This window comes from Paenibacillus sp. FSL P4-0338, from assembly GCF_038002365.1.
In the GTDB taxonomy this organism is placed as follows: Bacteria; Bacillota; Bacilli; order Paenibacillales; family Paenibacillaceae; genus Paenibacillus_AQ.
In genome coordinates this window covers 3813014-3928356 of sequence record NZ_JBBOCG010000001.1, presented here as the reverse complement: position 1 = coordinate 3928356, position 115343 = coordinate 3813014, and the positions used below count along the sequence as shown (strand labels likewise).

The window sequence follows — 115343 nt, the reverse complement described above, 5'->3', positions numbered from 1 at the left end:
AAATCCCCCGGAAGGCAGGCCAAGGGTGGATCAAATGTATGCGAAAAAGCGAACACAATTAGAGTTGCAGGGGCGTGCGGGCCAAATGTAATCGAAAAACCGATTATATTGCGTCGGTGGTCATACCCCTGTCAAGTAGACAGATGAAAAAAGCTAAGCAGCCAGAGCGTGCCGATACTCAATCGGCGCGCGCTGTTTCAGTTTCGCCTGAAAACGTTGGTAATTGTAAAAGTAGATATACTCCTCAACTGCTTGATGAATCTCTGCTTCTGACTTACACTGGTGAAGGTACAACTTTTCTGTCTTCAGATGCGAAAAGAAGGATTCGATGCAGGCGTTATCCAGGCAGGTTGCTTTGCGAGAGTGGCTGCCCTTGACGCTGAATGCCTCTAATCGTGTGTTGTACGCCTGAGACGTGTACTGAAAGCCTTGGTCCGAATGGAGCACGGCCTCAGACACGTCTCTTTTCCGTGTCCACTGTTCCACCGTATCCAGGACGAGGTTTACGTCGTTTCGCTCCGAGATCTGCCAAGCTACAATCTCATTGTTGAAGAGGTCCTGAATCGCAGACAGATAATAAAAGCGGGTGCCGTCTGAGATATACGTAATGTCCGTGACTAGCTTCTGCTGTGGGGCTGTCGCATGAAACTTACGCTTTAACCGGTTCGGGTAGACCACGGAAGGAGCAGAGCGCGCACGACGCCTTTTCTTGCGAATGACGGACTGGATCGATAGCTCTTTCATGAGCCTCCATACCTTCTTGTGGTTGACGAGGTAGCCTGCCTCCCGCAGGGCTGCCTGCATTCGAGGGTACCCGAAATAGGGATGAGCCAGGTGAATAGCTACCATATGCTCTTTCATGGCGTGCTCTTGCTCATAGGCATCCATTCGTCGAACCTGTGCACCTCGCCACTTGTAGTAATTTGCCCGCGATACCTCTGCAATGGCTAATAGGCGGGTGATGCGATGTTGGTCACGTAGTTCTTCAATGACGGCGTATTTGTCGTGTAGTCCAAGCTTCCCTCCCTTTACAGATTTGGATACCGCTTTTTTAAGTAGTCCACCTGTGCCTTTAAGTAATCTCGTTCTTCTTCTATACTGGCAAATGTAGAACGTGGACGTCCTTTTAAAGGGCTTGTTGCCCCTTTTTGTGTATCGAGTGGCTCCCCATTCCGATATTTCTTTACCCATACTTTAAGCTGGGTACAGTTCACAATTCCCAACCTGTCGGAGACGACCTTATAGCTCTCACCTCCTGTACAATAGGCTTGAATGGCCTCTTTCTTGAATTCCTCTGTGTACGATTGAAATACTTGTCCCTTTTTGGCCATACCAAAATCCCCTCCAAGTTCACTCATTTCCTCATGTTAACACATGAGGTTTTTTTCGAGTGTCTACTTCAAGGGGATAATACCACGGTTAGGGGCGTGCGGGCCAAATGTAATCGAAAAACCGATTATATTGCGTCGGTTAGTGGCGTGCGGGCCAAATGTAATCGAAAAACCGATTATATTGCGCCGGTTAGTGGCGTGCGGGCCGAGTGTAATCGAAAAACCGACTACATTGCGCCGGGTGGTGCTGTGCGTGCTAAATGTAATCGAAAAATCGATTACATTTAGCGTGGCAGAGACGCGCGCCGAATTTACATAGCAAACTGAACACTATGAGCTACTGCGTAATTAACTTAATCTTTACTTTCTGCATAGGATCGTTGATATTTGTATAATTCTGACCGTTTCCGGTAAAGGATACGCTTCACTGGTTGTCCGTGCTTATCTGAAAGAGGGAGATGTAGTCTTTGAAGTGGAGGATAACAGACTCCGTTCTCCCGTCCGCCCGTATCGTTCTCTGATGGAAGAGGCATAACTGCTATAGCAATAAAGCAGCGGCTGCGCTATCCCGGAGGAGGAAGCGCAGCCGCTGCTGGTTCTTATGGAGCAGGATTCGATTCTACCAGCTTCGGCTCCCGCGGAGGGTTGAAGCGGTACACCAGATAACCTACGATGAACGGCAGAATGATCGTGACGGTACCGGCTCCGATATTCACTGTATCCTTCATGAAGATCAGCGTCGCCCCCATCAGGATGCTGTCAAATACCACATGGCTGAACATCACCGCGATGAACCCGTACCGGATGAAAATATAGCTGAACAGCAGACCGATCACCGTCAGCTCAATCGGCCGCGAGATGACCGGATAGATCGGGTAGAGCGTATGTCCGAGCGCCCAGATCAGGGTCGTAATCAGTGAAGCGATGAGCGTATTCTTGACCAGCTTCTTCAGCATGCGGATGCCGAACAGACGGTAGACCGCCTCTTCCGAGAGGCCGGCAAGCCAGGCTACAATCGGCAGCAGCCAGGCATATTTCATATTGTAAGGCGACTGGCTGGCGTCTGTGGTGGACCAGTTATCCAGCGTATAGGACAGAATAATGAACATGACGGTCTGTACGCCAAGCAGAATGAAGGCCCAGATATAACCTGCCTGGATACTCTTCAGTACATATTGGCCGTAGCCGGGCTCGGAGGCCCGGGGCCAAGGATTCAGCTTCTCCTCGGAACGCCACAAGCCGTCCCCTCCGACCAGGGAGAAGTAGAGCAGGAGCGACATCAGCAGACTATATAGAACGTAGATGATGAACATGACTAAGGCTGTAACTCTTGCCTCAGCACTGCCGCTGCCGGTTTCGGACACCACATTGTAGCTGCTGACCATCATGATCAGGAAATGGACGGAGCTCAGGAAGATTCCGCGCTTCCAGGAAGTATGCTTCCTGCGCAGAATGCCGTAGATCAGCGCCAGAAGGCCCAGCAGCAGGGTCGGCAGGCCATAGCCGTACAAGGTTAGCTTCTTGGCCAGCGAGGTCTGACCATCCACGTAGGCATCATGCCAGGCAGGGGCCGAGAATCCGGCACGGAAGTACGAGACCTCGCCGTTCAGATAATTGAATTGGTACCTAAGCGGTAATTCACCTATGGTGACGGAGCTGTCGGAATAGACAAGTCCGTAGCCATCAAGGTTAGCCTCAATCTTCAGCTTGGCGGGATTGGCCCCCCAGAGCTTCAGCCAGGGGCGGGCGAGGCTTTCTTTTGCCTCCAGGCTCAAGTCCGGTATGCTGCTTGCAGGATTGGCAGTACCGGTACGTTTGGTTGCTGCCGCGGGCCGCTCGCCGTAATTCAGTCCGGCCGCTGCATCGGCATCGGCACCAACGGCAAAAGCTACGGGCTCGCCAGTATACATATTGAGGTCAACTGCCAGTCGGGCTGCCGCCTCTCCGGACGTATAGAGCACCGCATGGTACACATCGAATGGATAACGCTGGTCGAGCTTGTTCTTGGAATAGTCCGGGAGCAGCTTCTCCCGGGACATATAGCCATAGAAAGAAGAGTCTGTCTTGTACAGGATCACCCATTCATCTCCGGCTGCGGTTTCGTAGCCGAGCTGCCCGGCGGCAAACGTGGCGGCTTTCTCCCGGATTTCACTTTTGCTGAGAATAGTTGTATCCCCATCTGAACTGGAGATGAGCTGGGGAGCGATCTGGAACATGACAAATAGAATGAGTCCGAGAATTCCGGCAAGGATAAGCTTGGTAGTAAGGGGCCGCTGATGCAGGGGCTGGCCGACGGGATTCATGGAACGCCTCCTTAGTCTGAATTTATCTTGCTTTCTTGAAAAGCCGTACTATCCTCTTACGTGAAGATGGCCGGGCTTATGCCTGTTTCTTAGCCGCCTGCTCTTTATTTGTTCCCAGTGCCAGGTGGAAATACTTGGCGCCTGCTACGGTGCAGCACATGGCAAGCGGGAGGCCGACCAGGGCGGCGAGGCCAGGAATGGACCATAACGGATAAGGAGCACTGGTGAACTCCTCTGGATACAGATATTTGCTGATCTGAGGCAGGATGAGCATGACAGCCATTGTCATGACAAAGATCAACGGGAGCAGTGCCTTGGATCTCATCAGGTAATAGATGCTTTGCAGCACACCCAGCCCCAGTGTCAATGCCAGTGTGTAGACAACAAGGGAATACCACAGCCAGGATATATATAGGCTGATGTGATATGGAGCGGGACTCCCAATAACCTGTGTTGCTGCAATGCCGGCAAGCATGGAACAGAACAGCACGAGAAGGATGCGCATGACTGTAACCCATACAGCGGCAACTCCGGAGAGCAGCAGACGCAGCCGGCTGTGCGGAAATAACAGCCACCAGGCCAGCTGCTTATGGCTGGAACTGCTGCGGATCATCATCCACAAGAACCCGAACAGCACGGGAAAGGTAAAGGGAATTCCGATGCATGTCAGGAAACCCTCGAGGTCGCCGGTTAAAAAATAGGCGGCAACGGCCATAAGCACTGGAAGAGTGAGCTTCAGTCCGATGACAAGCCTGTGCCTTTCCATTGAGCGCAGAAGGCTTGCATCCAGTCTGTATAAGCTCAGCAAGGGGGATCGGCTGCTTGTAGAACGTGCAGAACGGGCCAGTCCCCGATGCTTTGTATAGCTGGAACGCAGGAGTGAGCCTTCAGCTAGCCTGCTCTCCGGTTGCGGGAGCATACTGAAGCTCTTGCCGGCAATTACGGGCAGCAGGAAATAGTAAGCGCTCAAGTCGAGTATAAGCAATATCACGCTATATATTAGCATATATTGCGTCGATAGATACTCAGACTCGTAGAAGGCGGCAGTAGTGGCGTTATCATTCAACACAATGATGGTGGTTAAAGGTGCCAGCCAGAGCAGTGGATAAAGAACTCCAAGCAGCAGGAGCAGAGCATGGTTGCGAATAGCCATCAGCACACTGACCAGCAGACCGCTCATGATGGCTAAGGGCAACAGGGTGAGAATAAGCAAGCTGTAAGCAATCAATGTATAGATGAACCCGAAGGCAGACAGCGGCTCATACTGGCCGGACAGAACAGAGAGTCCATAGAGCACAGCGGCAGCAGTGAAGATGGGAACGGCTATTCTCAGGCTGAGCTTCAGCAGGCTGAGCGCCTTGGCCTTGAGCAGGGTAAGCCGCGGGGCCGGAAAAGTCAGGAACCAATCCTTATGCCGCTGCCCGTAAAAGATTATCATATGTATAGAGGATACTCCCATCGCGATAATCCATAGCAGCATCGCAGCTGTAAGGAACGGAGACTGTGGAGTTATGCAGGAGAGCGGGAAGAATAGACCGGCAGGCAGCAATACAGCCAGCAGAGCCAGGCCAGCCAGCAGCTCATGTACCTTCTTCAGACGATAGCGGCTATATTCCAGCTTCACAAGAGTCTTAAGCGCCGTCATGCGAACACTTCCCGGTAGCGTGACTCCACAGAATAACCGGAGTGCCGCAGTTGATCCACATCATCAATTCCCTGAATCCGACCGCCGCCGATCAGAATCAGCCGGTCAAAGAGCAGCTCCATTTCCCGGATATCATGGGTGGCAATCAGGAAGGTCCGGCAGCCGCCTGCCATCTCCCCTACCACAGCAGAGGCAATCACTTCTCTGGAGATCAGATCCACACCGGTGAACGGCTCATCCAGAATAATTAGCGCTGCCTGACGAGAGAGGCAGGTTAAGAGCTGCAGACGGGCTTCCTCGCCGCGGGACATGGTGGAGATTAGCGAGTCCGGTGTGACGGATAGGCTAAGCAGCAGCTCTGCGGCCTTGCCGCTGTCCCAGTCCGGGTAGATGCCTGCGGCGAAGCCCAGCCATTCCTGCACGGTCAGCCAGCCGGGCAGACTGCTGCGGTCAGGAAGCATGGAGAGCTCTCCGAGCCGCTCAACACCAGCGGGTCTTCCGTTAATGCTGACCGTGCCGGACCCTGCGGGGATCAGACCGGATATAATCCGCAGCAGGGAGGACTTGCCTGCACCGTTCGGTCCAAGCAGGCCGGTGATGCTGCCCTGGGGAATGTGGAAGCTGATGCCGTCCAGGATCACCCGGTTTTTAATCTCGAACCGTAAATCCTTGCACTCAACTGCAGCGGGAAGGGCGGGCGTTTCTATTACCGATCTATTCATAGTCATTATTTCAATCCTCCTTATCGAATTGCAGCATTTGCTCGGCAGTAAGACCAAGCGCAGCGGCAGTGTCCTTGAACTGCTGTACAGCCTGGCGGATGATTGCTTTACGTGCATCCTTAATGACACTTTCTTCCCGGGTGACAAAGGTTCCCTGACCACGGTAGGTTACAATCAGCCCCATCCGCTCCAGCTCCTGGTACGTCCGGGCGGCAGTAGTGGGATTGACACCTCTGCCGGCTGCCAGGTCCCTGACAGAAGGTAGACGTGATCCCGGTGGAATGATGCCGCTAACAATCCGCTCCCGGATAGCGCCAACAAACTGTTCATAGATCGGAAGTGACGGATTAATCAGGAAGTGCTCCGGTAATAGCTCAAAGGTAGAATCCACCTATGTCCTCCCTTCTACATCTCTCTTTATGGTGTGTATGGATACTGACCATACACTTTATGAATCCAGTGTACCACCAACCACCATACAATTTCAAGCCAAATTTTAGAAAAGCAGGACTTAACGTGCATCTCAAGCAGTGTTTGCTTTGTATATAGAAAATGAGTCTTTGTGAAGTTAGGCAATAACGTATATAATTTTGTATGCTTATCTGATAATGACCGATTCGTAACTTCTAATAAGGAACCCTGAAAGGATGAGAAGTTTGGCGCCACCGTCTTCCAAGATCACCGGCTTCCGATTCCTGAAGCTGGCTCCTCCGCAAATCCTGGTGCTGAGCTTCGCTGCGGTCATCCTCATCGGCACGTTGCTGCTTATGCTTCCGGTATCCAGCGTACCCGGTCAGCCGCTCAGCTTCATGGATGCGCTGTTCACGGCCACCTCCGCCGCCTGTGTGACCGGTCTGGCTGTAGTGGATACCGGGACCCATCTTACCGGCTTCGGACAAGCGGTTATTCTGGTGCTGATCCAGATCGGCGGGCTCGGGTTCATGACCATGGCCACGCTGTTTGCCCTGGTGTTCAGGCGCAGAATCTCACTGCGTGACCGGCTGATTCTTCAGGAAGCCATGAATCAGAGCTCGATGGAAGGGATTGTGCGGCTGATCCGCAAGGTGCTGCTCTATTCCCTGGTCATTGAAGCTGCGGGAGCACTTCTCCTGTCTATCCGCTGGGCGGTAGATATGCCGTTAGGCCGCGCAGTCTACTACGGGGTATTCCACGCGGTGTCGATGTTTAATAACGCCGGATTCGATCTGTTCGGCGGGCATGATCACAGCTTAATCAGCTATGTCGGAGACCCTGTCATTAACCTGGTCGTTATGTTCCTGATCATCTCCGGGGGAATCGGCTTCATCGTAATCTCCGATCTGGCCGACTTCCGCCGCACCCGGCGGCTGTCGCTGCACAGCAAGGTGGTGCTGTCGATGACAGCCGGACTGATTATGACCGGAATGGTGGTCATCTTCATCTTCGAGTTCACCAATTCCCGGACCCTGGGACCGCTGAATCTCGGGAGCAAGCTGTGGGCCTCCCTGTTCCAATCCGTGGCACCGCGTACGGCAGGAGCCAATACGCTGGATATCACGGGCCTGCGTCAGGCCACGCAGTTCTTCATCGTGATCCTGATGTTCATCGGGGCATCCCCGGGCTCTACCGGCGGCGGCATCAAGACCACTACCTTCACGCTGATGCTTGGAGCTGTTATCTCCATGCTGCGCGGCCGCGAAGACATCGTGCTCTTCCGTTACCGGCTGGCTCAGGAGCGCGTGTTCAAGGCACTGACCATTACGCTGTTAGCACTGCTGCTGATCGTTACGGTCTCCATGATGCTCTCGACTACAGAGGGGCTGCCGTATCTGATGATTCTGTTCGAGACGATCTCGGCGTTTGCCAATGTCGGACTAAGTCTGGGCTTGACCCCGGAGCTGACGCAGGTCGGCAAGATCCTGATCTGCCTGACCATGTTCGCCGGACGACTGGGGCTGCTGACGCTGGCGTATGCGCTCGGCCCGAGACAGGGTAAACCATTATATAAATATCCGGAAGGCAAAATGATAATTGGATAGGGGAATCAAGTCATGAAACCACAGCAGTTTGTTGTAATCGGCCTGGGCCGCTTCGGTTCAAGTCTGGCGCTGGAGCTGATGTCCATGGGCTACGAGGTCCTCGGGATCGACCCCCAGGAGGAGAGGGTAGAGGCTATGACCGGGCAACTGACCCATGCAGTCATGGCGGATGCTACGGATGAAGGGATTATGCGCTCACTCGGAGTGCGTAATTTCGACTGCGGCATTGTGGCGATCGGGGATAATATGGAGCGGAGTATTCTAGCAGCGATTCTGCTCAAAGAGTTGGGCGTCAAGCAGGTGGTCGGCAAAGCCATCTCCATTCTTCACGGCCGCGCGCTGTCGAAGCTGGGGGTGGACCGGGTGATTTTCCCGGAGCGGGATATGGGTATCCGCGTGGCTCATCAGCTGGTGACGCCGAATCTGCTTGATTATATCGAGATATCCAAGGATTACAAGGTTGTTGAGCTGACGGTACCTGCCTGCATGAACGGTAAAAGCCTCTCCGAGCTGAACACCCGCGCCAAATACGGCTGCAGCATCATTGCCCTGAACCGCGAGGATGGCATCATTGTTGCCCCGACCGCGCATGATCATGTGCATCAGGGGGACATCATGGTGGTGATCGGCTCCAACGACAGTATCGAGGAGTTCGAGGATGAAGCGGTGAATGTGGAGTAAGCACTTCCTGTCAGCCAGCCTATCCTGATAAAAGAAAGCTATAAACGCCCGGATGGTTATGCATCCAGGCGTTTTTGCTGTTTCGGCGTAAGCCTGCAGCCGTGCATTAGTACGCCTGTACACCAGCCTGTAACATGCCGCGCGTGGGTTGGAAATTTTTCTTATACACATATGTAAAATGTATCCTGAAATGATAAAATAAAAATATTGTAAGCGGTAACATAGAAATCCTTAGGGGGATATGTGATGAAAAGAACACCGATGATCCTGCAGCTGGCGTTGATTCTATTCTGCATTATGGCTATTCCTACAGCAGTCCTGACCTGGTACAGCGGGTCACAGATTATACAGAACTCTGAAGCAGCTATCGGGGAATCCACGCTGGCCGGGCTTAATGCTAACCGCAGGCTGAACGAGAACGCGCTGGCCAATCTGGCCCAGGATACGTCACGTCTGGCGGCAACAAATATTTTTGACCGCATCCGCAGCTTCGAAACCTACGATGAAATTAACGCCAACTATAACAATGTAAGTCTGGCGCTGTCCGTGACCAAGGAACTGCTTAACCTTAACCGCCGGGTGGACGGTGTGTACTCTTCATTCTTTGTCCTGGAGGATTCGGATTATGTCTTCTCTACAGACAGCAGCATCACGACGCTTGCCCGCTATGAGCCTATCGGATGGATCACAGAAGCGCTTAAGGGACGCAGGGGGATCAGCGGGGTATGGGTGCCCCGTAAGCTTGCGTCGGGCGAGAACGTGGTATCTTATGTGTACCCGCTCAACCGCTTGTCCACCACCACCCGGGGAGTAATCGTCGTCAATATGAAGGAGAGCCAGATCGGCAAATATCTGCATGCTACCGAGGTGGGGGACAGCAACTACCTGCTGCTGGACGCTGCGGGTACGGTGATCTCTTTCAACGACCGGTCCATGCTGCTCTCCGACAGCCATAAACTGCCATTCTTACAGGAGATTCTGAATCAGGAAGCCAGTGAAGGCTACACCTTCCGCAAGCTGGAGGGCAAACGGACGGTGTATGCCTGGAGCCGATCCTCCTTGTCCGGGTGGTGGAATGTAAGCTGGAGCTCCATGGATGAGCTGATGACCAAATCCAGAGAGATGCAGGGGAATATTATTCTGCTGACGGGGGCGATCATTGTACTGGGGACGCTGCTGGCCATCTTCCTGGCCACCTGGCTGTCCAGGCCCCTGAGGCAATTGGTGCAGACGATACGCTCGAAGATTGATGTGGGCGTAGTGAACAAGAATGAGCTGGCCTTCCTGGATTTGGCTTTCAAACGGATGCAGGAGGAGGAAGAGAGTCTGTTCCAGCTGCTTCAGGAGCGTGAACAGGATACCCGCAGTCTGGCCGTACACCGTCTGCTGCGCGGTGAGATTCCGCCGCGGATCACGGAGGTTTTTCCGCATGCCTGTTACAGAGTGGCAGTGGTCTCCATCGACCAATATAGAAGATACGTGGGACATACCAATGGCGAGACGCGCAGCTATCACTGGTATTTGCTGAGTGCCAAGTATGAGAGTGTTTTCCCTGAGGGGCTGGTAGCCCGCTGTGTCTACCATAATGAGGGCTGTACAGTGATTGTACTGAACTTTGCCCCGGAGGAAGGGGAGGCGCATAGTACTCTGATTCATCAGGCTCTGGAGGAGATCCGCGACCAGTCTCTTGAACTGCTGGAGCATTCGGTCACGATTGGGGTAAGTGAGATGACGGATGCTCCCGAGCGGGTGGCGCTGCGGCTGTTCGAAGCGCTGGAGGTGATCAAGCGCAGGATGATCAAGGGGGCCGGAAGCATCATGTACTGGCATGACGAGGAGGATAACAGCCGCAAGTATGTTGACTCTGAGAGCAGTGAGCGGCGAATCCTGAATTTCCTGGATGCCGGCGACCTGGCGGGAATCTTCAAGGAGCTGCAGAGCATCCGCAGCCAGATCTCCGCAGAGGACAATATCTCCTACGATAATATTATGTTCATCTATCATCAGCTGATGGGCGCGACGATCAAGCATCTGCGCGAGAATCACCTCGGGACCGGACGGATGATTATGGGCCGGGGCAACGTATATTCGATTCTCGCCGCCATGGATACGCTGGATGAGCTGGAGGAGTACCTGTATGATTTTTACTGTGAGATTGTACAGAGCTTGGACCGCAGCGCCCATGAGACCAATTATGCGCAGCGGATCATGGAGTACCTGAAGCAGCACTACCGGGAAGAGATCGTCTTCGAGAACATGGCCAAGCAGATAGGCATCAGCTACTCCTATATGCGCAAGCTTGTATATGAACAGACCGGCAGCAGCATGATTGACTTCGTCAACCAGCTAAGGATCGAGCAGGCCAAGGAGCTGTTGCTGGATTCCGGGCTAACGATCAAGCAGATTGCCGCTGAGGTCGGTTACGCCAATGCGCAGAGCTTCAACCGCTTTTTCCGCAAGTATGAAGGCATGCCGCCAAGCGGCTACAAGTCAGCGAAGAGCAAGAGCTCTTAGAAGCTCATAGATGGCCATCAAAGCCCATAGAAAATCATAGAACCCATAGAAACCCATAGAAACCCATAGAAACCCATCGCCGGCGGAACGGCATCTCGTATCAAGGACCGTGTTGTTTCGGCAGGTCTGTGGAAAGTGGTCAGGTGACAGAATGAAAGGGATAAATCCCTCCGATGGAGCTGGAAGTGGGCTGGATGCTGGAATGAAAGGGATAAATCCCTCTGATGGAGCCGAAAGTGGGCTGGAGGTGGAAATGAAAGGGATAAATTCCTCTGATGGAGCTGGAAGTTGGCTAAACGAGCGAATGAGGAGCACAAGTGCCCCTGAATTCCAGGAAAGTTGGCTAAACGAGTAAATGAGGAGCACAAGTGCCCCTGATTTTCAGGAAAGTTGGCTAAACGAGCGAATGAGGAGCAGAAGTGCTCCTGAAATAGTTGAAGGATACCGTGTTGAGCCACAGTAGCTCTCCAATCATTCCCTGATAGCTCTAGTTGCTCCCTAATTGCCCCCTCATCGTTTCCCAATAGCCCCTCCCCGCTCTCCGGTCCCTCCCCAATCCCCCCTGGGCCCTTCCCTCATCACGCAATTTTTATCAGGCATATACCTGACCTCCTAAATGAAAGCGCTTTATTATTTTTGGGAATGCCTATCATTTTTGATTATTCTCCTGCGGCTGAGGCCTTCGGCGCCGGGCAACAATCATTTGTGAATCAATTGTGATAGGTGATCATCAATACTCATGATATTCAAGCCTGGGCAAAGACGGTAGCATAGGAACCAGGCCGGAGAATAGGAGCCGGCAGCCGGCAAGAAGAATTCAAGGCAGGAGGTGAATATGTTGAAAGCTGCAAGCGCTTCACAAACGAATCACAGTCCTTTATTAAGAAGAAAACAGGGGTTCGGCTATTATTTACAGCGGGATTGGCAGCTCTATCTGCTGGTGATGCTTCCGCTGGCTTTTGTCATCGTATTCAAATATTTGCCAATGACCGGACTTGTAATCGCCTTCAAGGACTATAAGATTGCCAGAGGCTTCTGGGGCAGTGAATGGGCCGGACTACAGGTCTTCCAGGACCTGTTCGCCAAGCCTGATTTCATCCGGGCCGTCCGCAACACCTTGCTGCTGAACGTGCTTGACCTGTGCTTCAGCTTCACGATGCCGATTGTGCTGGCTCTGCTGCTGAACGAGATCAAGAGCGTACGGTTCAAAAGAATCAATCAGACGGTGCTCTATTTGCCCCACTTCCTGTCCTGGGTCATTATCGGAGCCATCGCCTATCAGCTCCTCAGTGAGGGGGGCGGTGTGGTCAATAACCTCATCGAACTGATGGGAGGCACCCGGATTCCATTCCTGCAGCAGGATACGAATTGGCTCATTAGCTATCTTGTGATCGGGGTCTGGCAGAGCATGGGCTGGGGCACAATTATCTACCTGGCGGCGATGAGCGGGATCAACCCCGAGATGTATGAAGCTGCTACGGTAGACGGGGCGGGCCGCTGGAGAAAGGTATGGAATATCACTCTTCCATCGATCCGGGCAACGATTGTGACGCTCTTGATTATGGCGCTGGGCAAAGTAATGGACGGCTCCTTCGAGCGGATCTATGCGCTGCAAAATAAAGCGACCACGGAGTTCACCACTACCATACCGGTCCTGGTGTACCGCTGGGGGATTGAGAGCGGCAATTTCAGCCGGGCGACCGCCATCGGACTATTCCAGTCCGTCATCGGAATTATTCTGGTCATTTCCGCGGACCGCGTAGCCAAGAAGCTTGGCGAGGATGGGATTTTGTAGAAAGGAGAGGAACCATGAAAGCAATAGCCGGAGGCACTGCCGCACCCCATAAAGCACGTATCGATATCTGGGAAACGCTGATCCGTCTCGTCATTATTATCATCTCACTATTCTGCCTGCTGCCGTTCATTCATGTTGTATCGAAATCGCTGAGCTCTGACTCCTTCGTCATTGCCAATAAAGTCTTTATGTGGCCGCAGGGCTTCACCATTGAAGCGTATAAAAAAATCTTCGCGGATGCCAGTATCCTCCGTTCCCTGTACATCTCGGTCATCGTGACTGTGCTGTTCACCATTCTGGGCATGATCCTGACCATCTGCGCCGCCTATCCGCTGTCCCGAACCCAGTTCAAGGGCCGCAGGGTGATCACCTTCATCTTCCTGTTCACCATGTACTTCAGCGGGGGCATCATTCCTGACTATATGAACATCAATAATCTGGGGCTGATGGATACCATCTGGTCACTGGTGCTGCCGCTCTCCTTCAGTGCCTTCAATCTGCTGATTATGAAAACCTCGCTGACCAGCGGGATTCCCGTCAGTCTGGAGGAATCTGCGCGGATCGACGGTGCCGGGCATTTCCGGATTCTGTTCAGCATTGTGCTGCCTTTATCCAAGCCGATTATGGCAACACTTGCCCTTTTCTACGCGGTGGGCCGCTGGAATGCTTATCAGGATGCCTTGTTCTATATCAAGCATGAGACCTCCCTCCGGCCGCTTCAGCTCAAGCTGTATTATCTGGTCATTCAGGCAAGTGAAAGCTTCCAGCTGGAGGCCAGCCAGGTGCAGCTAAGCAATCCGGAAGTCCTGAAGGCGTCAGTCGTTGTATTCGCTACCTTGCCTATCCTCTGTGTGTATCCGTTCGTCCAGAAATACTTCGTTCAAGGTGTTATGCTCGGAGCCGTTAAGGAGTAATCCTGCGTCCCTTGTATATAGTCATTCTTTGGAATTACGAAAATTCAAAAAATGGGGGAATTGCGATGAATAAAAGAAGCGTGTATTCGTTAATGATGGCATCCGTCATGACGGCAGGCCTGCTGGCCGGGTGCTCCGGGGGAAATAACACCAAGGATACGGCAGAATCCAGCAATAAGCCGGCCGGGACAGCCGCGGCTACGAACCAGGCCGAAGGAGCCTATCCTGATTATTCCAAGGGCTTCGAGAAAAAAGTCTCGCTCGACATTCCGGTCTATGAGCGTGCCTATGAAGGCTGGAACGTGTCCGATAACTACTATACCCGCTGGGTGCAGGCGGAGTTCGGCGACAAATATAATATAGAAGTTAATTATGTGCCGATCACCCGCTCCAAAGAAGTAACGGATTTCGAGCAGCTCCTGGCTTCGCACAAGGCTCCGGATATTATTTTCCACTATGATATGCCGCAAGCGCTTACTTATTATGGCGAGGATGTGATGCAGCCGCTCGACTATGCAGAGATTCAGAATTATGCGCCGACCTATTGGAAGAGCATGGGTGAAACAATTGAACAGTACGGTACCGTGGATGATCAGAAGACCTTCTTCTTCGCTGCGCGTCCTGAAGCCGACAACTTCGTCAACATTATCCGCAAGGACTGGGTGGAAAAGGTAGGGATGAAGGTTGAGGATCTGACCTCGCTCGAGAAGTACAACGAGATGCTGGCCAAATGGAAGGAAGCCGGACTCGGCGTAAGCGGCGGCAATCTGCTGCAGAACTTCTTCAACTTCAACTATCCGTTCCGCAAATGGCCGGTGGATGCGAAGTATCGTGCGCTGTATTCCGATCTCAGCGTGGCTGATCTGACTACGGAAGAGACTGAGGCTTACCTGCGTAACCTCAATTACCAGTATAACAATGGCCTGATTGATAAGGAATTCTATCTGCGCAACGATGAACCGAAGATTAAGGCTGAATTCGTGGCAGGCAAAACCGGTAACTTCGGCTTCTATCTGGCGAACAACACGGATGTTTTTGCGGCTACGCTGCAGAATAACCCGGATGCCAAATTTGCGGTCGTGCCTCCGCTTGCGGGAGTACCGGAGGGCAACAAGCCTCAGGGACGCGCTTACTGGCCGTTCGGCTTCATTATGGGAATTAACTATGAATCCACGCCGGAAGAACGCGCAGCCGTGTGGATGTATCTGGAATGGCTCAGCCAGCCGGAGAACCTGTTCAAGTTCCAGAACGGAATCGAAGGGGAGAACTATACGCTTGACGCAGACGGCATAGCGCTGAAGAACCCGGATTATAAGGGCGAAGCGGTGCTGGCACAGAACAATAACAAGGATTACTGGGGGCTGGTGACGGAAATTGCCCAGTACCCGGATGAAGCCAAAACCCGCAAGGCCAACCTGCGCAACTGGGCACCGGCCGGTTATGAGCCGCTGGCTGATGATCTGGTGAAGTATTATGACGAGGTTGCCGAATTCCGTACACCGGATGCCCTGTTCAATGTGGTGCTGGAGAAGGTGAACGAATACAAGGCCGATCTGAACACGCTGTTCCAGGAGCTGTACGTGAAGGTGGTGCTCGCTCCGGAGGCTGAGTTCGATGCTACGTATGAAGCCGCCAAGAAGACGTATCTGGAGGCAGGCTACCAGGAGATTCTCGATGAGAAGCAGGCAGCAATTGATGCAGGCAAATTCCGTTAATCCGGTGTAAGTCTGGTTTAGTATAGCAAAAGAATTACCCGGCAGTATCCTCACCCGGCAGGCTGATCCGTAGCATTACGGAAGCTTGCCGGGTGATTGCTGTGTTCCCCGCTGCTACTCGCGGCTGTTTAGGAAGACATCCTCCGTTACCTGCACCAGGCAGCGTGCTGCCGTGCTGAGTCCGCCGCTGCTCTGGTAGATGAGGCAAGTGGTCCGCTGCGTCTGCTCCAGCTCCTTGATGTGCAGGGAGACCAGTCCCCCGCCGTTCAACAGCTCCGGACGCAAGTAAGAGTTCGGCAGCAGGGCCGCAGCTTTGATCGTCGGCAGCAGGCGGACGATGGCCTCGAAGGAGTCGATCTCCATCCGTACATCGGGATCAACCCCGCAGCGCTGGAACAGATCATCTGTTGTCCGGCGGTACCAGGTTCCCTTGGAGAAAAGAATCATCGGCAGCCGGGAGAGATGCTCCATGGTGAGCCGCGGTGTCAGGGTCAGCGGATGCTGCTCGGAGACGACCAGCCGGAGCTGGTCCTCGAACAGCGGGATGCAGCGCAGCCCCGGCTCCTGAACCTGGGAGGCGATGATGGCGACATCGCATTTGCCTTCGCTGACAGCGGTGACCATCTCATGAGTCTTCCCGGTGATGAGCTTCAGCTCGGCTGCCGGATATTTCTCTGTGTATGCTTTTACCAGGGGAGGCAGGGTTGTCTGCAGCGTGGTCAGACTGGCCCCCAGCGTCACGAGCTGCGGCTCGCCCTCCTTGAACTTCGATAACGCTTCCAGGAACTTGGAACGCTGCTGCCGCTGCTCCAGCGCATAGGTGTAGGTAAGGCGGCCAACCTCTGTAAGCTCCAGGCGCTTGCCGAAGCGGTTGAACAGGGCGACGCCGAGCCGCTCCTCCAGCTTGGAGATTTTGCGGGAGAGGGCCGGCTGGGACAGGTTGAGCTGGCGCGAGGCCCGGTTCAGGCTGGAGTGCTCCACCACCGCAGCAAAAGCATCTAAATCATCATACATTCATAGTGCTCCTCTCTTCCAAATCCCATACAACTGTGATAAAAGGCATAGCCGATGAGCCAAGGTTCTCCTGATGTGCAGGAAGACAACCCTAAATTGTAAGTTATTAATGAAGCTAAATGAGAATTATTATCATATTAAAAATATTCTTATGCAATTATTGTATAACGATTAATAATTAGATTGCAATTCCCTTATAAGCAAAAAAAGAGTAACATGAAAAGTGACACAAGATATTCACATATTGTGAATTATTCAGCAAAGTCCGGGAAAACAATGGATAGTGGTGCAAACAGACTATTAGCTGGTAAATTAAGCCTGCCGCTGCCCTGTTTCAACTGTACTCCCGGCGGTGTATGCTCTTTAAAAAGACTTGTGAAAACGCTGTTTTATATGGAAAGGGGACACTTTGCATGAGAGGATTTTATTCCAGAAAGATTCATTCCTTGCTCGGCGTTATCCCGCTCGGGGCATTCTTCCTTGAGCACATGCTGACGAACTTCGCAGCAGTAGAGGGTGGCGCTTCTGGTTTCACAGACAGTGTGCTGTGGCTGAACAGCCTGCCGCTGGTCTTCTTCCTGGAATTGTTCGGCATCTGGCTGCCGCTGCTGTACCACGGAGTATACGGCTTGTACATCGCGTACCAGTCGAAGCCGAACCTGAACCGCTACAATCTTGAGCGCAACTGGCGTTATACGCTGCAGCGGATCACCGGAGTCGTCACCTTCATCTTCATTGTCTGGCATCTGTGGGACACCCGCGTCCAGGTAGCACTCGGCAAGGTGGAGCATGATCAGCTTGGCGGAGTGATGCATAACATTGTGACCCAGCCGCTCTTGATGACTCTCTATATTGTCGGAATCGTGGCTGCCTGCTTCCATTTCTCCAACGGTCTATGGTCGTTCCTGATCAGCTGGGGGATCACGGTGGGTCCGCGTTCGCAGAGAGTATCATCCGTACTTTGCCTCGGTATTTTCGTTATCGTTACCTTCATGTTCGTCCTGTCGCTGGTCACCTTCCGTAACGATGAATTCCAAACTGCCGCTACGGCGATGCAGTCCCTGCGCAGTTTTATTTAAGAATACACTGGTGTGTGGAAGCGGTTAACTTATACTGCTGACACCACTTAGGAGCGGATATTCCGCAATACTAGAGCGTATGCTTCCGAAGCGAGTTTTGTACGATGAGGAGTCAGGAAGCAAACGCTCACAAAACTTAAGCCTATGCTTCCGAAGCAAGTTTTGCTGCACAGCTATCTCGAAGAAGCGGATCTTCCGCAAAACTTTTAGGAGGGGAACAATCATGGCATCAGCCGATATCATCATCGTGGGCGGCGGTCTGGCCGGCCTGATGGCTACCATTAAGGCCGCTGAATCCGGCGCGCATGTACATCTATTCTCACTGGTCCCTGTCAAAAGATCACATTCCGTCTGCGCGCAAGGCGGCATCAATGGCGCCGTGAATACCAAGGGCGAGGGCGACTCGCCCTGGGAGCATTTCGACGATACCGTCTACGGCGGCGACTTCCTGGCCAATCAGCCTCCGGTGAAAGCCATGTGCGAAGCGGCACCAGGCATTATTCACCTGATGGACCGGATGGGCGTAATGTTCAACCGCACCCCTGAGGGGTTGCTCGACTTCCGCCGGTTCGGCGGAACAAAGCGCCACCGCACAGCCTTTGCCGGGGCGACTACCGGTCAGCAGCTGCTCTATGCACTGGATGAGCAAGTGCGCCGCTGGGAAGCGGAAGGCCTGGTTACCAAGAGCGAGAACTGGGAATTCCTCTCGGTGATTCTGGATGACGAGCGGGTCTGCCGCGGCATCAGCGCCCAGAATCTCAAGACGATGGAGATCCAGACTTTCCCGGCGGACGCGGTCATTCTGGCCAGCGGCGGTCCGGGGATTATTTTCGGCAAAACGACGAATTCGGTCATCAACACAGGAACCGCAGCAAGCGCCGTGTATCAACAGGGTGTGCATTATGCGAACGGGGAATTCATTCAGATTCACCCGACGGCGATTCCCGGCGATGACAAGCTGCGGCTGATGTCGGAATCGGCGCGCGGTGAAGGCGGACGGATCTGGACCTATAAAGACGGTAAGCCGTGGTACTTCCTAGAAGAGAAATATCCATCGTACGGTAACCTGGTGCCGCGCGATATTGCTACCCGTGAGATTTTCAATGTGTGTGTGGATCAGGGGCTGGGCATTAACGGCGAGAACATGGTCTACCTGGATCTGTCGCATAAGGACCCGAAGGAGCTTGACGTCAAGCTGGGCGGGATTATTGAGATCTACGAGAAGTTCATGGGGGATGATCCCCGCAAAATTCCGATGAAAATCTTCCCGGCGGTGCATTATTCGATGGGCGGCATGTGGGTCGACTATAATCAAATGACGAATATTCCCGGCTTGTTCGCGGCAGGGGAATGTGAATATCAATACCATGGGGCCAACCGTCTTGGAGCGAATTCGCTGGTCTCTGCCATTTATGGCGGAATGGTCTCCGGCCCGAAGGCTGTTGAATACATCAAGGGCCTTAAGAAATCGGTGCAGGATATCTCCTCAACGGTGTTCGACAGCTTCCACAAGACGCAGACCGATAAATATGAGTCGCTGCTCGGGATGACTGGCACAGAGAATGCTTACGTGATCCATAAGGAGCTTGGCGAATGGATGACGGCGAACATGACCGTGGTGCGTGAGAACAAGAAGCTGGAAGCGACGATCGGCAAAATCAAAGAGCTGAAGGAACGCTACAAGAATATCAATATGAGCGACACTTCGCGCTGGAGCAACCAGGGGGTAGCCTTCACCCGCCAGCTGTGGAACATGCTGGAGCTGTCAGAGGCGATGACGCTTGGAGCCCTCCTGCGCAATGAGAGCCGGGGCGCACATTATAAGCCGGAATTCCCGACGCGTAACGATGAGGAATTCCTCAAGACCACCAAAGCCGCCTGGACAGCAGACGGCCCGCAGATCTCCTACGAGGAAGTCGATGTATCGCTGATTCCTCCGCGCGTGCGGGATTACTCGAAGGACTGACCGGTTAGACTAACCAAACTTTCTAGGAGGTAACTGACATGGCGGAAACAGCAGCAGCTCCCAAAAATGTGAAATTTATTATTACCCGCCAGGATGAACCGGAGACCAGCCCCTATACGGAGGAGTTCGAGCTTGCCTACCGTCCGGGGATGAACGTAATCAGTGCGCTGATGGAGATTCAGCGGAATCCGGTGAATGCGAAAGGCGATAATACGGTTCCTGTATGCTGGGAATCCAACTGTCTGGAAGAGGTATGCGGCGCATGCTCCATGGTCATCAACGGCAAGCCCCGTCAGGCGTGCGCAGCGCTGATCGACAATCTGGAGCAGCCGGTGCGCATTGAGCCGATGAAGACCTTCCCGGTCGTGCGCGACCTGGTGATTGACCGCAGCCGGATGTTCAACGCCCTGAAGCGGGTCAAGGCCTGGATTCCGATTGACGGCACGTATGATCTCGGTCCGGGACCGCGTATGCCGGAGAAGAAGCGCCAGTGGGCATACGAGCTGTCCAAATGCATGACCTGCGGCGTCTGCCTGGAGGCTTGCCCGAATGTCAACGAGAAGACCGACTTCATCGGACCGGCAGCCATCTCGCAGGTGCGGCTGTTCAACGCTCACCCGACAGGTGAGATGAACGCTGAAGAGCGGCTGGATGCGCTCATGGAAGACGGCGGCATCGACGGATGCGGCAACTCGCAGAACTGTGTGCGGGCCTGCCCGAAGGGCATTCCGCTCACAACCTCCATTGCCGAGATCAACAAGCAGACAACCAAGCATATGTTCAAGCGCTGGCTGGGTGTCTGACCATTTTTCAGACCATTCGTCTATAAGCACAATCGTAGCAGGCCATTCAGTGTTATTACTGGGTGGCCTGTTTGGCTGTGCACGGCTGAACAAGAGGTACAGATGTGTTTCTGGGGGGCCGCAAAAAGGGTACATGTGTAGACAACCTGTAATGAAGAGCCTGAAGCTGCATAGAATAGCCATACGTCCGCAGGTTCCGATAAATATAGGTGAATATGTTATAATCTACATAGCTGAAGATAACCGTCTGACAGCGGATAACGGGGAGGAATGACTGTGATTTGCCGTGAACAGGATGGAACGCTTGTAATGACGAAGCAGCATGAGCACGGGCTGCTGGCCGGAGAATTTGCGAAGTGGTTCAAGGAAGAGCATACGCCCGCGGAAGGCCGCCGGGCTGAGGTATTGTGGGCAGTAAGCAACCATGACCGGGGCTGGATTGATCTGGATGAGACACCGTTCTGGAATGATGCAGAGGGACAGCCGTACAGCTTCCTCGATTTCCCGGTTGTGCCGAAGCTGACCTTCTATAGACGGGGAATCGATGAGGTGGAAGCGGAGACGCCATACGGGGCGCTGCTGTGCAGCTCGCATTTTGAACGGTTAATTGAGGTGTCGGGTGAGGAGTGCCCGGAGCTGACACAATATCTGGAGGGTGAAGCGGACCGCCGGGCGCGTATCCACCGGGAGCTGGAGCAGAGCAAGCCGCTTGAAGAAGGCGAGCTGTATTATGACGCCAGACTGCTGCAATTCTGCGATGATCTGTCGCTGTTCCTGGCGCTGAGCAAGCCGGGCAGCGCCGAATCCGAGAAGCACCCCTGGTTCGTAGACGGCTTCTCCGGCAGTGAGGAGTTCAGCTTCACCTCCGGCCGTGCCATTGAAGCGGAGTGGCAGGACAGCGCTACGCTGACCCTGACTCCGTTCCCGTTCACGCAGGAGGTTGAAGTGAGCTTCAAGCAGCGGCGGGTCAGCCGGGCGGACATTAAGGATAAGGGAATTGCCCTCGCCTACCGTGAAGCTCCTGAGGAAGAATGCCGGATCAAGGTAGTTAGCGGACCGGAGGAAGACACACCTGTGAAGTCCGGGAGCAGCCAGCGTGCTGAAGGGTAATCCGACGATATATAATCCACTGCGGACCTAATGGAATAGATTAGAGTTAGAGTACAGAAAGGAGACACTCCCTATGAGCAAAAAGCCGTTCGGGGGCTCTCCCGGGCGTACGGTTCCTGCTGCTACGAATGGAGCGGGAATAGGCCCCCCGAAGCCGGAAGGCCGGGGCGGCCGCAAGATGACCCGCCGCCAGTTCCTGGCCCGTGGGGCAGGAGCGGTGGTCGGGGCGGGTCTCCTCGCCGGCGGCTATGCCTGGCAAGGGGAGCCGAACTGGTTAGAGGTGACCCGCCGGGAGCTGCCGCTTGCGGAGCTGCCGTCCGCGTTCGCCGGGACCCGGCTGGTCCATTTCAGCGATGTGCATCTGGGCTTCAATAAGGATGCGAAGGATCTGGCCCGGCTGACGAAGCATATCAAGGATGAACAGCCGGATCTGATCTGCTTCACCGGGGATATCGTGGATAGCTATGCCGAAGATCTGACCGACTCAGTCCCCCTGCTGGCAGAGCTACAGGCCCCGCTTGGAAAGTATGCCATCCTCGGGAATCATGATTATAAGAATACGGAGCTGCTGACCCGTCTGTTGACGGAGGCCGGATTCCGCGTCCTGCGGAACGAGTCTTATCTGATTAAGCAAGGCGGAGCAACGATTGCCGTAGCAGGACTGGATGACATGCTGCACGGTAAGCCGGACCCGGAGGCAGTTGTCCGGGATATTCCAGACGGCATCTTCACGGTGCTGCTAATGCATGAGCCGGATTACGCCGAGGTGGCGGAAGCCTATCCTTTTCACCTTCAGCTCTCAGGTCATAGCCATGGCGGTCAGATTCGTCTGCCGCTGGTCGGCGCGCCGTTCACGCCTTACGGATCTAAGAAATACATAGACGGCTTGTATTATACAGAGAATAAGGCGATGCCGGTGTATGTGAACAGGGGCTTCGGTGAGACAATGATGCCGCTGCGCTTCCTGTGCCGCCCGGAGCTTACCGTGCTGACTCTGCGCCGGGGGTAGCCGGACTGCAAGAGAGGGGCACCGTAGGCGAGAGAAGAAGAGGGAGAAGTTCATGAGCACTTATGAGATGATCATGGGGATGTCGCTGCAAGGCTCTAGGGTGGAACTGAAGAATATGGCGTCCGGCGACGGAGCGCTGCTGAAGTCGCTGCTCTCCCACCCGGAGGTACAGCCGCATATTCAGCTGCGTCATGCATCGACTTCCCGGCAGGGCGTACTGGATAAGCTGGTGACCCGGATGCTGCACGGCTATGATCCCGGCGCGCTGCATGCAGGAATCTATATCTTAGGCCAGCCGGAGCTGATCGGATCAGTCTCCCTTCAGAACTGGAACCGGCAGGAAGGCCATGCCGTGCTGGGCTATATGCTGAATCCGTTGTGGTGGGGTCGCGGATATGCGACTGAGGCACTGGGATTGCTGCTGGGCTACGGTTTCAGGGAACTTGGCCTGAAGAGAGTCGAGGGGCGCTGCCGGGGGGATAATTACCGGTCCGCCCAGGTCATGCTGAGGAACGGCCTGACCCTGGAGCGGACCCTGCCGATGGCGGACGGCTCGGGCGATGTAATGAAAGTATTCACATTGTTACACAAATGAAATAATGCCGTTATCAAACTCTAACAGTCAGCGGTTAAACTAAGTACATGACCCCCTTTTGAAAATATAACTGCTGTTGGGACCCGATGATTCGGGTCCATTTTTTTTGGGCGTGTGCGGGCATGGGCTCCTGATGAGAGGGATAAATCCCTTTGGATTGGCCGGAAGTGGGCTGGACGAGGAGATGAGGAGCATTAGTGCACCTGAATTCGTAGATAGTTGGCTAAATGGCCGAATGAGGAGCATTAGTGCACTTGAATTCGTAGATAAATGGCTAAATGGCTGAATGAAGAGCATTAGTGCACTTGAATTCGTAAATAGTTGGTTAAGTGGCTGAATGAATAGCATTTGTGCCCCTGAATTTGCAGCCACCATACTTGCGGTATCGAACATTGTGTGCTGGCAGTCTCCAAGGGGATTGGGCTATGATAGTGTACATGGATATGATAAGTATAGATGGGGGAGGAAATGAACCTTTGAATGATGTGATTAGATTACTTATGAACCACCGTTCGTTCCGGAACTATAGCGGGCAGGCGGTGGAGCCTTGGAAGCTGAAGACGATTATTGAGGCAGCCCAGGCGGCACCCTCTTGGGTGAACGGCCAGCAGGTATCGATGATTGCGGTACGCAGCGAGGAACGCAGGCAGCAGCTGTCGGCGCTGAGCGGCAACCAGAAGCATGTGGCGGAAGCGCCGGTATTTCTGGTGTTCTGCATGGACTTTCACCGCGCGAAGCTTGCGGCGGAGCTGGAAGGCCAGCCGTTCGAAACGGCTGCGGATGTAGACGCGCTGCTCGTTGGAGCCACGGATGTCGGCATTGCACTAGCGAACGCCGTAGCTGCCGCCGAGTCGTTGGGGCTGGGGATTATCCCCATTGGGGGTGTGCGCCGTAACACGGCAGGAGTAATTGAGCTGCTGCATTTGCCAGAGTATGTATTCCCGGTGGTCGGACTCTGCATTGGCTATCCGGAGGGAGAACAGCCGAAGAGTTCACGCCTGCCTATAGCGGCGGTATACCATGAAGAGGTCTATAACCCAGATCAGCAACACTTGATCGAAGAATATAATGAGACCCACCGGGAGCTGCTCAAGTCCCAGGGGCTGACGGAGCGGAGCTGGACCAGCATGATTGCCCGCTTCTACGCTCTGAATCCGCAGTATGGGGACTCGCAGCGTACGCTGAGGCAGCAGGGCTTCACTTGTGTGAATCTGAATAAGGAGTAACTAGTTAACATCTGGAGGAATGCAGATCCTCCCGGGATCTGCGGCTCAGTCGGTGGGCAGGTAGCTGTTAGATGCTAGTGAAGAGTTGGAAGGTAGCAGCTAACAGTTTGTCTCTGATTCTCTAATAGTATCGCCTTAGCCCAATAGAAACCCCGCCTTGCAAGTCTGGTGCAGACTTTGGCAAGGCGGGGTTTTTTAAATGAATTATGTGTCTGCCTATAACGCGACCTTAACCTTCTCGCGCCGCTTGTAATAGACCCAGTATTCGAATCCAATCTCCTTCAGCCGCGCAGCCACCTGATTGCGCTGGTCGGCGACGCGGGCAGGGAGATGGGCATCGGAGCCGAAGCTGACCTCCACGCCGAAGTGCAGGGCCCGCTCCAGAATCTCATCGGAAGGGTACCAGCCGCCGCACAGCTTGGTGCCGCCGGAGGTGTTGATCTCGATGGCCGGACCACATTCGCCGATCACGCGCAAGGCTTCGTCAATTTCCTTGGGAGCAGCGATCTCGGAGAAGGGCGGATAGTTGCCTTTCATGGCATCGATATGGCCGAGAATCTGGAAGATGCCGCTGCGTGCGGATTCCGCAATTAGCCGATAGTACTCGCTTTTGGAAGCAAGCCTCTGCGCGGGGGCAAGCCCCTTCCAGCGTCCCTGGTTGAAGATACTGACCTCCTCAACATGATGCACAGAGCCGATTACATAATCGAACGGGTAGGCGGCGTAGGTCTTGCGGTACAGCTCCGCATGCTCCGGGAAGAAGTCGGATTCCATGCCGAGCAGGACATCAATGCGGCCTTCGTATTCTTTTTGCAGCGACAATACTTCCTCCACATAGTGGACCAGCTCGGACTTGGCCATGGCAATGCGCGGAAAAGCCTGCTCAGACGGGCTTCCGAAGTAAGGCGAATGATCGGAAATACCGATAACATCCAGCCCCGCCGCTATTCCGGCTTCAATATAATCCCGGATCGTGCCGTCAGCATGGCCGCAGCGGAAATGATGGGTATGCAGGTCGAACTTCATAATGGGAACATCTCCTTAGGCTAATATGGCTAAATAGGGTGCAGGTTACTCTGAGCCGATGAACTGGGTCTCGGGCATTCCCTTAAGGTCGCTCAGGAACTGCCTCATCGCAGAGTTGACATACTTGCCGGACTTGGTAATAACACCTACAGGATGGGTAACCTCAAGCTCGATGATCGGGACGATGCGCAGGGTTCCGCTTCTGACCTCGGCAGTGACCGATTGCTTGGAGATGACCGCCGCTCCCAGATCAAGCTCGACCATCCGCTTCACTTCCTCACTGCTGGTCAGCTCCATAATCACCAGCGGCTGAATACCGTGCCTTGCCAGCACCTCATCGACAAATTTCCGGCCGACTGTATCCGGTGAGAGCAGAATGAGCGGGATGGTGCCCAGTGCCTCGATCCCGGCTGTTTTGACCTGGGCCAGCGGATGGCGGGGCGAAACAACCAGTTCGAAAGTATCATAATACAGGACCGAGGTCGTCATTCCCGGATTGCGGCCGATCAGATAGCCGATGCCGACATCCACAATACCGTTCTCGACCTGCTGGTAGATCTGGGAGGAGGACATGGATGAGATCGAGGTTTTGATATGAGGGAACTGATCCTGGAAATAGGAGAGCACCCTGGGGAGAATCTGGATGGCGATGGAGGTGGTGGTACCGAGAATAATATGCCCTTGGGGATTCTCTTCCAGATCGGCAAGGCGCTGCTTAAGCTCATCTACGATTCCGACAATCTGTTCCGCGTGGGCGAGGAAGACCTTGCCCCTGTCCGTCAGCGTAACCGGCTGGTTCCGGTCAACAAGCTGGGTTTTGAACTCTTCCTCCAGGCTTTTGATCTGGGCCGAGACTGCCGGCTGCGTCAGGTTGAGCAGCTCGCCCGCCTTGCGGAAGCTCATGGTTTTGGAGATGGTGATCAGTGTTTCGAGCTGGCTGATATTCATGGACTGTCCCCCTTATGGCTACCGGATGGTGCCGCCGTATATTTGTACAAACAGGGAAAGCCGCAGCTTTCCGGAGGGCGTATGTGCACATGCAAGCTTTCAGAATTAGAGTCTGCAAGCCGCGGATTCTGACAAAGTAGATAGGTACAAGGGTCGCTGTGAGTGCTGCACTCGGAGGGTGTGACGCCGCAGATCTTACGTTTATTGATTAAATTATAGGAGATTCCTCCCGGGAGGGCAATGTTGAGCTCCAAACTATCTTTAGAAATCATTCGACAAGACCATTAATTTTTGGTGAATAATGCCGATATATGAAGTATAATAAATTTTATTGCTTAGGACTTTTGGTATATGACTAAAGACTGGTCGAGGGGGACAGCACTTTCATGAAAGCAGAAGTAATTAATCCGTTTCTAGAGTCTGCGCGCATTGTAATTGAACAGGTGATCCAAGTCTCGCCGTCCACCGGTATGCTGGGGATTAAGGATATTGAACTGATCGATAATCATATATGGATTCAAGTGGGAATGACAGGTCAGCTCAGCGGGAATATTATCTTCGGGATTGCCGAACCGGTCGCACTTAAGATGGTGTCGGCCATGATGGGCGGTTATGTAATTACGGAGATGGATGAGATGGGCCAGAGCGCCATTTCCGAGCTGGGCAATATGATTAGCGGCAATGCCAGTACTATTCTCTCCAATCAAGGGGTGTCCGTAGACATTACCCCGCCGAAGCTGATGAAGTCGGAGAGCATGTCCATACTGCCGCGCAAAGCGCTGAGTATTCCTCTTGTGATGGAAGGGATCGGCGAGCTTGATATTCAGGTTATGATCTCTTAGGCGGATAATCGGGAGTTGAATCTATTCCATGGCATTACAAGGCAAGATTGTGGTAATTACAGGAGCTTCCAGCGGGATTGGCGCGCTTACGGCGCAGATGCTCAGCGGGCACGGGGCGGTTCCCGTTCTGCTGGCCCGGTCCAGGGACAAGCTGCAGGCTGTTGCGGCGGGCATCCAGGGCGAGCATGGGCTGTTCGTCTGTGATGTGACCGATGAGGCGGCAGTGAAGCGTACCTTTGCGGAGATCCTGGAGCAATACGGCAGAATTGACATTCTGCTCAATAATGCCGGTTACGGCAAGTTTGCGGCTTTTACAGAGATGGAGTCTGAAGAGTTCGCCGATATGATGGATGTTAACTATATGGGAATTGTGCGCTGCACCAAGGCTGTCGTTCCTCATATGCTTACGCGCGGCAGCGGTCAGATCGTGAATGTGGCTTCCATGGCCGGCAAAATCGGAACCGCACGCTCAGTGTCCTACACGGCCACCAAGCATGCCGTTCTCGGCTTCACCAATGCGCTCCGCCAGGAGCTGCGGAAGAGCGGTATTATTGTCTCGGCTGTGAACCCTGGACCTATCGCCACCGAATTCTTCAAGACCGCCGACCCCTCCGGTAATTATGAACGAAGCGTAAGCCGGATCATGATGACGCCGCAGCATGTGTCCGCGAAGATCGTCAAGCTGATGGACAAGGGAAGAGAGGAAGTGGACCTGCCCGGTCTGGCAGGCTTCGGCATCCGGCTCTATGGGCTGTTCCCGCGGCTGGCAGACAAGCTGACCTATAACCTGATGAACAGAAAATGAATAAATTGTAGTTTCGATGTGTGGCGTGAACGACTTGTCCCCCTTTGGTATACAGGATGGTATGACCGTTTAAATACGGTTCGGACTTAGATTTTATGGCCTTCCATTTGGTGGAGAGGCCTTTTTGGCATATAATGAACATATTATCTTAAGTGAAAAGGATGAAACCCTATTATGAATAAAGCTTCTTTTGCGGCTATCGGCATCCAGGAAGACCTTGCTGCCCGGTTGTCTGAATTCGGCATCACCGAACCATCCCCTGTACAGGAGCAGACGATTCCGCTTCTGCTGGAAGGAAGAGATGTTCTGGCCGCATCCCAGACAGGAACAGGCAAGACACTGGCTTATCTGCTGCCGCTGCTGCAAGGGATTAACCCGGACTCGAAATCGGTGCAAAAGCTGGTGCTGGCGCCAACTCAGGAGCTGGCGATGCAGATTCTCCGTGAAGCGGAGCGCTACGGTGCACACCGTGGCATCCGCGCCATAGGACTGATCGGCGGGGCGGCGATCAAGCGCCAGATTGACAAGCTGCGGGAGCATCCGCAGCTGGTGGTAGGCACCCCGGGACGCATACGTGAGCTGATCGGGCTGCGCAAGCTCAAGATGCATGAGGTGAGCACGATTATTCTCGATGAGGCGGATCAGATGTTCCAGCTTAGCGGTGCGGGCGAAGTGACGAAGATCGTCAGCAGCGCGCTGCGTACGCGGCAGCTGGTTATGCTGTCGGCCACGATTGGACCGGAGACCCGTCTGCTGGCGAACCGGGAGATGAAGAATCCGGCGGAGGTGGGCATCGACCCCGGCATGATGACTGCCCAGAGCCTCGAACATCACTATGTGGTGTGCGAGGAGCGGAACAAGATTGATATGCTGCGCCGGGTCATCCGCCACTATAAGCCGGACCGGGCCATTGTCTTCGTGAACGCGACGGATGACATCGCCGAGGTGACAGCGAAGCTGAACCACCTGGGCCTTCCGGCCGCAGCGCTGTACGGCGATGCCGACAAGGTGACGCGCGCTAACGTGCTGACCCGCTTCCGGGACGGCAAGCTCAAGGTCCTGGTCGCCAGTGACGTAGCGGCGCGGGGCCTGGACATTGAGAATCTGACGCTTGTCGTCAGCTTCGATCCTGCCTTTGACTCCGAGCACTATGTCCACCGTGCCGGACGGACCGGGCGCATGGGTAAACGCGGCTTATCCGTAACGATCGTTACGGAGCAGCAGACGTTCATCATGCGCAAATTCGCCCGCGAGCTGGATATCCAGCTGGACGAGCGGGAGATGGCCTTCGGCAAGGCGCTGGCGGAAGGCGGACGCGCCGAGCTGCGCAGCGGCGGCACGAAGGAGCGCCGCGAAGGGGCTGAACCGCGCGGCGGCATTGCAGCGCGCACCGGCAAGCCGCAGGTGCGGACCTCTGCGGCTGGAACAGCCGGAGGGACGGGCGGCGACGCGCCGGCAGGCCAGCCAGGCCCAGCGCCTGGCGGCAGTGGCGTTACGGTGCGGCGCGAGCAGCACCGCCCGGGAGTGAGCGCCGGCACGCGCAGCGCGGCGGGGCCGGGGGGCAAGGCCCGCAGCCAGGCGGAGCGGGACAAGAACCGCAAGAATAAAGGAGCCCCGAAATGGCTCAAGAACAAAACCCCGAGAGGTGACGGTCAATGAATACAGCTCCCGTATTGGAAATTACGGGCCTCAGCGGAGGCTACAGCCTGAACAAGCCGGTGCTGCATGACATCGGCCTGCAGGTGCAGCCCGGTGAGATGGTTGGGTTAATCGGACTGAATGGTGCGGGCAAGAGCACCACAATGAAGCATATCCTGGGGCTGATGTCCCCCCATAAGGGTGAGATTACGGTACAGGGGAAGACGCGCAGCAGCGATCCAGAGAGCTACCACAGTGCGCTGTCCTTCGTGCCGGAATCCCCTCTGCTCTATGAGGAAATGACGGTTCGTGAGCATGTGGAATTCACAGCCAGAGCGTATGGCGTGGAGCGCAGTGATTATGAATCACGCACCAGCCAGCTGGCTGCACTCTTCAATATGGAGGACAAGATGGATACCTTGTCCTCCCATCTGTCCAAGGGCATGAAGCAGAAGGTGATGATCATGTGCGCGTTCGTAGCGCGCCCGGCCCTGTATGTCATCGACGAGCCGTTCCTCGGCCTCGACCCGCTGGGTATCCGCTCCCTGCTGGATTTCATGCTGGACCTGAAGAAGTCCGGAGCTTCGATTCTGCTCAGCTCGCATATTCTCTCCACGATTGAGAACTATTGTGACCGGTTCATCGTGCTGCACGGCGGTAAGGTGATTGCAGAAGGGACCCTCGCCGAGATGACCGCGAAGGCAGGGCGGCAGGGCTTGAATTTGGAGCAGCTGTTCTACGAGCTGGTTCAAGGAGGGAAATGATATGGATTTGAAGGAGCTGCGCCGGCAGCGGCGCAGCCGGTTCACGGGAAGCCTGGTCCCTTATATGGGATATATCATTCAGAGCGGTGTTGCCATGGTGTTCCTGCTGGTGCTGATTATCTTCTCCGCCTGGTACACAGCGCTGCTGCGCGATATTCCGACTGGCATACCGATCCGCTGGATTATGTTCGTCCTGTTGGTGCCTGCGGCGGTACACAGCAGCTTCCGGACGTATCTGCAGACCCCGGATACAATCTTCCTGCTGCCGCAGGGCCACCGGATGAGAGAGTATTTCGCCCCGTCCTGGGTTAGCGGCAATGTGTGGAAGATTCTGCGACTAGCCTTTATCCTCATTACATTATGGCCGCTGTACATACGCACCGACGAGTCACCCCGGGGTTTGCTGGCTACCCTGCTGGTGCTGATTCTGGTCAAGCTGTTATCCAGCTACGGGTTATGGCGGGAGACAGCGATGCTCTCCCGCCCCGCTGCGGCAGGCTATAACCTGCTGCGCTGGGCAGCCGGCGGTCTAATGGTTGGGGCATGGCTATGGCAGCCGTCCATGCGCGCTCTGATCTTCATCCTGATTCTGGCCGCAGCCTATCTGGCCGCACTGGCTGTTCCCGGACGGCATGCTGTTCCGTGGGAACGCCTGATCACTATGGAGAAGAACCAGGGAACCCGGGCGCTGATGGTCCTCGGCTGGTTCGTCGATGTTCCGGGACGCGAGCAGCGGGTCTATGCCCGCCGTTATCTGTCGCGTTGGGGCAGCGGGCTCAGCTGGCAGCGGGATTCCGCCTACCGGTTCCTCCTGACCAAAAGCTTTGCCCGTGGTGACGTCTTCGGCATCGTCCTGCGGATGGCGGTGCTGGACCTGTTCCTGGTGTGGATGATGAAGGACAGCTATCTCGGCAGCGGCATCTATGTATTCTTCCTCTTCCTGATGGGCATTCAGCTGACGGCGCTGCGCAAGCTGCACAGCGAATCGTTCTGGCTGACCGTCTACCCGCTGCCGGAGGGCAGCAAGGGCAAGGGAACGATCCAGTTTGTCTTCCGGGCCCATCTGGTCCTGGCGCTGCTGACCGGATTGCCGCTCCTGCTTCAGGCCGGGCAGCGGCCGCTGGAAGTACTGTCTACCTTCGCCTGCGGATTCCTGCTCGCGTATCTGTTCAAGGTAAGCTCCGCCCGCAAGGAAGCGCGTGCGGATGAAGACGACCTGTAGAACGGATTGCAGCAGCAGACAAGGCGTCACCCGCAAGCGGGTGTGCTTATAACAAATGGCCTCAGGCTCTCGCGAATGCGGAGTCTGAGGCCATTTTCAGAAGAAAAGAATGTATAATAGGGAATTCCCTCTTCATCTCAGGTGGTGCAGGGAATGCTATAACACGTGGATCGGAGAGAGCGCGCAGCTCCCTCCAGGGGACTCACTCCCTGTTAGACAAAGAGTGAACGGCTGATGATGACCAGCAGGATAAAGAGAACCAGAATGGCTCCAGTGCTTGTGAACCCGCCGCCGTATCCGTATCCGCCTCTAACTTCTTCGCTCATTGTTCATTCCCCTTTCGCGTGTGAGTGTGTTGTACTTGAGTACATCGTATTGTATGTGCGGAGGGCAGAACGTGTATAGGCCAATGCCGTAGCACCGGGCAAAAAAAATCAGCCCCGTAATTCCGGGGCTGATGAACGTATTCAAAGGCTGCTGTATATCAGACCTTCTCCAAATCACGGATGCCTGCATAGACGAGATCGAACAGATCTTCCAGCTGATCCTCCTCGATACAGGAGAAGGCAATGCGCAGGTCGCTCTCGCCAAGGGCGATGGTGCCCAGGCCGTAGGTGTGAATCAGGTGAAGCCGCAGATCTTCCGCAGAGACGGTAAAGAGCTTCAGGCACATGAAGTACCCGGAGTTGAACGGATAATAGGTCCACACATCATCGCCGTATTTACCGCTGTCCAGCAGCGCCTTCACTTTGTTGGCCCGGCCTTTCATGATCTGGAACTTCTCTTCCTTCTGTGCAGCGAATTCCGGTGCCTTCAACGCGTCGAGCACGAAGGTCTGGGACGGATGTGCGCCGCTGGAGATGGTAGCCCGGATAATACCGAGGGTTTTTTGTTCCAGCGCTGCCAGCAGCTCCTTGTCCTCCGAAGCGTAGGTGATGAAGCCGACGCGGAAGCCCCAGACGAATTCTTCCTTGGTAGCTCCGTCAATCTTGACCGCCAGCACGCGCGGATGCAGGTTCGCCAGCTTGCCGAACAGGGATTCCTTGAGCGAATCCTCGAAAAAGAGTCCGAAATAAGCATCATCGCTGACCACTACCACATTAACGCCTGCTTCGGCGGCACGCAGGATAGCGGCAACAATAGCCTCGCCTTCTGCAAGGCCGGGCGTATATCCGGTTGGATTATTCGGGAAGTTAAGCAGGACGATGGCTTTGCCGCGGTCCTTCTGGGCCAGCAGGGCATCCAGCAGCCCTTCGCTGTTGAAGCTCATGTCCTCCGTGAAGAGCGGGTAATTCACGGTTTCGGTCAGCCGGCGGATGCCGAAGGTCAGCTCGTAGTTCTCCCAGTTTTTGTCCGGATAAATGACGACATCCCCTTGCTCTGCGAACAGATCGGCAACGATGCTAAGCCCGTGGGTCAGCGCATTCGTGACGATTGGATTACTGAAAGACTTGCCTTCAAGCGACGGATTCTCACGCAGCATCTTCTCCCGCCAGACGGCGCGAAGCTCCGGCTTGCCTGCTGGAGGCGCATAGCCGTACAGGTCTTTGGGACTGTAGGCGGAGAGTTTATCCTGGATTACGCCAAGGTGCATCGGCAACCCGTTCTCGGTAGCAATCCCGATAGTGGCGTTATACTTTTTAGCATGAGCCGTTGCCTCTGCGGATTGGCTCAGAATCCCCTCTTTGGGAAAATAGATCGCTTTACCGAGACTCGAGAGCATATCGTATACATGTTCATTGCCTGCCTTGATGCTGTCATTCAATTGTCCAGCCAGTGGATTCATCAGTTTCATCCTTCCGGTATTCTTCTGGGATATATACGTTAACATTGCCTAACATTATAACACCGTGGATTGCCGCCGTCACTGAGTAATGCGGTGATTTGATAAATAGTTTTGGAATCCGGCGGCGGTCTGCTTCATTGCGTCATGCGGAAGATGTACAAACAGGAACCGGACAAGGTATTATGAAAAGTAAGCTAACGCTACATCTATAGGAGGGAACGATATGCTTCATGCATCGCCATCCTCTTTTGTCATCCTCCCGGCCCTGGCGAAGATTGTCTGTGAACCGGGCTGGAAATGGCAGAAAAGAGAGAAGCCGCTGCAAAACTATGACTTGTTCTATGTCTGGAGTGGAGAGGGTACGGTTGTGCGTAACGGCGTGCCCTATCAGGTGGGGAAGGGAAGCTGCTTCCTGTTCCGGCCGGGGGATTATACCAGTGCCACACATAATCCGCAGAAACCGCTTGTCATTACATATATTCACTTCGATGTGACGGAGGAGGTCACGGAGCTGCCGGCCCCTTACCATGAGCTGACCGAGACGGTGGAGTTCGAGCATCTGCTCGCCCGTTATGTCCGGCTGTTCCTGGTGCAGACCTATGCGGCGGAGGAGGAAGGCCGTCTGATTCTGAAGCAGCTCATGATTCATCTGCTGCGGCAGGATCAGGCGAGGCCGGTCGAGCGCCATGTCAGCAATCAGCTGGCGGAGGTGATCCACGAGGTCGCCAACTATGTCAGCCAGCATCCCGGGGCCGCGCACCGGGTAGAGGACCTGGCCGCCCGGGCGGGGCTGTCCCCGCGTTACTTCTCAATCAAGTTCAAGGAGATCACCGGCTCCTCGGTCCAGTCCTATGTGATCCGCGCACGGATCGAACGGGCCCAGCATCTGCTGCTGTATGCGGGCATGAATGTCACGGAGGTCGCAGATGCGCTCGGCTACCGTGATATCTTCTTTTTCAGCCGCCAATTCAAGCAGCATACCGGGAAAAGCCCGTCAGAGATCCGCTGAAGCAGCGGGGGGAGTATCGTGCTGAGTGTGGTGTAGGTATTTCGGGTGCTAGGTGTGCTGTGTGTGCCATGTGTGCTTGATGTGCTATGAGTGCCATGCGTGCTATGTGTGCTATGCGGACCGAGCGGACCTTATTGTGCGAAAAAGTCACTTATTCCCCACGCTACGGACTCAGGGGCCGTTATCTGACTGATTGGGGCTGAAATAGAGGAGTATAGGCAAACTTAAGAGCATCTGTGTCCGCTTGCCTGCGTGATCAGGCAGAATAGCTGAAATAGCGGCTTTCCAGTCCGCAAGATAGGCCTGAAGTTGAAGCGGACACTGCTCTGTGACAGAATAGAAGCAAGAGAAGCCAATCATACACGGGAGAAGGAGAATACTTATGTACGAAATCGTTCTGATACGGCATGGTGAGAGTGAATACAACCGGCAGAATCTGTTTACGGGCTGGAGTGATCCCGATCTGACGGAGAAGGGCGTGGAGGAGGCCATGAAAGCGGGCCGGCTGCTGAAGGAGAACGGATACACCTTCGATCTTGCATTCGCTTCGGTGCTGAAGCGTTCAATCAAGACGCTGAACTATATTCTGGATGAGATGGACCTGCTGTGGATTCCGGTGCAGAAGTCGTGGAAGTTGAATGAGCGCCATTACGGGGCGCTGCAGGGCCTCAGCAAGAGCGAGACCGCTCTGAAATACGGTGAGGAGCAGCTCCATATCTGGCGGCGCAGCCTCTCCGTCCGGCCTCCGATGCTGGAGTCGGATGACCCACGTTATGCGAGACACGATGTCCGCTACAAGGAAGTGCGTCCGGGTGACATCCCGCGCGGCGAGAGCCTGGAGGATACCGTACACCGGGTCGGTGATTTCTGGACCAACCGGATTGTACCGCTGATCCGCAAGAAGGAGCGGGTCCTGATCTCGGCGCACGGCAACACGCTGCGGGCCCTGATCAAGTATATGGAGGATATCGACGAGACCGCGCTGCTCGACCTCAACATCCCGACCGGCGTCCCGCTCGTCTACAAGCTCGACGACGATGTGAAGCCGATCAGCCGCTTCTATCTCGGCGAACCGGAAGAGGTGCAGCAGAAGGCGCGTGAGGTGGCGAATCAGAGTAAGGTTACGGAGTAACCGGAGCAGCGCTGCGTTCAGCTTAGGCTATATAATAAAGGGAGTATTCCAGCCGATATGGGGGTTGGGGTACTCTTTTTTTTTGAAAATTTAAGTAATTATCCTTCTATTTCTCGCTGAAGCGGTACCGTCCTTTAAAAGGATGATAATGCCGTGTTCACTTAGTATTTTACATAATTTGTAGTAGAGTGTAAGGGGAAATATGTATATTCTTGTTAAGGCTACACTATATAAGGAGGAACAAATTGTGGAAATAAATGTACAACCTGCTTCACCCCAAACCTATCCACCGCTACGCCCGTCAGGTCTCGGAGGCTGGCTGGTGCTGGTGCAGATCGGGTTAGTCGCAACATTATTTCAAGTGTCGTTACAGCTGATTAACTACAATATTCCAAGCTTCGGCCGGGAGTATTGGGATCTTCTGGCATCCCCGCAAGGGGAAATGAACCATCCGCTCTGGGCGCCGGCCTTTATATTTGAAGCCGCTGTGAACGGAGTGCTGCTATTGCTGACTATTTTTACTTTGATTTTGTTTTATCAAAAAAAGGCACGCCTGCCGCGCATGATGATTCTGCTCTATTCCGTCAACCTGCTGATAGGGATCATTGACTATGTGCTCGTGATGAATATTCCTGTTGCCAGTGAGCTGCAGGATGGAAGCAGTATGCGTGATCTGATTAGAGCGGTATTCACCTGTGCGTTGTGGACAGCCTACTTCCGGAAATCGGAGCGCGTAAGGTACACCTTTATCCATTAAAAAGGTCCGGGTGATGCCGGCATCTGAAATCATTTAGAAGCTGGAGGGTATTATTTCGCACAATTATAATTAACAAAAAGAAAACGCATACTTATCTCTTGCCAAACGAAATTTAGTATGATATTTTAAATGTGGGCTTGTTACTGAAAAGGCATAACCCAGGACATGTATGCTATTACATGTTTTGGGCTATGCCTTTTTGTATTCTTCGAGACCTAAGGAGTCTAAGAGGTTAGTTCAAACTAAAAAGGGATATGTTAAAGGAGAGGCTATCATGAATGATCATAAGTTATCTGTAGAGAAATTAGACAAGAAAAAAGGGTTGTTTAATAAATTTATTGATAAAATTTCTGGCACATCAAAAGAGGAACCGGTAGAAACGAGTACAGCGGCTGATACGATTATAGGCAGCCCAATGAAAGGGCAAGTGGTTCCTCTCAGTGCTGTAAAAGATGAAGCCTTCTCTTCAGAAGCACTGGGGAAGGGGGTTGCGATCGTTCCAACCGAAGGAAAAGTCTATGCTCCCGTTGATGGGATCATGACAAACATTTTTCCATCTGGTCATGCTCTTGGTATTACAAGTGTAAAAGGCGTCGAGGTTTTAATTCATGTGGGCCAGGATACTGTGAAATTAAAGGGCAAACATTTCAAACCCGTGGTTAAGCAAGGACAGCCGGTGAAGAAGGGGGATTTACTGCTAGAGTTCGACATAGATGAGATTAAAGCGGCTGGATTTGATATAACGACACCGGTTATCATTTCTAATACCGCTGAGTTTTCCGGAGTTCATGAAACCGATAAACTTACGATTGATTACAACGAGCAATTGCTGCTAGTCGCCATCTAAATGATGCCCTGCAACTAAGCTACTGAAGGTGGGGTTGCTGATGAAAGTGATTAAGAAAATTAACAACAACGTAGCTCTATGCTTGGATGGCAACAATAAGGAATTAATCGCCTTTGGAAAAGGAATAGGATTTCCGGAAATGCCTTATGAAATTACAGATTTAAGTCAGATATCCATGACATTTTATCGGATTGACAATAAGCTTTATAACTTTATTCAGGAGATTCCGGAGAATGTGTTTGAAATTGTGGCTCTAATCGTAAAAAAGGCTCAATTAGAAATAAAAAGCAACCTGAATCCCAATCTTGTGGTTGGTCTCTCTGATCACATTAACTTCGCGCTCATCCGTATGCAAAATTATAAAAAAATGCAAATGTTGTTTTCTTATGATGTGCAACAGCTGTATCCAAAAGAAACTGAGCTTGGAAGATATGCAGTTAAGCTTATTCAAGAGAGACTATTTGTAACCTTACCTGATAGTGAAATTACAAATATTGCGATGCATTTTGTTAATGCACAAGAAGAAAGGGAGCCAGATGAAGGAACCGCTGCAGAGGCTCTGATTTTAGAAATAGCTGATCAGATCGAAAATTTTTATTCGATTACAATTGATAGAAATGACTTCAATTATAATAGATTTGCCATGCACCTGAGATACTTTCTAAAAAGAGTAAACAATAAATCACAGTTCAAAGATGATAAAGCTTCCTTCATGCAAGAAATTAAAAATTCAAACCCACAGGTTTATGAATGTGCCTATAAGATTGGAGATTTTATTAATCAAAGGCTAGACTCTAAAAGTACAGAAGATGAGATTTTGTACCTGATGATGCATATTTACCGGATTGTCCGAAATACGAAAATTGAAGACTAGGGATTGTAACTCGTAATGGAGGCATTACCCAAAGCTATGTGAGTGCGTACTCATATTAGCTTTGGGTTTTTTTATTAAAATAAGGAGTGATCATAATGGCTCAAAACGAAAAAATTGAAAAGACAGCAAGTGAAGTATTAAAAGCAGTTGGAGGGAAAGACAATATTACCACGGTTACACATTGTATGACTAGACTGCGGTTTAACCTCAAGGATGAGAGTATACCAAATGCGGAAGATATCAAAAAGATTCCAGGTGTTTTAGGTACTGTGAATGCAGGAGGACAATTCCAAATCGTGATTGGGCAGACGGTTGACCAAGTCTACAAATCTTTAACTTCAAAGGGTGGAATGGCGAATGTTGTAGAAGCCGACGAAGATTCTGTAAAACAGAAAAAACAAATAACTTTAAAATCCATTGGAAGTGCTGTCCTTGACGCTATTGCCGGTTGTCTCACGCCTTTGATCCCGCTTCTGCTGGCCGTCTCTATGTTTAAGTTACTAGTAGCTGTACTGGGTCAAAATATGCTTAATGTCCTTAATGAATCCAGTGATCTATACACTTTGTTAACCCTTGTTGGAGATGCAGGATTCTACTTCTTCCCGGTTGTGGTCGGTTATACGGCTGCTAAGAAGTTCGGTGCCACACCAGTGTTAGCTATGTTTTTAGGTGGTATTATGATTCATCCAACCATCATAGATATTGCGACTAAAGGTACTGCTTTTTCCGTACTGGGAATTCCAAGTAAAATTCAAAATTATTCCAGTACCATTTTGCCGGTCATCATGTCTGTATGGGTGATGTCCTACATTGAAAAATTCATCAAAAAACATCTCCCTAACACCCTAAAGAGCATTTTGGCACCCTCGCTAACTATTTTTATTATGCTTCCAATTGCTCTTACAGTGCTTGGACCGGTAGGATCTTTCTTAGGGAGTTATATCAGCAATGGACTATTAGGCTTATCTGGTGTAACAGGATTTCTTGGAGTTGCAATTATTGCCGCACTCTATGAGTTCCTCGTAATAAGTGGAATGCATCTTGTGTTAATCACTACACTTATTCTCGCTTTTTCTACGAATGGACATGAGGCTTTGGTTATGCCTGCTGCGATTGCAGCCAGCCTTGCTGTGGCGGGCATGTGTTTGGGGGCAGGACTTCGAATTAAGGAGAGGGAACAACGTAATCTATCCGTAGGATTTTTTGTAGCCGCAATTATTGGTGGAGTTACCGAACCTGGCCTTTATGGTGTAGGTATGAGGTATAAACGTCCGTTTATAGGAATGATTATCGGTGGATTTGCGGGTGGTCTCTATGCAGGTCTAACGGGGGTAACCGCGTATACCTTTATTCCGGTAGCAAGCTTTCTATCTGTCTTTGGCTTTGTCGGGGGGCCTATGTCCAATCTGGTGAATGGTATTATTTCAGCAGTGATTGCCTTTATAGTTTCCACAATCGCTACTTATTTTTTGGGTTTCAAGAAAGGCGATCCGCTTATTACGAGCAATGCCGACAATCGTTAAGAGGAATCATTGTATTGAATGTGAGGGGGACTTGAAATGAAAAAATTATTATTAAGGGCTGATGATCTAGGCTACTCCGAAGGAGTTAATTACGGTATTGCTAAAAGTGTAAAAGACGGCATCATTGGAAGTGTGGGAGTAATGCCCAATATGCCGGCTGCTGTGCACGGGCTAGAACTGTTAAAGGATGCAGATGTTTGCTTGGGGCAACACACTAATGTATGTCTTGGCAGACCGCTCACTCCTCCCGACTTAATACCAAGCATCACAAATAAAAACGGGGAATTTAAATCATCGCGTGAATACCGCCAGACCGAAGAAGACTTTGTCGTTCTTGATGAAGTCATCCTTGAAATTGAAGCTCAATACCATAGATTTGTCGAGCTTGTTGGTGAACCTCCGCGTTATTTTGAAGGTCATGCCGTTTTCAGTGCTAACCTCTTAAAAGGTCTGGAAATCGTCGCGGAAAAGTACGGTCTTAAATATTCTGGATTTTCTATGGATGATAATCCTGTAAAGATTGGAAGCAAGGATGTTTTATTTCATATGGACAGTATGAAGCCTGATTATGTTCCTTTTGAGTCTTTAAGATCCGCTATGAAAAATGCCGAAAAAGATGAATACCATATGTTTATCTGTCATCCTGGCTATGTGGACGGATATCTTTTGAAAAACTCGTCTCTCACCTTGCCAAGGCCATTGGAAGTAGATATGTTATGCGATCCCAAGACAAGAGAATGGCTGATTGAAGCAGGAATAGAGCTAATTACTTATGATGAACTATAAAGCTCTTAAAGTTAAATATAAAAAGGACTTCGGGCTTATTCTGCCTGAAGTCCTTTTTTTAAAGAAAATGTTACTGTCAAACCGGCCGCCGCATCTCTCCCAGCAGCTCGCCCATCTTCACCTTCATGTCCGGAGCAAGCCCGGGGCGCGGGGTGAAGGTGCCGCTCTCCATCAGCAGAACTACCGTGGAACCGAATTCGAAATATGCCAGGTCATCGCCGCATTGCCACTCTCTGGCCGTCTCGTCGGTGTAGCGGATACTGCTCACATTCATTGCGCCTACCTTGACCACGGCGGTCTCGCCATGGCTGCCGGCTATATAAGTAATCAGCCGTTCATTGCGGCTCAGGACACTCTTCATATGGCGCATGCCGAAATCATTCACGGGGTAAGCCCGGCCGCGGATATAATCGCTCTCCCTCAGCTGCCCGGTTAACGGGGAGTGAATCCGGTGATAATCGGTAGGGCTTAAGTAGAGGACGAAATAATAGCCTTTCTTGTACAGTTCAAGGTGTGGTGAGTGATTAAGCAAATCCTCCAGCGTATAATCCTGCCCCTTCACATTCATTATCGTGCCGCAGTTGATTTCGCCCATTGCCGTAATCATAGCGTCTACAGGACTGGCTACGGCATGCTCACCGCTGGCCACCGGGCGCATTCCCGGCTTCAGGCGGCGGCTGAAGAATTCATTCAGTGTACGGTATTCTCCGGCAGTCTTCTCCGCCTCGGCGGCAGGAATCTGATAGGAACGAATAAATACCGGAATCATAAGGCGGCTGAGTCTGCTGTGGGATAAAGCCCCCATCAACCTGGAAAGCCATCTGTGCGAGGATAGCTCGGTCATCAGCCGCAGCAATTGTTTAACCATGCCCATCTCCCTTCCATCATGCAGCAGTAAAAATCCCGTGCCAAGGGACTCCACCCGCTCTGCATTATATTGACATAGAATAGGAGACAAATCAATAAGAGTTCATTCTTAATGCTTCTTCGTACAGATATCTGGCATAGCCCATAGGCTGGCGGTAGCTGTCTTTCCATACCCCGCGCAGTCCGGCTTTCTGGAAGCCGTAACGCTGGTCGCGCCCGTTGCATTCAATGAAATACAGATGTCCGTGCTTCGTGACACCGATGTCCAGACCGATATCGGCCAGCCCCGGCAGACTCTTCTCCAGCTCACGGGCGATGGCGAGACTGAGGGAGAGGACGGACATACGGATTCTGGCTGCCTCTTCTCCAGGGAATGCCTGCTCCAGCGCAAAAGATGACTTCAGGGCTTCGCCCCCTCTGGCGATGTTCGATACAAAGCCGCCGGGTGCAGCCAGCTTGGCGAACAGGCCGGTGACCTGCCACGCTCCGCCCCAGCCCCGTTGTACCGTGACACGCAGGTCAAAAGGGCGTCCGTTAATCTCGGCCAGCGGAATCCGTTCCTGGACCAGATAGGGCACGGAAGAGAGCCGGGCGCGGAGGATCCGGGGAAGGGCGTCTGGGTTTACGGCTCTGCTAACCTTGCGTCTTGAGCCAGAGAGAGAGTAGCTCCAGAGCCATCGCCCTTCGCCGCTGCGGGTGAGCCGCATCACGCCGTTACCCACGCTGCCCCGGCAAGGCTTGAGGATCAGATCCGGGTAGCGGTTCATCATCTCCCTCAAGCCGGAAAGTCCGCTTGCTGTGACTGGCAGAACGGCTTGTAGTTCCCGGCTGCGCTCCAGCAGGCTGTGAATCTGATCCTTGCCGTAACGATTGCAGGTGTTGTATACCTGAATACCCTGCTGGAGCAAGCGCTCGACGCCGGTGCTGCGCGGATCATAGATTGCCCGGTTGTGGATGACCTCCGGCGTAGGGACGATCTGTCTCCGGTAGCCTTGCGGACCTTCCTTCATATAGACACTGCTGAAGCCTGACGCCACGTTGATGTCAGACAGCTTCACAAAGCAGGGGGTTAATCCGTATGCGGCGGCGGCCTCTTCGTAGTTAGCCAGAGATTCCTGTCCGGTTTTTAACCGGGGAACGCCCCCGTGCATAGCGGCATTTAGCAGTATCCCAACGAGCTTTTGCCCCATGTTCGTTCCTCCTGTTATTTTGAAGTACTTCCCGGCTGTTTTTATGTCTCCTGTCATTGTATGTATGTATGTGCCCGTAAGGGTTGGACGGATGCGCGGCGGCAGATGCCCTTTTTTGGAAGGGGAAGAATGGATTCCAGGCAAGAGAAGGGTGTCATCCGCCCATGCTGCTGCATATGATGCCTAGAAGATACAGATGGAAGGAGGAGACTGCTTGTGAAGGGTCCCAAACGAAAACAGCAGCGCAGTACAAAAAGACCGCTCTATTACGTGGATAATCCCGATACGACTGAACTTAGCATGTTGGACAGCAGTCCCAAAACACAGAAAACCCAACAATCGGCAGCGGTGGAATCGGCTGAGGCAGAAGATATTACCCTGCAGGTGAGCGGGGTGGAGATGCTGGAAGTGACCGCCCCGCCCCAGCAGACTGTACCTGCACTGGAGGGGAATCAGGGAACCGTGAAGGAAGAGGTGCTCGGGCAGGAGGACCGTGCTGCCCTGCTTGAAGCTGAGGTAACGGCTCCCCTGGAAAAGGAACGCCTCCAGCCCGTATACACTGATGATCTGTCTGATGGCGCCGTCACCGGTGCCAAGATTGCTCCACGTACCATTGACGGGTCCAGGCTAAAGCATGGCATCATCGGCACACCCTGGCTGCAGGACTATGCAGTGCAGAGCATCAACCTTGCGGACCGGGCGGTAACCTCCTCGAAGATAGCGCCGGAGTCCATTACTGGTGAGCATCTGGCGGAGAGCAGCGTCAGCGGAGGCAAGCTGCTGGATCACTCCATTGGCGGGGAAAAGCTGAAGGACGGCAGCGTCGGTCCAGAGAAGCTGGCAGACCGGATGATCAGCGGAGGACATATCTCCGATGGTGCCATCAGCAGCCGGCATCTGAGTGAGTTCATCATCACAGCGGAGCTGCTGGATGATGGGGCGGTGACTGGTGAGAAGATTCTCAGCAGCAGCATTGACAGCCGCCATCTCAGCAACGGCAGTATTGACCGCTCTAAGCTGGCTGACGAAGCGGTGTCCGCCGACAAAATCGCCGATGGTGAGATCAGCGGTGTCAAGCTGGGCGATGCGGTGATCGAGAGCCGGCATGTGGGAGAAGGCGTCATTACCGCCAAGCATCTGGCACCGGGTGCCATTGGACGGGAACAGCTGGCGGCGCGCCTGATCGGCAAGGAACAGCTTCAGCCCGGTATTATTGAGAGCGGGCATCTCGCGGATGGGGCTGCCGGGTCCCGGCAGATCGGGGCGAAGGCTGTCCGCAGCCAGCATATTAACCCGGAGAGCATCCATGCGGACCATATCGCGGAAGGTGAAATTGGCAGCCGTCATCTGGCAGACCGCAGCATTTCTTTTGTGAAGCTGGCGGATGGTGCGGTAGGGACTACACAGCTGATTGAGCAGGCGGTTACCTCTTCCAAAATAGCGGATCAGAGCATTCTGGCCCATAAACTAGCTGACGAAGCCGTAATGACGCGCCATATTGCGAAATCGGCTGTCCGCAGTGCGCAGATTGCCGCGCAGGCTGTCACTTCGGCACATTTGCAGCGCGATGCCGTGGATAATTCTCATCTAGCCGCAGAGTCTGTAGGCTCAGCCCAGCTGCAGGAGCACTCCGTCCTGACCGGCCATCTGGCCAAAGGGGCAGTTACGGAAGAACAACTGGGATATGAATCCGTTACTGGAGAACATATTAGCCCGCAGAGTATTACCGCAGCCAAGCTGGCGGACGGCAGCATCATTACCGCCAAGCTGGCCATGGGCGCGGTCGGGGGGACGATCCTTGCAAAGGAAGCTGTCAGCGGAGAGCATATTGCGGTCTGCGCCGTGGAGGAGAAGCACCTGGCGGACGGCAGCATCAGCGGGCGGGTGCTGCAGGAGGAGGCTGTAGATGCTGGTCATCTGGCATCCGGCGCCATAGAACGCCGGCATCTGGGAGACAGCAGTGTGACTTCATCGGCGCTGCAATCCGGTTCGGTCACGGCAGATAAGCTGTCCTCCGGTGCCGTCAAGGAGGCTCATCTTACTGCGGCGATCGTGCAGCCGCATCATTTGGCTGACTATGCCGTCACTTCCCTGAAGTTATCGCCGGAGAGTGTCTCGACGGATAAGCTGGGCGATCTGGCCGTCACTTCAATCAAGCTGGCGGACGGAAGTGTAAGTGCGGAGAAGCTGGCAGCCTCAGCAGTGCAAAGTGAGCATCTGTCGGCAGGCGCGGTCGGCCCGGATTCGCTTAAGGATACGTCTGTACAAGGCAGACATCTTGCAGCAGGCAGCGTGGGCGGTGGACATATCCGGCCGATGTCGATCGGCAACGGACATCTTATTCCAAGCTCTGTCTCATCGATCCAGATTCAGGATGGCAGCATCAGCGCCGCCAAGCTGGCAGAGGGAGCGGTAGCTTCCCAACATCTCACCCCCGGCAGTGTGGGCGGAAGCCAGCTGGCTGAGGCCTCAGTGGAAGGTCGGCATCTCGCGGATGGCGGCATTCGCTTGGCGCATCTGGCGGAGGAGGTCCGCAGTGCGGAGCTACTGCCTAACGGCAGCATTGGCGCAGAGAAGCTGGCAGCAGGTGCTGTAGAATCGGTTCATTTGGCTGAAGCCATTGTTCAAGCCGTTCATTTGGCACCGGCAGCGGTAGAAGCCCGGCATATCGGTGCCGGAGAGATTACGCTGGCCCATCTGGCCAAGGAGACGCGCAGCGCGGATCTTCTCCCGGATGGCAGCATCGCAGGCAGCAAGCTGGGAGCAGGGGTGGTAGGGGCCTTCCATCTGGCTGCGGGCAGTGTGTATAGCGGCCATCTGGCTGCGGATGCAGTAAGCAGCCGGCATATCCGCGCCGGCAGCATTCAGCTCAGTCATCTGGCTCCCGATACGCGGGGCGCGGACCTGCTGCCGGATGGCAGTATAGGTGGAAGGAAGCTGGCTGAAGGCGCAGTGGATTCGCAGCATCTCCAGCCGCAGAGCGTGGAGACAGAGCATCTTGCAGATGGAGTGATTCAGGAGCGTCATTTGGGCTCAGGAATTATCCGGCTGGCGCATCTGGCAGAGGAGACGAGAAGTGCGGAGATACTGCCGGACGGCAGTATAGATGCAAGTAAGCTTGCTGAGGGCGCAGTGCATTCGCAGCATCTCCAGCCGCAGAGCGTGGAGGCAGAGCATCTTGCAGGCGGAGTGATCCAGGAGCGTCATTTGGGCTCAGGAATTATCCGGCTGGCGCATCTGGCAGAGGAGACGAGAAGTGCGGAGCTGCTGCCGGATGGCAGTATAGGTGGAAGGAAGCTGGCTGAAGGCGCAGTGGATTCGCAGCATCTCCAGCCGCAGAGCGTGGAGGCAGAGCATCTTGCAGATGGAGTGATTCAGGAGCGTCATTTGGGCTCAGGAGTTATCCGGCTGGCGCATCTGGCAGAGGAAATGAGAAGTGCGGAGTTGCTGCCGGATGGCAGTATAGGTGGAAGAAAGCTGGCTGAAGGCGCAGTGGATTCGCAGCACCTCCAGCCGCAGAGTGTGGACGCAGAGCATCTTGCAGGCGGAGTAATTCAGGAGCGTCATTTGGGGTCGGGGATTATCCGGCTGGCGCATCTGGCGGAGGAGACAAGAAGTGCGGAGCTGCTGCCGGATGGCAGTATTAGAGGAAGCAAGCTGGCAGCGGGTTCTGTGGGTTCTATCCATCTGGCTTCCGGCAGTATCTATGGAGGTCACCTGGCGCCTGAAGCTGTGGATGGCTGTCATATCCGTCCCGGCAGCATCAGCCTGGAGCATCTGGCCCAGGATGCCCGTACCTCCGAGCTTCTGCAGGACGGCAGCATTACAGGTGAGAAGGTTGCTCCTCACAGCATTGGAACCAGGCATCTGGCGGAAGGCGCAGTGGGAAGCTCAGAGCTTCAGGATGAGGCAGTGGATGGTTCCAAAATCGCTTCCTTTGCCATCCAGTCCCGGCATCTGGAAGAAGACAGCGTGCAGAGCTACCACATTGTTCAGGGTGCGGTGAGCGGAGATCATCTGGCGACCGATTCAGTGGATAGCTGCCATCTCCGCGCGGGCAGCATCAAGCGTGAGCATCTGGCCGAGAACACGCTGACCTCCGAGCTGCTGGGTGAGGGCAGCATAGACGGCAGCAAGCTGGCGCCAGGAGCTGTGGGGTCTAACCATCTGGCTCCAAGCAGCATCTACGGAGGCCATCTGGCTCCCGGAACTGTTGACGGACGCCATATCCGCAGCGGTAGTATCGGCCTGGAGCATCTGGCCGAGAATGCGCTGACCTCCGAGCTGCTCCCGGACCATAGTGTTACCGGAGAGAAGCTTGCTCTTCACAGCGTCGGCACCGGGCATCTGGCTGAAGGTGCGGTAGGAAGCACCGAGCTGCAAGACGAGGCGGTGAACGCTTCCAAAATCGCTTCCTTTGCCATCCAGTCCCGGCATCTGGAAGAAGAGAGCATTCAGAGCCATCATATTGCTCAGGGGGTAGTGAGCGGGGATCATCTGGCGCCTGATTCAGTGGATAGCAGCCATCTCCGCGCGGGCAGCATCAAGCGTGAGCATCTGGCCGAGAACACGTTGACCTCCGAACTGCTGGGAGAGGGCAGTATAGACGGAAGCAAGCTGGCGCCAGGAGCGGTGGGGCCTAATCATCTGGCTCCCGGCAGCATTTACGGAGGCCATCTGGCTCCCGGAATCGTTGACGGACGCCATATCCGCAGCGGCAGCATCGGCCTGGAGCATCTGGCCGAGAATACGTTGACTTCCGAGCTGCTCCAGGACCATAGTGTTACCGGAGAGAAGCTTGCTCTTCACAGTGTCGGCACCGGGCATCTGGCTGAAGGTGCGGTAGGAAGCACTGAGCTGCAGGACGAGGCGGTGAATGCTTCCAAAATCGCTCCCTTTGCCATCCAGTCCCGGCATCTGGAAGAAGACAGCATCCAGAGTCATCATATTGCTCAGGGTGTAGTGAACGGTGATCATCTGGCTCCCGGATCCGTCCATGCGGAGCATCTGTCCTTCCATCCGGTGCAGAGTGTCGGGAACCGCGATGTTTTGCAGCAGTTCGGGATGACGGCGTTTATGTTCAATGGTGATTCTGAGAGTGTAGAGGTGACGGTCTCTTTTGACGAGAGCTTCGGTCATACCGGCTATGTGCTGGTTGCCATGGCTAACCAGCCGTACTTCCATGCCTCATTGAAGAACAGAACAGGCGGAGAAGCGACGATTGAGGTGGTACGGCTGCGCGAAACTCAGCATTTCTATGGCGTGCTGTCGTGGATTGCACTTGGCACTCCGCTGGTCAAACCTGCTGTGGAGCATCGCGCTTTTGACTGATCTGCGACTATTGGCGGTTAGTGGGGTACGCGAATTCTCGTTGCTGCAACATATGCTCAGATCGTAGACAGGTTGGAATGTGTATGAGGCGCAGCCGTTGGCTGCGTCTTTCTTTGAAATATAGTCTATATGTTTCACTCGATAACTTATCTTTCTAATGCTTACTGAACCGGGAATTGCGAGCGGAAGGACAAGCAGGGAAGCCGGGAGAATGCTGAAGCTGCTCTGAGCAGATCTGTTCCAACCTGCCACGACCTACCTTAATATATTCTGTTTGCTGATGGACGGAGTGTTCCTGCTCCTGTAAATGCTCCTTTACTGGCCTATTACCGGGTGGAGGCGCATAGCGGCATTTGTCCAATTATCTGACCTCAGGGAGACACTTGCCGTTACCGGGGGTGGCGGGATACATAGACTATGGTGTAACCCTCAGCCCGGGAGCAGCCCTGTGAAGGAAGGTGGATGAGCATGAAAAGAAAAGGAGTATCTGCCCGCCGCACGGGGCGGCGGGCGACCCGGACAGCACGGCGGCCAGTGACACGGCCGGTGCGGCCTGCTATACCGCCGCCAGCGGTGAATCATCCGCAGCCTGAGGTGTCGGTTATTATTCCGGCCATGAATGAGGCGGCGACGATTGCCGCGGTAATCGCCGGAGCCAGAGGCGTTCATCCCCGCTGTGAGGTTATTGTGATTGTTAACGGTTCTGCAGATCAGACCGCAGAGATTGCGCGCTCCTGCGGAGCGAACGTAATTGTGTATGAACAGCCGCTCGGGCATGATGTCGGGCGAAGCGTAGGTGCTGCGGCTGCGAAGGGAGCGGTTCTGCTGTTCACGGATGGGGATCTGGTAATCCCCGCCTCACAGCTGCGTCCCTTCGTGACGGCGGTCAGTGGCGGAGCGGATCTGGCACTGAATGATTATTCCGGTCCGGTCCGCAGCAGAGTTCCGCATCCGGTGGTGTTATCCAAGCATGTGCTGAATCTTCTGCTCGGAAGGTCTGAGCTGAAGGGCTGCTCCTTGACTGCCGTCCCTCATGCGATTAGCCGCAGAGCGCTGGAGGTTCTGGGCAGCGGCCTGCTGTCGAGACCGCCGCTCGCCCATGCGCAGGCAGTACTAGAGGGCCTGGTTGTGACAGCGGTGCATAATGTGCCTGTAGGCAGGATGAACGCGGTCCGCCGGAAGCACAGCGGCAGTGATCTTCTGCAGGAGGCTATCCTCAGAGACCACTTGGATGCTGTAGCCCTGGTGCTGGAACGCAAGGGCGGCCGGGCGGGCTTCGGGGACGGCACCCGGCGAAGGGAGATGGTGAGATGATGGAAGAGCGGGAAGTATCCGTCAGCGGCCGGTCTTCATCGCGGCGTACTGCCCCCGGAAGCGGCAGCTCTAAAGGCCGCGCCACCGGACGCGGCGCAGCAGTGCGCAGAGGCGCCTCCAAGCAGCGGTCCGCGCAGCGCCGCAGCAAGCCTGCGGCGGCGGGCCTGGACCTCTCCCGGTCCAAGCGGAAGCCTGCTTCCGGGCGGCGGGTCCTGTCCCTGCCGGCATCGCAGGGTTCGCTGTCGGTGATTATCTCGGCCAGGAATGAGGAGCAGACGTTGCCGAAGCTGCTGGAGCAGGTGGAACGCCTGAAGCCGCAGGAGATTATTGTGGTGCTGAACGGCTGTAATGACCGTAGTTTTCAGCGGACACGGTTATGCGCTCAGGCGAGTATAGTGTGCATTCCGGAATCTGCCGGACATGATGTAGGGCGTTCCCTTGGCGCCAAGCTCAGCCGGGGAGATATCCTGTTGTTTCTGGATGGCGATATGGTGATCTCCGCCGGGCAGCTATCCTCTTTTGTGGCTGCGGTGGACCGCGGGGTGGATGTGGCGCTCAACGACCTTGATCCGCTTCTGCCCCCCTTCGGGATAAGTGATGCGGTTACCCGCTGCAAGCTCTACCTGAATCAGGTTCTGGGCCGCCCGGATCTTGGAGCAAGTTCCATGACAGCCGTTCCGCATGCCTTATCCCGCCGGGCGCTGGAGAGAATCGGCTACCGCGAGCTGATGGTGCCGCCTCGGGCGCTGGCGCTCTCCATTATGGGCCGCCTGCGGGTAGAGAAGGCGGGAGGGGTGAATGTGATCAAGCAGAACCGGCTGCGCCAGGGCAACACGGGAGCCGGCAATGCCATAGAGCAGCTGATTGCCGGTGATCACGCCGAAGCTCTGGTCTGCGTAATTGCCCACCGGCAGAGCAGCGGGCAGCTGTCGGACGAGAACCTGCTGGAGCACCGCAGGCAGATTGCTGCCTGGAGGAACGCGCTATGACAATGACGAGCATTATTATTCCTACGTATAACAGGCTCGGGCTGCTGCGCTCCTGCGTCGAATCGATCAGAGCGCATACCCGGTCTGCCTATGAGATTATTGTAGTGGACAATGCCTCGAATGATGGTACCGAAGCCTACTGCCGGGCCAGCAAGCTGACGCTCATTTCCCTCCCGGAGAACCGCGGTTTTCCGCTGGCCTGCAATATCGGGCTGCAGCTGGCTGCGGGGGAGGAACTGCTGCTGTTGAACAATGACGTTATTGTGTCGCAAGGCTGGCTGGATAATCTGAAGAGTGCTTTATACAGTGCCCCTGATATAGGAATTGTCGGACCAGTAACGAATTATGCCAGCGGACGGCAGCAGGTACAGACCTGCTATACGGATATTGCAGGCTTCCATGCCGAGACGCTCCGGACCAATATCCCGGATGCGGCGAAGTGGCTGGAGACCCGAAGGCTTGTAGGTCTGTGTTTTTTATTCAAAAGACAGCTTATGGACGCGATTGGCCTGCTTGATGAACGTTTTTCGCCGGGGCATTATGAGGATGACGATTACTGCTACCGTGCCCGGCTTCAGGGATACCGGCTGCTGATTGCCGGAGATTGCCTGGTTCATCATGAAGGCAGCGCCAGCTTCAAGGAGGTCTATTCTGCCTCATTGCAGGAGCTGGTGGAGCGCAACCGCAGGATTTTTATGGAGAAATGGCAAGTGGACCCGTCGCAGTTTATCTGAGACCGCTGGCCGAAGGCTAAAGACGTAGAGAAAGAGGAGGAACGTAAGTGAAAGGAGTCATACTGGCAGGCGGAACAGGAACAAGGCTATACCCGCTCACCCGGCTAATGAACAAACATTTGCTTCCGGTCGGCAAATACCCTATGGTGTGCTACGGGATTGAGCGGCTGCGCCAAGGGGGGATCACCGATATTCTCCTGGTCATCAGCAAACAGTCCGCAGGACAGTACACTGACTTTTTGGGCAGCGGCGCGGAATTCGGCGTCTCCCTGACTTACAAAATCCAGGAGGCGGCAGGCGGCATCGCGGAAGCGCTGGAGCTGGCGGAAGGATTCATCCTGCCGGGTGAACGGTTTGTCGTGCTGCTGGGGGATAATCTGTTCATGGATAGTCTGGAGCCTTATGTGAAGAGTTATCTGCAGCAGCCAGCGGGGACCGCGAAGGTGCTCCTGAAGCCTGTCGAGGATGCGCGCAGATACGGGGTTCCGGTGTTTGACAGTGCAGATGCCTCCCTGATTGCTTATATTGAAGAGAAGCCGGAGCAGCCGAAGACGAAATTCTGTGTTACAGGCATATATATGTACGATGAAGCAGTATTCGATATCATCCGCCGGATTTCGCCTTCCAGAAGGGGCGAGCTGGAGATTACCGATGTGAACAACCTGTATGCTGCCGAGCGCAAGCTGAGCTATGATGTGCTGCAAGGCTGGTGGAGCGACGCGGGAACCTTCCAGTCTCTGCGCGAAGCCGGAGATAAGCTGAGAGATACGCTGCCCTGAGGGGCGGCGTTTTTTTGTTTTTGGTAGGTGAGGGGATTATGGAGGAAGGTGAAAGGGAGGGGGAGCGGGTGAGGGGAAAGGGAAGAGGGAAGACTAATTCGTTGATCTACATAGGAATATTATGGAAATTGAAGGGAGCTTGAGTGGTCAAAGGTAACTAAAGGGATAAATCCCTTTGAATTCGCTGGAAGTGGGCTGGCGGCTGGAAAGAGAGGGATAAATCCCTCTGAATTCCTCAAAAGTCGGAGTTGGGCAGAAATGAGGTGTACAAATACCCTTGAATCCAACAAAAGTTGGCGCTGGTCGAAAATGAGGTGTAAAAATACCCTTGAATCCGGCGAAAGTCGGAGTTGGGCAGAAATGAGGAGCACAAGTACCCCTGAATCCGGCGAAAGTCGGCGCTGGGCGGAAATGAGGAGCACAAGTACCCCTGAATCCCGCCGCAAGCGGGCGCAGGGGTCGAAAGTCGGCGGGATGGCCCCCCGCGGGCTGTACTGCCGTTCAGCATGCAGCCCTAGGCGTGTAGTCTCCAGCATGCAGGCACCAGCTTATCGCCCGTAGCCCCCAACTTATCGCCTCAGCATGAGCCCCCAGCTTATCGCGCCAGCATGCAAACCCCAGCTTATCGCCTCAACAAGAGCCCTCAGCTTAACGCCTCCACATCATCACCATCAGCTACTGGCTGGCCGGGCGATTCTCCACCAGAACAAATCCTCGGTCTCGCGGTATAGCTCCGCACCCAAATGTTGCAGGACGCGGTGGGAGGCGAAGTTATCCGTCTCGGTATCTGCAATGATCCAGCGTGCGCCGGGATGGCTGAAGATCCAGGCGGTGATCTGCCGCAGCGCCTCAGTGGCATAGCCTTGGCCCCGGTATCTCTCGTCCAGGACATAACCAACGATGACTTCCCCTTGTTCATTCGGGCGGCCTTTGAGGATCAGGAAGCCGATGAGCTGCTGCTGTTCCGGGTGGATGATGGCCCACATGGTCAGCCAGCAGTAGTTCTCTTCATCCTGCAGCACCTTGGCATGCCTGACCCGCATCGCGTAGCGCATCTCTTCATCGTCCAGCAGGGTGGTGGTGCTCGTCACGTTCAAGCCCAGCCTCTGCTCCAGCCCGGCGTAATCCTCTAAGGCTAACGCCAGCTCGGAAGCGCCCAGAGGGTATAGGTCCAGGTGTTCGCCTGTAAGTTTCATAGATTACCTCCAGTTCTAATCCGGCTAAATAGATGCGGACATACATCATTTGAATGTATTTTCAGCCAAGCATAGTCTGCTGTTACGTTTCTTGTCAATATGCTCCCAGCCGGAAGCCTTCTCCCTGTCTTGAAGCGGAAGCGGACATGGGGATTTGAAAGTTGAAATTAATGGTCATCTTGCGACATGTTCCAGACCAACTTGCAGCGCTTCTCCGGCACCGTCAAGGCGGATGCCGCATATGCTGTAGCAGGGCGTTTGAGCAAAGGAGACATGAAGGTGCAGAGTAAAATTACAAAAGTCCTGCAGCACATGGCCCATACGCACGAACAAATGGCACGGATTCTCGACGCCGAACGCCACGTAGCCGTCCGTATGTCGCAAATAGTTCACGATCTGCCGGATGCGGACCCTGATTTCGGCGGATTCAGTGGGCTGGTGGAAAGCTCAGGTCAAGTCAACAAAAACATCATTGCTTACCTCAATGCACTTGCCGATCTTGAAGAGGCGATGGCTGAGGGAGTGGGCAGGGTCATCAAGGAATTAAACGGTCAGGAAGAAGAGTAAGGGTAACGTGTAACCTGAGCAAGGAGGCGGAGGATGAGCAGAGAAAAGGCATATCTGCAAATGCTGGAGTCGACCGCTGCCATCCAGTGGAACATCGCGATGATTCTCGAGGCCAAGGCGGTGGAAGCGGAAAAAGTGAAGCAGTGGACCCATCATCACATCCACGCTAGAGCGTTCGACTCCCACGAAGACCAGCTGAAGGAATCCATCTCTATTCACGAGGTAATCGTGGAAATGGTAGAGGGGCTGACGAAGCTGGAGAACGGGCTGTACAGCAACCTGAAGGCGGTGCTGGGCAGCGGGGAAGACGAGAGCGGCGATTTCGGCGGGGATAGCGAAGGCTTCAGCTTCGGGGACGACAGCAAATGAGCGGCGGGCTGCTCTCCGAACATGCCGTCAAGCTGGAGATGATCCGCTCGATCGCCCGCAGCCAGGCAGCGCTCGCAGCCATCCTTGAGAGTATTGCTGAAGTGACGGGGCAATCGGAGCTGACAGCCCGCAAGCTGAGCGACAATATCAGGATTCTTAGCGGGTACCAGAGTTCAATGTGCCGGATGATATCCGGTATTTCACTGCATGAGCCCAAAGAAGGAGTGCCTGCAGCCCCCTGGCTGAGTAAGGTCTGCTCAGAGGGGACCGCCAGGAGTAGATGAAGTACAGGAGGCGTAGAAGATGAAGAGGAAGAGACTGGGCAAGCTTCGTTCCACGGGCAAGGGGAAGAGACGCAGACCGCTGCTGTCGCGGAAGACGCGGATACGCAAAGGTCCCGGAGGCAAATCACGCAAGGGTCTGCTAGGCAAGCCGGGGAAGAAATCCCTGCTGCTGCGCAGAAAAAGAAGACTACGCAGACGGCTGCTCCGCAGATCCCGCATGGTTAAGCCGCCGGTGCAGGTTATCCCGGCTATCGAGCCCCCTCCCCAGCCGCAGGTGGTTCCGCTCCCCCCGGATCTGGGCGTCCCGCCGGAGCTGCCGCCGGGAGACGCCTATCAGCAGGGCTACACCGAAGCATACAACGTGGGGTTCGACGCCGGTTTCGCCAAGGGCTTCGAGGACGGGCATAAGCTAGAGCTTGGCTGACAGAGCCTCAGGCACAGCAACGTGCAGGCCGATACAGCGGCTACAGGGGTCGGCGCATAATGCGCCGACCCTACAATTCATGGGATACTTTGGGATAAGGCGGACTATCGGAATTTCCGGCCGGATATGGTAGACTTCTTAACAGAATCTTTACCAGGTTCACTATTCAGGCAGGAAAGCGGGGAACGTACATGATGGGGAATGAGATACGAAGAGCGCGGAGTGAGGAGGTCCAGGGGATCATGAATTTGATTGCCAAATGTGTACAAGTTATGCAGGCAGGCGGAAGCGATCAATGGGATGAAGGATACCCTAACCGAGAAGTCATTAGTGAAGATATCGGCAAGGGAACCTTATTTGTCTGCCTGGAGCAAGAGGCGATCGCCGGAATCCTTGTGCTGGATGAGAACCAGGCGGAGCAATATGCAGGCATTGAATGGGAACAGCAGCAAGGGCCGCATCTGATCATGCACCGGCTTGCGGTACATCCCGAGATTCAGGGCAAAGGGATTGCCCGGCGGCTGATCGCCTTTGCTGAGGAATTCGCCCGCAGCAGCGGGTACAGAAGTATCCGGCTCGATACATACGCGAAGAACGACAGGGCGCTTAAGCTGTATCCTTCACTCGGGTATTCACAGAGAGGCGAGATTCATTTTCCCGGCCGTACCGCTGCTTTTCCGGTGTTTGAGAAGGCACTGACATAGAATATGGAGAACTAATTCCCAATTAAGTGAGATAACATTACATTTATTCTTGATTACCTAGTGTTAAAATGTTAAATCGTGCCCTGACCTCACTTAATCGAATATTCGTGTGAACTTTCATTACTCTTATTGACATGAAAGTTGTCTTTGGACTATGATTGGATTATTCATTAGTAATTGAATAGTCCTTTTCGTATATCCTTAATAATTGGTTTAAGGGTCTCTACCGGGAACCGTAAATTTCTGGCTACGAAAATATGCTGAGGCATATTTTTGTGGCCTTTTTGTGTTACAGATCAGCCGGACATCACAAGACTAGGGGGAGAAGACAATGGCGAATATCCTGATCAAGCATGCGGAGATTATTACGATGAACAAGCAGGAGGACATTATTTACGGTGATATCCGTATCAAAGGTGATCTGATTGTGGAGATTGGCACCGGCCTTGAAGTGAGAGGTGATGAGCTTGTCATCGACGCCAAGAACCGGACGGTTATCCCCGGTTTCATCCAGACGCATATTCATCTCTGCCAGACACTGTTTCGCGGCAAAGGGGATGATCTGGAGCTGATGGACTGGCTGCGCAAGCGGATCTGGCCGCTGGAGGCGGCGCATGATGAGGAGTCGCTGTACTATTCTGCCATGCTTGGCATTGGGGAATTAATCACCAGCGGTACAACGACCATCGTGGATATGGAGACGGTACATCATACGGATTATGCCTTCCAGGCGATTGCGAAGAGCGGTATCCGCGCCCTGTCAGGGAAGGTCATGATGGACCGGAAGAACCCCGATGCACCGGCGGCCCTGCAGGAGGAGACGGCGGCTTCGCTGCAGGAGAGTGTGGATCTGCTGGAGAAATGGAACGGATATGCGAACGGCCGGATTCAGTATGCTTTTTCCCCGCGGTTTGTCATTTCTTGTACGGAGCCGCTGCTGCGGGAGGTGGAGAGCCTCTCGGTCCGTTACGGGGTGAAGGTGCATACCCATGCTTCCGAGAATCTGGGCGAGATCGAGCTTGTGCAGGCGATGACCGGTATGCGCAATATCGTCTATCTGGATCACCTGGGGCTGGCTAACGAACGTCTGATTCTGGCGCACTGTGTCTGGCTGGATGAGCAGGAGAAGCGGATTCTGCGGGACCGCGGGGTTCATGTCAGCCACTGCCCGGGCTCGAACCTCAAGCTGGCCTCCGGCATTGCCGATACACCGGGCATGCTTCATGACCATATTCACCTCAGCTTGGGTGCAGACGGCGCGCCCTGCAACAATAACCTGGATATGTTCAACGAGATGCGTCTGGCGGCAGTCATCCAGAAGCCCGCACATGGCCCGACTACGATGGATGCCCGGAGCGTATTTCGGATGGCGACCATCGGGGGTGCGAAGGCGGTAGGGATGGAGGATCAGATCGGCAGCATCGAGGTCGGCAAGAAGGCGGATCTGGCAATCCTTAATCTCTATAATTTCCATACCTTCCCCTCTTATGATGTGGACCCGATCTCGCGGATCGTCTACTCGGCCACCCGTGCTGATGTGGAGACAACGATGGTTGACGGTGAGATTCTCATGCACTCAGGGCTACTGAAGACCATCGACAAGGAGGTCGTGCTTCATGAAGCGAACCGTTCCATTAAAAGACTGCTGGGCAGCGCGCGGCTATCCTGAGCGGAAGGGGCTTCACCGCCAGTTGTCCCAGACAAACTGACTATAGTGACTGGAGGCATGATTGCGGCCTCGACCAGAAGCGTCTTAGATTTAAATTGTAGCCTTGCAGGGGACTTCGCTCCTCTGCTTTTTTTTGTCCATGAAAGGATAATGACTTTAAATGAACCTTTTCTCCCGCTCAGTTGTTTAATAGGGTGGCCCTCTTTTGATTCCCTTTACGAGTATTGCTATACTAGAGCAACGTGAGCTTTTTACAGAAACAAGGAATTAATTTCACACCACTATTAATGAAGAGAGTAAGAGGGGATTGCAATGAGAGAGGGCAAACCTGCGTCTGCGCAGGCGCATTTCTATATCGTGGCGGGACTGCTGTGGCTGAAGCTGCTGCTGCTGAGAGGGCTGTTCTTTGACCGGATTGCCTGGGAGTGGATTGCTGCGGATCTGGCGCCGGTGCTCCTGCTGCTGGGTGTGCTGGCTGTTATTACGCCTGAACGGATGAGAAAAGGGGTCTTCTGGACCTTCAATGGCTTATTATCGCTGCTGCTCTTCGCGGCCAGTGTGTACTTCAATCACTTCGGCTCGGTGCCTACCTATCTGGCGCTCTATGAGCTGAACCAGGTGTTTCAGGTAAAAGAGAGTGTAGAATCTACGATTGAGTGGGTCGATTATCTGTTTTTTGCCGATCTGCTGATAGTGATGATCTATTCGCTCTTCCGCAGATGGAAGAGAGGTCCTGCACGGTTGCAGAGGAGCAGTTGGAGCAGCCAGCCTGTACACAGACCCCGGAATATTTATCTGGTGGTGCTGCTGGTGGCAATCATTGGAGGCGGCTCGCTGTCGGCGTATTCGATTCATTCAGCCCGGGGAATTACCAATGAGCTGGTCCAGGCGGAAACGGCCGGATTTCTGAGTTATGAGGTGGTGGCGGCAATCAAGGCCCAGGAGGATAACGGCCTCATTGGGACTGGTGATATTCAGGAGACGATCGCCAAGGTGCAGGCGCTGGAGGCTACCTATCCATACAAGGCTGTGACAGGCGGACTGCCGAAGCATTTCGGATCGCAAAAGGGGAAGAATGTCATCATCATTCAACTGGAGGCGTTTCAGAATTTCCCTCTGCATCAGTCACTGGAGGGTCAGGAGCTGACCCCGGTGCTCAATGGACTGGCTGGAGAGGGCTTTTATTTCCCGCATGTGTATCAGCAGGTAGGTCCGGGCAATACCTCAGATGCGGAATTCATGAGCAACACCTCGATCTATCCGATTGCTTCGCTTGCCATGTCCACAGGCTTCGGGGACCGGGAGCTGCCGGGACTGCCGCGGCTTTTGCGGGATAAGGGGTATGAGGCGTACACGTTCCATGTGAACAAGGTGGGCTTTTGGAACCGGAACGAGCTGTATCCGGCCCTTGGCTTCAACGGCTACTATGATAAAGGCTCCTTCAAAAATGACCATTTCAATTCGTTCGGGGCTTCCGATGAGCAGCTCTATGCAACTGCCGTAGAGAAACTGGCGGTGCTGCATCAGAAGGGTACGCCTTTCTATGCCCAACTGGTGACGGCCTCCAGCCATCATCCGTTCAAGGTGCCGGACAGCTTCCGCCGCATTCAGGTACCGGACAAGCTCCAGGGCACGATGCTGGGCGATTATCTGAGCGCGGTGAACTATACGGATTATGCAATAGGCACGCTAATCGACGGATTGAAGCAGCAGGGCATGTGGGAGGATACTGTGCTGGTGCTGTACGGTGACCATTTCGGCCTGCAGCCTAAGGACGTCCCGGCGGAGCAGGTGGAGGAGACGCTTGGCATCAAGTATGACGACCGGATCAGCCGGTTTAACATTCCGCTGGTGATCCACGTGCCTGGCATGAAGCAGGGGCAGGTTGTGGAGCGGACCGGCGGACAGTTGGATGTGCTGCCAACGGTAGCCAATCTGCTCGGGGTATCGCTGAAGGACGAGGGGTTTACGGCGTTCGGGCATGATCTGCTGAATGTGGACCGCAACGTGGTGGGCATGCGCTATTATTTGCCGACAGGCTCGTTTTTCAATGATGAAGTGTTGTTTGTGCCCGGTACAAGCTTCGCGGATGGTGAGGCGGTCTCGCTGGATACGCATGAGCCAGTTAAGGATTTCAGTGCCTATCAGAGCGATTACGACTACATTCTGAAGCTGATGGGCTTATCTGATGAATATGTGAAGCTGCTTCCGCAGCGTTAGGAGAATGTTATGAAAAGACTATGGAAACCCGAGGTTCTCATCTCGCTGGCTGGCGCTGTGCTGATCCTCTATCTGCTGTTCGTGCGGCCCTTCACAGGCGTTGCCGATAACGGCGATTTCCTGCGGATGATGAATACGGTCGGACTGAATTATTTTGATGCCGGGGAGGGTTATGCCGACCGCTTCTTCAGCTTCAGTCATTCTAAATTTGCTTATGATGATCTGTTTACGGGCTTCTACCCGTCCTCGCAAATTCTGCTGGTGCTGGTGCCAAGGCTGCTTGCGGGCTTATTTCACGGCAGTTACTTCGATATCCGTCTTCTGGCAATTGTATATGCAGTGCTGCTGCTGGCTGCCACGTGGATGATCGTCAAGCTGGGCGCGAAGAGCTCCTATGCCACAGGCCTGCTTCTGGGGGCGGGAATGCTGTTGGTGTTCTACGATATCGGCTATCTGGCTTATTTCAATTCCCTGTTCGGCGAACCCGTGTCGATGGTCTTCATGCTGCTTACGTTCGCGCTCGGTCTAAGGCTTACCGGGCAGGAGCAGCCGTCATCCAAGGCTCTTACGCTGTTCTTCGTTGCCGTGCTGTTCCTGATCTGCTCCAAAATCCAGAATGCCCCCGTCGGCCTCGCCTTCGCGCTGATCTTCCTGCGCCTGCGGACGCTGCATGGAACAGGCAACTGGCGCAAGCTGGCACTTGGGCTTGGGGTGGCTACAGCGCTGGTATCAGTGATTATGTACGTGACAGCGCCGAAGGAGCTTAAGCATATCAACCTGTATCAGACGGTGTTCTTCGGCATTCTGAATGAATCGCCGGATGTGCGCGGGGATCTGCGCGATCTGGGGCTGCCGGAGCGCCTCGAGGTACTAGCCGGGACGAATTATTTCCAGGGGGATACGGCGATCAAGCAGGATGATCCATCGCTGGGCCCGGATTTCTATGACCGTGTATCGCATAAGGATGTGCTGTTCTTTTATATGAAGCATCCCGGCCGGTTAATAGAGAATATGAAGTATGCGGCTGCTAACAGCATGTCCATCCGTCCCTACTATCTCGGAAGCTATGAGAAAAGTGAGGGCAAGCCTGCAGGCGCGGTAGCAGGAATGTACAGCGGGTGGAGCGAGCTCAAGAACAAGCATCTGCCCCATTCTCTCGGGTTCCTGGTTATTTTCTATCTAGTGTATTACGCTGGATTGCTCTATCAATACTTCCGTACGCGGGAGGCGGCAGGGCGGATTGCCGGAGAATTGATGATGCTGCTGGGAATGATCGGGCTGTTCTCGTTCCTGGTTCCCATCCTCGGTGACGGCCGTGCGGATATCGGCAAGCATCTGTTCCTGTTCAATGTCTGCTTCGATATGATGGCGGTGGCGATGCTGGGCTGGACGCTGCATAAGCTGTCGAGGCTGCTGAAATAACCTGTCATGTCAAACCCTTAATTGACCCCTAGCGGATTATAGAATACAATGTGTTTGGAACTTTAGTAAAAGAGTGGAAATGGCTTGATACAGCCTCATCCTACAAGGGGGCCGCTATGGGGAATGACGAATACAAAGATAAGATCGAACAGGCAAGACAGGAACTGAACAAACTGGCCTTGGAGTACGGGATGCAGGATGTCCGGGTACTCCGCCAATCGGTGAAGCTGGATGCGCTCCTGAATGAATACAGTGATTGTAATACGGAGAAGGATGACCAGCTTTATTAGAGAAATACAGAGCAGCTATGCCAATTCAAGAGACATCTCGGGCGTTCAACGCCTTGAGGTGTCTTTTTTAAAATATAGAATTTATATGTTTCACATGATAAATTGTCCTTCTATTTCTCGCTGAAACGGTACCGTCCTTTGAAAGGACGGCAATGCCGTTTCCACTTGAATTTATATGTTCTGGGGTTCGTTTAGTCATCGCCCAGCAGCTCACGGAGCATCTTCTCCCGGCTCATCATGAAGGCGCGGGTGACCGTGTAATGAGCCGTATCTTCAAGCGCAACAGGCGTAATGCTCTCTCCCTCCAGCAGAAGAATATCGGCACCCGGATAGGACATCAGAATCGGGGAGTGGGTGGCGATGATGAACTGGGAATTCTGCCCCGCCAGCTCATGCATCCGCGCCAGCAGCGACATTTGCCGTACGGGAGACAAGGCAGCCTCAGGCTCGTCCAGAATATAGATGCCCTGTCCGCTGAAGCGGTGAACGAATGTGGAGAAGAAGGATTCTCCATGCGACTGCTCATGCAGAGAACTCCCTCCATAGGAGGATTTAATGGGTCTTCCTGCCTCGGGGTCCTCATCCAGCTCATCGATGTAAGTAGCCACATTGTAGTAACTCTCCGCACGCAGAAAAAATCCGTCCCTCGGCCGTTTCACCCCTTTGGCAATCCGCAAATATTCATAGAGACTGGAATGCGAGGCACGGGTATTAAACGAGAAATTCAGCGTCCCTCCTTCCGGATTGAACCCCCAGGCAGCAGCAATGCCCTCCAGCAAGGTAGACTTCCCGCTACCGTTCTCCCCCACAAGAAAAGTAACCTGCTTCTGAAAAGCAAGCCGTTCCAAGGTGCGTACCACCGGCAGATTAAACGGATAGCTCCCGAAGGAAGGGACCGCATCGCGCAGCAGCTCGACATGGCGCAGATACAGCATAGGGCCATAGATTGAACTCATATCTTCGTGCCTCCTCAGTAGGTTTTCCTCTAATTGTAGATGATTCATGGGGTCCCCGCAAAGTACTTGAATAGGCTTCGATGTGTGACCTCACTTTGTGGGGCTGTTATGGGGTCCCCGCAAAGTACTTGAATAGGCTTCGATGTGTGACCTCACTTTGTGGGGCTGTTATGGGCCCCCGCAAAGTACCTGAGTAAGCTTCAGAGTGCAGACCCGGCCTCTGCATGGACGAGAGTGGATGAAATCTGCAAGGGTTCGGGCCAAGCGGGCGAAAGGCCGGGGGGCATATGCCAATTTCGCCGCAATACAGACAGATGTCCATGAGGCGGATGCTGACTCCGCATATAGTACTACTGTCTTGAGAATCTAACGGGGCAGGGTGAAAGCCGTGAAAACAAAAAAGAGAGGCGGGCTTCCACGGGATTACCGGGATGGTTATCTGGAAGGGTACCATCTCGGCCTGTGCGAAGCCGTGAAGCGCCTGAACACCCCTGAAGTGGGGGAATGCCAGCCGTTCAGGCTGATGTATGTTCCTCAGGGGTTTCAGGCCATCGATACGGGAGTCGCAGAAGCGCTGCGGCTGCTGGTAAGCGAGCTGATAATCTGTTCACCGGAAACCATGCTGGAGGTGGCAGCGCGCGAATTGCCGGGGGCGGTGCTGGTGATGAACGGGCTGCATGTATTTCCGGAGAATCATCTGGAACAAATTATGGCAATAAGACAGTTGGGGATCCCGGCGGCAATTTGGTTTGTGGATGATCCTTATTTCACCGAGGACACATCCGTTATCTGCCGGCATTATGATTATGTGTTCACGCATGAGCTGGGCTGTGTGGAATTCTACCGTTCGCTGGGGACGGCGTCTGTGCACTACCTTCCGCTGTGCGTCAACCCCCAGATGTTCTACCCGCGCCACACCGGACCACAATATCACTATGATGTCGTGTTCATTGGTAATGCCTTCCGCAACCGCACGGAGCTGTTCGATGAACTGGTCCCCTTCCTGCGGGGGAAAAAGGTGCTGATCGCCGGCGGATTCTGGGAGCGGCTGACTCACTTCGAGGAGCTGTCTCCTTACATCAGAGAGGGCTTCATCCCGCCGGAGGAGACGGCCAATTATTACAGCGGCGCTAAGCTGGTTATCAATATCCACCGGCCCTGGGAAGGAGGGATGGACAACCGGAATACGTTCCAGCTTCCGTCCCTCTCCATTAATCCCCGGACCTATGAGATCAGTGCCTGCGGGACGATGCAGCTGACTGATATCCGTCAGGATCTGGATATTCACTACAAGCCGGGCCGGGATCTGGAGACCTTCGCTTCTGCCGATGAGCTGAAGCGCAAAATTGATTATTACCTGAAGCATGAGAAGGAACGCCGCCAGTATGCGCTGCGGGGACTGCAGACCACGCTGCGCCGGCATACCTTTACTTCGCGTCTGCCTCATTTACTGGGTGTTCTTACTTCAGCAAGAGGGTGAAATTCATTATGGATCAAAAGGAGCGAATACTCATGAACAACGAATTTATTATGCCTGCCCCGCCGTTGCCGAGAACCCCTGCGGAGGAAGAGAAGTTGCGGGGACGTCTGACTGGCTTCAAGGGCGGTTATGACGAAGGCTATCTGCGGGGACGGCTGGCCGTGCTGGACGGACGCCCGGAGGAGCCGCAGCCGGTAAGGAATATCCATGTGATGTACGTGGCTTCGGGCAAGGGCTATCCCTATTCTCCGCTGGATGATGCGGTACTCTTCGCACTCCAGCGGTTAACAGCTCAGGTCACGATTACCGATGTGCGCCAGAATCTGGTGGAGCTGGCTTCTGCCCAGCGTCCCGACCTGGTGCTGGTGCTGGATGGTCTGGATTTGCCGCTGGAGCAGGTAGCCATTCTGCGCGGCCGGGGCATCAAGACCGCGATCTGGCTAACCGATGATCCGTATTACACCGATTTCACTATGAAGATTGTGGCCCATTATGACTATGTATTCACACTGGAGCGTAATTGCGTAGAGATCTACCGCGGCCTTGGCTGCGCGGAGGTCCACTATCTGCCCTTTGCCGCGCACCGCGAACATTACCGTCCGACTATCGGACGTTCACTGGTCAGCCGTGAGGTCAGCTTCATCGGATCCGCCTACTGGAACCGGATCAATTTCTTCCGCGATATTATGCCGGAGCTGATGAGCTATAACACGGTCATTAACGGAATCTGGTGGGACCGGTTGCCCGAAGCGCCGCTCTATGGCGAACGGATTGAGATCGGCAAGTGGATGTCTCCTCAGGAGACGGCCGTAGCCTATAGCGGTTCGAAGATTGTGATCAACCTTCACCGCTCGCATATCGATGATGTTGTCAACAATAACACGCTGTATATTCCGGCCGTATCGCCGAATCCGCGTACGTTCGAGATTGCTGCCAGCGGCACGCTGCAGCTCAGTGATGCCCGTGACGATCTCGGTTCCTTCTACAAGGTGGGCGAAGAGATCGACACCTTCTCCAGCCCCCGCGAGCTGATGGACAAAATCCAGTACTATCTGACACACGAGGAAGAGCGCCGGGAAATGTCCCTCCGTGCCTTCGAACGGACACTGAGGGATCATACGTACACCAGACGTCTGAGTCAGTTGCTCACTATTATTTACGGGTAAGCCAGCAGGGCAATCGTAGAACAGGCTGTCAGCAAAATGTGCGTATCACAGGGGACAGGTGTCGTGCCGGCATCTGTGCCCCCTCAATATACTGGAGTACCGGGCAGAGATGTTGGCCTGCCAGCTGATATACCCGTCCTAAGTTGGTGAACCGCAGAGTGTTAATGGAGTATGCGCATTAAAAATTAGGAGGTGAATGGCTGCTCCACAGCCCTTCGCAGAGGAGCACCGAGACAACATGGCCGACAAAGCGACGATCGTCCTCTTTTCCCATGTCTCCAACACACGCAGTATTACGGGTGCGGAGAAGCTGCTGTTATTCTTCAGCCGGGAGCTGTCTCCTTACTTCAATTGTATCCTCGTAGCTCCGCAGGACGGGAAGCTGACACAGCTGGCCTGGAGCTACGGCCTTCATGTCCGGCTGATGTCTATTCCGCTGGTCTATGGAGTGTACACCCCCTATGCCGGTCTTCCGGCAGATATCCGCAAGTTGCAAGAGGGCCGGGAATATCATGAGCTGACGCATTGGCTTGCGGAGCTCCGCCCGTCCTTCGTGATCACCAGCACTTGTGTGCATGCCCTGCCGCCAATCGCGGCGAAGTCACTGGGTATACCGGTGATCTGGAAGATCTCAGAGACCATCACAGACAACGAGTACACCCCGGTCAGCGTAGAGCTGATCCACAACCACAGCGATGAGATTCTGGCGATTTCACAGACAGCGGCAGCGTGCTTCCCTGAGGAGATCCGCGATAGCAAGGTGACCCAGCTGCCTCCGTCATGGAGTGACGCGGATTTGTTGTTCGAGGCCTGGAGCAAGCTGCGCGGCGAACGGCGGAGTGAGCTGAAGATTGCCCCGGGAGACCCGCTGATCGGCTATGTCTCTTCCTTCATTAATAAAGAGAAGGGGCTGGAGCATTTCGTCAAGATGGCGGTTCTGGTGCATCAGCAGCATCCGGATGCCCGCTACCTCGTAGTGGGGACTCCGGGGGATAAAAGCTACTATGAGCGCTGTGTCCGCAAGGTGAAGCTGGAGGGACTGACCTCACGCTTCCGGTTCGTCGGATATGAAGAATGTCTGCCGGCCGCTTACTGCGCGATGGACCTGCTCGTTGTCCCCAGCCTGATCCGGGAAGGCTTCGGCATGACGGCCCTGGAGGGCTATGCCTTCAGCAAGCCGGTCGTCGCTTATGATTCCGGCGGCCTGCGGGAGATCCTGAACGCCGCAGGCTGCGGCGAGCTGCTCGTGCCGGCTGGAGATATCGACGCGCTGGCCGGGCGGGTGAACGCGCTGCTGGCCGACCAGGCGATGGCGGCCGGCATTGGCCGGCAGGCGCGGGAGCACATCGAGGCCGTCTACGGCCCGGCGGCTTACCGCGCCCGGCTGCAAGGCTTAGCGGAGAGATGGCATCTCCGCTACTGCCTCCAGCCGCCGCAGCTCATCGGCGGCCCGGAAGCTCCGCCCGCTGCTGCGCCGGCGGGCGGGAAGGACACCCCCGCGGCAGAGCCGCCGCGGGGGAAGGCAGGGCGCCGCGCTGCAAGGCTGCGGGCCGCGAAGTTGCGGCGCGGCAGGCTGCGCCGCGCCAAGTCCCGGAGCGGCGCGGCGGGAAAGAGCCCGCGCCGTAAGAGCCGTAAGAAGCGTGCGGCAGGCTCCGCGCGCGGCCGGGCCAGCGGCGGCGGCAAGAAGCGCCGCGCGGGCCATGCCGGAAGCCGCCGGAGCAAGCGGCGGCGTAAGGCAGCCTGAGCAGCCTGCCCGGTTCCTAAGGGCAGGCCATAATCAAAGGGGAGTAAAGGGGAGTGAACCCATGAAGATCATGACGATTTTGGGCACACGGCCCGAGATCATCCGCCTTAGCGTCATCATTCCACTGCTGGACCGGTATGCGGATCGGCATGTGCTGGTGCATACGGGACAGAATTTCACGGCCAGCCTCAGCGGGGTATTCTTCGCCGAGCTGGGACTCCGCGCACCGGACTATGTGCTGCAGGATAAGCAGGCCGGACTCGGGAGCCAGCTGGCCGCCATGTTCGGCAGCCTGGAGAGCATTCTGCTCCAGGAGCAGCCGGACCGCGTGCTGCTCCTGGGTGATACCAACAGTGCGCTGTGTGCCATTCTGGCCGAGCGGATGGGTATCCCTGTGGTGCATATGGAAGCAGGCAACCGCTGTTACGATCTGAAAGTGCCGGAGGAGAAAAACCGCCGTGTCATAGATGCCGTCTCCACCATAAATATGCCGTATACCCAGCAGAGTAAAAGACATCTGCTCAGCGAAGGGTTTCCCAGCCAGCGTATCGTGTTAACCGGCAATCCCATCCATGAGGTGATTACGCATTACGAAGAGCAGATCGCAGCCAGTGACATCCTGTCCCGGCTGAAGCTTGAAGCCGGCAGGTATCTGCTGGTGACCGCCCACCGGGCCGAGAATGTCGATGATCCGGAGTCGCTGCTCCAGATTATGTCCGGGCTGAACCTCGTGGCTGAGCATTTGGGACTCCGCCTGATCTGCAGCATCCATCCCCGTACACGCTCCAAGCTTACGGAGCAGTTCCCGCTGACTATGAACCCGTTGGTGGAGTTTCACGAACCCTTCGGATTTTTTGACTTTGTTCATCTGGAACGTTATGCCCTGTGCGCCATTACCGACAGCGGCACCGTTCAAGAAGAATGTTGCCTGATGGGAGTACCTACGGTGACCATACGCCGGACGACAGAACGCCCGGAGACCGTCGATTGCGGAAGTAATGTAGTGTCCGGGGTAGAACAGAACAGCATTCTGCGCTGCACCGTGCTGATGACGTCACTTAAGCCCGATTGGGAGGCGCCGGAAGGGTATCTTGCCCAAGGTGTCTCGGTAAAGGTAGTTAAATTTCTGCTTGGAGGGAACCTGCATGTTCAATAATAAACGGATTCTGGTTACAGGCGGTACCGGTTCCTGGGGGCATGAGCTGATCCGGCAGCTGCTGCCGCAGCATCCCAAAGAAATCATCGTATTCTCCCGCAGTGAGTCTGCACAGGTAGCCATGAGCCGTGAATTTGAAGATAAGCATCTCAGCTTCATCATCGGTGATATCCGTGACAAGGATGCGCTGGTGGCTGCCTGCCGCGGTGTGGATTATGTCTTCCATCTGGCTGCGCTCAAGCATGTACCCGTCTGCGAAGACCAGCCGTACGAGGCACTCAAGACAAATGTGGTCGGCACACAGAATGTCATTGAAGCGGCGATTGCCAACAATGTGGAGAAAGCGATCTACATCTCTACCGACAAGGCGGCCAATCCGTCGAATTTCTACGGCATGACCAAGGCCATCGGCGAGAAGCTGTTCGTCTATGCCAATCTGATCGGTTCAGGCACCAAGTTTGTTACCGTGCGCGGAGGCAATGTGCTGGGCACGAACGGCAGCGTGGTCCATCTGTTCATGAAGCAGATCAAGGACAAGGGACAGGTAAAGATTACGGATATGAACATGACCCGGTTCTTTTTCACCCTGCGCGATGCCATTACCCTGCTGTTCAAGGCTTCCGATGTCAGTATCGGCGGCGAGATCTTCGTCATGACCATGCCGACCTGCCGGATCGTGGATTTGGCCGATGTGCTGATCGAAGCTTCTGGCCGGACAGATGTCAGTATGATCGAGACCGGCATCCGCCCCGGTGAGAAAATCCATGAGATCCTGATGAGCGATTTCGAGAGCCTGACTACGGTGGTCTACGATGAGCAGTACCTGGTTATTCTGCCTACGCTCGATATGCCTGAACTGAAGGAGCATTACCGTCATTTCCCCCATGTATCCTTCAGCAGCTTCAGCTCGGAGAATCATCTGATGGAGCAGGCTGAAATCAAGGCTATCCTGATCCGGGGAGGGTTCCTCCAGTGAAGCTCCTTATTCTCGGCGGAAATGGTATGGCAGGTCATATGCTGGCGGAGTATTTTCGCCGCCAGGGCAAGCACCACATCTTCCATACAACCCGGGATAAGAAGGATCTTGGAGGGTTGTATGTAGACGCCGACGACATCGCCGGTGTAGAAAAGCTGGTTGAAATCGTCTCCCCCCATTGCATTATTAATGCGATGGGGGTACTCAATCAATTCGCCGAACGGGACCGGATCGGCGCGTACCATGTCAACGGATTCCTGCCCCACCGCCTGCGGAGGGCAGCGGACCAGATTCATGCCCGGCTCATCCACATCAGCTCCGACTGCGTGTTCGAAGGAACACGCGGCGGATACACAGAGGATGATGCCGCGGATGGAACCTCGGTCTACGCCCTTACCAAGAGTCTTGGAGAAGTGCGTGATCCCGGACATCTTACGATCCGCACCTCCATTATCGGGCCTGAGATCCGTTCTGGCGGAATCGGCCTCATGGAATGGTTCCTGGCCCAGAAGGGCCGGGTAACCGGATATGAATGCGTGATGTGGAATGGAGTCACTACCCTGGAGCTGGCCAAAGCCGTTGACTCCTTACTGGACTCGGATCTCTCCGGGCTGATTCATCTGGCCCACCCGCAGCCCGTAAGCAAATATCAGCTGCTGCAGATGATGCAGGCGGCATTTCATAAAGAGGATGTTGAGATCATCCCGCAACAGACACCAGTTCAGGACCGGACGCTGATCAGCACGAGAAGCGATGTTACGATTGAGCTGCCGTCCTATCCCCGGATGCTTAGCGAGCTTGAGGGCTTTATGCGCAGCTCAGAGCTGCCGACATGAGCGGGCGGCGGCGTCTCCTTATTACCGGAGCTTCCGGCTTTACCGGCAGGCATGCCGTGGCCTATTTTGCCGCCGGAGGAGCGGAGGTGACTGCTGTAGTCCGCCGCGAGCCAGAAGCAGGGCTGTTCCCGGAGGGTGTTCAGCAGGTTGTCTGTGACCTGGGGGACCGCAGGGCTGTAGCGGCAATGATTGGAGCGGTGAAGCCGGATCAGGTGCTGCACCTGGCAGGCAAGAATTCGGTCCCGGAGTCCTGGCAGGACCCGCTGCTCTACATGGAAACCAATGTAATGGCTACTCTATATTTGCTTGAGGCGCTGCGTGTCCAGCCGGCCAGCCGTATTCTGGTGGCCGGCTCCCGGCTTAAGTACAGACCGGGTGCAGCAGACCCGCCTCACCCCTACAGCCTCAGTAAGACGCTGGAAGAGCTGGTATCGCTGGCCTGGGGAACACTGTTTGCACAGCCGGTGCTGATGGCGGAGCCCTCGAACCTGATTGGGCCTGGTCCGTCCACCGGCTTCTGTTCCCTGCTGGCACAGCATATTGTACGCAGTGAAGCAGCCGCCGTAGCCGGATCGGCTGCTCCTGCTGCCTTTCGGCTCTCCTCGCGCCATGCGCTGCGTGATTTTCTGGATGTACGTGATGCGGTCAGGGCGTATGGCTTCATTCTGGATTCGGGAGAGACCGGCAGGATCTACCGCATCGATTCCGGGACAAATCGGGAACTGGGAGAGATTGCAGCGAAGCTGCTGGCTCATGCTGCGGCTCCGGTAAGGGTGGACTGGGGCCCGCAGGAGGAGCACAGCCGGGGCAATCCTTCCCTGTCATTTGCCGTTCCGGCGAAGCCTCCATTTGAATCTGCTGATACTAAGGGAACGCCTGAAGAATCGGGGGACTATGCTGCTATGTCCGGCTGGAAGCCGGAGATTGCGCTGGACCGTTCACTGGCAGATATTATCCGCTATACAAGAGCCGGTAAGGAAGGAAGGTTGTTATGAAGCCCAGAGTATCCGTAGTTATTCCTTTTTACAATTGTCCTTATATTGAGCAGGCGCTGCAGAGCGCTATGAGCCAATCCTGGCAGCCTTATGAGATTATCGTAGTGGATGACGGTTCAACCCTGCATGCAGAGCGGATTACCCCTTATCTGCCCTACATTCACTATCTGGGCAAGGCCAACGGCGGCACCGCTTCGGCACTTAACCACGGTATTGCCCATGCCACGGGAGATTATGTAGTCTGGCTTAGCTCGGATGATATGTTCTATCATGACAAGATCAATAATCAGGTTCTGTTCATGGAACAGAACCGTTTGCTGATCTCGTACACCAACTTCAACTACATTAACGCAAACTCGCAGGCTATGGAGCTGAATGCTGCGGCCGTATTCCCGAACCAGCTTGAATATCTGCGCTGCTTCCTGTACGGCAATCCCATCAACGGCTGTACGGTGATGTTCAAGCGGGAGATCTTCGGAGCCATCGGGATGTTCGATGAAGCACTGCCGTATACCCATGATTATGATCTGTGGTACCGGGCGATTCTGAACGGTTATGCACCGGTGATGCTGAACCAGTCCTTGACGGCTTACCGCCGGCATGAGGGAATGGGCACGCTCAGACACTACGATGTCATTATGGCTGAAGCTGCAGCAACCAGTGCCCGTTATCACGCTCCGTTAAGCGCCCTGATTGCCTCCATGGGCGGCTAGCTGCCGGAGCGGACAGCCGGCACTGCAGCACAGCCCAAGGTAAGGCAATTAACGCTTAGGAGGGAGAGCATATGTACCGGGAAATCGAAGTGAAAGACTTCCTGCCGGTCCTGCTGGAGCAGTTGAAATTCTCCGAGAGTATACTGGATATCGGCAGCGGTACCGGTACGCTGCTGGAGCGGTATGAAGCCGCTGTGGTGCTGGGTCTGGATATCCACAGGCCTTATCTGCTGCACCGCAAATACAAGGCTCCCCATATCATTCCGGTTCATGCCGATGCCGGCCATATCGATAAGCTGTTCCTGCCGGGAACCTTCTCTGCGGTCACTCTGATCGATTCGCTGGAGCATTTCTCGATGAGTGAAGGCATGGAACTGCTGCGTAAGGCAGAGCTCATCGCTGCGAACCGTGTCGTCGTATTTACACCGCGGGGCTTCTTCCCGCAGGAGGGGAAGGACCATTTCAATCTGCATGGAGAGTACTACCAGAAGCACTGGAGCGGATGGGAGCCTGAGGACTTTCTGAAGCTGGGCTACGCTGTAACTGTACTGAAGGGCTTTCACCATGCGGAGAATCCTTCATTCCGGGAAGCCTTCGGTGAGAATCACGCGCCGCTGGACGCCCTGCTCGCCTGCAAGACTGTATAAATGACTCAGGGAGGAGGCCGGGGCATGAATCAGAAGACCAAGGTCTCGGTGGTAATTCCGTTCTATAATTGTCCTTACGTACATCTGGCGGTCGAAAGCGTGCTGGCCCAGAGCTACACGGATATTGAGCTGATCGTGGTGGATGACGGTTCAACGCTCCATACAGAGAAGCTAGACGCCTACAGAAGCCGGATTGTGTATGTCCGCAAGACCAATGGAGGGACCGGCTCGGCCCTCAATAAGGGAATCGAGGTGGCAAGCGGAGCTTATTTTGCCTGGTTAAGCGCGGACGATCTGTTTCATCCCGATAAAATCAGACGGCAGATAGAAGCTATCCGCAATTCGGGCACCTCCTTCAATCATACGGCTTACTACTATATTAATGAGCACGGGCAGCGGTTCTCCGATATAGTCCGAATGCCGTCCTTGCGCAGGCCGGCCCTCATACAGACCATGATGTCCGGCTGTCCGGTGAACGGCAGCACGGTGCTGTTAGATATGGAGGTTCTCTCCAGGGTTGGTATGTTTAATGAGAAGCTCCTGTATACACAGGATTATGATATGTGGCTGCGGATTCTGCCTCATTATGAGTGGTCTTATATAGAAGAGCCGCTGCTGGATTACCGCGTCCATAATGAGATGGGCTCGGTCCTGCACAGCGAGGCGCAGAACCGGGAAATTGCCATGGTTCAGTCCATGCACAGGGGGAAATTGACGAAGCTGCTGAGAAAGGAGAGAAGGAATTGAGACTGACCTTTCCGGTTCTGACCTTATCCAGAGGCGGTGCGCAGCGGATGATAGCGGAGCTTGCGAACGCCCTGACTTTAATAGGCCATGAGGTCGTTGTTCTTATGCCCAGCTTAGGTGTTGTGGAATATGAGATGAAATGTCCGATTATCCCTGTGCCCGCCCCGGTCCTTACAGAAGACCATTTTCCTTACGGGGATGTCATTATCTCCAATTATTATACAACCGTTCCGGTTGCCGAACGGGCCAGCCTTCAGGGCAAAGGGCTGCATATCCGGCTGGCCTTATGCTATGAGCCGAATTTCCTGCCGGATAATAATCAGTCGTTCGCCTCCTACGGCATTACCCGCAACCTGCTTGTACTGTCGCGCTGGCAGCAGGAGGTCATACGGATCAATCACGGCATTAAGGGGATGATTGTTCCGGTCGGTGTTGATCCGCATTTCCATAATACGCATTTTCGCGACAATCCGGGCAAGCCGCTGATCGTCTCGGCTATTATGCGGCGTCCAGAAGGCGGATTCTCCGGCCACCGGGAACAGGAATACCTGATTCAGCAGCTCGATATGGTCAAGCGGCTTCATCCTGAGGTGGAGATCTATATCATGACTCCCCCTGCTGAATATGCCACTTCCGGGAGGTTGCAGGCCTTACTTAATACAGGGCGCTATCAGCTGCGGACACCCGGGAATGACGATGAATTGGCTTATCATTACAATGAGACGGATATTTTTGTCAGCGCAAGTACCAATGATGCCGGTTCACTGCCGGGGCTGGAAGCGATGCGCTGCGGTGCTGCTCTGGCTACCGTATATTCAGGAGGAAATCTCGAATACTGTGCACACGGGCAGAACTGCCTGATGTCGTATCGTCATGAGAACCGTCTTGCTGCAGATATTGTAACGCTCATTAACGACGGGGAGCTTCGCCGGCATCTGGCTGCCAGGGGAGAGCAGGATTCCCTGAGTTTCACCTGGGAGAGAAGCGTACAGGTCTTCCAGGCTGAGCTGTTTGAGATGGTGTCCAGACAAGGCACGTAATGCGTCAGGGCAGAATGCCATACACAGAGAAACCTTCAACCCCGGCTGGCGCTGGGGTTGAAGGTTTTTTTGCCGGAAGACTGGGAGATGAGAAGCTTGTAGTAGTTAGAAGATAGAGAAGGAATTCATCATCTCGCGGAAGGAATGCGCATACTGATCGAAGCCGAAATGCGTAACCATATGCTGACGGCCCTGATAGCAGATAGCTTCGCGCAGCGGGATGTTATTCATCAGTTCCAGTCCTTCGTTCACGGCAGCCTCCACATTGCCAAGCGGATAGAATTTGCCCGTAATATTATGGGTGATGAAGGATCTGACCCCGTCGGAATCCGTGCTGAGTACAGGACAGGAGCAGCAGACAGCCTCAGCTACGGCATATCCGAAGCCTTCTGTGACAGAGCTGGACAGCAGGAAGCCTCCTGAAGCGGCAATCGATGAATAGTAGACAGGCATCATCTGGTTAGGCATATTCGTGAACACATTCAGCCGGTCATTCAGACCAAGAGCATGCAGTTCTTCATTGAATGCCGCCTTCTGGTCATCGGAGGCCAAGCCCGGATCATGGAACATCCAGAGATGCAGGTTAGGTTTTGCTTTGCGGATATGGTGGGCAATCTTCAGGTACTCGCTCCAGTTCTTGTTGGGTTCCAGCCGACCTACCCAGGCAATGACAGGATCAACGGGCGCCTCAGCGGGGATATACCGGAATCCTTGTACATCCACAAGGTTCGGAATGACATAGCGCTGGAGCCAGGGACAGATCTCGATAAACAGCTCCAGTAAATGATCGGTGGGGGGAATCAGCACTGCATTGCAGAAGGATTGCAGATAAGGCACAGAATCTATAATCACATTACGGGCTTCACTTCGTGTTCCCAGACCCTGGGACTCGTAGATCAGGAGGCCTCCATACCCCAGCCGGCGCAGACGTTCCAGCAGCAGATAATCTGAGGTTACAATGATGGCGTCATAATGATGGGCATTCAGTATAGCCCTGATATCTTCATCCTGCGAAGTGATAAATACCGGGAAGCTTACACTATTGTGGGTGCCGGACCCCGGCATGAGATAGAGCACATGGCATTCGATGCCGTTCTTTTGAAGACTCTCACACCGCAGCCTGTTCAGGGTCTCCACCCCGCCGCTAGGTACATAAAACGTAAATAGAATTCTCAAGCTTACCCCTCCTGATCTGGACTGCCTGCGGAGAAACACAGTCTGCTGTTATATAAGATACGCCGGATTTCTCTTACACGTGACTGTGGGGGGCGGCATTGCCAAATCCTTTCTGGATAGCCCGGCAGCGGAGGAGCCATGCTAAGTCTTGTGACGCTGCACTACATTATTCTGTGATGGGAGATGAAGGAATGTTGCGATCGAAATTCGGCTTGTCCGTGTCTGCTGCCTTGCTGGCCGGCGTCTTAAGTATGACCGGCTGCAGTGCCGGCCATTCGGCAGATAATGGCAATATGCAGACGAAAAGTGTAAGTGGGACTGACGGGCGAATCCACGTGAACTCCGCACGGGACGGAATGCGTGACGATGACTTCGGCAGCATGGAGGTAAGCAAGGAATTGGCTGACCGTGTAGCGGCCATGCCGGAAGTTCGTTCGGCTAACGTTATCATGGTCGGCCGAAGCGCTTATGTCGCTGTAATGCTCGAGCATGCTTCGGGCGGGGTTCACACCAAGAGTACCACCCGCGGGAAAGCTACCGGAAGAGGAACTGCTGCGGGTGTTCCCGGGATGACAGGGACAGGCGGCTCCATGGCGGGCATTCCAGGGAGTCTGACAGGCACCGGAACCGTTGGCGGTACGGGTATGGCGACTCCCGGAGATTATCCGGGGAACGGCAATAACGGGATTATGTCCAGAAGCAATATGGGGGAGGATAAAGACAATCTTCCCGGGGAGATCAAGAATAAAATCGCTGCAGAGGTTAAAAAAGGCAACACATACGTCAGCAATGTGTATGTCTCGGCGAACCCGGATTTCGTGGAACGGGCTGATTATTATGCCCGGGAATTCCGTGCCGGACATCCGCTCAGAGGCTTCGCGAATGAATTCCGTATCATGGCGGAACGGATTTTCCCTGCGCGCAGCGGACAGTGAGCAGCCTACTGCATAGTGCCTTGAATGAAGATAGTATTCCAGAGGGATATGAGGCTTATTCAAATGACGGGCACAGATGGGCATAGACGGGCACAAGTGAATGAAGACAAACGCAAACAATGCAGCCCTCTTACCCGGAAAGCCGGGTGAGAGGGCTGCATTGCCTGCGTTTATAGGAATACGAAGCTGCGTCTTACTGCCTGTATTTAGGCCTTCAGCTTGCGTCCGCCGATCCATACGCCGCGCAGGTTCAGGTCTTGGTTCAGCTGCAGAATATCGCCGCGCTTCCCTGCCTCAAGCGTTCCGATAGACCGCTGCAGGCCTAGTGACAGCGCCGGATTAAGGCTGGCAGCCTGTGAGGCTTCGAGCAGGCTGAGACCGACCTCCTGAACCAGATAACGGAACCCGCTAATCATGGTCAGTGTGCTGCCGGCCAGAGCTTCAGGATGCTCCTTCAGCGTGGCTATGCCGTCTTTGACGATCACAGGCAGATCACCGATGGCATATTCTCCGTCGCTGAGTCCCGTCGCTGACATGGCATCTGTGATCAGCAGCAGATTATGATTGTTCTTGAGCCGGGTAATGAGGCTGATGGCTGCCGGATGAACATGGATTCCGTCGGCAATGACCTCGGCTCTGATCCGGGGATCGAACAGGACGGCACCGGCCGTTCCCGGCTTGCGGTGATGCAGCGGCGTCATGGCATTGAACATGTGCACCGCCTGGTTCAGTCCCGCATCGGCAGCGGTAATCACCTGCTCGAATGTAGCATCTGTGTGGCCGAGTGCAGCCGTAATGCCATGCTTGCGCAGCCACTGGATAGCTTCCAGAGCAGCTTCGCGCTCGGGAGCCAGGGTGACCTGACGGATCATTCCCGGATACTTGTCCTCCCATTCCTCCAGCCATTCTATATTAGCCGGAACAATGTGCTCAGGATTCTGCGCTCCAGGCCATCTTACGCTAATGAAAGGTCCCTCCAGATGTACACCTGCCAGCCTTGCATAGGGCATGCCGCCTTCACGCGTGCGATAAGCATCTACCTCAGCCAGCACCTGATCGATGTCTGCCTTGGCAGCTGTCATGGTTGTAGCAAGCATCGAGGTCGTCCCGTGTGAGGCATGGAACCGTGTGATAGTGTCAAGAGCATCTGCATCGCTGTACATGAAGTCATGTCCGGCTCCGCCGTGTACATGCACATCGACGAATCCGGGGATCAGCAGACCTTGCGGCTCACGGGTGACTGTCTGCCAGCCCTCATAAGCTGCGGGCAGCCAAGCGGCTTCTCCTACATATTGAATCAAGCCTTCTGCTACGGCAATTACACCCTGCTCGATGATTCCATCAGGAGTCAACACCTTACCGTACAACAGTTCTCCGCTCATACCGTTTATTTCAGCCATTTGGCAGCACCCTCATCCAGCAGGACGACCACATTCGGATGGCTCTGCAGCAGCGAAGCGGGGCACTGGGTAGTGATAGGGCCCTCCAGCGCATTTTTAACCGCTTCCGCCTTCTCTTCCCCGCGGACAAGCAGTACAATCTGCTTCGCCTTGAGAATACCGCCGATGCCCATCGTTACCGCCTGACGCGGCACATCCTCTACACGGTCGAAGAAGCGGGCATTGGCTTCCAGGGTCTCTTCCAGCAGATCGACCACATGCGTTCCGCTGCTCAGGCTGGCATCCGGCTCGTTGAAGCCGATATGGCCGTTGCTGCCGATGCCGAGGATCTGCAGATCCGCCGGACCGTTATCCTCCAGCAGCTTGTCATACGCACGGCATTCGGCCGCAAGGTCTGGAGCATTTCCGTTAGGCACATGAGTGCGGGCCAGGTCGATATCAACGTGATTGAACAGATGCTCATTCATGAAGCTCCGGTAGCTCTGCGGATGATCCACAGGCAGTCCGACATATTCGTCCAGGTTGTAGGATGAGGTTTTGGCGAAGCTGACATTGCCCTTGCGGTGCATTTCTACCAGCTTCTCATATACCCCGACAGGGGAGCTTCCGGTAGCCAGCCCGAGAACGGCTCTGGGATTGCTCTGCAGCAGACTGGCGATCAGGTTAGCTCCTGTGGCTGCGAAATCTTCTTCATGCTGAAATTTCAAAATATTCATTAGATTTGACCTCCCCGTTTATGACGGTAATGTTGGACGTTCCGATAAGATTGCTCAAGCCTTGGGATGAAATCTCCAAACCGGGTACTGACCATGCCGGTGAACAGAATATCGATAATATGCAGCTGTGCGATCCGTGAAGCCATATCGCCGCGCCGCATGCCCTGCTCAAGAGACGAGGAGAACAACGGAATGTCAGCGAGTGTAGCCAGAGTACTGCTTCCGTAGGAGGTTAACGACACCGTAGCTGCGCCGCTTGCGGCTGCACAGGTTAAGGCATCCACCGTCTCCGGGGTCTCCCCCGAATAAGAGACTGCGAAGGCCACATCGCCGGAAGAGAGTGAGGAAGCGGAAGTAATCTGCATATGGGAATCGGCAAAAGCGGTGCAGTTCACGCCGATGCGGATCAGCTTCTGATAGAAATCCTGGGCTACGATGGATGAGGTCGCCATCCCGTACAGATCGACCCGCCGCGCCCGGCACAGCAGATCAATGACCTGCTGCAGCCGGCCCAGATCCAGCAGCGAGGTGGTGTCCCGGATCGAGGCCAGGTGGTTGGCCTGCATGGCCTCTACAATGAATTGCAGCGGATTGCCGGCCACGATGTCCTGATAAGAGGAGCTGCCGGTCTCCGGCGAGCCGTCGCTATGCGCCAGCTCAGCTGCCAGCTTGAGCTTGAAATCAGGGTAACCCTTGAAGTGCAGCGCTTTGCAGAACCGCGTAATCGTCGCCGTGCTGATGCCGCATTCCTCCGCCAGCTCCGTGATGCCCATATGGACAATTTCCCCGGGCGAGGCCAGAATGCGCTCAGCCAGCTTGCGTTCCATTTGCGACAGCTTGGAATTGTCATGCTCCAGAGCATGCAGAATGGGAGACAAGCGCTCACCTTCTTTTCTATAGAATCAGATTCATGTAGCTTTCTCTACTTACCCGAATGAAAATGTAGAAATGGACATGCGGAAATGGACAGGTTAAGTTTTGACCTAAGTTGCATTTGAAATTATTTTACATAATATTTGTGTTTATTAAGAAAATTATTTTCATAATCAGGATAAAACAAATTGCGGAAGGTTGCAATAGGCAGTTTGGTTTAAGGCTGGTCTGGGGCAGAATTAAGGAGATGGAGGTGGTGGATTTGTGGTAGGGGGGAGGATGGAAGGATTATTGTAAGAGGAAACAGTTGGATTTTCGTTACTTATTAACTCGTAATTCAGTTTGTTGTGGAAAATAATTGGATTTTGCTGCTTAATTTTGCTCATATTCCACTTTAAGCTCATTGAGTAAAAATTAAATGCTGTTTTTCCATCTATTCATTTCTGCTTCATGCATTGGCGGAGGGGAATATAGCCAACCAAGTGGCAGGAGATACAAAAAGCTGCAATCTGCATGTTTGAAGGCACACGCACTGATTGCAGCTTTTACATAATTAGTATGTTTACTTAGTGATCCCGTTTGCAGCCTTTGTCCTGTTGGCAGTACGTCTGCCGCGCAGCAGCTCCCATAAGATGAAGACGAGTATCAGCAGCTGTGGGATGGTAGTCTCCCAGGTCGGATACATGCCAAGCCAGCCGATGGAAGGCAGACTGTGCCCGTTATGGGCGGGCAGCTTGCCAGCGATCTGTAAGGCATGAAGGCTCTCACCGAGGAAGCGGAACACCAAATAGTAGATCAGTGCTGTAGCGACGCGGAAGAAGGCAACAACCGGCAATCTGGCGCTCAGTGCAATCATGGCATAGCCGAGAATGATCAGGACTATAAGAGCACTGCCAATCCCGAGCAGCAGCTGAGAGGTATCGATGGCCGGGGCCATCCCTGCGTAAAAAATCGTAGTCTCCGCCCCTTCGCGCAAAATGGCCAGCGCAGCGATGAAGAACAGGTACCACAGATTGCCCTTGGCCAGGGCACCCTGCATCTGGCGGTCTACATATTTATTCCAGGCCGCCGTGCTGGATTTGCCGTGCAGCCAACGGCCGACGGTGAGCATCATGATCACGGCCACGAGGCCGGCGATCCCTTCGATCAGCTCGCGTGCGCCGCCAGAGGCGGCTTGAGAGAGGGAATAGGTCAGCAATACGGCGAGGCCGATACTTGCAGCGAGACCTGCCGCCGCACCAGACCATACCCAGCGGCGTGCCGCCGGTACTGCTTCACGGCGCAGATAGGCAAGTAGGGCGGCGAGTACTAGAATCGCCTCCAGCCCCTCGCGCAGCAGAATGAGTGCCGCATCCCATGCGGTATAAGTCTGTTCCCCGGCCAGCGGCGTCAGCTCAGAAAGCATCGTGCCCATTAGCGATAGCGCTTGGTCCAGCTTCGGAGGGCTGGAGAGCAGATAACCGGTGACGGCGGTGCTCTCGTTCTCGATGCTGGCATAGACCTTGGGGGAGGCCAGCTGGACCTGGCCTTCGGCCGAAGGCCAGGCAGTGATGAACTGTTCCATGATATCAGCGGCTGCTGCGCTGTCGCCGGCCTGGGCGGCGGCGGAAGCTTGCTTCAGATAGCGGATCAGCCCTTCAATGGAAGCTGGCTCCGCTGGCGCGCCACCGGTATCGGCGGCTTTACCTTCGCTGTAGCCGGACAGGAGCGTCACCAGCGCTTCCGCTTCCGCCTGCGCGGCCTCTCCGCGGACCGGCTCTGCCTGCAGCGCAATGCGCAGCAGGCTCATCTTCGTCTCCAGCAAGCCGTAGACGGCGGGATTGTCCGCCCGGATGCCGCGTTCCGCCGGCGTCCAGCCGCTCACCACGGCGCGGTAGGCTTCCGCCGCCGCGGCCCAGTCGGCGCTGCGCGCCGCATCCCGCGTGCGCTCCGCCGCGGGCAGCAGCTTCGCCGCCGCTGCGCGTCCGGCGGCGCCCGTGTCACCGCCGCCTTCGCCTGCGGCGGCGGTGACGAACGCGTCCACGCTGCGGGCGAGCGTGGACAAGGCTGCCTTGGCGGGCGCTCCGCCGCCGCCCGCCAAAGCTTCCGCCGCAGCGGCCAGCGCGGCGTCCACCTCAGCAGCCGGACCGGCGAGTGCCGGGTCCGGCGTGCTCCCGTTCGCGCTGCGCCACAGCACCGCGAACGAATCGACATCGGCCGCCGCCGCTTCCCAGCGGCTCTGGCCGGCCTCGACCAGCGCGCTGCCTACAGGCGGCAGCAGCTCATCCAGCGGCGCGCCTGACGCAGAAGCCGGCGCGCCGGGCAGCAGCACAAGCAGGCAGAGGAGCAGCAGCGCTGCCCTGATCTGCCGCCAAGGACCATGTATAACTGTGATCTTCATCGGGATCATTCCTCTCAGGCATTCAGTCATCCCAGCAGCATCTCCCCGATATAGCCGCCTTCGTGTACACCCGGGAAGCAGGCGAAGACAGCACTGCCGGTGTGAACCATATATTCATTCAGCCGGTCATTTTTAGCGAGGCGCTGCTGGATGCTGACGAACTGCTTCATCAGATCCTTTTGGAAGCTGATGAATACCAGACCGGCATCAAGCTGTCCGGTCTTGAGATCCATGCCGCTGGAATAGGAATAGGAGCGGCGCAGCATTTGGACCGAGCCGTCTCCATGGGCGAGAGCGGAATGGGAGTCCGGCGGGATGAGCGGCTTGCCGGCAGCATCCGCTGCTGCCAGATTTAGCTCAGCGAATTCATCTCCGGCTCCAATAGGTGCGCCGCTCTGCCGGTGCCGCCCGAAGGTGGCCTCCTGATCGCTCAGCGAGGAGCGGTCCCAGACCTCAATACGGAACCGTACGCGGCGCACCGCAAGATACGTGCCCCCATTCATCCAGGCCGGGCCATCGGCGTTGCCGCTCCAGACGATATTTCGCATCAGCGTCTCATCGGTGACGTCCGGATTCCCCGTACCGTCCTTGAAGCCGAGCAGATTACGCGGGGTGCCGCCTGACGGATCGGCGCTGCCGCTGCGCTGGAAGCCTTCCTGGGTCCAGCGCAGCACCGCTGTGCCCCGGGCGATGCGGGCCAGATTGCGGATGGCATGGAACGCCACCTGCATATCATCCGCGCAGGCCTGCACACAGAGATCGCCGCCGCACCACTGCGGCTCCAGGCTATCCCCTGGGAATGCCGGGAGCTCAATGAAGGAGGCGGGCCGCTTCCCGGCCAGCCCGAACCGGCTGTCAAACAGGGCCGGGCCTGCCCCGAAGGTAAGTGTGCACTTGGAAGGGGTGAGACCATCCGCCTCGCCGGTATCGGTAGGCGGAAGATTGGGCTTGTCGTTCGCCGTGCCGATCATCGTACCGGAAGTAAGCGCGGCAGCAGCTGTAGTCCAAGCCTGCATAAGTTTCTGTACATCACCGACGCTGGTAGTCGTCACATCAAATGAAGCGAAGCACAGAAAATTCTGCGCAGGGGTAAGAATCCCCGCCTGGTGCTTGCCGTAGAAGGGGATCGTATCCGCCTGTTCTTCATTCTGCCCGAAGGCTGCGGCGGCCGGGACCGCCCGTCCTGCTGCCTGGCGTGCCGCCATAATGCCGCCCACACCGCCTCCGCCCAGCAGCAGCCCGATACCCGAGGCACCGGTCAGCCGCAGCATATCGCGGCGGCTGAATTTGGTATTGAACAGCTTAGTCTCCGCTGCAGGAATTCCGTGATCCGCGTCAGCCGCATTCCGGGCATTCTTATCTTTCTTGTTCATATCGTCACACTCCCAGAATCGTTCCCATGTTGGATAGCGGCTCAGCCAAGGCGTCGAGGTTCTGGCTTAACCTGCGGACCTCCTCCGGTTTGAGCGTTTCGTAAGAGACGTACCCCTCCCCCGATTTGAACGGCGCCAGCTCATTCATTAAGGCGGTGAACCGCTCGCCGATGGTTTGCTCAAGGGCCGGGTCTTTTTTGGCCAGCTCCGGCTTTAGCAGCTCATAGATCTTCTGGGCCCCCTCCACATTCGCCACAAAATCATACAAATCCGTATGGGAATAACGCTCCTCTTCCCCCGTAACTTTGGAGGAGGAGACCTCATTCAGCAGCTCTACCGCCCCGGTAACGAGCAGATTGGCATCGATTCCGGCCGTCTCCACCTTGGCACGCAGCAGCTGCGCATCCTTCAGCAGGCGGTCCGCGACATCCGTCATGCCCTCCGTTGTATGATTCTGCCAGAGTGCCTGTTCAATCTTATGGAAACCGCGCCACTGCGCGGCATCCACATCATTCTCACGGGCATCTATATTCGGGTCCAGATCTCCGAGCGCTTCCGCGATCGGCTCGATCCGCTCATAGTGCATACGCGCCGGAGCATACAGCGCTTTGGCTTCTTCCAGCTTGCCCGCCTTGACGGCATCCGTGAAGCCTTCGGTCTGCTTGACGAACGCATCGCATTGTTCAATGACGTATTTGCGGTATTCGTCGATGGCAGTGGTGAAATCTGCGTTGGTCTCACCTCCGGCCTTCGCTACACTTTCTGTCCCGCTACCTGCCTGGGCTGCGGCATTATTTCCCGAATCATTGCTGTTATTACCATTGTTATTACTGTTGTCCTTGCCCGCACATCCGGCGAACAGGAGGGACGCTGCAAGCAGACCCGCAGGTACTGCATAACCTATTTTCATCCGGTGGATACCCCTTTTCGATTATGAAAATGATAATCGTTATCAATTATGGACTTATCATAATTCCACAGCTAATAGCTGTCAATAAAAATGTGATAATTATCATATCCATGCAGGAACGCACAAAAAAGCCTTCCGACAGGCGGAAGACGCAGATCATATCTGTATTCCTGCACAAAATGCAGCTATGTACTCATAACAACGGCCCAAAATCATAGCTCAACCGCCTGATCTGTGACTACACCGTGGACCGCTCAATAATCCGGTAGTCCAGCTTGCGGTAGACCGGCCCCAGGTGCTCCGAGTGGATCTGCTCATGGATAATGCGGAAGGCGGCGGCCCCCATCTCATACAGGTGGTTATCCATGGTGGTGATCTGAAGCAGCCGTCCGATTGGCTGGTTGTCGAAGCCCATAACTGCGAGGTCATGAGGGATGCTAAGGCCGGCTCTGCGCGCTTCAATAATCAGCCCGGCAGCAACATGGTCTCCCGTAATAATCATGGCTTCCGGCCGCTGTGGCATCTTCAGCAGGGACTGTGCAACGGCTGCGCCGTCTTCCTCCGTTGTACAGTCATAGATCATCCATTCCTCTTCAAAAGCCAGCTTATGCTCAGCAATGAATTCGCGGTAAGCAGCCTGACGGATCACGGCGCTGCTGCCATTACTCCGTCCTTCACAATATCCGATGGAGCGGTAACCTTTGCCGGTCAAGTACTCCAGACCTTCCTTGAAAGCCGCATAATGCTCAATATAGACAGAAGAGTATCGCCGCGCTCCGTTGTCTTGGCAAGTGACAACCGGACCGTAGGCCGTATACTCCTCAATGATGTCCGGCTTCAGCGCAGTAGATACAATCACGACACCGTCAATTTCTTTATGGCGCAGCATCTCCAGCACTTTGATTTCTTCTTCCTCCAGATAATTGCTCTGGCACAGAATCAGCCGGTATTGCGAGAGCAGCGCCTCGCGGGCAATGCCATTCATAATAATAGAGAAATAAAAAGCATGAATATACGGCAGAATCACCGCCACCGCACCGGTACGTCCGGTAATCAGATGAACGGCGTTCATATTGCGGGTATAGTCGAGCTGCTCAATCGTCTGCAGTACAGCGTCTCTTTTGTCCTTACTGACATACGGATGATTATTCAGCACCCGTGAGACGGTCGTTACAGATACTCCGGCCATCCGGGCGATTTCTTTAATATTAGCCACGTTCGTCTGGGCCTCCTGTGTGAGACTGGTATGACCTTATTCTAACATAGAAATGAACCGCTTTTCGGCCGATAAAAAGCTTGCTATGGAATCCATTTCATACATTACACTGGGGGTGCAACAACAGCTCTACCGGAGAAACCGGCGTGACCGCAAGGGCGTGACGGACCGGTACAGCTTGCTGCTGTAACGCGTATTCTATAGCATTTGCCCGCCGGCTGCAGCCCTTAACGCGTAAGGAGCTGCGGCCGGTTTTGCTGCGGCCTGGCTGCGATGTTCCGGGATTGTCCAGACTCTGCGCCTGCCCCCGCCCAATTTAATGCTGCGACAGCACCATTACTTGCCCCTCCACATAGTATGTTTTGACTGTATCCCTTTACCTTGTTATACCAAACAAACCCAGGGCAAGGAGGGGTGACACCATTGAAGGGCAACGAACATCATAGCAAATTCTTGTTGACGCATCGTGAACGCGAAGTATTCGAGCTTCTTGTGCAGGACAAAACTACACGGGATATTGCCGGACTGTTATTCATCAGCGAAAAAACCGTCCGCAACCACATCTCCAACGTAATGCAAAAATTAAACGTAAAAGGCCGTTCGCAAGCGGTTGTCGAGCTGATCAAGCTTGGGGAGCTGAAAATATAGCTGCCATGCTTCAGAGGTGATGCGTTTAAGCCTTCCGTTATCCTTCGGGATGAGGGGAGGTTTTTTGTTTGGAGGAAAAGACCGGCAGGTGATGTCGATTTTCTATTCCTTTTTATTTATGCCTCTGTACATATCAAATGAAATAAGTAACGCTCAACTCGTTCACATTTAATCACATTTAATCACGTTCATTAACGAAATTGTATTCACAGATGGTAAATTACGTTATATAATGTGAGTAACAGTGAATGTGGTGCGCAACTCCTTTACTGAATAATACTTATGAAAGGTAAGTGATTGTATGTTTATGGAGGAACGACATCAAGAAATTCTAAAGATATTGGAAAAGGAAGGAAGAATTAGGGCAAGTGAAATTGAAACGCTATTTAATATCGGCTTTGATACGGCAAGACGTGATTTACGTATTCTTGAAGAAAAAGGACTCCTAAGACGAACACATGGTGGAGCGATTCCTGCCTTGCAAATAGGTTATACTACACCACCCAAATATACACCACGAGACATAACGGAAATAAAAGATAATTATTTAGCTATCGCGAGAAAAGCAGTTAGTTACATCAAGGCTAATGATGTAATTTTTCTGAATGCCGCTTCAGTAGGTTATTTTATGGCACAAAATTTGCCTGAAAACATCCCTTTTACGGCTGTAACTAATTCAATTGTTATTGCAGGTGAACTTAGAAATTATGATAATATCAATACCATTATGGTCGGTGGCGAGATGAGTCAGAAAGGTCAGTTTAGTGACTACTATGCTATCGAATTTGTTAAAAACATTCGTTTTGATATCAGCTTCTTAACAAGCGCTGGTCTTTCTGCTGCTTTTGGGATGTCCATTCAAAAATCCAAAGGTGTCGGTTTTACACAAGCAGTTGTTGAAAGTTCTAAATGTAATATAGCTTTATATCCGTCTGAGAAAATTGGAGTAGAATCCATATTAAAAATTTGTTCTGCAGATAAAATTGATAAGCTAATCACTGATTGGGATGCTGCTGAAGATCAGTTGGTCGAAATTGAAGAGTTGGGTGTAGAAGTAATTGTTGTAGAACAAGGAACGATAGTTGAATAACACATAATGATAAATGAATTCATTAGAACCACTTTTTTATCGATGGCTACCCGGGAGGTGTGAAAGAATGAAATGGCAGCAAGTAGGAGAATTGTTTCCTGACCAATTTGTTTTGCTTTCCATTCTTGACTATCGCGAGGAAGATGATAAGAAAATTATAACGGAAGTAGCTCCTGTTCGTGCAGTATCTGAGAAGAACGCCAACCAGGAATTTTTCAGCGCCGGACCTGGCAATCTTGTCTATCACACTGCCAATGAGGAGTGCGTTATTCATCTGCGCAGAGACCCATTGATGAGAGTGAGGCCCATGGTTTTATCGTAGATATGCAAAAGATGGAGTTGCGTTCGCTTTAATGATATCGCTTCCATGCTTCAAAAGTGAATAAACCAAGTGACTGCCGCCGGGAAAGGGGGCCTCATTTGGTCTTTTTTTCAAGCTGGACAGTCATCGCTGCAAAAATAGCTTTGCATTTGTAAAGATAGTGATTATAATCACAAACTAATTCGAATCACATGATAAATTTATAGGATCAAGGGACGCCAGGAGGATTTATAATGACAAGATACGAACAACAGAGACAACTGCTGAAATCGAATTTTCAAGAATTCAAGCATATCCGAACAGACAAGATTAAGGGCATCGCGCAGCCGCCGATTGTGAAGTCCTATGATGAAGAGGCGCAGATCATTGATTTGCCTGAGGTCAGCCGGGACGTTGTGAGTCAGAACAATATTGTGGATTGCATCGGCCAGAGAAGGAGTACAAGATTCTATTCAGCCGACACGCTAAGTCTGGAGGAGCTATCCTATTTACTATGGGCCACCCAGGGCATTACCGGGATGAGCAAGAACGGACTGACTCTGCGGACGGTACCGTGTAGCGGGGCGACCCATACGTTTGAGACCTATCTGATGATTATGCGGGTAGAAGGAATACAGCAGGGCATTTACCGATACCTTCCTGTGGAGCACAAGCTGTTGTTTATGTTTGAATTAGACCAGCTGGAACAGAAGATTGATGCGATCACGCTGGAGCAGCCCTTTGTCCCCAACTTCGCCAAGAAGGCTGCCGTTCTGTTCGCCTGGAGCACTACGCCGTACCGGTCTGAATGGAAATATGATATCTCCGCGCACAAAAAAATTCTCATTGATGCCGGGCATGTCTGCCAGAATCTGTACCTGGCCAGTGAATCCATCGGGGCCGGAGCTTGTGCCATCGGAATCTATGATCAGCAGCTGATTGATGAGGTGCTCGAACTGGATGGCGAAGAAGAATTTGTAATCTACATGGGCGCGGTCGGGAAGAAGCGGGAATAGCGGCATATTACCGGTTCCGAAGGATATACTCCCAATAATCCAACGCACTCTGATTAATAACATCGTCACTCGCCTGGAAGGAAGCGCCGAACACGGCCAAGTAAGGCAGGGCGGTTGCGCCGACATGGATGGCACTGGCCTGGAACGGGGCGATGATCTCATCTACTGTAAAAGAAACAGACCCGGCCGGCTGGTAGTTTTCCTTTTTATCGCCGATGGTCATAGCTATGCCCAGCTTCTTACCCTTCAGCTTGTTGCCGCTCGAGCCGTAAGCCCAGCCGTGAGTGAACACATCGTCCAGCCATTTTTTCAGCAGCGGGGGGTAGCTATACCAATATAAGGGGAATTGGAAAATAATCAGCTCGTGCCCCTCCAATAAACGCTGCTCCCGCGGAACATCGATGCTCCAGTCCGGGTACTCCTTGTAAAGCTCATGGACCATAACGTCCTCCGGATGCAACAGCAGCTCTTGTCTCCATCTCCGGTTCACTCTTGAAGCCTCTATATCGGGGTGTGCCAGGATTACCAGGGTTGTCATTAGGGATCACCTTTCCGGTGTATAATTTGTGTTGTGCAGCTGCTTCTATTATTTTGTAGGTTCCTGAAAATGTAAATACACACAATGAAGTAACAAGGTTACCTCAAGGTGTGCACTAGACTTTACAGGATATTGTGGCATGCTAAGAGAAGCAGGGTTCAAAATTAAGACAGGGGAGGTGCCGGGATGAAGCAATATCATTTAGGGATCGAGGCGACGCTTGAGATTATTGGCGGGAAGTGGAAGTCGCTGATCATATGTATACTGATGTCGGGAACGAAGAGGACGAGTGAACTGCAGCGCAGTATTCCGGGTATCTCGCAAAAGGTTCTGATTCAGCAGCTTCGCGAGCTGGAACGGGACGGGATCATCGGCAGAGTGGTTTATAGCCAAATGCCGCCCAAAGTGGAATATTACATCACCGAGTATGGGATTACTGCTAATGAGATCATTGACCTGATGTGCTCCTGGGGGAGAACCAATATTGCGATCCGGCAACAGCGGGGCGAGGAAGTCATGCTGTTTGATAAGGACCCCGAATAGGAGCACACGGAAATATTGATCTATTGACATTAGTTTGATATCAAACTATAATTCGTTTATGGAAACCAGAGATGCTATTTCACTTATATCCAAGATCCGCGAGAAGGTTAACCGGTTCATCGTACAAGAGCTGGCGAAGCAGGGAGTAAACGGCATTGCCACCTCACACGGGGATATTCTGTATGCGCTGCTGTCTAAGCACAGACTCACCATGGCCGAGATCTCGGCACATATTCATAAGGACAAATCTACAGTTACAGCACTTGTGGATAAGCTGGTCCGGCTGGGACTGGTTATGAAGGAGAGGGATCAGGAGGACACCCGGTACGTATATGTTACTCTAACCGGGAAGGGGAAGGAGCTGGAGCCGGTATTTGAATCGGTCTCTTCTGCCATACTGAAGCAGTTCTACCGCGATATCACGGAAGAAGAGCAGAAGATTTTGCTGACGATTTTAATGAAAATCAATCATAATTTCTAAAAAAATTTGTATGATAGTTTGATATAAAACTATAAATGGAAAGGACATTACAATGAGAGACTACATTGATGAATTACCGCCGCATACAGAGAAATATGTCGGTGAGCATGATGTTTACCTGGAGATTTATAAGGGAGAGGAGGCGCGGGAAGGCCAGGAACAGGAGAATAAGGTACCCCTACTGTTTGTGCATGGTGCGTATACCGGAAGCTGGATGTGGAGCAAGTACATTCCCCATTTCATTAGCGAAGGCTGGACCTGTTATGTGATGAATCTGAGAAGTCATTACCGGAGCCGGGTGCTGGATATGACGCAGATTGCCTTTGAAAATTATTTGGAGGATATCCATGAAGTAGTGCAGGTGATCCAGGCTGAATGCGGAGTTACTCCTGCCCTGATCGGGTTCAGCATGGGCGGGATTCTTAGCCAGAAGGTGGCGGAGACAGCCGGTCTGGCCGGACTTGTGTTGATTGATTCAAGTCTATGCAGAGAGGTACATGAGGAGGTTCCTTATACGGATATCGTTAAGATAATGCCGGGTAACGTAGTACCCGCTCCGGTTCGCGAAGAGGAGACCAGCCTGGATGAGACGGCAGAAGACATAGCGTTTCAGCGCAAATACCTGACGATGGAGTCCGCCAAGGCATTTCGGACTTTTTCTTATCATTTCGGGGCAGCTGGGGTATCCGTAGACAGCGGGTCCATTACTTGCCCTTGTCTGGTGATCCATGCCGTTAACAGTGATGAAGATGAGCGCCGGGGCAGAGCCAATGCAGCGTATTTCCGCGCAGCCTACGCAGGTCTTTGGGGCACCACCCATACCGGCCTGCTCGTAGGACAGCGCTATCTGGAAGCAGCAGAGACGATCCTGCGGTGGTTAGCAAGATAATGTAGTGCAGCAAATAAAAGGCCGCCTGAACCGGGATGCTCCCGTTCCTTAGCGGCCTTAACCTGATAGGTGAATGGTATTCTATATATACATCTAATTGAAAATTAGTGAAATTTGACGGTCTTGATGCGTGATTCCTGTTCGTAAGTAAGCGGACTTGGGGTTGGCGGTGTGTGCAGATGACGATGTGCGCTATATTCCATCTTCCGGTAATCTTCTTCTCCGGAAGCCATGCCCGGCTGCCACATCCCGGTTACCCAATTCTTCAGTTCCTTAATTCCTGCCAGCATTGCATTCATCCTCCTTGGCGATGAAATACGGTAATGAACCTCTGGTACATCTATTTTGGTTACGCTTTCATTATAGCATACATAATCCAAAAAGCAATGAAATGTCCGCCTGATAAAGACAAATAAATAAGGAATAATGTTGTGATAACTGGGTTTGTATTTGTATAAGAGAATAATGTCCTTGTGTGATGGACTATATGAGGGCAACAAAAAAGCGGCAGCCGGGAGGGCGGTCGCTTCGGGGCAGGATGTTATGCAGAAGCAGCTAAACGTTTCAATTCAGCTTCCTGATCTATAGAACGCCGGGCCAGTATATCGAGCGTGGCGTCGTGTCCTCTTAGACTTCGGTCGATCCGCTCCAGAGAATCCCGGCCAGCAACGACTTCAGCGTTGACTTCGGACACCGCTTGTTGAATCAGTGGAATTAGCTTCGTATCTTCCTTGATGCTTTCGATATCAGCCTTGACGGTAACGATATCATCCTTGATGGTAACGATGTCGGCCTTAATGTTAACAATTTCATCCTTGATGATCACAAGCTCGGCCGTAATTTCAGACTTGAATGTAGCGAATTCTGACTGAAGATTTTTAATATCGGACTTCAATCCAGAAATCTCGGACTTCATTCCGTTAATTTCGGATTTTACGCCTTGCAGCTCGGTAAGAATCTGCTGGAGAATTACATCGCTCATAGGGCACAGCTCCTTAGATAGGGTAGGAATAGGACTGCTGCTTGAAGGGGGGATACCTGGGGAATAGGTACAGGTCATTATAGCATATTTGCGTCATTATTGGGTGCTGCTGTAAAAAGAATTCCATGAACCTATTGGACATTAGAGAACTGATACTTAAATTTATAAATATACAAAATAGGACAATGGGTGTACTATGTATGTGAATAAATTCGCATGAAGCGTAACCGATAAGAGATGGGGGAATTAAGATTCATGAAGACAAGAAACTGGAAACACCTTATGAAGCTGGTCGTGCTGACTGCGGCTGTCAGCGTGACAGCTGCCGGATGCGGTAGCGCAAATCAGGCAGGAAATGCCAAGAATGCAAATACAGGAGCTGCTGCAGCTGCACCTGCTGAGGCTGTTACGATATCGCTGGGACTGCTGCCATCCATCGATGCGATTCCTTTTATTATTGCCCATGAGCAGGGATTTGATCAGAAGCATCATGTGAACCTGGATATCCAGACCTTCAAGAGCGCGAAGGATCGAGATGTGGCTTTTCAGGCGGGTAAGGTAGATGGCCTCAGTGCGGATCTGGTGGCGATCTCGATCTATAATGAAGCAGGACTCGATGTGAAAATCACCAGCACGACCACAGGTGAATTCGACCTGCTGACCGGAAATGATGAAGTGAAAGAGGTAAAGGATCTGAAGGGGAAAACCGTAATCCTGTCCAAGAATACCTCGACCCAATATACCGCCGCCATGATGCTTAAGCAGGCAGGCCTGACAGAAGCCGATATTACCGTAACGGAAGTGCCGCAGATTCCAACGCGTCTGGAGCTGCTTAAGAATAATAAGGCGGATGCGGCAGTTTTGCCGGAGCCTTTTGTAACCATGGGCCGTACTGCCGGTCTGCGCGTTCTCAGCTCCACCCATAGTGCGGGGATCAATCCGTTTGTGCTGGCTTTTCCGCAGAGTGCCATTGATGCCAAGGGTCAGGGAATTCGCGATATGTACGCTGCTTATGATGAAGCAGTCGATTATATGAAGACACATGATCAATCGGAATATATCGACCTGATTATTAAGGAAGTGGGCTATCCCGATACGCTGAAGAATGAGATTAAGGTGCCGGAGTATCTGCCTGCGAACCAGGTGGATGTGAAGGAAGTGGAGGCTGCTTTTGCCTGGGCCCGTGAAAAAGGACTGCTGACCAAAACGCTATCGGCTGAAGATGTGATCTCCGATGTCCAGTTTAAAAAATAGCGGTCTCCGCATTCATCAGCTGCATGTAGCTTATCAGAACGGGCAGCTGGCTCTGGGTGAGATGAGCCTGACCCTGCCGGAGCACGGGATTTATACGGTGATCGGCCCCTCGGGCAGCGGCAAATCCACGCTGCTGCGGGCGATTGCCGGCCTGCTGCCCGGTTATGAGGGAGAGCTGCTCTTCAATGGCAGATCTGTCCATGAGAAGGAGACGCTGATCGGACTCGTGCCGCAGAATTATGGCCTGCTGCCCTGGAAGACGGTCAAGGGCAATATCCGGATTGCAATGCGGATTGCCCGTCCCGGCGGGGCGGGCCAGGATCGACGGGAGCAGGACCGGCAAATTATGCATTGGCTCGAAGCCATGGGGATCGCCCAGCTCGCCGGCCGGTTTCCGCTCTCGCTGAGCGGTGGTCAGCAGCAGCGCGTGGCCATTGCCCGTGCCTTTGCCATTCTGCCGACCCTTCTGCTGCTGGATGAGCCGTTCTCGGCGCTGGATGCCATTACGCGGGAAGGGCTGCAGCAGATTTTTATCGACAACTGGCAGGCGCATCCGGCGACCACACTGTTCGTTACCCACGATGTGGAGGAGGCGATTCTCCTGGGACAGAAGATTATCATCATGCTGCCCGGGCAGCATGAGCCGCCGGAGATTCTTGATAACGCCGCTATATTTGCCATGAAGCATTCCGAGAAGCGGGAGAGCGATGAATACTTCATGCAGTTCAAGAGAATCCGAAAGGTAATGATAGAGAAATGGTAAAACGACGGCATTTTATTCACCTGCTGCGCCTGCTGCTCGTTTTTGCCGGAATGAATGTTGTCTGGTATGTCGCTTATCTGCTCATGAATCACGCGATTCTGCCTAGCCCGTGTGCGGTCTATAAGGCAATGTTTCAGCTGGGGGCCCATGATGTGGCGCTGAATGTCGGCTACAGTCTGCTGCGGATCTTTGAAGGTGTGCTGCTGGCTCTGCTGCTAGGTCTGCTGGCCGGTCTGCTAATGGGCCGTTCTCCCTTCTGGAACCGGGTACTGGACCCGGTCGTCTATCTGACCTATCCGATTCCCAAAATTGCGCTCTTGCCGGTAGTCATGCTCTTCTTCGGCCTTGGAGAAACCTCCAAGGTGCTGATGATTATGCTGATTCTACTGTTCCAGGTCATTATCTCGGTACGTGATGGTGTGAAGGCTATCCCTGAGAGTACTTATGATGTCCTGACGAGTATTGGTGCCAGCACGATGCAGAAATTCTGGAATGTGACGCTTCCCGGCGCTTTATCGGTGATCCTCAGCACAATTCGCATATCGTTGGGTACAGCGATTTCCATACTCTTTTTCACTGAAATCTACGGTACGGAGCATGGCATGGGCTTCTTTATCATGGATGCCTGGCTGCGGCTGGACTACCCTGAGATGTACGCCGGAATTATGCTGTTCAGTCTGGTGGGGTTCGTGCTATTTCTGCTGGTGGATGTGCTGGATTACAGATTCATGAAGTGGCGGAGATAGCTGTTTAAGCGGGATGTGATACACCTAAGTTTCAAAAACTCAAAAAGAAATCGCCCTTTGGTAAGATGGAAAATCATCATCCATCCCAAGGGGCGATTTCTTTTATTTTATGGACCATATTTTCTTTCTAATAAAGATTATTTACCGAGCTGCTTGTCGACTTCCTTGACCGGATTCTCGCCGACATTCTCTTCGGTCTTGACACTGCTCAAGAACCAGCCTGTAGCCGCAATGATGATCAGAACTACATAGAAGGTCAGTTTCCACCAGGTGCTGTGTGCGAAGTCTTCGGACAATACACCCAGAGCAGGGTGGGCCAAGGTGATAACAGCGAGCTTAACCCCTACCCAGCCGACGATGAAGAAGGCAGCAACCTCAAGACCCGGACGGGTGTGAAGCAGCTTAACGAAGAAGGAAGCAGCGAACCGCATAATAACGAGACCAATGAAGCCGCCCGCGAAGATTACAAGGAACTGTCCGCCGTCGAGGCCGCCGATGTTGCGGATACCACTGGCAGGAAGAGCAACGGCCAAGGCTACGGCTGCGAGGATGGAGTCTACGGCAAAGGCAATATCTGCTACTTCGACCTTAAGTACGGTGAACCAGAAGCTGGCTTTCTTCTTATTTACAGCACCAGGGCTTCCGCTTTCAGCGGCGTCTTCCGTGACCGGCTTAGCGAATAACACTTTTCGGAAAATGTGATTCCCCGCGATAAATAACAGATATAGCGCACCGATGGCTTGTACCTGCCAGATGTCCACCAGGTAGGAGATGACGAACAGCGACCCGAACCGGAACACAAACGCTCCGGCCAATCCGTAGAATAACGCCTTCTTACGTTCCTCATCAGGAAGATGTTTAACCATAATCGCTAGTACAAGTGCGTTGTCTGCGGCAAGCAGCCCTTCCAGTGCTACGAGAACGAGCAATACCCATCCGTATTCTAATAATAATCCCCAATCCATTGCTGTTTCCTCCTCATGTGGTTTAGCTGCTTTTTTGAGTAAAAATACCCATGATACAACTATTGTAACCAAAACTATATAAAAAAGACCTTTACCAAACAGATTAGCCTTTGGAATAAAGGTAACCTGGTTGGTAAAGGTCTCGCTAACAAAAATTTATTGCCGATAAAACCGGAGAATATCCTCATATTCTCGTATTGACGATTTTATCTAACAGCTACTCCCCTTTACGGGATTATATGAAATTTTAGGTGATTCGTTTCTGGCTAAAAGTATCATATCCGAGTTGAGAGGCGTTGTCAATGCCTTTTGAGAACAAATATCAATAGAAAATGACAGGCCTGAAAACGGAAACATGATAAGTGTGAGCCATATAAGTTGACATATCATATGGCGAAACTGCAAACAAAAGGAAATAAAGGGCGAAATAAACGTTGGACTAATTGACGATCCCCGGTAATGAAAATATGATGAGACTAATTAAAGCGGCCAAGTAAAGGAAGTGTTAGTTAAAATGACATTAACCATACCAAAGGCCATTTGAACCGTCGCATAGGAAAAAAAGTAGATAGGCTTCGCTTACAAAACTTAAGCAGATGCTTCCGAAGCGAGTTTTACTGCGAAGTGGTTTCAAGGAGCAAATGCTCCGTAAAACTTTTAGGAGGTGGGAAATGATGCAGCCGTCATGTCTATCAAGTGAAGCGGAGGAGGAGATTAGCCGCCACCCTTGCTACAGCGAGGAGGCTCACCGGTTTTATGCCCGGATGCACATCCCGGTTGCTCCCGCCTGTAACATCCAGTGCAATTACTGTAACCGCAAGTTCGACTGTGTGAATGAGAGCAGGCCGGGCGTGGTTAGTGAGGTGCTTACTCCGGAGCAGGCGGAACGCAAGGTACGGGGAGTTGCGGCCCAACTGATGCAGCTCTCGGTAGTGGGTGTAGCCGGACCGGGAGATCCGTTGGCGAACCCGGAGCAGACCTTCGATACCTTCGCCCGGGTCAGGAAGCATGTGCCTGATGTCTCCCTCTGTCTCAGCACTAACGGACTCACGCTGTACCGGCATGTGGATGAGATTATGGAGCTGGGCATCCGCCATGTCACGATCACCATCAATGCTATCGACCCTGATGTCGGCCAGGCGATTTATCCCTGGGTGTTCGATGAAGGGGTCCGGTACGAAGGCAGAGAGGCAGCCGGGCTGCTGATCAGCCGTCAATTACTGGGACTTGAAATGCTGGCGAAGCTGGGGATTCTGGTTAAAGTGAATTCCATTATGATTCCGGGGGTTAACGATCATCATCTGACTGCAGTGTCAGCGCGGGTAAAAGAGCTCGGGGCTACGCTACACAATGTAACACCTCTTATTATCGCACCAGGCAGCCAGTATGAAGCGGATGGCCGCAAGGCGCCCCGTCCCAAAGAATTGCTTAATTTGCAGGAGCAGCTGGGCCGCGGGGGGATGAAGGTTATGCGTCACTGCCGGCAATGCCGGGCCGATGCGATCGGGCTGCTGGGCCAGGACCGCAATCCCGATTTCCCGCTCGAAGCGATGGAGGCTGAACCGGTCATTAATGAAGAAGCCCGGGCGATGTTTCAGAGTGAGCTGGACACCAAGATCCGCGAGCGAGTCTTAGCCAAACAGGCCAGACGCATTCAGGCCGGAGGGCCGAAGACACGGGTCGCGGTTGCCACCAGAGGCGGCGACAAGGTGAATCAGCATTTCGGTCATGCCACTGAGTTCCTGGTCTACGACACCGACGGAACGGATGTACAGCTTCTGGGTGTCCGCAAGATCCAAGCCTATTGCCATGGCAAGGCCGATTGTAACGGTGACAAAGCAGCTACACTGCAAGAAATTATATCGATTCTAAGTGACTGCCGCATTCTTCTCTGCTCCGGCATCGGAGAGGCCCCAAGGGCCAGCCTGAACAAAATCGGTGTCCTGCCTCTTGTCCGCAAAGGCGGCATTCAGGAAGCCATTCTCGAAAGCGTGAAGTACAGCTCTTATTTTGAAAATATAAACATTTCGAAGGGATGATGAACAATGAGACAAATAGCTTTCTACGGTAAAGGCGGTATCGGTAAATCGACAACTTCACAAAACACCCTGGCTCAGCTGGCCACCAAATTCGAACAAAGAGTCATGATCGTAGGCTGTGACCCGAAGGCGGATTCCACCCGTCTGATCCTGAATACCAAAGCCCAGAACTCCGTGCTGGAACTGGCGGCTGAGCTTGGCTCCGTAGAGGACCTGGAGCTTGAAGATGTGCTGCAGACAGGCTTCGGCGACATTATCAACGTAGAGTGCGGCGGACCGGAACCGGGGGTAGGCTGCGCAGGACGCGGGATTATCACTGCGATTAACTTCCTGGAGCAGGAGGGCGCCTATCAGGATCTGGATTTCGTCTCCTATGACGTACTGGGTGACGTGGTATGCGGCGGATTCGCCATGCCGATCCGTGAGGGCAAGGCCCAGGAGATCTATATCGTCTGCTCCGGCGAGATGATGGCGATGTACGCAGCGAACAATATCGCCCGCGGTATCCTGAAATATGCGACCAGCGGCGGTGTGAGACTCGGAGGCCTGATCTGTAACAGCCGGAATACAGACCGTGAGGATGAGCTGATTATGGAGCTGGCCCGCCGTCTGAACACACAGATGATTCACTTTGTTCCCCGCGACAACATCGTTCAGCATGCCGAGCTGCGCAGAATGACCGTAGCCCAATATAACCCTGAACACCAGCAGGCCAAAGAATATGAAATACTGGCCGAGAAAATCCTCAATAACAAAATGCTGACCATCCCTACCCCGATCTCGATGGAAGAGCTGGAAGAGCTGCTGATGGAATTCGGCATCATTGAAGATGAAGAAGCTGCGATCAAGAAGCTGCAGGCTTCCGGGCAATAAGCTCTGAGGCGAAGAGAAAAGGAGGGTCAAATCATGGGACTGAGTATTGAAGAGAATCAGAAGCTGGTTGAGGAGATTCTGGAAGCCTATCCCAAAAAGGCGCGGAAGGACCGCGAGAAGCATTTTCAGGTGGCGGATGAAAAGGCCATTGATTGCAGCACCTGTGCGGTGAAGTCCAATATCAAATCCCGTCCGGGTGTCATGACCCCGCGCGGCTGCGCCTATGCCGGCTCCAAAGGGGTGGTCTGGGGCCCAATCAAGGATATGGTCCATATCAGTCACGGGCCGGTGGGCTGCGGACAGTATAGCTGGGGCTCACGCCGTAATTTTGCGAATGGGACGCTTGGCATCGATAACTTTACGGCGATGCAGATTACCAGTGATTTTCAGGAGACGGATATCGTGTTCGGCGGGGATAAGAAGCTGGCCGTCATTATGCGTGAGATTACCGAGATGTTCCCGCTGGCAAAGGGGATCTCTGTCCAGTCGGAATGTCCGGTCGGCCTGATCGGCGATGATATCGAAGCGGTGTCGAAGAAGATGTCCAAGGAGCTTGCGATGCCGATTGTTCCGGTACGCTGCGAAGGCTTCCGCGGGGTCAGCCAGTCGCTGGGCCATCATATAGCGAACGATGCGATCCGTGACTTCGTGATGGGCCGTGCCGAGCTGGCGGAGACTGGTCCCTACGATGTGAATATCATCGGCGACTATAACATTGGCGGCGACGCCTGGGCCTCCCGCATTCTGCTGGAAGAGATGGGCCTGCGCGTTATTGCCCAGTGGTCCGGTGACGGCTCTCTGAACGAACTGGAGGTAGCCCACAAAGCGAAGCTGAACCTGATCCACTGCCACCGCTCCATGAACTATATGGTGGACCATATGGAGAAGGCCTACGGCATCCCATGGCTGGAATATAATTTCTTCGGGCCTACGAAGACATATGAGAGCCTGCGGGCGATTGCAGCACTTTTCGATGCTACGATTCAGGAGAATTGCGAGCAGATGATCGCCAGATACAAGCCGGTTATGGATGCAGTGATCCGCAAATACAGACCGCGTCTGGAAAATAAGACCGTCATGCTGATGATCGGGGGCCTGCGTTCCCGCCATACCATCGGAGCTTATGAAGATCTGGGGATGGATATCGTAGCCTCCGGTTATGAATTCGCCCACAAGGATGACTATGAGAAGATGCTCCCGATGCTTGCGGAAGGAACCATCGTCATGGATGATCCTACAGCTTACGAGCTGGAAGAAATTACGAAGAAGATGAACATTGATCTGGTAGGCTCAGGCGTGAAGGAGAAATATGTCTATCACAAAATGGGTGTGCCGTTCCGTCAGATGCATTCCTGGGATTATAGCGGCCCGTATCACGGCTTCGACGGCTTTAAGGTGTTTGCGAAGGATATGGATATGACTGTGAACAGCCCGGTATGGGATCTGGTAAGCAGACGAGGAACAATGGAGCCGAAGGAGGCGGGCGTATGAGCAGGGATGAACTGAACATTAAAGATAATACCAGCTTGTTCAAAGAAGAACGTTATGTGCAGCAGCGGGAGAACAAGAAGCAGTTCGAAGCGCCCTGCAGCGAGCAGGAGACCGCCGAAGCACTCGCTTATTCCAAGTCTGCCGAATATATGGAGAAGAATTTCAGCCGCCAGAATGTGGTGATCAATCCGCATAAAGCCTGCCAGCCGCTGGGTTCGGTCATGGCCGCACTCGGGTTCGAGAAGACGCTGCCGTTTGTACACGGGTCGCAGGGCTGCAACGCCTACTTCCGCAGCCATCTCAGCCGCCACTTCAAGGAGCCTACGCCGTCCGTGTCCACATCCATGACAGAGGATGCAGCCGTATTCGGCGGGATGAACAACCTGATTGACGGTCTGGAGAACAGTGTCGCCTTGTACAAACCGGAGATGGTTGCGATTTGTACCACCTGTATGGCTGAGGTCATCGGGGATGACCTGAACTCTTTTATCGGCAATGCCCGGATTAAAGGGGTAATCAGTGAGGAATATCCGGTAGCCTACTGCAACACCCCGAGCTTCGTCGGCTCACATATCACTGGCTACGATGCCATGATCAAGGGTATCCTGAGCTACCTCTACACCCGTTCGGGTATCGAGAGCAAGCCGGGAAGCGGGGCGGAGAGCGGAGAGAAGCTGAATGTGATGCTGGGCTTTGAGCCGTACACCGGCAACTTCGCAGAGCTGCGCAAGATTCTGGGAGCCTTCGATACCAAGTACACCATACTTGGAGACCATAGCGGGAACTACGATTCACCGGCAACCGGAGAGTATGAATACTACTACGGCGGCACGAAGCTGGCGGATGTTCCGCAGGCAGCCAATGCGCTTGCAACCCTGTCCCTGCAAAAGTATACGCTGAAGAAGACCCAGGAATATATCAGCGGTACCTGGAACCAGCAGCTGGCAGCGTTATCCACGCCGCTGGGCATTAAGGGCACAGATACTCTGCTGGCTACGATCAGTGAGCTGACCGGCCTCCCGGTTCCAGCAATGCTCACGGAAGAACGCGGCCGTGTCGTGGATGCACTGATGGACAGTCACCCTTACCTGCATGGCAAGCGGGTAGCGCTGGTAGGCGACCCCGATCTGCTTATTGGCCTGATCGGATTCTGCCTGGAGACCGGGATGGAGCCGGTGCATATTATCTGCTCGAATGGTGATGTGGACTTCAATGAAGTGAAGTTCAAGGATGAGGCCGAAGCGCTGCTGGCAGCAAGTCCGTATGGCACCGAAGCTACTGTGCATGTCGGCAAAGACCTGTGGCATATGCGCTCGCTGCTGCTGAATGACAAGGTGGATCTGGCGATTGGCAGCTCCCATCTGAAATTTGCCGCCAAGGATGCGGAGGTGCCGCTAGTGCGGGTCGGCTTCCCGATCTTCGACCGCCATCACATGCACCGTTATCCGATTATCGGATATCAGGGAACACTCAATCTGCTCAGCCTGATCGTGAACACGATTCTGCAGCAGCTTGATGATCATAACTCCGGCTTTAATTTTGAGCTGGTGCGCTAGAGCCGCTTGTCTTTAGCCATTATAAAAGGACTGGATTGCTAACCTGGCCTTCTCCTCCCCCCCGGAATATGCAGCAGCGGTTGTTGCGGCTGCACTTCATCCGGAAAGGGCGGCGAAGGGCCGGGATTCTTGCCATCATGGGCACCTGCCTCATCAGGAAGTACGCAAGATTCGTATGGAACACAAGCCTCTCAAGCGAAGGAGATGAAGAGCCGATGGACCCTTTACGGCAAGATGAATTTGATTCCCAGGCTTGCGGGAGCATAGCGCCTAAGGCGAAGCCCTGTCCAAGGCCCAAGCCGGGCGAAGCTGCTGGAGGCTGCTCCTTCGACGGAGCCCAGATCACGCTGCTGCCGATTATGGATGCTGCGCATCTGGTTCATGGACCGATTGCCTGCGCCGGAAACAGCTGGGAGAGCAGAGGCACGTTATCCAGCGGCCCCTCCCTGTCCCAATACGGCTTCGCTACGGATCTTACGGATTCTGATATTATTTTTGGCGGCGAGAAGAAATTGAAGGACAGCATTGATTATATTGCCGGGCGCTTTGCGCCTCCGGCAATATTTGTATATTCAACCTGCGTGACCGCGCTAATCGGCGAAGATATGGATGCGGTCTGCAAAGAGGCGGCGGACCGGCTCGGGATTCCTGTGATCCCGGTGAACAGCCCCGGCTTCGTCGGGAGCAAGAATCTCGGGAACCGGCTGGCGGGGGATGCGCTGCTGCAGTATGTCATCGGGACGGGAGAGCCGGAGCCGGAGACGGATCTCGGGGTTAATCTGATCGGGGAGTACAATATTGCCGGTGAGATGTGGGATATTGAGAAGCTGATGAACAGCGCCGGGATCGCCGTAACCTCACGGATTACGGGGGATGCCCGCTATAAGGAGATTACGTGGGCGCACCGGGCGAGAGTGAATATGGTGGTCTGCAGCCGGGCGCTGCTCGGCCTTGCCAAGGAGATGGAGTCAAGATACGGCATCCCGTATTTCGAAGGCTCGTTCTATGGTGCGAAGGAGACGACCTACTCACTGCGCCAGATGGCCTATCTGATGAATGACCGGGAGATGGAGCGGCGTGTGGACCGGCTCACCGAGCGGGAGGAAGCCAGGTTAAGCCAGGAGCTGCGGCCTTACCGCAAGCTGCTGAGGGGGAAGCGGGCTGTGCTCTATACGGGCGGGGTCAAAAGCTGGTCTGTCATCTCGGCCCTGAAGGAGCTGGGCGTTCAGGTCGTCGGGGTAGGCACGAACAAAAGCACGGAGGATGATGTGCGGCGGATTGCCGACCGCGTGGGCGATGATACGGAATACATTCCCGAGGGCGGGGCCAGCCGGATTATCAAGACGGTAAGAGAGCGCAAGGCGGATATTATGATTGCCGGCGGCCGCAATATGTATGTGGCGATGAAAGAGCAGATTCCCTTCATTGATATTAATCAGGAGCGCCACAAAGCGTATGCCGGATATGAAGGGCTGCTGCGGCTGGCCAAAGAGCTGACCTATTCACTTGCGAACCCGATCTGGAAGCTGGCGGCAAGCCCTGCTCCCTGGGATAAGGAGGCGCCACCCTATGACCGTTAACCGGAGAAAAAAGCCCGCATCGGTTAACCCGATGAAGATCGGGCAGTCGCTGGGTGCCGTACTGGCCTTGCAGGGCTGCTATCGGGCCATGCCGCTGATTCACGGCTCCCAGGGCTGCTCCGCTTTTCCGAAGGCGCTCCTGACCCGTCATTTCCGGGAACCGATTGCTGTGCAGACCTCGGCGCTGCAGGAGATGGATGTCATCTTCGATGCCAACCGCAATCTGGAGGAGGCGCTGAATCTGGTGCTGAGCAAGCACCGCCCGGATATTATCGGCATCATTGGGACGGAATTGACGGATGTAGCCGGTGTGGATTATCAGAACATGCTTAAGACGTATAAAAGAGAGCGGAATATGCGCGGAGGTCTCGCCTTCTCCGTGGTGCTGCCTGATTTTCGCGGATCGCTGGAATCGGGCTTCAGCTCTACGGTGGAGTCTATGATTGACGAGATGATCCAGCAGGTAGGACACCGGGGGCAAAGAAGCGTGAATACCCGGCAGATTACGCTGCTGCCGGGCTCGTTCTTAACCCCGGCCGATGTGATGGAGCTGAAGGAGATCATCTCCTCCTTCGGCTTCGAGGTGATTGCGCTGCCGGATATCTCGACCTCCTTGTCCGGCCATCTGCTTACCGGCTTCTCGCCGCTGACGCGCGGCGGGGTTCCGCTGGACTCTATGCTCCAGAGCCTGCAGTCCGGGCTGACGATTGCCGTGGGCGGCAGCATGGAGCGTCCGGCCAGACGGCTGCACAATGCCATAGGCACCCCGTATAAGGTATTCGAGGGGGCGATGGGGCTTAAAGCAACCGATGAACTGCTGCATTTCCTGCATCAGATCAGCGGGGAGCCGGTGCCGCTGCGGTATTGCTGGCAGCGGGAGAATCTGCTCGACAGCATGCTGGACGCGCATTTTCAATTTGCCGGAATGTCGGTTGTTGCCGCACTGGAACCGGATCATCTGCATTCGGTCTCGGGATGGCTGGAGGAGCTGGGCGTAGAGCAGAGGGCGCTGATCACTTCGTTCGAGACCCCGCTCATTGCGGGAATGGAGCGCGAGGTGTGGGTGGGTGATTTGGATGATGCCGAGGTGCTGGGCAAGGGGGCGGATCTCTGGATCAGCAATTCCCACGGGATTGCCGGGGCACAGCGGACGGGTGCCGCTTTCATGCCGGCCGGGTTCCCGGTCTGGAATGAGCTTGGCGCTTACATGTCCGTCTCGGCCGGGTACCGGGGAGCCATGGAATGGAGTAATAAAGCAGGGAATCTGTTAATGCAAAGGGAGGCAGGCAGCCGTGAAAGTAGCGTTCGCCACAGATGATGGAAGCCGTGTGAATGCGCATTTCGGACAGAGTCCGATGTTCGCTGTATATAATGTAACGAAAGCCGGGGCCGAGCTGGTGGAACTGCGCAGACTGTCTGCCGTACCGAACCAGGATGAAGCTGGCAAAATCGAAAGCCGCCTGGATTCTGTAGGCGACTGTACTCTGATCTTCATCATGCAGATCGGCGCATCGGCCGCTGCACGGGTAACTCGCCGGAAGATTATGCCGGTGAAGGTTCCGCTGGGCAGCCCTATCGAGGAGCAACTGAAGCGGCTGGTCGAGATGCTTCAGGGCAAGCCGCCGATGTGGCTGGCCAAGGTACTGCGGGCAGAGGAAGCGGAAGAGAATGAAGGAGGAGAAGCGGATGGAACCCATGGCTAATGAGAGTGCGGCGCTGCAGGGTATGGTGATTCCGGGAGCTGCGGCGGCAAGGCAGCGCAGTCCCAGAGTACGCAAGGAGCTGAACCCGGAGACCGCAGATGCCCTGATCCGGCGTCTGTGTCATCTGCTGGATGCCGGAGACTTTTTCGGACGTAACAGCAGCCTTCCTCCGCTGGAGAAGATCGCGAAGCTGTTCCTGGCATCGGCCGGGGATAAGGATCAATCGGAATTCAATTGTGCGGTGTCGCCCAAGGTCCGCCAGCAGGTGCCACTGCTGTTCCAGGCCATGGCAGGCGTTATGGAGGAGAGATGCGGCCTTATGATTCAGAGTACAGCAGAGATTAACGGTGAGGGCTTCGGCCGGGGGCTGCTCTACAGCGGCAGAGTCATTGTGGTGCTTAAGAGCCTGAGGGCCGGCTTTCCCTTCCCGTTCACTTCGGCTGAGAAGACGATTTCGTACGGGGTGGAGTGTATTGAAGAAGGAATGGCTTTTCTGGAGAAATATACGGAGATGACTTCAGTGCACGGCCTGCTTAGCCTGGAGGGCTAGGGAGTATACGAATTCAGTCACAGGGGGAGTCAGGAATGGAGCAGCTTGCCGGAGGTTTGGAGCTGGAACGGTACACCCGGCAGCTGAAGCTGCTCGGAGAAGACGGGCAGAAGGCGCTGAAGGAAGCGACAGTTATGGTGGCCGGAATCGGCGGGCTTGGCGGAACGGCTGCCCTCTATTTGGCGGCGGCTGGCGTGGGCCGGCTTATTCTGGCTCATGAGGGGGTGATTGTGGCCCCGGATCTGAACCGGCAGATTCTGATGGACAGTGAGCATCTGGGCCAGGAGCGGATGAGTACGGCGATTGCCCGGCTGAAGCAGCTGAATCCGCATGTTGAGATTGAAGGCTATAATTCCAGAATTGAATATCCTGCGGCATGGCCTTGGGTAGAAGCAGCCGATATTGTCATCGATGCCCGCTACGACTTCCCGGAGCGTTATGCGCTGAACCGGCTGTGTGTGGATACGAATACACCGATGGTGGAGGCAGCCATGTATGGCTTTGAAATATCGCTCACTACAGTGATTCCCGGACTTACGCCTTGCCTCGAATGCCTGTATCCGGAGTTGCCGCCGCAGTGGGAGCCGCTCGGCTTCCCGGTTCTGGGCGCCACCTCCGGGATTGCCGGTTGTCTGGCAGCGCTGGAGGCCGTAAAATGGATTACAGGGGTAGGGACAACTTACGCGGGCGTAATGCATCGCTTCAGCTCACTCGACTTCGCCTGTTATAGCGTCCGTATTGCCCGTAATCCGAATTGCGCTTGCTGCGGAGAGGGAGGTAAACCGTGAAACGTCTCAAGCTATGTGACACGACACTCAGGGATGGTGAACAGGCGGCTGGAGTTTCATTCACGAGGGCGGAAAAGCTGGAAATCGCAAAGTTGCTGTCGGAGAGCGGAGTAGAGCAGGCAGAGGTAGGCATTCCTGCCATGGGCAAGCGGGAGCAGGAGGATATTGCCGCTGTTGCTGAGCTGGGATTGCCCATGAAGCTAATGACATGGAACCGCTCAGTCCCCGGGGATATTGACAAGGCCAAGGCTACCGGCGTGAACTGGAGCCATATCTCCATTCCGGTGTCGGAGATTCAGCTGCAGGGCAAGCTGGGGCTGACGCCCAGGGAAGGTCTGAACAAGCTGCTGCGTACCGTGGAGTACGGGCTGCGGCAGGGCATGACCGTATCGGCAGGCATGGAGGATTCCTCCAGGGCGGAGTTGAGCTTCCTGATCGAAGTGGTGAATACCTTATACAAGGAAGGCATCCGCAGGTTCAGGTATGCGGATACCGTCTCGGCCCATCATCCGGGCCAGATGGCAGAGCGGGTAAGCCGGCTCCTGGGAGAAGTGCCTGGGGATGTGGAGCTGGAGGTACACTGCCACAATGACTTCGGGCTGGCCTGCGCGAACACGCTCAGCGGCATAGCTGCCGGAGCGGTGTGGGCCAGTACGACGGTGGCCGGGATCGGCGAGAGGACCGGCAATGCGGCCATGGAGGAAGTTGCCATGGCCTGGCGCTATTTGTACGGCGGGGAATGTGCGGTCCGGCTGGAGGGGCTCCAGGGCCTCGCGGACAAGGTCATTGCCGCATCCGGCCGCAGTGTCGGTGATGCGAAGCCGGTCGTAGGGCAGCTCGCCTTCACCCATGAATCCGGGATTCATGTGGACGGGCTGATGAAGGAGCAGGAGACGTATCAGTTCTTCGATCCGGCGGTGGTTGGACGGGCGCACCGCTTCGTGCTGGGCAAGCATTCCGGCAGCGGCGGCGTGGCTCATGTGCTGGAGCAGCTGGGACTTGCGGTCAGCGCCGAGACGGCCGGCCGTCTGCTGGAGAGGGTCCGGGCCTACGCTGAGGCCCGCAAGGGCACTGTGCCGGAAGTCATGCTGCTGCAGTGGCTGATGGAAGAGCAGCAGCGCGCGCAGAACGCGGTATAATATATTTTTAAATATGCGGATGCTTAAGCTGGGCTGTCCTCCATGTGGAGTGCGGCGCAGCTTTTTTTGGAATACAACGGCTGATAATATCCTGGTCTGGCAGGGTGCCCGGGAGAATAGACTCCACTTTGACGGAGGATTTTGTTACAATTTGAGCAGGCTGTAAATAGGCAGAGCGTATGTGAGAAGGGAAGGCATCACTTTGAAGAAAACGGTATTTTTCGATATTGACGGTACGATCTATGATGAAGACAAGAATATTCCGGCTTCCACCAGAGAAGCAATAGCGGAGCTGAAGAGACGCGGGCACCATGTAGCGATTGCTACCGGAAGAGCGGATTATATGTTCGAGGGGCTGCGCGAGGAGCTGGGGATTGACTCGTATGTCTCGCTGAACGGGCAGTATGTGGTCTATGAAGGGAAGCCAGTGTACAAGAACCCGATTGCGACCAGCGTGCTGGAGGAGCTGACCTTGTTCGCGGAGAAGCTGGATCACCCTGTTGCGTATACAGATACGGCGGGCATGAGAGTGAATGTGGCCGATCATGAGTACATCAATACGAGCGTCGGTTCGCTGAAGCTGGTATTTCCAACGCATGATGCGGGATATTTTCTGAAGAATGACATTTACCAGGCGATGATCTTCTGTCCGCAGGAGAGTCAGGTGGTCTACGCCGGGCGGTACCCGGAGCTGAATTTCATCCGCTGGCACCCGCTGTGTATGGATGTGCTGCCCGGCAACGGCTCCAAAGCGAACGGGATCGCGGAGATGCTGAAGGTGATCGGGGTGGAGAAGGAAGAGGTCTATGCTTTTGGCGATGGCCTGAATGATGTGGAGATGCTGGGGTATGTCGGGTATGGCATTGCCATGGGCAACGGCGAGACGGCAGCGAAGGCGGCCGCCTCCTTCATTACGAAGTCTGTCCGTGAGGACGGCATCTATGAAGGCTTGAAGATGGTCGGGCTGCTGTAGGCAGGAGAACTCGGTTGCTGTGTCTCATTTCATTGAACTTACGAGAGGATATGCTTACCTCCAGGGGCGTTGCCCGGAGTGGTAAGGCTTAGACGAGTATTCGATTGCAGTTTATGCAATCGAATACTTTTTTTGCATTTTGAACGGGTTCCATTGCACTCCATATAGCAGAAGTAGACGAACTGCGATCAAATATGATCATTGGGGCAATCGCAGGCCGGTTTACCCAAAATAAATATATGCCTACGGGATAAATGTCCATGCCCCTCTTGGGTGTATGGAGTAGGATACATAGAGTCTATAGGAGGTGAGGGATATGGGGAGTATGGAACAAAAGAGGAAAAAACGGAGTTGCACAGAGGAACATGCAGGATGCCCTCTGCCAAGAGCGAAACGTCCCGCGAGAAAACGGAAGGACAACAAATGCAACTGCAAGAAGATTATTGTCAAAAAGCAAATTGTCCGCGTTAATATTCCATTAGGTGCTTTGGGAGCAGCAGGAGCAGCAGGAGCCTTGGAGGCGGCTGGAGCAGTAGAAGCCTTGGGAGCAGCGGGGGCAGCGGGAGCCGCCGGAGCGCTGGGAGCGGCCGGAGCAGCGGGAGCCTTGGGAGCAGCGGGAGCAGCGGGAGCGCTGGGAGCGGCCGGAGCAGCGGGAGCACTGGGAGCAGCAGGAGCAGGCGGAGCGGCCGGAGCAGCAGGTGCCCGTGGAGCCGCCGGGGCTGCAGGGCTTCTGGGGGCAGCCGGAGCAGCAGGAGCGCTGGGAGCAGCAGGAGCACAAGGAGCACTGGGAGCAGCGGGCACAGCCGGAGCGTTAGGGGCCGCCGGGGCGCTAGGCGGCATCGGTCCGGCAGGCCCGGCGGGACCTGCCGGAGCAGCGGGAGCTATAGGCCCAGCGGGACCAGCCGGTGCAACGGGAGCTGCCGGGCCAGCGGGGGCAACCGGTGCTACGGGCACAGCAGGGCCTGCAGGTGCTACAGGGGCAGCGGGAGGAATTGCCCAGTTCGGTTACGTCTATAACCTTGGCGCGCAGGTAGTGCCGATTGAGGCAGATGTGTCTTTTGATACGAACGGACTGCTGACCCCCGGGATTACACATGCCCCTGGTACAACTGCAATTTCGGTAACTAATGCAGGGAGTTATGAGGTTAATTTCTCTGTGTCCGGAGTGGAGCCCAGCCAATTTGCCTTATTCGTGAACGGGGCGCAGGTTCCGGGAACAGTCTACGGTTCAGGTGCAGGAACCCAGCAGAACACTGGGCAAGCTATCCTTGCCTTGTCCTCTGGAGATGTACTGACGCTTCGGAACCACAGCTCGGCTGCTGCTGTCACATTGCAGACGCTGGCTGGAGGGACGCAAGCCAATGTGAATGCTTCGATTGTAATTAAACAGCTTGCATAGCCGGTTAAAACAGACCCGACTGCTTGATAGAGAGCGGGTTTTGTAAAGGAACGGGGTACCCGATCGGGTACCCCGCATTTTTGTGCAGCAATGATCCAAAAGGTTGGAAATCCATCAATGAAAGACGGCTCTTCTCAGCTTGATGGCGAAGGGAGCGGTGCATGCCTTTTAAAATAAATTGTTATTCACTTCAGTGAGTATGGTTAAGATATATTAAATGTCTTATACAACAGGAATCAAGAGCGGAGGCGTCTGAATTGAACCCTAAATGGTGGAAAGAGAGCGTTGTCTACCAGATTTATCCGATCAGCTTCATGGACAGTAACGGCGACGGAATTGGAGATCTGCGCGGGATCTTGTCGAAGCTTGATTACTTGCAGGAGCTCGGCGTGGATGTGATCTGGGTCTGCCCGATTTATAAATCCCCGAACCATGACAATGGCTATGATATCAGCGACTACTGCGACATTATGAAGGAATTCGGCACGATGGCGGATTTCGATGAACTGCTGCGTGAGATGCATTCCCGCGGCATGAAGCTGATGATGGACCTGGTGCTGAATCATACCTCGCATGAACATCCGTGGTTCGTGGAATCGAGAAGCTCGAAGGACAATCCCAAGCGGGACTATTATATCTGGCGCAAAGGTAAAAACGGCGGCCCCCCGAACAACTGGGAATCCTACTTCAGCGGCTCGGTCTGGGAGCTGGACCCCCGGACGGATGAATATTATCTGCACCTGTACTCCCGGTTCCAGCCCGATCTCAACTGGGAGAATCCGGCGGTCATCGATAAGCTGCACGAGATGGTGCAGTGGTGGCTGAAGAAGGGGGTGGACGGCTTCCGCTTCGATGCCATTGCCCATATTGTGAAGGCAGAGGGCTATCCGGATGCCCTGAATCCTGGCGGTACTCCGACGGTCCGCGCCTATGACATGTTCTCGAACCTGAATCATGTGCATACCCTGCTGCAGAATCTGCACGATCAGGTGCTCTATTACTACGATATCATGACGGTAGGGGAGACCTCGGGGCTTGGGCCGGAGCAGGCGCTGGATTATGTCGGTGACGGACGCCGTGAGCTGAATATGACCTTTCAGTTCGAGCATATGAATCTGGATGCCGCCTCGCCGGGCAGCGGGAAATGGGATGTGGTGCCCTGGAAGCTGACAGATCTTAAGGCGATCATCAGCGATTGGCAGACCGTCCTGCATAACCGGGGCTGGAATGCCAACTATCTGTGTAACCATGACCAGCCGCGCTCGGTCTCGCGGTTCGGCGATGACCTGTACTACCGGGTCCCGTCGGCCAAGATGCTCGCCACCTTCATTCATATGCTTGAAGGCACACCGTATATTTATCAGGGCGAGGAGATCGGTATGACCAATGTAGCCTTCGAGTCGATCGATGATTACCGGGATGTGGAGACCTTGAACTATTATGAGGAAAAGCGCAACGCCGGTGTTCCCGAAGCCGACATCATGGCCGCGATTCATACCAAGAGCCGTGACAATGCCCGGACTCCGATGCAATGGGATGATGGTGAGGAAGGCGGGTTCACCACAGGTACGCCCTGGATCAGGGTCAACTCGAACTCCCGGGAGATTAACGCGGCCAGCAGCGTCAAGGACCCGGACTCTATTTACAACTATTATAAGAAGCTGATCCAGCTCCGCAAAAAACATCAGGTCATCGTCTATGGTGAATACGGACTCTTGCTGGAGGAGCATCCCGAAATCTATGCCTATACCCGGACGCTGGAGGATCAGCGCCTGCTCGTGATTCTGAATTTCTTCGGACATGAGCCGGTCTTCGAGCTGCCGGAGGAATTCCAGACTGCCGCGAAGCTGGAGCTGCTGATCTCCAATTATGAGCCTGCCAAGGAGGAAGATCTCCAGCAGTTGAAGCTACGCCCTTATGAAGCGCGCGTGTATCTGCAGCGGTTAGATCAGGGTTCTGCTTAAGCGAACGAACCTACAACCGGATCTGGAGATGTGCAGCAGTCCCGGCGGAAGTACCGGGACTGCTGTTTGTTATGCGGAAAACTGAATACATATACGCTGCGAGATCATACGTTTTTTATCCGCACAGTGATCCTGTTCCTTTAATTATAAATAAATGATTATGTGTTGCAGGTCTGTGACTTCGCTGGGCTTCTACAGTAAAAGGCGGTACAATAGGCGTTATTAGAGACAGGGATAAGCCCGTGCGGTGAAGCGGAGTATGGAGGGAGTTAGAAGAGAGATGAGTGAGTGGTATGAGAAATGTTTTGGCGAGGACTATCTGATTGTATACAGACACAGGGATTTCAGCGGTGCGCGTCATGAGGTGGAGAGCATGATCCAGTGGCTTGGCCTGCCCCGGGGCGCGAAGGTGCTGGACCTCTGCTGCGGCATGGGCCGCCATTCACTGGCTCTGTCACAGGCTGGCTATGAAGTAACAGGTGTGGATCTGTCGAAGGTGCTGCTGCGTGAGGCGCGTGCGCAGGCTGGGGCAGAACAGGTTACCTGGCTGCAATCGGATATGCGGGAGCTTCCGCTTGCGGGCGGCTTCGATGCTGTGGTCAATTTGTTCACTTCCTTCGGATATTTTGAAGAGGATGAGGAGCAGATTAAGGTGCTTAAGGAGATTTGCCGGATGCTGAAGCCGGGGGGCCGGTTCATCATTGATTTCCTGAACCCGGCTTACGTCATCCGCCATTTGGTGCCCCATTCGGTCCGGGAGGACGGAGATGTTCGGATTGACGAGACCCGCCGGATCGAGGAGGGGTATGTGAAGAAGGATATTCTGCTGACCTCGAAGGCCGGGAACGCTCCGGCCCGCAAGTGCCAGGAACGGGTAAAGCTCTACACGCTGGAGGATTTCCGCAGAATGCTTGCCGCTGCCGGGCTGCGGCTGGATACTGTTCACGGCGGCTACGATGAAGAGGAATATAACGCTGAATCCTCGGCCCGCATGATCTTCATGGGAGGTAGACCTTAGAGATGGCATCAGGGAGAGGGCTTAGAGGAGGCGGAGGAAGGTTGAACAAGGAGATTATTCAAGCTTGGGACGGCGGAGTTCTTCAGGTATCGGTGCCAATGGGGCTGCCGCTGCGCCAGGTTAACAGCTATCTGCTGCCGGATAAGGACGGCAGGGTTACGGTCATTGATCCAGGCCCGCATACACCTGCTGCCGAGCTTGCCTGGCAGGGGGTGCTTGAGGCACTGAGCCTTACCTGGACGCAGGTGCGGGATATCGTGGTGACCCACCATCATCCCGACCATTACGGGCTGGCGGGCTGGATGCAGTCCCGCAGCGGAGCGCGGGTATGGATGAGCGAACGGGCGCATGCCGAGGCCGGTCTGGCCTGGGGGGAAGCGGCGATTCTGAATGAGGCGCTGCCGCTCTTTTTCCGGCGGCATGGGATGCCGGAGGAGTGGCTTGCGGGTATCCGGGAGCATCTGGATAGCTTCCTGCCTGAGGTGACCCCGCAGCCTGAGGTCACCTATATCAATGCCGCGGAGCCGTTTGTGATGGGCAGCCGGAAATGGCAGCCCATTATCACAGGCGGGCATGCGCCGGGGCATGTGTCGTTCTACCACGGCGGCAGCGGGCAGATCCTCTGCGGCGATGCTGTGCTGCCGCAGATTTCGCCCAATGTCGGCCTGCAGCCGGGCAGCGATCCGCAGCCGCTGCTGACGTTCCTGGAGGGGCTGCAGGAGCTGCGCAGCCTGCGGGTTACGCTGGCGTTCCCGGGCCACCGGGAACCGTTCCCGGGGTTCACGGCGCGGGCGGACAGCCTGCTCCGGCATCATGAGGAGCGGCTGGATACTACAGCCGCGCTGCTCGCAGGCGGACCGCAGAGCGGGTTCGCGGTCTGCGAGGGGCTGTTCCGCAGCCGGGTCGCGACAGCGCACCAGATGCGGTTCGCCATGAGCGAGGCGCTGGCCCACCTGGCCGAGCTGGTGCGCCGGGGGCGGGCGGCCGAGACGGAGGCCGGGCCTGGCGGCAGCCTCCTTTTCACGGCTGTGGAGTAGGCCTGCGCGAGGAACGGTGCAGGCTGCTGGCAGCAGATTACAAGATATTGTACTCTGCTGCCACTAACCTGCATTTCATCACATGTAGTTAATCACACATGCACGTGGCTCATAACACGCAGTTCATCACACATAGCTCATCACACGTAGCTCATCACACGTAGCTCATCACACGTAGCTCATCACACGTAGCTCATCACACGTAGCTCATCACACATAGCTCATCACACGTAGCTCATCACACATAGCTCATTACACGTAGCTCATTACACGCAACTTACGAAACGTAGCCCATAACATGCAACTCACAGCTCACAACACGTAGCCCTAATTCAATGCTCATAACCCTCCACTTATACCCGCTGCTGATGCCCCGCTGCACACAACCTGCTGACCGAAAACCGCTCATTAACCTATTGTTGCCCTCACACTCTTCTGGAAACCTCGACTATTGGAACACCTGAAAGAAATGACTAATTTATTGGTGAAGTTTGCAGCCTGTCAACAACACTACTCATTCCTCCTCCAAAGTTAGCTGTAAGTGGTGAGATGTGATATTCAAAGGGATAAATCCCTTTGATTCACCAGAAAGTGGCGGATGATCCGAAATGAAAGGGATAAATCCCTTTGAGCAGTCTGAATGAAGAGCACAAGTGCACCTGAATTAGCCGAAAGCGGGCGGGAAGCGTGAATGAAGAGCACAAGTGCACCTGAATTAGTCAAAAGTCGGCTATAGGCGAAAATGAAGAGCACAAATACACCTGAATTAGCCAAAAGTCGGCGGGAAGTGAAAATGAAGAGCACAAGTGCACCTGAATTAGCCGAAAGCGGGCGGGAAGCGTGAATGAAGAGCACAAGTGCACCTGAATTAGCCAAAAGTCGGCGGGAAGCGTGAATGAAGAGCACAAGTGCACCTGAATTAGTCAAAAGTCGGCTATAGGCGAAAATGAAGAGCACAAATACACCTGAATTAGCCGAAAGTCGGCGGGAAGCGTGAATGAAGAGCACAAGTGCACCTGAATTAGCCAAAAGTCGGCGATAGGCGAAAATGAAGAGCACAAGTGCCCCTGAATTTTACACGCCTGTTGTTTTTTGAACAACTGTTAAATATAATGAATGCAACTATAGTGCTCAGGCGAAGGAGAGGTAACAGGGATGGCGGTGGACAGGCGGATCGGGAAGACGCGGGAGGCTATTTTTAAGGCGTTTATTAGTCTGATGGAAGAGAAGGGCTTTGAGCAGATTACGGTACATGAGATTGCGGAGCGGGCTAATGTCAGCAGAGGGACTATCTATCTGCATTTTGTAGACAAATATGATCTGCTGGATCAGTGTGTTGAGAAGGAAATGACGGAGCTGCGTGACCGCTGTATGGGCGTCCAGGAGAATCTGGATTTCACCTCTTCCGGTCCTCTGCTGCGTACGGCTGAGTATGTGGAGCAGCATGCCACCGTCTTCATTACATTAATTAATAACAGCGGCATTCCTGCCTTAAGAAGCCGTCTGCATGCAATGCTGATGGAAGGACTGGCGGAGCAGATCGATATGGATGGTGTGAACCGGGGGATGAACAAGGAGATGTTGCTGCATTTTATGGCCTCTGCTGCTGTGGGAGTCATGGAATGGTGGATTACACACTCGCTGCCTATTTCGGCCAAAAAGCTGATAGAGGATATCACTATCCTCCTCGATCGCAATCAGATGGGACCGCAGCCGTTGGACGCTCTGCCTAGACAATGAGCTGCCGGTGTCGTCCAGCGGCCTGCGATTATTCCCATTCTTAAGAATCCGGCTGAATCACCTTCATCTTGGACGGGTTGTTGATTTTGTATTTGACCGGATGCTGGGAGAGCTTCTTGGCTACAATCTTCGCTTCAAAAGAAACGGGGTCGCCCTCCTTAAGCTCCAGCTTCTTCAGCGTGGCACTGTGGCTTGACCAGACTTCGTCAATGGCCAGCTCATGCCCTTCTATCACTACATTGTCATAGATAATTACTTCATCATCGTTATCTGAAAAGTGGTTGGGAACGGTCGTGAATTCTTTGACAACCGCTGTAACCTTGAGCTTGTCTTCCGGCAGCTGCAGGGCGGGCTTCTTTTTGGAGGCGGCCGGCTTACGCGGCTTCTCTGCAGGAGCCGCTGTCTCCGCAACACTCACGCCTTCCGCAGCATCAGCACTCCCACTCTCTAAACGCTCCGCAGCATCGCCCCCCGCAGCACCAACACTTCCCGTACCCTCCACATCAGCCTCACCGCGAACCTCGGCATCACCCTCAACCGGCTGGTTCTTCAGCAACCCGGCTTCTCCGGCAGCTTCTGCCGGGTCCTCGGACCGTGCATCCGCCGCCGCCTGCGCGCGCTGGCCGAAGCTGGCGGTCTGCATTTCTTTGAGATAGGCCGGGTGGATACAATGCTGCTGCTTATTCTCGAACTGGACCACCACCGTCTGATTATCCACGAACCCTACAATTTCACAAGGCAGGGTCAGGCCCTGCCGCTTGTACAGATAAGTCTTGACCCGGGTGGCTGACCCGGGCAGAAGATTCCATTCCTTGCACCGCTCAATCCGCTCATCCTCACTCTCGAACTCCTGGACAGCCAGCGGCTCCACTACGAACGAATAGGTCATGCACACTTCGCACCTTTCCTGTTATAAATAACTGCTCTCGGCTTATTCCGGCAACGTCTCCTCCAGCCGGCTGCGCCGTGCAGCCTCTTCCGCGTCCTCCGGGGCGTGGGGCAGACCCAGCTCCTGCTCACGTTCCGCCTGCTTGCGGTGGGCAATCCGGCTGCTCGCCGCTGCGGCTACAGCCCCTACGATATCATCCAGATAG

105 protein-coding genes, 1 pseudogene and 1 riboswitch (1 of these 107 cut by a window edge) are annotated in these 115343 nt (G+C 54.2%); of the genes and pseudogenes, 78 read left to right on the top strand and 28 right to left on the bottom strand.

What is annotated here, in order from left to right; genetic code table 11:
- Window positions 1-153: 153 nt before the first annotated feature.
- The 5 genes from MKZ07_RS17265 to MKZ07_RS17245 form a co-directional block, all read right to left on the bottom strand.
- Window positions 154-1331, bottom strand: a protein-coding gene (locus tag MKZ07_RS17265) for an IS3 family transposase (RefSeq protein WP_445670290.1) whose coding sequence is annotated in 2 segments (ribosomal slippage) — window positions 154-1043 and window positions 1043-1331 — 1179 coding nt in all. Because the reading frame shifts where the segments join, the coding sequence is not laid out codon by codon here.
- A gap of 599 nt (window positions 1332-1930) precedes the next feature.
- On the bottom strand, window positions 1931-3634 hold the full coding sequence (locus tag MKZ07_RS17260; protein WP_036701612.1) for a CPBP family intramembrane glutamic endopeptidase: 1704 nt from the start codon (window positions 3632-3634) through the stop codon (window positions 1931-1933).
- A 76-nt stretch (window positions 3635-3710) separates the two neighbouring features.
- Entirely contained in the window at window positions 3711-5279 is a 1569-nt protein-coding gene (locus tag MKZ07_RS17255) for a hypothetical protein (protein ID WP_341026747.1), read from the bottom strand.
- Complete coding sequence (locus MKZ07_RS17250; protein WP_084649104.1) at window positions 5276-6007, bottom strand: ABC transporter ATP-binding protein; 732 nt, start codon at window positions 6005-6007, stop codon at window positions 5276-5278. Before MKZ07_RS17250 ends, MKZ07_RS17255 begins: the two co-directional genes overlap by 4 nt.
- A gap of 4 nt (window positions 6008-6011) precedes the next feature.
- A complete protein-coding gene (locus tag MKZ07_RS17245; RefSeq protein ID WP_051494081.1) occupies window positions 6012-6392 on the bottom strand; it encodes a GntR family transcriptional regulator in 381 nt (126 codons plus the stop codon).
- 265 nt (window positions 6393-6657) lie between these two features.
- Between MKZ07_RS17245 and MKZ07_RS17240 the strand changes: the two genes are divergently transcribed.
- The 6 genes from MKZ07_RS17240 (at window position 6658) to MKZ07_RS17215 (ending at window position 15638) form a co-directional block, all read left to right on the top strand.
- The gene (locus MKZ07_RS17240; protein WP_341026740.1) at window positions 6658-8019 is read left to right on the top strand and encodes a TrkH family potassium uptake protein; all 1362 of its coding nucleotides are present in this window, start codon (window positions 6658-6660) and stop codon (window positions 8017-8019) included.
- Window positions 8020-8031: 12 nt separating this feature from the next.
- Complete coding sequence (locus MKZ07_RS17235) at window positions 8032-8700, top strand: potassium channel family protein (protein ID WP_036701608.1); 669 nt, start codon at window positions 8032-8034, stop codon at window positions 8698-8700.
- A gap of 246 nt (window positions 8701-8946) precedes the next feature.
- Window positions 8947-11214 (top strand): AraC family transcriptional regulator, encoded by a 2268-nt coding sequence (locus MKZ07_RS17230; RefSeq protein ID WP_036701606.1) that lies wholly within the window; start codon window positions 8947-8949, stop codon window positions 11212-11214.
- Between the two features lie 835 nt (window positions 11215-12049).
- A complete protein-coding gene (locus tag MKZ07_RS17225) occupies window positions 12050-13009 on the top strand; it encodes an ABC transporter permease (RefSeq protein ID WP_036701600.1) in 960 nt (319 codons plus the stop codon).
- Window positions 13010-13023: 14 nt separating this feature from the next.
- The gene (locus MKZ07_RS17220) at window positions 13024-13923 is read left to right on the top strand and encodes a carbohydrate ABC transporter permease (protein WP_051494079.1); all 900 of its coding nucleotides are present in this window, start codon (window positions 13024-13026) and stop codon (window positions 13921-13923) included.
- A 65-nt stretch (window positions 13924-13988) separates the two neighbouring features.
- Window positions 13989-15638, top strand: coding sequence for an ABC transporter substrate-binding protein (locus tag MKZ07_RS17215; RefSeq protein WP_036701598.1), 1650 nt, complete (start codon window positions 13989-13991; stop codon window positions 15636-15638).
- Between the two features lie 114 nt (window positions 15639-15752).
- Here MKZ07_RS17215 and MKZ07_RS17210 read toward each other — a convergent pair whose 3' ends face one another.
- The gene (locus MKZ07_RS17210; protein ID WP_036701597.1) at window positions 15753-16652 is read right to left on the bottom strand and encodes a LysR family transcriptional regulator; all 900 of its coding nucleotides are present in this window, start codon (window positions 16650-16652) and stop codon (window positions 15753-15755) included.
- A gap of 413 nt (window positions 16653-17065) precedes the next feature.
- Between MKZ07_RS17210 and MKZ07_RS17205 the strand changes: the two genes are divergently transcribed.
- From MKZ07_RS17205 to MKZ07_RS17175, 7 genes are all read left to right on the top strand, one after another.
- Complete coding sequence (locus tag MKZ07_RS17205) at window positions 17066-17731, top strand: succinate dehydrogenase cytochrome b558 subunit (protein ID WP_036701595.1); 666 nt, start codon at window positions 17066-17068, stop codon at window positions 17729-17731.
- 223 nt (window positions 17732-17954) lie between these two features.
- The gene (gene sdhA / locus MKZ07_RS17200; protein WP_036701593.1) at window positions 17955-19697 is read left to right on the top strand and encodes a succinate dehydrogenase flavoprotein subunit; all 1743 of its coding nucleotides are present in this window, start codon (window positions 17955-17957) and stop codon (window positions 19695-19697) included.
- 38 nt (window positions 19698-19735) lie between these two features.
- Window positions 19736-20500 (top strand): succinate dehydrogenase iron-sulfur subunit, encoded by a 765-nt coding sequence (gene sdhB / locus MKZ07_RS17195; RefSeq protein WP_036701591.1) that lies wholly within the window; start codon window positions 19736-19738, stop codon window positions 20498-20500.
- A gap of 276 nt (window positions 20501-20776) precedes the next feature.
- Window positions 20777-21610, top strand: a complete 834-nt coding sequence (locus tag MKZ07_RS17190) for a DUF3891 family protein (protein ID WP_051494078.1) — start codon at window positions 20777-20779, stop codon at window positions 21608-21610.
- 73 nt (window positions 21611-21683) lie between these two features.
- A complete protein-coding gene (locus tag MKZ07_RS17185; RefSeq protein WP_036701589.1) occupies window positions 21684-22619 on the top strand; it encodes a metallophosphoesterase in 936 nt (311 codons plus the stop codon).
- A 52-nt stretch (window positions 22620-22671) separates the two neighbouring features.
- Window positions 22672-23214: a GNAT family N-acetyltransferase gene (locus tag MKZ07_RS17180; RefSeq protein ID WP_051494077.1), complete on the top strand. Its 543-nt coding sequence runs from the start codon at window positions 22672-22674 to the stop codon at window positions 23212-23214.
- A 485-nt stretch (window positions 23215-23699) separates the two neighbouring features.
- Entirely contained in the window at window positions 23700-24440 is a 741-nt protein-coding gene (locus tag MKZ07_RS17175; protein ID WP_341028033.1) for an NADPH-dependent oxidoreductase, read from the top strand.
- Between the two features lie 216 nt (window positions 24441-24656).
- Here the strand turns inward: MKZ07_RS17175 and MKZ07_RS17170 are convergent, their stop codons facing one another.
- Window positions 24657-25466, bottom strand: coding sequence for a histidinol-phosphatase (locus MKZ07_RS17170; protein ID WP_036701587.1), 810 nt, complete (start codon window positions 25464-25466; stop codon window positions 24657-24659).
- A gap of 45 nt (window positions 25467-25511) precedes the next feature.
- Window positions 25512-26414 carry a LysR family transcriptional regulator gene (locus MKZ07_RS17165; RefSeq protein ID WP_036701586.1) on the bottom strand — a complete coding sequence of 301 codons (903 nt, stop codon included), beginning with the start codon at window positions 26412-26414 and terminating at the stop codon, window positions 25512-25514.
- Between the two features lie 386 nt (window positions 26415-26800).
- On the opposite strand from MKZ07_RS17165, the gene MKZ07_RS17160 reads away from it, so the two are divergent.
- The 5 genes from MKZ07_RS17160 to MKZ07_RS17140 all read left to right on the top strand — a co-directional run bounded on the left by MKZ07_RS17160 (window position 26801) and on the right by MKZ07_RS17140 (window position 31685).
- Entirely contained in the window at window positions 26801-27256 is a 456-nt protein-coding gene (locus tag MKZ07_RS17160; protein WP_036701585.1) for a chemotaxis protein CheX, read from the top strand.
- 28 nt (window positions 27257-27284) lie between these two features.
- The gene (locus MKZ07_RS17155; protein ID WP_036701584.1) at window positions 27285-28061 is read left to right on the top strand and encodes an SDR family NAD(P)-dependent oxidoreductase; all 777 of its coding nucleotides are present in this window, start codon (window positions 27285-27287) and stop codon (window positions 28059-28061) included.
- Window positions 28062-28235: 174 nt separating this feature from the next.
- On the top strand, window positions 28236-29720 hold the full coding sequence (locus MKZ07_RS17150; RefSeq protein WP_036701582.1) for a DEAD/DEAH box helicase: 1485 nt from the start codon (window positions 28236-28238) through the stop codon (window positions 29718-29720).
- Window positions 29717-30463: an ABC transporter ATP-binding protein gene (locus MKZ07_RS17145; protein WP_036701580.1), complete on the top strand. Its 747-nt coding sequence runs from the start codon at window positions 29717-29719 to the stop codon at window positions 30461-30463. The genes MKZ07_RS17150 and MKZ07_RS17145 overlap by 4 nt, the downstream gene beginning before the upstream one ends.
- Before the next feature lies 1 nt (window position 30464).
- Window positions 30465-31685: an ABC transporter permease gene (locus MKZ07_RS17140; protein WP_341026731.1), complete on the top strand. Its 1221-nt coding sequence runs from the start codon at window positions 30465-30467 to the stop codon at window positions 31683-31685.
- Between the two features lie 212 nt (window positions 31686-31897).
- Here MKZ07_RS17140 and MKZ07_RS17135 read toward each other — a convergent pair whose 3' ends face one another.
- Together MKZ07_RS17135 and MKZ07_RS17130 are read right to left on the bottom strand one after the other, a co-directional pair.
- Window positions 31898-32011, bottom strand: coding sequence for a YjcZ family sporulation protein (locus tag MKZ07_RS17135; RefSeq protein WP_209875980.1), 114 nt, complete (start codon window positions 32009-32011; stop codon window positions 31898-31900).
- Between the two features lie 158 nt (window positions 32012-32169).
- Window positions 32170-33471, bottom strand: a complete 1302-nt coding sequence (locus tag MKZ07_RS17130) for an aminotransferase class I/II-fold pyridoxal phosphate-dependent enzyme (RefSeq protein WP_036701574.1) — start codon at window positions 33469-33471, stop codon at window positions 32170-32172.
- A gap of 223 nt (window positions 33472-33694) precedes the next feature.
- Between MKZ07_RS17130 and MKZ07_RS17125 the strand changes: the two genes are divergently transcribed.
- From MKZ07_RS17125 to MKZ07_RS17095, 7 genes and pseudogenes are all read left to right on the top strand, one after another.
- Window positions 33695-34480, top strand: coding sequence for a helix-turn-helix domain-containing protein (locus MKZ07_RS17125; protein ID WP_036701557.1), 786 nt, complete (start codon window positions 33695-33697; stop codon window positions 34478-34480).
- Between the two features lie 382 nt (window positions 34481-34862).
- Window positions 34863-35612, top strand: coding sequence for a 2,3-diphosphoglycerate-dependent phosphoglycerate mutase (gene gpmA / locus MKZ07_RS17120; protein WP_036701556.1), 750 nt, complete (start codon window positions 34863-34865; stop codon window positions 35610-35612).
- A gap of 247 nt (window positions 35613-35859) precedes the next feature.
- Window positions 35860-36369 carry a DUF2569 domain-containing protein gene (locus MKZ07_RS17115; RefSeq protein ID WP_341026729.1) on the top strand — a complete coding sequence of 170 codons (510 nt, stop codon included), beginning with the start codon at window positions 35860-35862 and terminating at the stop codon, window positions 36367-36369.
- A 376-nt stretch (window positions 36370-36745) separates the two neighbouring features.
- Window positions 36746-37216 (top strand): annotated as a pseudogene (locus tag MKZ07_RS17110) (PTS sugar transporter subunit IIA); the annotation flags it as partial.
- 40 nt (window positions 37217-37256) lie between these two features.
- Entirely contained in the window at window positions 37257-38090 is an 834-nt protein-coding gene (locus tag MKZ07_RS17105; protein WP_036701552.1) for a PRD domain-containing protein, read from the top strand.
- A 95-nt stretch (window positions 38091-38185) separates the two neighbouring features.
- The gene (locus tag MKZ07_RS17100; protein ID WP_036701551.1) at window positions 38186-39613 is read left to right on the top strand and encodes a PTS transporter subunit EIIC; all 1428 of its coding nucleotides are present in this window, start codon (window positions 38186-38188) and stop codon (window positions 39611-39613) included.
- Window positions 39614-39649: 36 nt separating this feature from the next.
- On the top strand, window positions 39650-40399 hold the full coding sequence (locus MKZ07_RS17095; RefSeq protein ID WP_036701549.1) for a ChbG/HpnK family deacetylase: 750 nt from the start codon (window positions 39650-39652) through the stop codon (window positions 40397-40399).
- Window positions 40400-40475: 76 nt separating this feature from the next.
- Here the strand turns inward: MKZ07_RS17095 and asd are convergent, their stop codons facing one another.
- Both asd and MKZ07_RS17085 read right to left on the bottom strand, forming a co-directional pair.
- The gene (gene asd, locus MKZ07_RS17090) at window positions 40476-41267 is read right to left on the bottom strand and encodes an archaetidylserine decarboxylase (RefSeq protein WP_036701546.1); all 792 of its coding nucleotides are present in this window, start codon (window positions 41265-41267) and stop codon (window positions 40476-40478) included.
- A 91-nt stretch (window positions 41268-41358) separates the two neighbouring features.
- The gene (locus MKZ07_RS17085; RefSeq protein ID WP_076162196.1) at window positions 41359-42456 is read right to left on the bottom strand and encodes a YheC/YheD family endospore coat-associated protein; all 1098 of its coding nucleotides are present in this window, start codon (window positions 42454-42456) and stop codon (window positions 41359-41361) included.
- Between the two features lie 216 nt (window positions 42457-42672).
- Between MKZ07_RS17085 and MKZ07_RS17080 the strand changes: the two genes are divergently transcribed.
- The 5 genes from MKZ07_RS17080 to MKZ07_RS17060 all read left to right on the top strand — a co-directional run bounded on the left by MKZ07_RS17080 (window position 42673) and on the right by MKZ07_RS17060 (window position 51603).
- Window positions 42673-47787, top strand: a complete 5115-nt coding sequence (locus MKZ07_RS17080) for a WIAG-tail domain (RefSeq protein ID WP_341026723.1) — start codon at window positions 42673-42675, stop codon at window positions 47785-47787.
- Window positions 47788-48255: 468 nt separating this feature from the next.
- Window positions 48256-49101, top strand: a complete 846-nt coding sequence (locus MKZ07_RS17075) for a glycosyltransferase family 2 protein (protein ID WP_256707556.1) — start codon at window positions 48256-48258, stop codon at window positions 49099-49101.
- Complete coding sequence (locus tag MKZ07_RS17070) at window positions 49098-50090, top strand: glycosyltransferase family 2 protein (RefSeq protein ID WP_341026718.1); 993 nt, start codon at window positions 49098-49100, stop codon at window positions 50088-50090. Before MKZ07_RS17075 ends, MKZ07_RS17070 begins: the two co-directional genes overlap by 4 nt.
- On the top strand, window positions 50087-50824 hold the full coding sequence (locus tag MKZ07_RS17065; protein ID WP_036701539.1) for a glycosyltransferase family 2 protein: 738 nt from the start codon (window positions 50087-50089) through the stop codon (window positions 50822-50824). Before MKZ07_RS17070 ends, MKZ07_RS17065 begins: the two co-directional genes overlap by 4 nt.
- A 47-nt stretch (window positions 50825-50871) precedes the next feature.
- Window positions 50872-51603, top strand: coding sequence for a sugar phosphate nucleotidyltransferase (locus MKZ07_RS17060; protein WP_036701537.1), 732 nt, complete (start codon window positions 50872-50874; stop codon window positions 51601-51603).
- A 671-nt stretch (window positions 51604-52274) separates the two neighbouring features.
- Here the strand turns inward: MKZ07_RS17060 and MKZ07_RS17055 are convergent.
- Entirely contained in the window at window positions 52275-52799 is a 525-nt protein-coding gene (locus MKZ07_RS17055; RefSeq protein ID WP_341026714.1) for a GNAT family N-acetyltransferase, read from the bottom strand.
- 273 nt (window positions 52800-53072) lie between these two features.
- On the opposite strand from MKZ07_RS17055, the gene MKZ07_RS17050 reads away from it, so the two are divergent.
- The 9 genes from MKZ07_RS17050 to MKZ07_RS17010 all read left to right on the top strand — a co-directional run bounded on the left by MKZ07_RS17050 (window position 53073) and on the right by MKZ07_RS17010 (window position 60748).
- Window positions 53073-53366, top strand: coding sequence for a nucleoside-diphosphate sugar epimerase (locus MKZ07_RS17050; RefSeq protein WP_081751236.1), 294 nt, complete (start codon window positions 53073-53075; stop codon window positions 53364-53366).
- Window positions 53367-53399: 33 nt separating this feature from the next.
- Entirely contained in the window at window positions 53400-53735 is a 336-nt protein-coding gene (locus MKZ07_RS17045; RefSeq protein WP_036701533.1) for a hypothetical protein, read from the top strand.
- Complete coding sequence (locus tag MKZ07_RS17040) at window positions 53732-54019, top strand: hypothetical protein (RefSeq protein WP_036701531.1); 288 nt, start codon at window positions 53732-53734, stop codon at window positions 54017-54019. Before MKZ07_RS17045 ends, MKZ07_RS17040 begins: the two co-directional genes overlap by 4 nt.
- Before the next feature lie 19 nt (window positions 54020-54038).
- The gene (locus MKZ07_RS17035) at window positions 54039-54443 is read left to right on the top strand and encodes a hypothetical protein (RefSeq protein ID WP_036701529.1); all 405 of its coding nucleotides are present in this window, start codon (window positions 54039-54041) and stop codon (window positions 54441-54443) included.
- 242 nt (window positions 54444-54685) lie between these two features.
- Window positions 54686-55147: a GNAT family N-acetyltransferase gene (locus MKZ07_RS17030; RefSeq protein ID WP_235218584.1), complete on the top strand. Its 462-nt coding sequence runs from the start codon at window positions 54686-54688 to the stop codon at window positions 55145-55147.
- A gap of 171 nt (window positions 55148-55318) precedes the next feature.
- A riboswitch (purine riboswitch) is annotated at window positions 55319-55417 on the top strand.
- Window positions 55418-55478: 61 nt separating this feature from the next.
- A complete protein-coding gene (locus MKZ07_RS17025) occupies window positions 55479-56816 on the top strand; it encodes a 5'-deoxyadenosine deaminase (protein ID WP_341026706.1) in 1338 nt (445 codons plus the stop codon).
- Window positions 56817-57128: 312 nt separating this feature from the next.
- Complete coding sequence (locus tag MKZ07_RS17020; RefSeq protein ID WP_341026703.1) at window positions 57129-59036, top strand: LTA synthase family protein; 1908 nt, start codon at window positions 57129-57131, stop codon at window positions 59034-59036.
- Between the two features lie 9 nt (window positions 59037-59045).
- Window positions 59046-60458, top strand: a complete 1413-nt coding sequence (wsfD, locus tag MKZ07_RS17015; protein ID WP_076160942.1) for a glycan biosynthesis hexose transferase WsfD — start codon at window positions 59046-59048, stop codon at window positions 60456-60458.
- Window positions 60459-60574: 116 nt separating this feature from the next.
- Entirely contained in the window at window positions 60575-60748 is a 174-nt protein-coding gene (locus tag MKZ07_RS17010) for an aspartyl-phosphate phosphatase Spo0E family protein (protein ID WP_076082320.1), read from the top strand.
- Between the two features lie 191 nt (window positions 60749-60939).
- Here the strand turns inward: MKZ07_RS17010 and MKZ07_RS17005 are convergent, their stop codons facing one another.
- Window positions 60940-61704 (bottom strand): AAA family ATPase, encoded by a 765-nt coding sequence (locus MKZ07_RS17005; protein ID WP_445670289.1) that lies wholly within the window; start codon window positions 61702-61704, stop codon window positions 60940-60942.
- Window positions 61705-62083: 379 nt separating this feature from the next.
- On the opposite strand from MKZ07_RS17005, the gene MKZ07_RS17000 reads away from it, so the two are divergent.
- The 11 genes from MKZ07_RS17000 to MKZ07_RS16950 all read left to right on the top strand — a co-directional run bounded on the left by MKZ07_RS17000 (window position 62084) and on the right by MKZ07_RS16950 (window position 73204).
- Entirely contained in the window at window positions 62084-63184 is a 1101-nt protein-coding gene (locus tag MKZ07_RS17000; RefSeq protein ID WP_076160940.1) for a CgeB family protein, read from the top strand.
- Between the two features lie 32 nt (window positions 63185-63216).
- Entirely contained in the window at window positions 63217-64350 is a 1134-nt protein-coding gene (locus MKZ07_RS16995) for a CgeB family protein (RefSeq protein WP_083678123.1), read from the top strand.
- 196 nt (window positions 64351-64546) lie between these two features.
- On the top strand, window positions 64547-66094 hold the full coding sequence (locus tag MKZ07_RS16990; protein WP_341026694.1) for a glycosyltransferase family 4 protein: 1548 nt from the start codon (window positions 64547-64549) through the stop codon (window positions 66092-66094).
- A 61-nt stretch (window positions 66095-66155) separates the two neighbouring features.
- A complete protein-coding gene (wecB, locus tag MKZ07_RS16985) occupies window positions 66156-67250 on the top strand; it encodes a non-hydrolyzing UDP-N-acetylglucosamine 2-epimerase (RefSeq protein ID WP_341026692.1) in 1095 nt (364 codons plus the stop codon).
- Window positions 67240-68226 carry a polysaccharide biosynthesis protein gene (locus tag MKZ07_RS16980; protein ID WP_341026690.1) on the top strand — a complete coding sequence of 329 codons (987 nt, stop codon included), beginning with the start codon at window positions 67240-67242 and terminating at the stop codon, window positions 68224-68226. The genes wecB and MKZ07_RS16980 overlap by 11 nt, the downstream gene beginning before the upstream one ends.
- On the top strand, window positions 68223-69062 hold the full coding sequence (locus MKZ07_RS16975) for a dTDP-4-dehydrorhamnose reductase family protein (protein WP_341026688.1): 840 nt from the start codon (window positions 68223-68225) through the stop codon (window positions 69060-69062). Before MKZ07_RS16980 ends, MKZ07_RS16975 begins: the two co-directional genes overlap by 4 nt.
- Window positions 69059-70057 carry an NAD-dependent epimerase/dehydratase family protein gene (locus MKZ07_RS16970; RefSeq protein WP_341026686.1) on the top strand — a complete coding sequence of 333 codons (999 nt, stop codon included), beginning with the start codon at window positions 69059-69061 and terminating at the stop codon, window positions 70055-70057. The genes MKZ07_RS16975 and MKZ07_RS16970 overlap by 4 nt, the downstream gene beginning before the upstream one ends.
- The gene (locus MKZ07_RS16965) at window positions 70054-70770 is read left to right on the top strand and encodes a glycosyltransferase (RefSeq protein WP_341026683.1); all 717 of its coding nucleotides are present in this window, start codon (window positions 70054-70056) and stop codon (window positions 70768-70770) included. Before MKZ07_RS16970 ends, MKZ07_RS16965 begins: the two co-directional genes overlap by 4 nt.
- A 71-nt stretch (window positions 70771-70841) precedes the next feature.
- Window positions 70842-71417 carry a class I SAM-dependent methyltransferase gene (locus tag MKZ07_RS16960; RefSeq protein WP_036727142.1) on the top strand — a complete coding sequence of 192 codons (576 nt, stop codon included), beginning with the start codon at window positions 70842-70844 and terminating at the stop codon, window positions 71415-71417.
- A 24-nt stretch (window positions 71418-71441) separates the two neighbouring features.
- The gene (locus MKZ07_RS16955; RefSeq protein WP_036695703.1) at window positions 71442-72164 is read left to right on the top strand and encodes a glycosyltransferase family 2 protein; all 723 of its coding nucleotides are present in this window, start codon (window positions 71442-71444) and stop codon (window positions 72162-72164) included.
- Window positions 72161-73204: a glycosyltransferase family 4 protein gene (locus MKZ07_RS16950; protein ID WP_036695704.1), complete on the top strand. Its 1044-nt coding sequence runs from the start codon at window positions 72161-72163 to the stop codon at window positions 73202-73204. Before MKZ07_RS16955 ends, MKZ07_RS16950 begins: the two co-directional genes overlap by 4 nt.
- 105 nt (window positions 73205-73309) lie before the next feature.
- Here MKZ07_RS16950 and MKZ07_RS16945 read toward each other — a convergent pair whose 3' ends face one another.
- Window positions 73310-74380: a glycosyltransferase family 4 protein gene (locus tag MKZ07_RS16945; RefSeq protein WP_036695705.1), complete on the bottom strand. Its 1071-nt coding sequence runs from the start codon at window positions 74378-74380 to the stop codon at window positions 73310-73312.
- A 191-nt stretch (window positions 74381-74571) separates the two neighbouring features.
- On the opposite strand from MKZ07_RS16945, the gene MKZ07_RS16940 reads away from it, so the two are divergent.
- Entirely contained in the window at window positions 74572-75315 is a 744-nt protein-coding gene (locus tag MKZ07_RS16940; protein WP_341026680.1) for a YhcN/YlaJ family sporulation lipoprotein, read from the top strand.
- A 206-nt stretch (window positions 75316-75521) separates the two neighbouring features.
- On the opposite strand, the gene nagA is transcribed toward MKZ07_RS16940, so the two are convergent.
- The 4 genes from nagA to MKZ07_RS16920 all read right to left on the bottom strand — a co-directional run bounded on the left by nagA (window position 75522) and on the right by MKZ07_RS16920 (window position 80171).
- A complete protein-coding gene (nagA, locus tag MKZ07_RS16935) occupies window positions 75522-76715 on the bottom strand; it encodes an N-acetylglucosamine-6-phosphate deacetylase (RefSeq protein ID WP_341026679.1) in 1194 nt (397 codons plus the stop codon).
- The gene (gene nagB / locus MKZ07_RS16930; RefSeq protein ID WP_341026677.1) at window positions 76703-77431 is read right to left on the bottom strand and encodes a glucosamine-6-phosphate deaminase; all 729 of its coding nucleotides are present in this window, start codon (window positions 77429-77431) and stop codon (window positions 76703-76705) included. The genes nagA and nagB overlap by 13 nt, the downstream gene beginning before the upstream one ends.
- On the bottom strand, window positions 77431-78309 hold the full coding sequence (locus tag MKZ07_RS16925) for a MurR/RpiR family transcriptional regulator (RefSeq protein ID WP_036695708.1): 879 nt from the start codon (window positions 78307-78309) through the stop codon (window positions 77431-77433). The genes nagB and MKZ07_RS16925 overlap by 1 nt, the downstream gene beginning before the upstream one ends.
- Window positions 78310-78866: 557 nt before the next feature.
- Window positions 78867-80171, bottom strand: coding sequence for an FTR1 family iron permease (locus MKZ07_RS16920; protein WP_341026675.1), 1305 nt, complete (start codon window positions 80169-80171; stop codon window positions 78867-78869).
- Window positions 80172-80280: 109 nt separating this feature from the next.
- Between MKZ07_RS16920 and MKZ07_RS16915 the strand changes: the two genes are divergently transcribed.
- Window positions 80281-80820, top strand: a complete 540-nt coding sequence (locus tag MKZ07_RS16915) for a hypothetical protein (RefSeq protein ID WP_341026672.1) — start codon at window positions 80281-80283, stop codon at window positions 80818-80820.
- On the opposite strand, the gene efeB is transcribed toward MKZ07_RS16915, so the two are convergent.
- The 3 genes from efeB to MKZ07_RS16900 form a co-directional block, all read right to left on the bottom strand.
- The gene (gene efeB, locus MKZ07_RS16910; RefSeq protein ID WP_084648955.1) at window positions 80711-82057 is read right to left on the bottom strand and encodes an iron uptake transporter deferrochelatase/peroxidase subunit; all 1347 of its coding nucleotides are present in this window, start codon (window positions 82055-82057) and stop codon (window positions 80711-80713) included. The genes MKZ07_RS16915 and efeB overlap by 110 nt on opposite strands.
- Before the next feature lie 4 nt (window positions 82058-82061).
- Complete coding sequence (efeO, locus tag MKZ07_RS16905; protein ID WP_036695709.1) at window positions 82062-82967, bottom strand: iron uptake system protein EfeO; 906 nt, start codon at window positions 82965-82967, stop codon at window positions 82062-82064.
- 238 nt (window positions 82968-83205) lie between these two features.
- The gene (locus MKZ07_RS16900) at window positions 83206-84183 is read right to left on the bottom strand and encodes a LacI family DNA-binding transcriptional regulator (protein ID WP_036695710.1); all 978 of its coding nucleotides are present in this window, start codon (window positions 84181-84183) and stop codon (window positions 83206-83208) included.
- A 423-nt stretch (window positions 84184-84606) separates the two neighbouring features.
- Between MKZ07_RS16900 and MKZ07_RS16895 the strand changes: the two genes are divergently transcribed.
- From MKZ07_RS16895 to MKZ07_RS16880, 4 genes are all read left to right on the top strand, one after another.
- Window positions 84607-84831 (top strand): helix-turn-helix domain-containing protein, encoded by a 225-nt coding sequence (locus MKZ07_RS16895; RefSeq protein WP_019908812.1) that lies wholly within the window; start codon window positions 84607-84609, stop codon window positions 84829-84831.
- A 301-nt stretch (window positions 84832-85132) separates the two neighbouring features.
- Window positions 85133-85921, top strand: a complete 789-nt coding sequence (locus MKZ07_RS16890; protein ID WP_036695712.1) for a DeoR/GlpR family DNA-binding transcription regulator — start codon at window positions 85133-85135, stop codon at window positions 85919-85921.
- 67 nt (window positions 85922-85988) lie between these two features.
- Window positions 85989-86243: a hypothetical protein gene (locus tag MKZ07_RS16885; protein WP_036695714.1), complete on the top strand. Its 255-nt coding sequence runs from the start codon at window positions 85989-85991 to the stop codon at window positions 86241-86243.
- Between the two features lie 233 nt (window positions 86244-86476).
- Window positions 86477-87238 (top strand): SagB/ThcOx family dehydrogenase, encoded by a 762-nt coding sequence (locus MKZ07_RS16880; protein WP_036695716.1) that lies wholly within the window; start codon window positions 86477-86479, stop codon window positions 87236-87238.
- A 7-nt stretch (window positions 87239-87245) separates the two neighbouring features.
- Here the strand turns inward: MKZ07_RS16880 and MKZ07_RS16875 are convergent, their stop codons facing one another.
- Window positions 87246-87776 (bottom strand): NAD(P)H-dependent oxidoreductase, encoded by a 531-nt coding sequence (locus MKZ07_RS16875; protein ID WP_036695719.1) that lies wholly within the window; start codon window positions 87774-87776, stop codon window positions 87246-87248.
- A 186-nt stretch (window positions 87777-87962) separates the two neighbouring features.
- Between MKZ07_RS16875 and MKZ07_RS16870 the strand changes: the two genes are divergently transcribed.
- The 3 genes from MKZ07_RS16870 to MKZ07_RS16860 are packed head-to-tail and all read left to right on the top strand — an operon-like array spanning window position 87963 to window position 89689.
- Window positions 87963-88319 (top strand): winged helix-turn-helix transcriptional regulator, encoded by a 357-nt coding sequence (locus MKZ07_RS16870; protein WP_036695721.1) that lies wholly within the window; start codon window positions 87963-87965, stop codon window positions 88317-88319.
- A 58-nt stretch (window positions 88320-88377) separates the two neighbouring features.
- Window positions 88378-88800 carry a MarR family winged helix-turn-helix transcriptional regulator gene (locus tag MKZ07_RS16865; RefSeq protein WP_076160010.1) on the top strand — a complete coding sequence of 141 codons (423 nt, stop codon included), beginning with the start codon at window positions 88378-88380 and terminating at the stop codon, window positions 88798-88800.
- Window positions 88801-88852: 52 nt separating this feature from the next.
- The gene (locus MKZ07_RS16860; protein WP_036695722.1) at window positions 88853-89689 is read left to right on the top strand and encodes an alpha/beta hydrolase; all 837 of its coding nucleotides are present in this window, start codon (window positions 88853-88855) and stop codon (window positions 89687-89689) included.
- A gap of 104 nt (window positions 89690-89793) precedes the next feature.
- On the opposite strand, the gene MKZ07_RS16855 is transcribed toward MKZ07_RS16860, so the two are convergent.
- On the bottom strand, window positions 89794-89979 hold the full coding sequence (locus MKZ07_RS16855; RefSeq protein ID WP_036695723.1) for a hypothetical protein: 186 nt from the start codon (window positions 89977-89979) through the stop codon (window positions 89794-89796).
- Window positions 89980-90230: 251 nt separating this feature from the next.
- Complete coding sequence (locus MKZ07_RS16850) at window positions 90231-90671, bottom strand: hypothetical protein (protein WP_036695724.1); 441 nt, start codon at window positions 90669-90671, stop codon at window positions 90231-90233.
- A 255-nt stretch (window positions 90672-90926) separates the two neighbouring features.
- On the opposite strand from MKZ07_RS16850, the gene MKZ07_RS16845 reads away from it, so the two are divergent.
- From MKZ07_RS16845 to MKZ07_RS16835, 3 genes are read left to right on the top strand one after another with little or no spacing between them, the layout of a single operon-like run.
- Window positions 90927-91925 carry an ABC transporter substrate-binding protein gene (locus MKZ07_RS16845; protein ID WP_036695727.1) on the top strand — a complete coding sequence of 333 codons (999 nt, stop codon included), beginning with the start codon at window positions 90927-90929 and terminating at the stop codon, window positions 91923-91925.
- Window positions 91906-92688 carry an ABC transporter ATP-binding protein gene (locus tag MKZ07_RS16840; protein WP_036695729.1) on the top strand — a complete coding sequence of 261 codons (783 nt, stop codon included), beginning with the start codon at window positions 91906-91908 and terminating at the stop codon, window positions 92686-92688. Before MKZ07_RS16845 ends, MKZ07_RS16840 begins: the two co-directional genes overlap by 20 nt.
- Window positions 92682-93434 carry an ABC transporter permease gene (locus tag MKZ07_RS16835; protein WP_036695734.1) on the top strand — a complete coding sequence of 251 codons (753 nt, stop codon included), beginning with the start codon at window positions 92682-92684 and terminating at the stop codon, window positions 93432-93434. Before MKZ07_RS16840 ends, MKZ07_RS16835 begins: the two co-directional genes overlap by 7 nt.
- Before the next feature lie 137 nt (window positions 93435-93571).
- Here MKZ07_RS16835 and MKZ07_RS16830 read toward each other — a convergent pair whose 3' ends face one another.
- Window positions 93572-94399, bottom strand: coding sequence for a TerC family protein (locus tag MKZ07_RS16830; protein WP_036695740.1), 828 nt, complete (start codon window positions 94397-94399; stop codon window positions 93572-93574).
- A 671-nt stretch (window positions 94400-95070) separates the two neighbouring features.
- Between MKZ07_RS16830 and nifB the strand changes: the two genes are divergently transcribed.
- The 16 genes from nifB (at window position 95071) to MKZ07_RS16750 (ending at window position 114249) form a co-directional block, all read left to right on the top strand.
- On the top strand, window positions 95071-96438 hold the full coding sequence (nifB, locus tag MKZ07_RS16825; RefSeq protein WP_341026654.1) for a nitrogenase cofactor biosynthesis protein NifB: 1368 nt from the start codon (window positions 95071-95073) through the stop codon (window positions 96436-96438).
- Window positions 96439-96444: 6 nt separating this feature from the next.
- On the top strand, window positions 96445-97311 hold the full coding sequence (gene nifH, locus MKZ07_RS16820; RefSeq protein ID WP_036695744.1) for a nitrogenase iron protein: 867 nt from the start codon (window positions 96445-96447) through the stop codon (window positions 97309-97311).
- Between the two features lie 33 nt (window positions 97312-97344).
- A complete protein-coding gene (gene nifD / locus MKZ07_RS16815) occupies window positions 97345-98802 on the top strand; it encodes a nitrogenase molybdenum-iron protein alpha chain (protein ID WP_036695747.1) in 1458 nt (485 codons plus the stop codon).
- Window positions 98799-100358, top strand: a complete 1560-nt coding sequence (gene nifK / locus MKZ07_RS16810) for a nitrogenase molybdenum-iron protein subunit beta (protein ID WP_036695752.1) — start codon at window positions 98799-98801, stop codon at window positions 100356-100358. Before nifD ends, nifK begins: the two co-directional genes overlap by 4 nt.
- A 215-nt stretch (window positions 100359-100573) precedes the next feature.
- Complete coding sequence (gene nifE / locus MKZ07_RS16805; protein WP_036695754.1) at window positions 100574-101938, top strand: nitrogenase iron-molybdenum cofactor biosynthesis protein NifE; 1365 nt, start codon at window positions 100574-100576, stop codon at window positions 101936-101938.
- On the top strand, window positions 101928-103256 hold the full coding sequence (nifN, locus tag MKZ07_RS16800) for a nitrogenase iron-molybdenum cofactor biosynthesis protein NifN (protein WP_036695756.1): 1329 nt from the start codon (window positions 101928-101930) through the stop codon (window positions 103254-103256). Before nifE ends, nifN begins: the two co-directional genes overlap by 11 nt.
- Complete coding sequence (nifX, locus tag MKZ07_RS16795) at window positions 103231-103641, top strand: nitrogen fixation protein NifX (RefSeq protein ID WP_036695758.1); 411 nt, start codon at window positions 103231-103233, stop codon at window positions 103639-103641. The genes nifN and nifX overlap by 26 nt, the downstream gene beginning before the upstream one ends.
- Window positions 103625-104191 carry a DUF269 domain-containing protein gene (locus MKZ07_RS16790; protein ID WP_036695761.1) on the top strand — a complete coding sequence of 189 codons (567 nt, stop codon included), beginning with the start codon at window positions 103625-103627 and terminating at the stop codon, window positions 104189-104191. The genes nifX and MKZ07_RS16790 overlap by 17 nt, the downstream gene beginning before the upstream one ends.
- 35 nt (window positions 104192-104226) lie before the next feature.
- Window positions 104227-104979, top strand: coding sequence for a HesA/MoeB/ThiF family protein (locus MKZ07_RS16785; RefSeq protein ID WP_036695772.1), 753 nt, complete (start codon window positions 104227-104229; stop codon window positions 104977-104979).
- Window positions 104976-106118 carry a homocitrate synthase/isopropylmalate synthase family protein gene (locus MKZ07_RS16780; RefSeq protein WP_341026648.1) on the top strand — a complete coding sequence of 381 codons (1143 nt, stop codon included), beginning with the start codon at window positions 104976-104978 and terminating at the stop codon, window positions 106116-106118. The genes MKZ07_RS16785 and MKZ07_RS16780 overlap by 4 nt, the downstream gene beginning before the upstream one ends.
- 202 nt (window positions 106119-106320) lie before the next feature.
- Window positions 106321-107091: a Cof-type HAD-IIB family hydrolase gene (locus MKZ07_RS16775; RefSeq protein ID WP_036695776.1), complete on the top strand. Its 771-nt coding sequence runs from the start codon at window positions 106321-106323 to the stop codon at window positions 107089-107091.
- Between the two features lie 514 nt (window positions 107092-107605).
- The gene (locus MKZ07_RS16770; protein ID WP_341026644.1) at window positions 107606-108490 is read left to right on the top strand and encodes a BclA C-terminal domain-containing protein; all 885 of its coding nucleotides are present in this window, start codon (window positions 107606-107608) and stop codon (window positions 108488-108490) included.
- 257 nt (window positions 108491-108747) lie between these two features.
- Window positions 108748-110454, top strand: a complete 1707-nt coding sequence (locus MKZ07_RS16765) for a glycoside hydrolase family 13 protein (RefSeq protein WP_036699929.1) — start codon at window positions 108748-108750, stop codon at window positions 110452-110454.
- Between the two features lie 280 nt (window positions 110455-110734).
- Window positions 110735-111472: a class I SAM-dependent methyltransferase gene (locus tag MKZ07_RS16760; RefSeq protein ID WP_036699931.1), complete on the top strand. Its 738-nt coding sequence runs from the start codon at window positions 110735-110737 to the stop codon at window positions 111470-111472.
- 41 nt (window positions 111473-111513) lie between these two features.
- A complete protein-coding gene (locus MKZ07_RS16755) occupies window positions 111514-112509 on the top strand; it encodes an MBL fold metallo-hydrolase (protein ID WP_051493978.1) in 996 nt (331 codons plus the stop codon).
- A gap of 1155 nt (window positions 112510-113664) precedes the next feature.
- Window positions 113665-114249, top strand: coding sequence for a TetR/AcrR family transcriptional regulator (locus MKZ07_RS16750; RefSeq protein WP_235218416.1), 585 nt, complete (start codon window positions 113665-113667; stop codon window positions 114247-114249).
- 40 nt (window positions 114250-114289) lie between these two features.
- Here MKZ07_RS16750 and MKZ07_RS16745 read toward each other — a convergent pair whose 3' ends face one another.
- Complete coding sequence (locus MKZ07_RS16745) at window positions 114290-115138, bottom strand: hypothetical protein (protein WP_036694808.1); 849 nt, start codon at window positions 115136-115138, stop codon at window positions 114290-114292.
- A gap of 42 nt (window positions 115139-115180) precedes the next feature.
- Window positions 115181-115343 carry the 3' portion of a phosphatidylglycerophosphatase A family protein gene (locus MKZ07_RS16740; RefSeq protein ID WP_036694809.1) on the bottom strand. 437 nt of this gene lie beyond the right edge of the window, so only the last 163 of its 600 coding nucleotides appear in the window; its start codon lies beyond the right edge, outside the window; its stop codon occupies window positions 115181-115183.

What these genes read in the sequence shown, in the direction of transcription:
- MKZ07_RS17260 (WP_036701612.1), bottom strand. Translation starts at nt 3,634, where the DNA reads ATGAATCCCGTCGGCCAGCCCCTGCATCAGCGGCCCCTTACTACCAAG.
- MKZ07_RS17255 (WP_341026747.1), bottom strand. Translation starts at nt 5,279, where the DNA reads ATGACGGCGCTTAAGACTCTTGTGAAGCTGGAATATAGCCGCTATCGT.
- MKZ07_RS17250 (WP_084649104.1), bottom strand. Translation starts at nt 6,007, where the DNA reads ATGACTATGAATAGATCGGTAATAGAAACGCCCGCCCTTCCCGCTGCA.
- MKZ07_RS17235 (WP_036701608.1), top strand. Translation starts at nt 8,032, where the DNA reads ATGAAACCACAGCAGTTTGTTGTAATCGGCCTGGGCCGCTTCGGTTCA.
- MKZ07_RS17230 (WP_036701606.1), top strand. Translation starts at nt 8,947, where the DNA reads ATGAAAAGAACACCGATGATCCTGCAGCTGGCGTTGATTCTATTCTGC.
- MKZ07_RS17225 (WP_036701600.1), top strand. Translation starts at nt 12,050, where the DNA reads ATGTTGAAAGCTGCAAGCGCTTCACAAACGAATCACAGTCCTTTATTA.
- MKZ07_RS17220 (WP_051494079.1), top strand. Translation starts at nt 13,024, where the DNA reads ATGAAAGCAATAGCCGGAGGCACTGCCGCACCCCATAAAGCACGTATC.
- MKZ07_RS17215 (WP_036701598.1), top strand. Translation starts at nt 13,989, where the DNA reads ATGAATAAAAGAAGCGTGTATTCGTTAATGATGGCATCCGTCATGACG.
- MKZ07_RS17210 (WP_036701597.1), bottom strand. Translation starts at nt 16,652, where the DNA reads ATGTATGATGATTTAGATGCTTTTGCTGCGGTGGTGGAGCACTCCAGC.
- MKZ07_RS17205 (WP_036701595.1), top strand. Translation starts at nt 17,066, where the DNA reads ATGAGAGGATTTTATTCCAGAAAGATTCATTCCTTGCTCGGCGTTATC.
- sdhA (WP_036701593.1), top strand. Translation starts at nt 17,955, where the DNA reads ATGGCATCAGCCGATATCATCATCGTGGGCGGCGGTCTGGCCGGCCTG.
- sdhB (WP_036701591.1), top strand. Translation starts at nt 19,736, where the DNA reads ATGGCGGAAACAGCAGCAGCTCCCAAAAATGTGAAATTTATTATTACC.
- MKZ07_RS17185 (WP_036701589.1), top strand. Translation starts at nt 21,684, where the DNA reads ATGAGCAAAAAGCCGTTCGGGGGCTCTCCCGGGCGTACGGTTCCTGCT.
- MKZ07_RS17180 (WP_051494077.1), top strand. Translation starts at nt 22,672, where the DNA reads ATGAGCACTTATGAGATGATCATGGGGATGTCGCTGCAAGGCTCTAGG.
- MKZ07_RS17170 (WP_036701587.1), bottom strand. Translation starts at nt 25,466, where the DNA reads ATGAAGTTCGACCTGCATACCCATCATTTCCGCTGCGGCCATGCTGAC.
- MKZ07_RS17165 (WP_036701586.1), bottom strand. Translation starts at nt 26,414, where the DNA reads ATGAATATCAGCCAGCTCGAAACACTGATCACCATCTCCAAAACCATG.
- MKZ07_RS17160 (WP_036701585.1), top strand. Translation starts at nt 26,801, where the DNA reads ATGAAAGCAGAAGTAATTAATCCGTTTCTAGAGTCTGCGCGCATTGTA.
- MKZ07_RS17155 (WP_036701584.1), top strand. Translation starts at nt 27,285, where the DNA reads ATGGCATTACAAGGCAAGATTGTGGTAATTACAGGAGCTTCCAGCGGG.
- MKZ07_RS17150 (WP_036701582.1), top strand. Translation starts at nt 28,236, where the DNA reads ATGAATAAAGCTTCTTTTGCGGCTATCGGCATCCAGGAAGACCTTGCT.
- MKZ07_RS17145 (WP_036701580.1), top strand. Translation starts at nt 29,717, where the DNA reads ATGAATACAGCTCCCGTATTGGAAATTACGGGCCTCAGCGGAGGCTAC.
- MKZ07_RS17140 (WP_341026731.1), top strand. Translation starts at nt 30,465, where the DNA reads ATGGATTTGAAGGAGCTGCGCCGGCAGCGGCGCAGCCGGTTCACGGGA.
- MKZ07_RS17135 (WP_209875980.1), bottom strand. Translation starts at nt 32,011, where the DNA reads ATGAGCGAAGAAGTTAGAGGCGGATACGGATACGGCGGCGGGTTCACA.
- MKZ07_RS17130 (WP_036701574.1), bottom strand. Translation starts at nt 33,471, where the DNA reads ATGAATCCACTGGCTGGACAATTGAATGACAGCATCAAGGCAGGCAAT.
- MKZ07_RS17125 (WP_036701557.1), top strand. Translation starts at nt 33,695, where the DNA reads ATGCTTCATGCATCGCCATCCTCTTTTGTCATCCTCCCGGCCCTGGCG.
- gpmA (WP_036701556.1), top strand. Translation starts at nt 34,863, where the DNA reads ATGTACGAAATCGTTCTGATACGGCATGGTGAGAGTGAATACAACCGG.
- MKZ07_RS17105 (WP_036701552.1), top strand. Translation starts at nt 37,257, where the DNA reads ATGAAAGTGATTAAGAAAATTAACAACAACGTAGCTCTATGCTTGGAT.
- MKZ07_RS17100 (WP_036701551.1), top strand. Translation starts at nt 38,186, where the DNA reads ATGGCTCAAAACGAAAAAATTGAAAAGACAGCAAGTGAAGTATTAAAA.
- MKZ07_RS17095 (WP_036701549.1), top strand. Translation starts at nt 39,650, where the DNA reads ATGAAAAAATTATTATTAAGGGCTGATGATCTAGGCTACTCCGAAGGA.
- asd (WP_036701546.1), bottom strand. Translation starts at nt 41,267, where the DNA reads ATGGTTAAACAATTGCTGCGGCTGATGACCGAGCTATCCTCGCACAGA.
- MKZ07_RS17085 (WP_076162196.1), bottom strand. Translation starts at nt 42,456, where the DNA reads ATGGGGCAAAAGCTCGTTGGGATACTGCTAAATGCCGCTATGCACGGG.
- MKZ07_RS17075 (WP_256707556.1), top strand. Translation starts at nt 48,256, where the DNA reads ATGAAAAGAAAAGGAGTATCTGCCCGCCGCACGGGGCGGCGGGCGACC.
- MKZ07_RS17070 (WP_341026718.1), top strand. Translation starts at nt 49,098, where the DNA reads ATGATGGAAGAGCGGGAAGTATCCGTCAGCGGCCGGTCTTCATCGCGG.
- MKZ07_RS17065 (WP_036701539.1), top strand. Translation starts at nt 50,087, where the DNA reads ATGACAATGACGAGCATTATTATTCCTACGTATAACAGGCTCGGGCTG.
- MKZ07_RS17055 (WP_341026714.1), bottom strand. Translation starts at nt 52,799, where the DNA reads ATGAAACTTACAGGCGAACACCTGGACCTATACCCTCTGGGCGCTTCC.
- MKZ07_RS17050 (WP_081751236.1), top strand. Translation starts at nt 53,073, where the DNA reads ATGAAGGTGCAGAGTAAAATTACAAAAGTCCTGCAGCACATGGCCCAT.
- MKZ07_RS17045 (WP_036701533.1), top strand. Translation starts at nt 53,400, where the DNA reads ATGAGCAGAGAAAAGGCATATCTGCAAATGCTGGAGTCGACCGCTGCC.
- MKZ07_RS17040 (WP_036701531.1), top strand. Translation starts at nt 53,732, where the DNA reads ATGAGCGGCGGGCTGCTCTCCGAACATGCCGTCAAGCTGGAGATGATC.
- MKZ07_RS17035 (WP_036701529.1), top strand. Translation starts at nt 54,039, where the DNA reads ATGAAGAGGAAGAGACTGGGCAAGCTTCGTTCCACGGGCAAGGGGAAG.
- MKZ07_RS17030 (WP_235218584.1), top strand. Translation starts at nt 54,686, where the DNA reads ATGAATTTGATTGCCAAATGTGTACAAGTTATGCAGGCAGGCGGAAGC.
- MKZ07_RS17025 (WP_341026706.1), top strand. Translation starts at nt 55,479, where the DNA reads ATGGCGAATATCCTGATCAAGCATGCGGAGATTATTACGATGAACAAG.
- MKZ07_RS17020 (WP_341026703.1), top strand. Translation starts at nt 57,129, where the DNA reads ATGAGAGAGGGCAAACCTGCGTCTGCGCAGGCGCATTTCTATATCGTG.
- wsfD (WP_076160942.1), top strand. Translation starts at nt 59,046, where the DNA reads ATGAAAAGACTATGGAAACCCGAGGTTCTCATCTCGCTGGCTGGCGCT.
- MKZ07_RS17010 (WP_076082320.1), top strand. Translation starts at nt 60,575, where the DNA reads ATGGGGAATGACGAATACAAAGATAAGATCGAACAGGCAAGACAGGAA.
- MKZ07_RS17005 (WP_445670289.1), bottom strand. Translation starts at nt 61,704, where the DNA reads ATGAGTTCAATCTATGGCCCTATGCTGTATCTGCGCCATGTCGAGCTG.
- MKZ07_RS16995 (WP_083678123.1), top strand. Translation starts at nt 63,217, where the DNA reads ATGAACAACGAATTTATTATGCCTGCCCCGCCGTTGCCGAGAACCCCT.
- MKZ07_RS16990 (WP_341026694.1), top strand. Translation starts at nt 64,547, where the DNA reads ATGGCTGCTCCACAGCCCTTCGCAGAGGAGCACCGAGACAACATGGCC.
- wecB (WP_341026692.1), top strand. Translation starts at nt 66,156, where the DNA reads ATGAAGATCATGACGATTTTGGGCACACGGCCCGAGATCATCCGCCTT.
- MKZ07_RS16980 (WP_341026690.1), top strand. Translation starts at nt 67,240, where the DNA reads ATGTTCAATAATAAACGGATTCTGGTTACAGGCGGTACCGGTTCCTGG.
- MKZ07_RS16970 (WP_341026686.1), top strand. Translation starts at nt 69,059, where the DNA reads ATGAGCGGGCGGCGGCGTCTCCTTATTACCGGAGCTTCCGGCTTTACC.
- MKZ07_RS16965 (WP_341026683.1), top strand. Translation starts at nt 70,054, where the DNA reads ATGAAGCCCAGAGTATCCGTAGTTATTCCTTTTTACAATTGTCCTTAT.
- MKZ07_RS16960 (WP_036727142.1), top strand. Translation starts at nt 70,842, where the DNA reads ATGTACCGGGAAATCGAAGTGAAAGACTTCCTGCCGGTCCTGCTGGAG.
- MKZ07_RS16955 (WP_036695703.1), top strand. Translation starts at nt 71,442, where the DNA reads ATGAATCAGAAGACCAAGGTCTCGGTGGTAATTCCGTTCTATAATTGT.
- MKZ07_RS16940 (WP_341026680.1), top strand. Translation starts at nt 74,572, where the DNA reads ATGTTGCGATCGAAATTCGGCTTGTCCGTGTCTGCTGCCTTGCTGGCC.
- nagA (WP_341026679.1), bottom strand. Translation starts at nt 76,715, where the DNA reads ATGGCTGAAATAAACGGTATGAGCGGAGAACTGTTGTACGGTAAGGTG.
- nagB (WP_341026677.1), bottom strand. Translation starts at nt 77,431, where the DNA reads ATGAATATTTTGAAATTTCAGCATGAAGAAGATTTCGCAGCCACAGGA.
- efeB (WP_084648955.1), bottom strand. Translation starts at nt 82,057, where the DNA reads ATGAACAAGAAAGATAAGAATGCCCGGAATGCGGCTGACGCGGATCAC.
- efeO (WP_036695709.1), bottom strand. Translation starts at nt 82,967, where the DNA reads ATGAAAATAGGTTATGCAGTACCTGCGGGTCTGCTTGCAGCGTCCCTC.
- MKZ07_RS16890 (WP_036695712.1), top strand. Translation starts at nt 85,133, where the DNA reads ATGTTTATGGAGGAACGACATCAAGAAATTCTAAAGATATTGGAAAAG.
- MKZ07_RS16885 (WP_036695714.1), top strand. Translation starts at nt 85,989, where the DNA reads ATGAAATGGCAGCAAGTAGGAGAATTGTTTCCTGACCAATTTGTTTTG.
- MKZ07_RS16880 (WP_036695716.1), top strand. Translation starts at nt 86,477, where the DNA reads ATGACAAGATACGAACAACAGAGACAACTGCTGAAATCGAATTTTCAA.
- MKZ07_RS16875 (WP_036695719.1), bottom strand. Translation starts at nt 87,776, where the DNA reads ATGACAACCCTGGTAATCCTGGCACACCCCGATATAGAGGCTTCAAGA.
- MKZ07_RS16870 (WP_036695721.1), top strand. Translation starts at nt 87,963, where the DNA reads ATGAAGCAATATCATTTAGGGATCGAGGCGACGCTTGAGATTATTGGC.
- MKZ07_RS16865 (WP_076160010.1), top strand. Translation starts at nt 88,378, where the DNA reads ATGGAAACCAGAGATGCTATTTCACTTATATCCAAGATCCGCGAGAAG.
- MKZ07_RS16860 (WP_036695722.1), top strand. Translation starts at nt 88,853, where the DNA reads ATGAGAGACTACATTGATGAATTACCGCCGCATACAGAGAAATATGTC.
- MKZ07_RS16855 (WP_036695723.1), bottom strand. Translation starts at nt 89,979, where the DNA reads ATGCTGGCAGGAATTAAGGAACTGAAGAATTGGGTAACCGGGATGTGG.
- MKZ07_RS16850 (WP_036695724.1), bottom strand. Translation starts at nt 90,671, where the DNA reads ATGAGCGATGTAATTCTCCAGCAGATTCTTACCGAGCTGCAAGGCGTA.
- MKZ07_RS16845 (WP_036695727.1), top strand. Translation starts at nt 90,927, where the DNA reads ATGAAGACAAGAAACTGGAAACACCTTATGAAGCTGGTCGTGCTGACT.
- MKZ07_RS16840 (WP_036695729.1), top strand. Translation starts at nt 91,906, where the DNA reads ATGTCCAGTTTAAAAAATAGCGGTCTCCGCATTCATCAGCTGCATGTA.
- MKZ07_RS16835 (WP_036695734.1), top strand. Translation starts at nt 92,682, where the DNA reads ATGGTAAAACGACGGCATTTTATTCACCTGCTGCGCCTGCTGCTCGTT.
- MKZ07_RS16830 (WP_036695740.1), bottom strand. Translation starts at nt 94,399, where the DNA reads ATGGATTGGGGATTATTATTAGAATACGGATGGGTATTGCTCGTTCTC.
- nifB (WP_341026654.1), top strand. Translation starts at nt 95,071, where the DNA reads ATGATGCAGCCGTCATGTCTATCAAGTGAAGCGGAGGAGGAGATTAGC.
- nifH (WP_036695744.1), top strand. Translation starts at nt 96,445, where the DNA reads ATGAGACAAATAGCTTTCTACGGTAAAGGCGGTATCGGTAAATCGACA.
- nifD (WP_036695747.1), top strand. Translation starts at nt 97,345, where the DNA reads ATGGGACTGAGTATTGAAGAGAATCAGAAGCTGGTTGAGGAGATTCTG.
- nifK (WP_036695752.1), top strand. Translation starts at nt 98,799, where the DNA reads ATGAGCAGGGATGAACTGAACATTAAAGATAATACCAGCTTGTTCAAA.
- nifE (WP_036695754.1), top strand. Translation starts at nt 100,574, where the DNA reads ATGGACCCTTTACGGCAAGATGAATTTGATTCCCAGGCTTGCGGGAGC.
- nifN (WP_036695756.1), top strand. Translation starts at nt 101,928, where the DNA reads ATGACCGTTAACCGGAGAAAAAAGCCCGCATCGGTTAACCCGATGAAG.
- MKZ07_RS16790 (WP_036695761.1), top strand. Translation starts at nt 103,625, where the DNA reads ATGGAACCCATGGCTAATGAGAGTGCGGCGCTGCAGGGTATGGTGATT.
- MKZ07_RS16785 (WP_036695772.1), top strand. Translation starts at nt 104,227, where the DNA reads ATGGAGCAGCTTGCCGGAGGTTTGGAGCTGGAACGGTACACCCGGCAG.
- MKZ07_RS16760 (WP_036699931.1), top strand. Translation starts at nt 110,735, where the DNA reads ATGAGTGAGTGGTATGAGAAATGTTTTGGCGAGGACTATCTGATTGTA.
- MKZ07_RS16750 (WP_235218416.1), top strand. Translation starts at nt 113,665, where the DNA reads ATGGCGGTGGACAGGCGGATCGGGAAGACGCGGGAGGCTATTTTTAAG.
- MKZ07_RS16745 (WP_036694808.1), bottom strand. Translation starts at nt 115,138, where the DNA reads ATGACCTATTCGTTCGTAGTGGAGCCGCTGGCTGTCCAGGAGTTCGAG.